This window comes from Streptomyces sp. NPDC000134 (assembly GCF_042899225.1).
Classification (GTDB): Bacteria; Actinomycetota; Actinomycetes; order Streptomycetales; family Streptomycetaceae; genus Streptomyces.
This window is the reverse complement of record NZ_JBIAZN010000013.1, coordinates 1-115072: the sequence shown is the minus strand read 5'-3', so window position 1 is coordinate 115072 and position 115072 is coordinate 1. Positions and strand designations below refer to the sequence as shown.

97 protein-coding genes, 1 pseudogene and 1 riboswitch (1 of these 99 cut by a window edge) are annotated in these 115072 nt (G+C 72.4%); of the genes and pseudogenes, 37 read left to right on the top strand and 61 right to left on the bottom strand.

Features of this window, described 5'->3' with window-relative positions; translation table 11 throughout:
- The 5 genes from ACFY32_RS20875 to ACFY32_RS20855 all read left to right on the top strand — a co-directional run.
- On the top strand, window positions 1-234 hold the final stretch of the coding sequence (locus tag ACFY32_RS20875; RefSeq protein WP_359193621.1) for an ATP/GTP-binding protein. The gene continues 342 nt to the left of window position 1, outside the view; 234 of the gene's 576 nt are visible here — the last part of the coding sequence; its start codon lies off the left edge, out of view; it ends in the stop codon at window positions 232-234.
- 389 nt (window positions 235-623) lie between these two features.
- Complete coding sequence (locus tag ACFY32_RS20870) at window positions 624-3929, top strand: nitrate- and nitrite sensing domain-containing protein (RefSeq protein ID WP_390674936.1); 3306 nt, start codon at window positions 624-626, stop codon at window positions 3927-3929.
- Between the two features lie 10 nt (window positions 3930-3939).
- Window positions 3940-4353, top strand: a complete 414-nt coding sequence (locus ACFY32_RS20865) for a roadblock/LC7 domain-containing protein (protein WP_004983065.1) — start codon at window positions 3940-3942, stop codon at window positions 4351-4353.
- A gap of 94 nt (window positions 4354-4447) precedes the next feature.
- The gene (locus tag ACFY32_RS20860) at window positions 4448-5020 is read left to right on the top strand and encodes a DUF742 domain-containing protein (protein WP_359193627.1); all 573 of its coding nucleotides are present in this window, start codon (window positions 4448-4450) and stop codon (window positions 5018-5020) included.
- On the top strand, window positions 5001-5582 hold the full coding sequence (locus tag ACFY32_RS20855; protein WP_026243582.1) for an ATP/GTP-binding protein: 582 nt from the start codon (window positions 5001-5003) through the stop codon (window positions 5580-5582). The genes ACFY32_RS20860 and ACFY32_RS20855 overlap by 20 nt, the downstream gene beginning before the upstream one ends.
- A gap of 66 nt (window positions 5583-5648) precedes the next feature.
- On the opposite strand, the gene ACFY32_RS20850 is transcribed toward ACFY32_RS20855, so the two are convergent.
- From ACFY32_RS20850 to ACFY32_RS20840, 3 genes are all read right to left on the bottom strand, one after another.
- On the bottom strand, window positions 5649-5846 hold the full coding sequence (locus ACFY32_RS20850; RefSeq protein WP_359193631.1) for an acyl-CoA carboxylase subunit epsilon: 198 nt from the start codon (window positions 5844-5846) through the stop codon (window positions 5649-5651).
- A 20-nt stretch (window positions 5847-5866) separates the two neighbouring features.
- Entirely contained in the window at window positions 5867-7450 is a 1584-nt protein-coding gene (locus ACFY32_RS20845) for an acyl-CoA carboxylase subunit beta (protein ID WP_359193634.1), read from the bottom strand.
- Between the two features lie 154 nt (window positions 7451-7604).
- Window positions 7605-9935, bottom strand: coding sequence for a polysaccharide lyase 8 family protein (locus tag ACFY32_RS20840; RefSeq protein ID WP_390674935.1), 2331 nt, complete (start codon window positions 9933-9935; stop codon window positions 7605-7607).
- Between the two features lie 216 nt (window positions 9936-10151).
- Here ACFY32_RS20840 and ACFY32_RS20835 point away from each other — a divergent pair, with 216 nt between their 5' ends.
- The gene (locus ACFY32_RS20835) at window positions 10152-10751 is read left to right on the top strand and encodes a YceI family protein (RefSeq protein ID WP_390674934.1); all 600 of its coding nucleotides are present in this window, start codon (window positions 10152-10154) and stop codon (window positions 10749-10751) included.
- A gap of 27 nt (window positions 10752-10778) precedes the next feature.
- On the opposite strand, the gene ACFY32_RS20830 is transcribed toward ACFY32_RS20835, so the two are convergent.
- On the bottom strand, window positions 10779-11390 hold the full coding sequence (locus ACFY32_RS20830) for a TetR/AcrR family transcriptional regulator (protein WP_390674933.1): 612 nt from the start codon (window positions 11388-11390) through the stop codon (window positions 10779-10781).
- A gap of 89 nt (window positions 11391-11479) precedes the next feature.
- On the opposite strand from ACFY32_RS20830, the gene ACFY32_RS20825 reads away from it, so the two are divergent.
- Window positions 11480-12412 (top strand): DMT family transporter, encoded by a 933-nt coding sequence (locus ACFY32_RS20825; RefSeq protein WP_390674932.1) that lies wholly within the window; start codon window positions 11480-11482, stop codon window positions 12410-12412.
- 177 nt (window positions 12413-12589) lie between these two features.
- Window positions 12590-13768 (top strand): Cmx/CmrA family chloramphenicol efflux MFS transporter, encoded by a 1179-nt coding sequence (locus ACFY32_RS20820; RefSeq protein WP_359193647.1) that lies wholly within the window; start codon window positions 12590-12592, stop codon window positions 13766-13768.
- A gap of 26 nt (window positions 13769-13794) precedes the next feature.
- Here ACFY32_RS20820 and ACFY32_RS20815 read toward each other — a convergent pair whose 3' ends face one another.
- Both ACFY32_RS20815 and ACFY32_RS20810 read right to left on the bottom strand, forming a co-directional pair.
- Entirely contained in the window at window positions 13795-15147 is a 1353-nt protein-coding gene (locus tag ACFY32_RS20815) for a hypothetical protein (RefSeq protein WP_359193650.1), read from the bottom strand.
- A 180-nt stretch (window positions 15148-15327) separates the two neighbouring features.
- Window positions 15328-18345, bottom strand: a complete 3018-nt coding sequence (locus ACFY32_RS20810) for a glycoside hydrolase family 3 N-terminal domain-containing protein (RefSeq protein ID WP_390674931.1) — start codon at window positions 18343-18345, stop codon at window positions 15328-15330.
- A gap of 227 nt (window positions 18346-18572) precedes the next feature.
- On the opposite strand from ACFY32_RS20810, the gene ACFY32_RS20805 reads away from it, so the two are divergent.
- Window positions 18573-20450: a ricin-type beta-trefoil lectin domain protein gene (locus tag ACFY32_RS20805; protein WP_390674930.1), complete on the top strand. Its 1878-nt coding sequence runs from the start codon at window positions 18573-18575 to the stop codon at window positions 20448-20450.
- Here ACFY32_RS20805 and cimA read toward each other — a convergent pair.
- The 10 genes from cimA to ACFY32_RS20755 all read right to left on the bottom strand — a co-directional run bounded on the left by cimA (window position 20434) and on the right by ACFY32_RS20755 (window position 32288).
- On the bottom strand, window positions 20434-22038 hold the full coding sequence (gene cimA, locus ACFY32_RS20800) for a citramalate synthase (protein ID WP_359193658.1): 1605 nt from the start codon (window positions 22036-22038) through the stop codon (window positions 20434-20436). The two genes, ACFY32_RS20805 and cimA, sit on opposite strands and share 17 nt — an antisense overlap.
- Window positions 22039-22320: 282 nt before the next feature.
- Window positions 22321-22932 (bottom strand): TetR/AcrR family transcriptional regulator, encoded by a 612-nt coding sequence (locus ACFY32_RS20795; protein WP_359193661.1) that lies wholly within the window; start codon window positions 22930-22932, stop codon window positions 22321-22323.
- 16 nt (window positions 22933-22948) lie between these two features.
- Window positions 22949-23983 carry an agmatine/peptidylarginine deiminase gene (locus ACFY32_RS20790; RefSeq protein WP_390674929.1) on the bottom strand — a complete coding sequence of 345 codons (1035 nt, stop codon included), beginning with the start codon at window positions 23981-23983 and terminating at the stop codon, window positions 22949-22951.
- 11 nt (window positions 23984-23994) lie between these two features.
- Complete coding sequence (locus tag ACFY32_RS20785) at window positions 23995-25704, bottom strand: urease subunit alpha (protein ID WP_359193667.1); 1710 nt, start codon at window positions 25702-25704, stop codon at window positions 23995-23997.
- Entirely contained in the window at window positions 25701-26420 is a 720-nt protein-coding gene (gene ureA / locus ACFY32_RS20780) for an urease subunit gamma (RefSeq protein WP_390674928.1), read from the bottom strand. The genes ACFY32_RS20785 and ureA overlap by 4 nt, the downstream gene beginning before the upstream one ends.
- A gap of 171 nt (window positions 26421-26591) precedes the next feature.
- Complete coding sequence (locus ACFY32_RS20775) at window positions 26592-27680, bottom strand: branched-chain amino acid aminotransferase (RefSeq protein WP_390674927.1); 1089 nt, start codon at window positions 27678-27680, stop codon at window positions 26592-26594.
- 239 nt (window positions 27681-27919) lie between these two features.
- Entirely contained in the window at window positions 27920-28963 is a 1044-nt protein-coding gene (locus ACFY32_RS20770) for a 3-isopropylmalate dehydrogenase (protein ID WP_390674926.1), read from the bottom strand.
- Between the two features lie 192 nt (window positions 28964-29155).
- Entirely contained in the window at window positions 29156-29287 is a 132-nt protein-coding gene (locus ACFY32_RS20765) for a hypothetical protein (protein WP_359193679.1), read from the bottom strand.
- A 306-nt stretch (window positions 29288-29593) separates the two neighbouring features.
- Window positions 29594-31225 carry an L-glutamate gamma-semialdehyde dehydrogenase gene (pruA, locus tag ACFY32_RS20760; protein ID WP_390674925.1) on the bottom strand — a complete coding sequence of 544 codons (1632 nt, stop codon included), beginning with the start codon at window positions 31223-31225 and terminating at the stop codon, window positions 29594-29596.
- A 136-nt stretch (window positions 31226-31361) separates the two neighbouring features.
- On the bottom strand, window positions 31362-32288 hold the full coding sequence (locus ACFY32_RS20755) for a proline dehydrogenase family protein (protein WP_359193684.1): 927 nt from the start codon (window positions 32286-32288) through the stop codon (window positions 31362-31364).
- 132 nt (window positions 32289-32420) lie between these two features.
- On the opposite strand from ACFY32_RS20755, the gene ACFY32_RS20750 reads away from it, so the two are divergent.
- Entirely contained in the window at window positions 32421-33749 is a 1329-nt protein-coding gene (locus ACFY32_RS20750) for a PucR family transcriptional regulator (RefSeq protein ID WP_390674924.1), read from the top strand.
- Here ACFY32_RS20750 and ACFY32_RS20745 read toward each other — a convergent pair.
- Window positions 33691-34275, bottom strand: a complete 585-nt coding sequence (locus ACFY32_RS20745) for a TetR/AcrR family transcriptional regulator (protein WP_359193690.1) — start codon at window positions 34273-34275, stop codon at window positions 33691-33693. The two genes, ACFY32_RS20750 and ACFY32_RS20745, sit on opposite strands and share 59 nt — an antisense overlap.
- Before the next feature lie 96 nt (window positions 34276-34371).
- On the opposite strand from ACFY32_RS20745, the gene ACFY32_RS20740 reads away from it, so the two are divergent.
- On the top strand, window positions 34372-35904 hold the full coding sequence (locus tag ACFY32_RS20740; RefSeq protein ID WP_390674923.1) for an MFS transporter: 1533 nt from the start codon (window positions 34372-34374) through the stop codon (window positions 35902-35904).
- A 64-nt stretch (window positions 35905-35968) separates the two neighbouring features.
- Here ACFY32_RS20740 and serA read toward each other — a convergent pair whose 3' ends face one another.
- The 6 genes from serA to ACFY32_RS20710 form a co-directional block, all read right to left on the bottom strand.
- Window positions 35969-37558, bottom strand: coding sequence for a phosphoglycerate dehydrogenase (gene serA / locus ACFY32_RS20735; RefSeq protein ID WP_359193695.1), 1590 nt, complete (start codon window positions 37556-37558; stop codon window positions 35969-35971).
- Between the two features lie 242 nt (window positions 37559-37800).
- A complete protein-coding gene (ilvC, locus tag ACFY32_RS20730) occupies window positions 37801-38799 on the bottom strand; it encodes a ketol-acid reductoisomerase (protein ID WP_390674922.1) in 999 nt (332 codons plus the stop codon).
- A 118-nt stretch (window positions 38800-38917) separates the two neighbouring features.
- Window positions 38918-39442, bottom strand: a complete 525-nt coding sequence (ilvN, locus tag ACFY32_RS20725; protein WP_190206985.1) for an acetolactate synthase small subunit — start codon at window positions 39440-39442, stop codon at window positions 38918-38920.
- A gap of 22 nt (window positions 39443-39464) precedes the next feature.
- On the bottom strand, window positions 39465-41315 hold the full coding sequence (locus ACFY32_RS20720; RefSeq protein WP_359193702.1) for an acetolactate synthase large subunit: 1851 nt from the start codon (window positions 41313-41315) through the stop codon (window positions 39465-39467).
- Window positions 41316-41558: 243 nt separating this feature from the next.
- Window positions 41559-44630: an EAL domain-containing protein gene (locus ACFY32_RS20715; protein WP_359193704.1), complete on the bottom strand. Its 3072-nt coding sequence runs from the start codon at window positions 44628-44630 to the stop codon at window positions 41559-41561.
- 474 nt (window positions 44631-45104) lie between these two features.
- On the bottom strand, window positions 45105-46064 hold the full coding sequence (locus ACFY32_RS20710; protein WP_359193707.1) for a 2-hydroxyacid dehydrogenase: 960 nt from the start codon (window positions 46062-46064) through the stop codon (window positions 45105-45107).
- A gap of 76 nt (window positions 46065-46140) precedes the next feature.
- Between ACFY32_RS20710 and ACFY32_RS20705 the strand changes: the two genes are divergently transcribed.
- On the top strand, window positions 46141-47139 hold the full coding sequence (locus tag ACFY32_RS20705; RefSeq protein ID WP_359193709.1) for an aldo/keto reductase: 999 nt from the start codon (window positions 46141-46143) through the stop codon (window positions 47137-47139).
- Window positions 47140-47220: 81 nt separating this feature from the next.
- Window positions 47221-48396: a PQQ-dependent sugar dehydrogenase gene (locus ACFY32_RS20700; RefSeq protein WP_390674921.1), complete on the top strand. Its 1176-nt coding sequence runs from the start codon at window positions 47221-47223 to the stop codon at window positions 48394-48396.
- 9 nt (window positions 48397-48405) lie between these two features.
- Here the strand turns inward: ACFY32_RS20700 and ACFY32_RS20695 are convergent, their stop codons facing one another.
- The 11 genes and pseudogenes from ACFY32_RS20695 to ACFY32_RS20645 form a co-directional block, all read right to left on the bottom strand.
- Complete coding sequence (locus ACFY32_RS20695) at window positions 48406-48621, bottom strand: DUF6191 domain-containing protein (RefSeq protein ID WP_359193714.1); 216 nt, start codon at window positions 48619-48621, stop codon at window positions 48406-48408.
- 37 nt (window positions 48622-48658) lie between these two features.
- Window positions 48659-49579 (bottom strand): annotated as a pseudogene (locus tag ACFY32_RS20690) (LuxR C-terminal-related transcriptional regulator); the annotation flags it as partial.
- A gap of 395 nt (window positions 49580-49974) precedes the next feature.
- Complete coding sequence (locus tag ACFY32_RS20685) at window positions 49975-50166, bottom strand: hypothetical protein (protein ID WP_390674920.1); 192 nt, start codon at window positions 50164-50166, stop codon at window positions 49975-49977.
- A gap of 196 nt (window positions 50167-50362) precedes the next feature.
- Window positions 50363-50914: a hypothetical protein gene (locus ACFY32_RS20680; RefSeq protein WP_359193720.1), complete on the bottom strand. Its 552-nt coding sequence runs from the start codon at window positions 50912-50914 to the stop codon at window positions 50363-50365.
- Between the two features lie 35 nt (window positions 50915-50949).
- Entirely contained in the window at window positions 50950-51525 is a 576-nt protein-coding gene (locus tag ACFY32_RS20675; RefSeq protein ID WP_359193723.1) for a GNAT family protein, read from the bottom strand.
- Complete coding sequence (locus ACFY32_RS20670; RefSeq protein ID WP_359193726.1) at window positions 51503-53740, bottom strand: MMPL family transporter; 2238 nt, start codon at window positions 53738-53740, stop codon at window positions 51503-51505. Before ACFY32_RS20670 ends, ACFY32_RS20675 begins: the two co-directional genes overlap by 23 nt.
- 213 nt (window positions 53741-53953) lie before the next feature.
- Entirely contained in the window at window positions 53954-55468 is a 1515-nt protein-coding gene (gatB, locus tag ACFY32_RS20665; protein ID WP_390674919.1) for an Asp-tRNA(Asn)/Glu-tRNA(Gln) amidotransferase subunit GatB, read from the bottom strand.
- A gap of 15 nt (window positions 55469-55483) precedes the next feature.
- Complete coding sequence (locus ACFY32_RS20660; RefSeq protein ID WP_359193732.1) at window positions 55484-55726, bottom strand: hypothetical protein; 243 nt, start codon at window positions 55724-55726, stop codon at window positions 55484-55486.
- Window positions 55723-57222 carry an Asp-tRNA(Asn)/Glu-tRNA(Gln) amidotransferase subunit GatA gene (gatA, locus tag ACFY32_RS20655; protein WP_390674918.1) on the bottom strand — a complete coding sequence of 500 codons (1500 nt, stop codon included), beginning with the start codon at window positions 57220-57222 and terminating at the stop codon, window positions 55723-55725. Before gatA ends, ACFY32_RS20660 begins: the two co-directional genes overlap by 4 nt.
- Window positions 57223-57228: 6 nt before the next feature.
- Window positions 57229-57525 carry an Asp-tRNA(Asn)/Glu-tRNA(Gln) amidotransferase subunit GatC gene (gene gatC / locus ACFY32_RS20650; protein WP_359193738.1) on the bottom strand — a complete coding sequence of 99 codons (297 nt, stop codon included), beginning with the start codon at window positions 57523-57525 and terminating at the stop codon, window positions 57229-57231.
- 81 nt (window positions 57526-57606) lie between these two features.
- Window positions 57607-57975: a DUF4267 domain-containing protein gene (locus ACFY32_RS20645; RefSeq protein WP_390674917.1), complete on the bottom strand. Its 369-nt coding sequence runs from the start codon at window positions 57973-57975 to the stop codon at window positions 57607-57609.
- Window positions 57976-58061: 86 nt separating this feature from the next.
- Here ACFY32_RS20645 and ACFY32_RS20640 point away from each other — a divergent pair, with 86 nt between their 5' ends.
- Window positions 58062-58646 (top strand): TetR/AcrR family transcriptional regulator, encoded by a 585-nt coding sequence (locus ACFY32_RS20640; RefSeq protein ID WP_390674916.1) that lies wholly within the window; start codon window positions 58062-58064, stop codon window positions 58644-58646.
- Between the two features lie 430 nt (window positions 58647-59076).
- On the opposite strand, the gene ACFY32_RS20635 is transcribed toward ACFY32_RS20640, so the two are convergent.
- The 5 genes from ACFY32_RS20635 to ACFY32_RS20615 all read right to left on the bottom strand — a co-directional run bounded on the left by ACFY32_RS20635 (window position 59077) and on the right by ACFY32_RS20615 (window position 66124).
- Entirely contained in the window at window positions 59077-61335 is a 2259-nt protein-coding gene (locus tag ACFY32_RS20635; protein ID WP_390674915.1) for a putative bifunctional diguanylate cyclase/phosphodiesterase, read from the bottom strand.
- 282 nt (window positions 61336-61617) lie between these two features.
- Window positions 61618-63813, bottom strand: coding sequence for an NAD-dependent DNA ligase LigA (gene ligA, locus ACFY32_RS20630; RefSeq protein WP_390674914.1), 2196 nt, complete (start codon window positions 63811-63813; stop codon window positions 61618-61620).
- 16 nt (window positions 63814-63829) lie between these two features.
- Window positions 63830-64837: a methionine synthase gene (locus ACFY32_RS20625; RefSeq protein ID WP_390674913.1), complete on the bottom strand. Its 1008-nt coding sequence runs from the start codon at window positions 64835-64837 to the stop codon at window positions 63830-63832.
- A 31-nt stretch (window positions 64838-64868) separates the two neighbouring features.
- Window positions 64869-65567, bottom strand: coding sequence for an SDR family oxidoreductase (locus ACFY32_RS20620; RefSeq protein WP_359193755.1), 699 nt, complete (start codon window positions 65565-65567; stop codon window positions 64869-64871).
- A gap of 17 nt (window positions 65568-65584) precedes the next feature.
- Complete coding sequence (locus tag ACFY32_RS20615) at window positions 65585-66124, bottom strand: TIGR00730 family Rossman fold protein (protein ID WP_359193758.1); 540 nt, start codon at window positions 66122-66124, stop codon at window positions 65585-65587.
- Between the two features lie 97 nt (window positions 66125-66221).
- On the opposite strand from ACFY32_RS20615, the gene ACFY32_RS20610 reads away from it, so the two are divergent.
- Window positions 66222-66545, top strand: a complete 324-nt coding sequence (locus ACFY32_RS20610; RefSeq protein WP_359193905.1) for a DUF427 domain-containing protein — start codon at window positions 66222-66224, stop codon at window positions 66543-66545.
- A 15-nt stretch (window positions 66546-66560) separates the two neighbouring features.
- Here the strand turns inward: ACFY32_RS20610 and mnmA are convergent, their stop codons facing one another.
- The gene (gene mnmA / locus ACFY32_RS20605) at window positions 66561-67691 is read right to left on the bottom strand and encodes a tRNA 2-thiouridine(34) synthase MnmA (protein WP_390674912.1); all 1131 of its coding nucleotides are present in this window, start codon (window positions 67689-67691) and stop codon (window positions 66561-66563) included.
- Window positions 67692-67751: 60 nt separating this feature from the next.
- On the opposite strand from mnmA, the gene ACFY32_RS20600 reads away from it, so the two are divergent.
- Window positions 67752-68465, top strand: a complete 714-nt coding sequence (locus tag ACFY32_RS20600; protein WP_359193908.1) for an N-acetylmuramoyl-L-alanine amidase — start codon at window positions 67752-67754, stop codon at window positions 68463-68465.
- A 3-nt stretch (window positions 68466-68468) separates the two neighbouring features.
- Here the strand turns inward: ACFY32_RS20600 and ACFY32_RS20595 are convergent, their stop codons facing one another.
- The 3 genes from ACFY32_RS20595 to ACFY32_RS20585 are packed head-to-tail and all read right to left on the bottom strand — an operon-like array spanning window position 68469 to window position 70156.
- A complete protein-coding gene (locus tag ACFY32_RS20595; protein WP_359193764.1) occupies window positions 68469-69632 on the bottom strand; it encodes a cysteine desulfurase family protein in 1164 nt (387 codons plus the stop codon).
- Between the two features lie 60 nt (window positions 69633-69692).
- Window positions 69693-69959, bottom strand: coding sequence for a DUF4190 domain-containing protein (locus tag ACFY32_RS20590; RefSeq protein WP_359193767.1), 267 nt, complete (start codon window positions 69957-69959; stop codon window positions 69693-69695).
- A 32-nt stretch (window positions 69960-69991) separates the two neighbouring features.
- On the bottom strand, window positions 69992-70156 hold the full coding sequence (locus tag ACFY32_RS20585) for a hypothetical protein (RefSeq protein ID WP_359193769.1): 165 nt from the start codon (window positions 70154-70156) through the stop codon (window positions 69992-69994).
- A 114-nt stretch (window positions 70157-70270) separates the two neighbouring features.
- On the opposite strand from ACFY32_RS20585, the gene ACFY32_RS20580 reads away from it, so the two are divergent.
- The gene (locus ACFY32_RS20580) at window positions 70271-70897 is read left to right on the top strand and encodes a TetR family transcriptional regulator (protein ID WP_359193772.1); all 627 of its coding nucleotides are present in this window, start codon (window positions 70271-70273) and stop codon (window positions 70895-70897) included.
- A 62-nt stretch (window positions 70898-70959) separates the two neighbouring features.
- Here ACFY32_RS20580 and ACFY32_RS20575 read toward each other — a convergent pair whose 3' ends face one another.
- The 10 genes from ACFY32_RS20575 to ACFY32_RS20530 form a co-directional block, all read right to left on the bottom strand.
- Window positions 70960-71820 (bottom strand): thioesterase family protein, encoded by an 861-nt coding sequence (locus ACFY32_RS20575; protein WP_359193775.1) that lies wholly within the window; start codon window positions 71818-71820, stop codon window positions 70960-70962.
- A gap of 65 nt (window positions 71821-71885) precedes the next feature.
- Window positions 71886-72545 (bottom strand): trimeric intracellular cation channel family protein, encoded by a 660-nt coding sequence (locus ACFY32_RS20570; RefSeq protein ID WP_359193778.1) that lies wholly within the window; start codon window positions 72543-72545, stop codon window positions 71886-71888.
- 69 nt (window positions 72546-72614) lie between these two features.
- Window positions 72615-73865 (bottom strand): ABC transporter ATP-binding protein, encoded by a 1251-nt coding sequence (locus ACFY32_RS20565; RefSeq protein WP_390674911.1) that lies wholly within the window; start codon window positions 73863-73865, stop codon window positions 72615-72617.
- 23 nt (window positions 73866-73888) lie between these two features.
- Entirely contained in the window at window positions 73889-74986 is a 1098-nt protein-coding gene (locus tag ACFY32_RS20560; protein ID WP_359193784.1) for an ABC transporter ATP-binding protein, read from the bottom strand.
- Window positions 74983-75981, bottom strand: a complete 999-nt coding sequence (locus ACFY32_RS20555; protein ID WP_359193787.1) for an ABC transporter permease — start codon at window positions 75979-75981, stop codon at window positions 74983-74985. The genes ACFY32_RS20560 and ACFY32_RS20555 overlap by 4 nt, the downstream gene beginning before the upstream one ends.
- A gap of 108 nt (window positions 75982-76089) precedes the next feature.
- Window positions 76090-77886: an ABC transporter substrate-binding protein gene (locus ACFY32_RS20550; protein ID WP_390674910.1), complete on the bottom strand. Its 1797-nt coding sequence runs from the start codon at window positions 77884-77886 to the stop codon at window positions 76090-76092.
- Window positions 77887-77957: 71 nt separating this feature from the next.
- Entirely contained in the window at window positions 77958-78965 is a 1008-nt protein-coding gene (locus tag ACFY32_RS20545) for an ABC transporter permease (protein ID WP_359193793.1), read from the bottom strand.
- 311 nt (window positions 78966-79276) lie between these two features.
- A complete protein-coding gene (locus tag ACFY32_RS20540; RefSeq protein WP_359193910.1) occupies window positions 79277-80032 on the bottom strand; it encodes an enhanced serine sensitivity protein SseB C-terminal domain-containing protein in 756 nt (251 codons plus the stop codon).
- A gap of 149 nt (window positions 80033-80181) precedes the next feature.
- Window positions 80182-80973, bottom strand: a complete 792-nt coding sequence (locus ACFY32_RS20535) for an enhanced serine sensitivity protein SseB (RefSeq protein ID WP_359193796.1) — start codon at window positions 80971-80973, stop codon at window positions 80182-80184.
- A gap of 71 nt (window positions 80974-81044) precedes the next feature.
- Complete coding sequence (locus ACFY32_RS20530) at window positions 81045-81710, bottom strand: AAA family ATPase (protein ID WP_359193798.1); 666 nt, start codon at window positions 81708-81710, stop codon at window positions 81045-81047.
- Window positions 81711-81890: 180 nt separating this feature from the next.
- Window positions 81891-81986, top strand: a riboswitch (glycine riboswitch).
- 148 nt (window positions 81987-82134) lie between these two features.
- Between ACFY32_RS20530 and gcvT the strand changes: the two genes are divergently transcribed.
- The 8 genes from gcvT to ACFY32_RS20490 all read left to right on the top strand — a co-directional run bounded on the left by gcvT (window position 82135) and on the right by ACFY32_RS20490 (window position 90040).
- Window positions 82135-83253: a glycine cleavage system aminomethyltransferase GcvT gene (gene gcvT, locus ACFY32_RS20525; RefSeq protein WP_359193801.1), complete on the top strand. Its 1119-nt coding sequence runs from the start codon at window positions 82135-82137 to the stop codon at window positions 83251-83253.
- 112 nt (window positions 83254-83365) lie between these two features.
- A complete protein-coding gene (gene gcvH / locus ACFY32_RS20520) occupies window positions 83366-83743 on the top strand; it encodes a glycine cleavage system protein GcvH (RefSeq protein ID WP_390674909.1) in 378 nt (125 codons plus the stop codon).
- Window positions 83744-83756: 13 nt separating this feature from the next.
- Entirely contained in the window at window positions 83757-85022 is a 1266-nt protein-coding gene (gene glyA, locus ACFY32_RS20515) for a serine hydroxymethyltransferase (RefSeq protein WP_359193807.1), read from the top strand.
- Between the two features lie 113 nt (window positions 85023-85135).
- A complete protein-coding gene (locus ACFY32_RS20510) occupies window positions 85136-86503 on the top strand; it encodes an L-serine ammonia-lyase (RefSeq protein WP_359193811.1) in 1368 nt (455 codons plus the stop codon).
- Window positions 86504-86740: 237 nt separating this feature from the next.
- Entirely contained in the window at window positions 86741-87442 is a 702-nt protein-coding gene (locus ACFY32_RS20505) for a hypothetical protein (protein ID WP_359193814.1), read from the top strand.
- Between the two features lie 10 nt (window positions 87443-87452).
- Window positions 87453-88166, top strand: a complete 714-nt coding sequence (locus tag ACFY32_RS20500) for a (d)CMP kinase (protein ID WP_359193817.1) — start codon at window positions 87453-87455, stop codon at window positions 88164-88166.
- Between the two features lie 3 nt (window positions 88167-88169).
- Window positions 88170-89276, top strand: coding sequence for a thiamine-phosphate kinase (thiL, locus tag ACFY32_RS20495; protein ID WP_359193820.1), 1107 nt, complete (start codon window positions 88170-88172; stop codon window positions 89274-89276).
- Window positions 89273-90040 (top strand): hypothetical protein, encoded by a 768-nt coding sequence (locus tag ACFY32_RS20490; RefSeq protein WP_359193823.1) that lies wholly within the window; start codon window positions 89273-89275, stop codon window positions 90038-90040. The genes thiL and ACFY32_RS20490 overlap by 4 nt, the downstream gene beginning before the upstream one ends.
- Before the next feature lie 36 nt (window positions 90041-90076).
- On the opposite strand, the gene ACFY32_RS20485 is transcribed toward ACFY32_RS20490, so the two are convergent.
- The gene (locus ACFY32_RS20485) at window positions 90077-90601 is read right to left on the bottom strand and encodes an HIT family protein (RefSeq protein ID WP_359193826.1); all 525 of its coding nucleotides are present in this window, start codon (window positions 90599-90601) and stop codon (window positions 90077-90079) included.
- Between the two features lie 432 nt (window positions 90602-91033).
- Between ACFY32_RS20485 and ACFY32_RS20480 the strand changes: the two genes are divergently transcribed.
- Window positions 91034-92452, top strand: coding sequence for an MFS transporter (locus ACFY32_RS20480; protein ID WP_359193829.1), 1419 nt, complete (start codon window positions 91034-91036; stop codon window positions 92450-92452).
- Window positions 92453-92581: 129 nt separating this feature from the next.
- Window positions 92582-93139, top strand: coding sequence for a glycoside hydrolase family 25 protein (locus ACFY32_RS20475; protein WP_359193832.1), 558 nt, complete (start codon window positions 92582-92584; stop codon window positions 93137-93139).
- Between the two features lies 1 nt (window position 93140).
- Here the strand turns inward: ACFY32_RS20475 and ACFY32_RS20470 are convergent, their stop codons facing one another.
- Together ACFY32_RS20470 and ACFY32_RS20465 are read right to left on the bottom strand one after the other, a co-directional pair.
- Window positions 93141-93803, bottom strand: coding sequence for an NAD(P)-binding domain-containing protein (locus tag ACFY32_RS20470; protein WP_359193835.1), 663 nt, complete (start codon window positions 93801-93803; stop codon window positions 93141-93143).
- Between the two features lie 142 nt (window positions 93804-93945).
- The gene (locus ACFY32_RS20465; RefSeq protein WP_359193837.1) at window positions 93946-94158 is read right to left on the bottom strand and encodes an EF-hand domain-containing protein; all 213 of its coding nucleotides are present in this window, start codon (window positions 94156-94158) and stop codon (window positions 93946-93948) included.
- Window positions 94159-94261: 103 nt separating this feature from the next.
- Here ACFY32_RS20465 and ACFY32_RS20460 point away from each other — a divergent pair, with 103 nt between their 5' ends.
- Entirely contained in the window at window positions 94262-94900 is a 639-nt protein-coding gene (locus ACFY32_RS20460; RefSeq protein ID WP_390674908.1) for a GNAT family N-acetyltransferase, read from the top strand.
- On the opposite strand, the gene ACFY32_RS20455 is transcribed toward ACFY32_RS20460, so the two are convergent.
- From ACFY32_RS20455 to ACFY32_RS20440, 4 genes are all read right to left on the bottom strand, one after another.
- Entirely contained in the window at window positions 94897-95418 is a 522-nt protein-coding gene (locus ACFY32_RS20455) for an ATP-binding protein (protein WP_359193841.1), read from the bottom strand. The genes ACFY32_RS20460 and ACFY32_RS20455 overlap by 4 nt on opposite strands.
- 273 nt (window positions 95419-95691) lie before the next feature.
- Window positions 95692-96459: an enoyl-CoA hydratase-related protein gene (locus ACFY32_RS20450; RefSeq protein ID WP_359193844.1), complete on the bottom strand. Its 768-nt coding sequence runs from the start codon at window positions 96457-96459 to the stop codon at window positions 95692-95694.
- 58 nt (window positions 96460-96517) lie between these two features.
- A complete protein-coding gene (locus ACFY32_RS20445) occupies window positions 96518-97768 on the bottom strand; it encodes an Ig-like domain-containing protein (protein ID WP_359193847.1) in 1251 nt (416 codons plus the stop codon).
- A gap of 142 nt (window positions 97769-97910) precedes the next feature.
- Window positions 97911-99137, bottom strand: a complete 1227-nt coding sequence (locus tag ACFY32_RS20440) for an Ig-like domain-containing protein (protein WP_359193850.1) — start codon at window positions 99135-99137, stop codon at window positions 97911-97913.
- Window positions 99138-99300: 163 nt separating this feature from the next.
- On the opposite strand from ACFY32_RS20440, the gene glgX reads away from it, so the two are divergent.
- The 8 genes from glgX to ACFY32_RS20400 all read left to right on the top strand — a co-directional run bounded on the left by glgX (window position 99301) and on the right by ACFY32_RS20400 (window position 111089).
- Complete coding sequence (gene glgX, locus ACFY32_RS20435; protein ID WP_390674907.1) at window positions 99301-101550, top strand: glycogen debranching protein GlgX; 2250 nt, start codon at window positions 99301-99303, stop codon at window positions 101548-101550.
- A 143-nt stretch (window positions 101551-101693) separates the two neighbouring features.
- The gene (locus ACFY32_RS20430) at window positions 101694-101789 is read left to right on the top strand and encodes a putative leader peptide (protein ID WP_359193857.1); all 96 of its coding nucleotides are present in this window, start codon (window positions 101694-101696) and stop codon (window positions 101787-101789) included.
- A gap of 90 nt (window positions 101790-101879) precedes the next feature.
- Complete coding sequence (locus tag ACFY32_RS20425) at window positions 101880-103283, top strand: sulfatase (protein ID WP_390674906.1); 1404 nt, start codon at window positions 101880-101882, stop codon at window positions 103281-103283.
- Window positions 103284-103368: 85 nt separating this feature from the next.
- A complete protein-coding gene (locus tag ACFY32_RS20420) occupies window positions 103369-105207 on the top strand; it encodes an ABC transporter ATP-binding protein (RefSeq protein ID WP_359193862.1) in 1839 nt (612 codons plus the stop codon).
- Window positions 105204-107057, top strand: a complete 1854-nt coding sequence (locus ACFY32_RS20415; protein WP_390674905.1) for an ABC transporter ATP-binding protein — start codon at window positions 105204-105206, stop codon at window positions 107055-107057. The genes ACFY32_RS20420 and ACFY32_RS20415 overlap by 4 nt, the downstream gene beginning before the upstream one ends.
- 25 nt (window positions 107058-107082) lie before the next feature.
- Window positions 107083-108795 carry an ABC transporter ATP-binding protein gene (locus tag ACFY32_RS20410; RefSeq protein ID WP_390674904.1) on the top strand — a complete coding sequence of 571 codons (1713 nt, stop codon included), beginning with the start codon at window positions 107083-107085 and terminating at the stop codon, window positions 108793-108795.
- A complete protein-coding gene (locus tag ACFY32_RS20405; protein WP_390674903.1) occupies window positions 108792-110570 on the top strand; it encodes an ABC transporter ATP-binding protein in 1779 nt (592 codons plus the stop codon). Before ACFY32_RS20410 ends, ACFY32_RS20405 begins: the two co-directional genes overlap by 4 nt.
- A 6-nt stretch (window positions 110571-110576) precedes the next feature.
- Complete coding sequence (locus ACFY32_RS20400; protein ID WP_359193873.1) at window positions 110577-111089, top strand: DUF1990 domain-containing protein; 513 nt, start codon at window positions 110577-110579, stop codon at window positions 111087-111089.
- 31 nt (window positions 111090-111120) lie between these two features.
- Here ACFY32_RS20400 and ACFY32_RS20395 read toward each other — a convergent pair whose 3' ends face one another.
- The gene (locus ACFY32_RS20395) at window positions 111121-113739 is read right to left on the bottom strand and encodes a glycosyltransferase family 1 protein (protein WP_359193876.1); all 2619 of its coding nucleotides are present in this window, start codon (window positions 113737-113739) and stop codon (window positions 111121-111123) included.
- Between the two features lie 664 nt (window positions 113740-114403).
- Here ACFY32_RS20395 and ACFY32_RS20390 point away from each other — a divergent pair.
- A partial coding sequence (locus ACFY32_RS20390) for a maltotransferase domain-containing protein (protein ID WP_390674902.1) occupies window positions 114404-115072 on the top strand: 669 nt, incomplete at its 3' end.

The window sequence follows — 115072 nt, the reverse complement described above, 5'->3', positions numbered from 1 at the left end:
AGGCTCGCCGACTGCTTCCCCGCCGTCGACTACTTCGAGAACTCCGGGCTGCCGTTCGTGGTGGCGCTCAACGGGTTCGACGGGCAGCAGCCGTACACGCCGGACGAGGTGCGCGAGGCGCTCCAGATAGGTCCGGACGCCCCGATCATCACCACCGACGCCCGGCACCGCGCGGACGCCAAGAGCGCGCTGATCACGCTGGTCGAGCACGCCCTGATGGCCCGGCTGCGGTGACCCGCGCAAGTCGGTGACCGCATAAGGCAGTTGTCGTAGCGCTCGCGGAGCCGGCTGTGTCCTTTGACACGGTCGGCTCCGGTGTTCATAACGTTTCGGCAGAGGAATCGGGTGGTACGGCCACGCGTCGCGCACATTCCGTCTCGCTGTGCTCACGAACGTCCCGGCTTTTGCCGCGCCTCGCTCTTTATGACCGTTTTATCTGGGGCTTACCTCACGCGCGATCCGCTCGCCCCACTGTTTGGAAGACCGCAGGCCGTCGTGCTGGAATGCCAGAACTGCCCCATGGTCAAAGACGTACTCGTCAGTAGCGCGTACCCGATGACGTACTGGGCTCTGAGACACTGCGGCACGACGTAGGTGCCGACCGCCGAGAGGTTGTTGGTCGAGTGAGGCGAAGCAAGAGCAGTCCCGAGCCATCGGCCCGGGGCAACTTCACCCCGCCGCCGCGCACAGCGGCGCCCGCTCCCGTGCCCGGCCCGGAACCCACGGCTGCCCCCGCCCGCGGCGGCGGACGCCTCTCCCCCCGCAACTGGCGGGTGCCCACCCGTCTCAACGCGATCCTGCTCATACCCGCGCTGGTCGGCCTCGTCATGGGCGGCTTCCAGGTCAAGGGCTCGATCGACACCTGGCAGGAGGCAGAGGACGCGGAGAGCACCGCGCGCCTGGTGCGGGCCTCCCTCACCTACGCCGACGCCCTCTACAAGGAGCGGGACATCAGCGCGGCCCCGCTGCTGCGGGGCAAGAAGAAGGACCCGGACGTCGTCCGCGCCCGCGAGGCCACCGACCGGGCCGCCGACGCCTTCGACCGGGCCGCGCGGGAGATGCCCGCCAAGCCCGGTCTGGAACGCCGGCTGAAGCTGTTCCGCGCCGAGGAGCCCAAGCTCCAGACGCTGCGCGCCGGCGCGTACACCTCCCAGTTCAAGGGGGTGGAGACGCAGGAGGGCTACGTCACCGTCGCCCACCCGCTGATGGAGTTCGCCAACGAACTCGGACTGGGCACCGGCAACATCACCTCCTACGGCCGTACCGTCTACGCCATCTCGCTGACCAAGGCGGCGCTCTCCCTGGAGCGCTCCATCGGCACGCAGTTGCTGGTCGGGCCCGGCCCGGAGCCCAGTCATCTGGCCAGCCAGCGGGTCGCCCTCTCCTCCTACGCCTACCTGGAGAAGATCGCCGTCGAGGAGTACCTCGGCGGCGGCACCGAGGCGGACGCCAAGAAGCTCGACGACCTCCAGGCCGAGGTCAAGGAGGACGGCGCGGCCATGGCCAAGGAGGCCGCCGCCAAGGACCCGGACTACGTGCCGCCGCCGTCCAACCCGACGACGATGGTCTCGGAGCTGGCCCAGCTCGACTCCACCGACACCGGTGCGCGGGCGGAGCTGGCCCGGCAGGGCATCACGCCGGAGAACTGGTGGGCGGTCAACACCCTCAAGTTCGACGCCTACCGCACCATCGAGTCGGACCTGGCCGACAAGGCGGTGACGGAGGCGTCCGCCATCGCCGACGACGCCGAGCGGGACACCTACATCACCGGCGCCATCGTGGTGATCGCGCTGCTCGCCGCGTTCGTCCTGGCCGGCATGGTCGCCCGCCAGATGAGCCGGGCCATGCGCCAGTTGCGCAACGCCGCCTTCGGCATCGCCGAGCAGCGCCTGCCGATGCTGGTCGACCAGCTCTCCCGTACCGACCCCGGCCGGGTCGACACCCGGGTGGCGCCGATCCCGATCACCACCACGGACGAGATCGGCGAGGTCGCCCGCGCCTTCGACCAGGTGCACCGCGAGGCGGTCCGGCTCGCCTCCGAGCAGGCCCTGCTGCGGGGCAACATCAACGCGATCTTCACCAACCTCTCGCGCCGCAACCAGTCGCTGATCGAGGGCCAGCTCACCCTGATCACGGACCTGGAGAACAACGAGGCCGACCCCGACCAGTTGGAGGCCCTCTTCCGGCTGGACCACCTCGCGACCCGGATGCGCCGCAACGGCGAGAACCTCCTCGTCCTCGCCGGTGAGGAGCCGGGCCGCCGCTGGGACCAGCCGGTGCCGCTGGTCGACGTGCTGCGCGCCGCCTCCTCCGAGGTGGAGCAGTACGAGCGCATCGAGCTGTCGGGCGTGCCGGAGGCCGAGATCCACGGCCGGGCCGTGACCGACCTGGTGCACCTGCTCGCCGAGCTGCTGGAGAACGCCACCACGTTCTCCTCCCCGCAGACCAAGGTCCGCGTCACCGCCACCCGGCTGCCCGACGGCCGCGTGATGATCGAGATCCACGACAAGGGCATCGGCCTGACCGCCGAGGACTTCGCGGACATCAACCACAAGCTGGCCAACCCGCCGACCGTGGACGCCGCGATATCGCAGCGCATGGGCCTGTTCGTGGTCGGCCGGCTCGCCGACCGGCACGGCATCCGGGTCCAGTTGCGGCCCTCCGGCGAGCAGGCGGGCACCACCTCGCTGGTCATGCTCCCGGACGCCATCACGCACGGCGGCGGCGGCCAGGGCCAGGTGCAGCGCGACGAGTTCACCGTCTCGCAGATCATCCCCGAGCAGGAGTTCCGCGGCGAGGACTTCGGCCGGCAGCAGCCGGAGCCGATGCGCACCGCCGCCGAGCTGGGCTTCGACGACAGCCGTTACGCGGACGTCCCCGACGACATCCGCGAGCTGGACCCGGTCGGCCGCTCCCTGATGCGCGAGGAGCGCCGCGCCGCCCTGGAGGCCCAGGCCCACCAGCCCGGCCCGGACGGCGACACCGGCGAGACCGGCTACCCCGACCCGTTCGCCGGCCAGCAGCCGTACGGCCAGGGCTACGACCACGGCCAGGGCGGCTTCCAGCAGGACGGCCAGGGCGGCTTCCCGGACGGCCAGGACGGCCGGAACGGCTTCCAGGACCAGCACACCGGCGGCTACGAGCAGCCGCAGACGTACCCCGGTCAGCAGCAGGAGCCGTACCAGCAGCCGCAGCAGCAGACGTACGACGGGCAGTACTACGCGCCGAACGGCGCGCTGCCGCAGGGCGAGGGCTACTCCGCCGGCACCGGCTACCCGCAGGCGCCCTATGCGGAGCCGGCGAGCGAGCAGGGCCCGGACGCGGGCGCCGCCGGCCAGGACGGGTTCCCGGCCTTCGAGCAGCGCCGCCACCAGGACGACTGGCCCCAGCAGGACGGCTACCCGAACGGCTACCCGGCCCAGTACCCTGCCGATGTCCCGCAAACGGAATCCGGGCAGGCCGCTGACGCCGGCCAGGGGGACGGCGTAGGCTTCGACCGTCCGGGACCGGACGGTCCCGCCGCCCACGAGCTGACCGACGCCGGGCTCCCCCGCCGCGGGTCCGCCGGCGGCGACCGGCCCGCGGACCAGGAGGGGCAGTCCTCCGCCCCCCGGAACAACGGCAACTGGCGTTCGGCCAACGACGAACGCTGGCAGCAGGCCGCACAATTGAGGAAGCCGAAGGCGGGCGGGGTGACCCCCTCCGGTCTGCCGCGGCGGGTGCCCAAGGCCAATCTGGTCGAGGGCGCCGCCGAAACCACCCCCCAGGGAGGCCCCCAGGTCTCCCGCGCCCCGGAGGACGTCCGGGGCAGGCTGAGCAACCTGCGCCGCGGCGTCCAGCGAGGCCGCAACGCAGGCAGTGAAACGAACGGCCAGGCCACTCGGAACCAGCACGGTGGTCCTGACAGCACCTACAACCAGGAGCGTTAGTGTGAGCCCGATGAGCCAGGCGGCACAGAACCTGAACTGGTTGATCACCAACTTCGTGGACAACACCCCGGGGGTGTCCCACACGGTGGTGGTCTCCGCCGACGGACTCCTTCTGGCGATGTCCGAAGGCTTCCCCCGCGACCGCGCCGACCAGCTCGCGGCCGTCGCCTCCGGTCTGACCTCGCTGACCGCCGGTGCCTCGCGCATCTTCGAGGGCGGCAGCGTGAACCAGACGGTTGTGGAGATGGAGCGGGGATTCCTCTTCATCATGTCCATCTCCGACGGTTCCTCGCTCGCGGTCCTCGCCCACCCGGAGGCGGACATCGGCCTCATCGGGTACGAGATGGCGCTCCTGGTGGACCGCGCCGGCACGGTCCTGACGCCGGACCTCCGTGCGGAACTCCAAGGGAGCCTTCTCAACTGACGGGCGGACGGTGCGTTTTGCCGTCCCGGGGCCGTAAGGTTTCGGGACGCGGCTCCACAGTGATGGGTGCCAGGCACAGTCGGAGGAGGAGAAAGTGGCAACACCCCCAGGCGGTTCGCATTCGGGTAACTGGTCGTACGGCCCTGCCCAGGGCCAGCACGACGGTTCCGCGAACCCGTACGGCTACCCCTCCGTCCCCGGCCACCGGCAGCCGTACGTACCGCAGGGCCCCGGTCCTTCGCCGTACGACCAGCCGCCGGCTCCGCGCATCCAGCCCGTGCAGCCGCAGCGCCACACCCCCGAGCCGGCGCCCGCCGGGGCGTCGAACAACCCCCTGGTGCGCCCGTACGCCATGACGGGCGGCCGGACCAGGCCGCGGTACCAGCTCGCCATCGAGGCGCTGGTGCACACGACCGCGCAGCCGCACCAGATGCAGGGGCAGTTGCCCGAGCATCAGCGGATCTGCAACCTCTGCCGGGAGATCAAGTCGGTGGCCGAGATCTCGGCGCTGCTGTCGATCCCCCTCGGCGTGGCCAGGATCCTCGTCGCCGACTTGGCGGAGGCGGGCCTGGTCGCCATCCATCAGCCCGGCGGCGACGAGAGCGCCGGCGGCCAGCCAGACGTGACACTGCTCGAAAGGGTGCTCAGTGGACTTCGCAAGCTCTAGCGGAGGGCCTTCCCGCTCCACCACGTCCGCGAAAATCGTGGTGGCCGGCGGCTTCGGCGTGGGCAAGACCACGTTCGTCGGCGCCGTCTCGGAGATCAATCCGCTGCGCACGGAGGCCGTGATGACATCCGCTTCGGCGGGCATCGACGACCTCACCCACACCGGGGACAAGACGACCACCACGGTCGCCATGGACTTCGGCCGCATCACGCTCGACCAGGACCTGATCCTGTACCTCTTCGGCACGCCGGGGCAGGACCGCTTCTGGTTCATGTGGGACGACCTGGTGCGCGGCGCCATCGGCGCGGTCGTGCTGGTCGACACCCGCAGGCTCGCCGACTGCTTCCCCGCCGTCGACTACTTCGAGAACTCCGGGCTGCCCTTCGTGATCGCCCTCAACGGCTTCGACGGCCAGCAGCCGTACAACCCGGACGAGGTGCGCGAGGCGCTCCAGATCGGTCCGGACACCCCGATCATCACGACCGACGCCCGCCACCGCGCGGATGCGAAGTCGACGCTGATCACGCTGGTCGAGCACGCGCTGATGGCCCGGCTGCGGTAGGCACCGGACACCGGACACACGCTGAAGGCCCCGCCTCCTGGGAGGCGGGGCCTTCAGCGCTGCTCGTCAGCGCCAACTGTGCGGGGCGCGGAAGCCGGGCTCGCGCTCCAGGCGGCGCCAGCCGGCCCGGACGCGGCCGCCCCGGGAGGGGGCGATCTCGGCGGGCCGGGCGGCCGCGCGGGCCAGCAGTACGGCGGTGATGGCGGCGACTTCCTCGGGGCCGGCGTGCCCCTTCTCGACGCGGATGTCGGGCATGGAGGACATGGGTCGGGCTCCTCGGTAGGTCACTGCGGGGGGTTGCCGTGCTTACGGGAGGGCAGGTCGGCGTGCTTGGTCTGGAGCATCGCCAGCGAGCCGATGAGCACCTCGCGGGTCTCGGCCGGGTCGATGACGTCGTCCACGAGGCCGCGCTCGGCCGCGTAGTACGGGTGCATCAGCTCGGCCTTGTACTCCTTGACCATCTTCTGCCGCATCGCCTCGGGGTCCTCCGCCTCGGCGATCTGCCGGCGGAAGATCACGTTGGCGGCGCCCTCGGCGCCCATCACGGCGATCTCGTTGGTGGGCCAGGCGAAGGTCAGGTCGGCACCGATGGACTGGCTGTCCATGACGATGTACGCACCTCCGTACGCCTTGCGCAGGATCAGGGAGATCCGCGGCACGGTCGCGTTGCAGTACGCGTACAGCAGCTTGGCGCCGTGCCGGATGATCCCGCCGTGCTCCTGGTCGACGCCCGGAAGGAACCCGGGAACGTCCAGGAAGGTGACGATCGGGATGTTAAAAGCGTCACACATCTGGACGAAGCGCGCAGCTTTTTCGCTGGCCTCGATGTCCAGGACACCGGCCAGGGACTGCGGCTGGTTGGCGACGATGCCGACGACCTGGCCGTCGAGCCGGGCCAGCGCGCAGATGATGTTGCGGGCCCAGCGCTCGTGGACCTCCAGGTACTCGCCGTCGTCGACGATCTCCTCGATCACCTTGGCCATGTCGTACGGCCGGTTGCCGTCGGCCGGGACCAGGTCGAGCAGGACGTCCGAGCGGCGGTCGACGGGGTCGGCGGAGTCGACGCGGGGCGGGTTCTCGCGGTTGTTCTGCGGCAGCAGCGACAGCAGGTAGCGGACCTCGGCGAGGCAGGTCTCCTCGTCGTCGTAGGCGAAGTGGCACACGCCGGAGGTCTCGGCGTGCACGTCGGCGCCGCCCAGGCCGTTCTGGGTGATCTCCTCGCCGGTGACCGCCTTGACCACGTCGGGGCCGGTGATGAACATCTGGGAGGTCTCGCGGACCATGAACACGAAGTCGGTCAGCGCGGGGCTGTAGGCCGCGCCGCCCGCGCAGGGGCCGAGCATCACGCTGATCTGCGGGATGACACCGGACGCCTTGGTGTTGCGCTGGAAGATGCCGCCGTAGCCGGCGAGCGCGGAGACGCCCTCCTGGATGCGGGCGCCGGCCCCGTCGTTGAGCGACACCAGGGGCGCCCCGGCCGCGATGGCCATGTCCATGATCTTGTGGATCTTGGTGGCGTGGGCCTCGCCCAGCGCGCCGCCGAAGATCCGGAAGTCATGGGCGTAGACGAAGACCGTGCGGCCCTCGACCGTGCCCCAGCCGGTGATGACACCGTCCGTGTAGGGCTTCTTGGCCTCCAGTCCGAACCCGGTCGCCCGGTGCCGCCGCAACTGCTCGACCTCCCGGAACGACCCCGGGTCCAGGAGCAGCTCGATCCGCTCCCGTGCCGTCAGCTTGCCCTTGGCGTGCTGCGCCGCCGTCGCCTTCTCGCTCGGGCCGGCCAGGGCGCGCGCACGGATCTCGTGCAGCTCGGCCACCCGCCCGCGTGCGTCCGTGGGCTCACCCGGCGCCTCATCCAAAACGGTCATGTAGTGACCTTACGAAGCGGACCGCGAAAAGCACGCCGTCGACTCCGTACAGTCTCCGGAGGGTTTTCCTGGTACCCCTGAACAGAACCACACCGACATGCAGCCGTTTCGACTGCTCAGGGGGGCCACGGGTTGTAGGGGTCGCACAAAGACGTCAGGTGAGAGCCACCTCACATTCATGTGTCGCGCATACCGTCCCCGGAGTGACGCGGAGCCTCAGCCCGCGGCCGGTGGCGAGGATCTCGACGCCCTCGCCGGCCCGGACCGGGGCGCCCACCGGGCGGTCCCAGGTGATCTCCAGCGGCTCACCCGTGCGGGGCGGTTCGCTGACGCGCAGGGCCAGCGTACGGGCCCGGCGGCGGACCAGGACGCTCGCCCCCCGGGTGACGGTGAGCGGGCCGGCCGTACCGGCTTCCCAGAAGTTGGCGGCGGTGAGGCCGAGGGCGGGGACGGCCACCGCCTGCCGCTGGGCGTCGTTGCCGAGGACGGTCAGCCAGTGCCGGTCGGCGGCCCGGCGGGCGACGGCGCGGCGGCGGGCGCCGGGCAGCAGTACATAGGCGTACGTGGCGTCGGCGGGGTCGGTGCCGTGGTCGAGCCAGAGGGTCTGCCAGCGGCGGGTGCGGCGCTCGGGCGAACTGGTGGCGTTGATGTCGGACCAGGCGCCGGTGCGGTCCTCGCGCAGGGTGCACAGGTCGCCGTCGAGGACCAGCCAGCCGCCGTGGTCCTCCAGGTGGGCCCAGTCGCCGGCCAGGACGAAGGTGTTCCGGCCGGCCTCGCCGAGGTTGCGGTTGTCGACGACCGTCTCGACGGGGACGCCGTCGGCGCAGGTGATGCCGGCACCGAGGCAGACCACGGCGTCGGGCAGGAAGAACCAGGACTTGCGGGCCCGCAGGGTGGAGCCGAGGCCCCTCAGGTCCTGGCCGACGGCCGCGTACTCGCCGTCGGTGGTGCCGCCCACCCAACGCGCGTCCGGCCGGGGCTCGCCCCACTCGCCGCCCGCGCGGTCGGGCAGCGCGCGGGTGGAGACGGTGGTGCCGGGCAGGCGGTACCAGTCGACGGTGGGCCAGTACCAGTCGGTGTACTGGTCGGTCCGGCCGGCCCGTCCGGCCCGGCCGCTCGGCCACCAGGAGAGCATCCCGGCGCCGGTGTGCCAGCCGCGCGGGTTCTCGCCGTTGCCGCACTCGTAGTGGGCGATGCGGTCGCTGGCCATGGCGAGGGCGGCGGTGAAGCGGGGGCCGCGGTGGACGGCGCGGTCCATGGCGGGGAAGAGGCGGTGGCCGAGGGGTTCGGGCGCCGCCCCGGCCGGCGCGTCCGCGACGGCGCGCAGCCGGGCGAGGTCGGCGACGCCGAACTGGGGCGCCGTCAGGACCGGGCTGACCGTGTCCCGTTCGATCCAGCCCTTGATCATCGCGTGCCAGCGGTCGCGCTCGGCCGGTTCCGCCCCGCCCGCCAGGATCGCCAGGGCGGCGATGAGCTGCTGCCCGTGGTAGTGGTCGCCGCGCAGGATGCCCCGGTCGTCGGTGGACAGGCCCCGGCTGATGGCCCGGCCGTTGACGCAGTCCATGACGAGTCCGTCGTGGAGGAAGGGGGCGAAGGCGCGCTCGACGCTGTCGAGGACGTTGCGCCGCTCGGGGTCGGTCACCTCCCAGGCGGACCCGGCGAGCAGGGTGAACAGCCTCCCGAGCCCGTCCATCAGGACCTGTCCGTAGGTGCCGGTGTACGGCACGTGGGTGTGCTGCACGAACGAGCCGTCGGCGTAGAGGCCGTCGCCCTCGGTGACGTACGGGAAGACCGGTGAGAGGGCGTCGCGGGCCAGCGCGATCCGGTCCGGGGCGCGGCCCAGGACGCCGCGCAGCGCGACCGAGCGGCACAGGTCGACGCGGTTGGCGCCGGTGGAGGTGCCGGTGTAGGCGTCGAACAGCGTGTCCGGGAGGAAGTGGTCGACGGCGGCGCAGACGGCGGCGGTCCGGTCGGCGCCGAGGTGCTCGTACAGGGCGGCGGTGATGTCGGTGAGGTGGCGGGGGCTGCCGATCTGCCATTCCCACCAGTTGCCGTAGGGCGTGGTGCCGGGGTGGTAGACGGTGGCGGCGAGGTGGTCGAGGCCGCGCAGGACGTCGGAGAGGAGGGCCGGGTCGCCGGTGGAGCCGGTGCCGGGCTGGGCGTACGCCTGGGCCATCGTCCACAGGCGGCCGTAGCTGAGGGTGATGTTGGAGGGCGGGTCGAAGGGGCGGCCGGGCCACAGGGAGACCGGCGTCGGCGCCATGGCCGCGCGGAAGCGGCGGGCCCGTTCGCCGGTCTCGGCGAGCCGGGTGGCGTACGGCTCGGCGGCCGGGTCGTAGCCGGTGCCGAGGGAGAGGTCGAGCCAGCGCCGGCGGAGGGTGTCGTAGGGGTCGGCGGCGGCTGCGGCGCGGGGGCCGGACTCCGTGGTGAGGACGGCGGCGAGGGCGGCCGCGAGGACGACGGTACGGCGGGTGGGCGGGGTCATGTCCCTGGCGTCTACCACGCCCAGGGGTGCGGGGGAATGGCCGAGAAGGGCGCGTCGGGATGACGCGCGCCCATCGACACGGCGGCACCCGGACCATAACGTTGAAAGTTGAACGGAATAGGTCTACTGTCGACCCCGTTGAACTGGTTGAACATTCAACATCAACGGCCGTGATCCCGCCCGGACCGCGGTCCCGTCCCCTTCGAGGAGTACGTCATGGGCATCTTCAACCGCGGCGGCAACGACACCGCCCGGCCCGCCGCCGTCAGCCCCGAGCTGGCCGCGCTGACCGGCGACTACACCATCGACCCGGCGCACAGCACGCTCGGCTTCACCGCGCGCCACGCCATGGTCACCAACGTCAAGGGCAAGTTCCTGGAGTTCAGCGGCACGCTGCGCCTGGACGGCGCCGACCCGGCCCGCTCCACCGCCTCCCTCGACGTGGTGATGGACAGCATCGACACCGGGTCCGCCGACCGCGACGGGCACCTCAAGAGCGCGGACTTCTTCGCGACGGACAAGTTCCCGGCCATGACGTTCCGCTCGACGGGCGCCGAGGCCCTCGGCGGCGACGACTACCGCATCACCGGCGACCTGACCATCCTCGGCACCACCCGGCCGCTCACCATCGACCTGGAGTTCAACGGCGCCGCGAAGGACCCGTTCGGCAACGAGCGCGTCGGCTTCGAGGGCAAGGCCGAGATCCTGCGCTCGCAGTGGGGCCTGACCTGGAACGCCGCGCTGGAGACGGGCGGTGTGCTGGTCTCCGACAAGATCAGGCTGACCTTCGACATCTCGGCGATCCGGAACGCCTGACCCTGTCCGGGCGGACGCCCGCGAGGCTCAGGACGCGGTCAGCAGCAGCCGCGCCTCCTCGCGGGCCTCGCCGATCGCGTCCGGCAGGACGCCGATCCCCTGGGCGACCAGCGCGCCCTCGTGCAGCAGCAGCAGCGCCCGGCCGAGCCGCGGCGCCCGCCCGGCGTCGATCTCGCGGGCCAGCTCCGTGAACAGCTCCAGCGTCCACCGCTTCTGCCCGGTGATGACCGCGTACGCCGGGTGCGCGGGATCGCTGATCTCGGCGTGCGCGTTGACCATCGCGCACCCCTTCGCCCCCTGCTCGGCCGACCACGCCCGCGAGGCGTCGAAGACGGCCAGGACCCGGGCCCGCGGCGACGGCCCCGCCGCCTCCAGGCGCTCGGCGAGGAAGGCCCGCCAGCGTTCGTCGCGGGCGGCCAGGTACTCGGCGACGATCGTCTCCTTGGCGCCGAACCGGTCGTAGAGCGTCTTCTTGGTGACCCCCGCCTCGGCGGCGATGAGGTCCACCCCGACGGCGTGGATGCCGCGCTCGTAGAACAGCTTCTCGGCGGCGGCCAGGACCCGCCGGGCCGCGGGCGTCAGCCTGATCCGCCGGGCGCCGTCGGTGTTCGTGGGTGCGTGCTGGCGCGTGGAATCCATGACCCCAGCGTAGAACGGCCGGTTAGACCGATCTGTTTAGTGGGCACCCCCCTCGTGTAAACCGATCTGTCTACTTCCGGTGGGATGCCATGAACGCCCTCCTCTCCGCCGCCTTCGTCCTGAGCTGGAGTTCGGGGTTCATCGGCGCCAAGCTCGGCTCGGGCGACGCGCCCGCGACCACGCTGCTCATGTGGCGCTTCCTGCCGCTGGCCCTCGTGCTGCTGGCCGCCGCGCCGCTCGCCCGGCGGCCGTGGCGGGGCGTCGGCGCCCGCGCCCTGGCCCGGCAGGCGGTGATCGGCCTGCTCTCGCAGAGCGGCTATCTGCTCACCGTCTACCACGCCATCCAGTTGGGGGTCTCCAGCGGTACGACGGCCCTGATCGACGGCGTCCAGCCCCTGGTCGCCGGAGCGCTCGCCGGACCGCTGCTCGGCCGGTACGTCTCGGGCCGGCAGTGGCTCGGGCTGGTCCTGGGCGCCGGCGGGGTCGCCCTGGTCACGCTGGCCGACGCCGGGGCGGGCGGGGGCGCGCCCCGGTGGGCCTACCTGGTGCCGCCGATCGGGATGTGCTGCCTGGTCGCGGCCACCTTCCTGGAGAGCCGCTCCCCCGCGCGGACGGCCCCGGCGGTGGCGATGACCGTCCACTGCGCCACCAGCGCCGTGCTGTTCACCGTGCTCGCGGCGGCCACCGGGACGGCCGTGCCGCCGGCCGACGCCTCGTTCTGGGGCGCGGTGGCCTGGCTGGTGGTGCTGTCCACGTTCGGCGGTTACGGCCTGTACTGGCTGATCCTCGCGCGCTCGGGGGTGACCCGGGTCAACACCCTCATGTTCCTCATGGCCCCGGTCACGGCCGTCTGGGGCGCTCTGATGTTCGGCGAGCCGTTCGGCCCCCGCACCGCCGCCGGACTGGCCGTCTGCCTCGCCGCCGTCGTCGTGGTGCACCGCGGCGAACCGCCCCGGCGTCCGGCGGATCGGCGGAAAACCGCTGGAGCCGGGAGCCGGGACCCGGTTAACCTCCCCTCGTGAACAGCCCCGAGGCGTCCAGACTCCGGCCACCGGCTCTCCGGTGGCCGCCCGTGACGCCGTAACCGAGGGACCGCGCCGCCGCGCGTCGCGCCCGCGGGCCGTCGTGTCGTCACCGCCACCGGACGGTCGTCCGCCGTGTCGTGTCCGACGTCGACTTCGGAGTGCGGAGTTCCTCTCATGCCGTTCGCTCTTCTTCTGCTGGGCCTGGCCGTCTTCGCCCAGGGAACGTCCGAGTTCATGCTGTCCGGGCTGGTCCCGGACATCGCCCGCGACCTGGGGGTGTCCGTCCCGGCCGCCGGCCGGCTGACCTCCGCCTTCGCGGTGGGGATGGCCGTCGGGGCGCCCCTGGTGGCCGGGCTCGCCCGGCGGTGGCCCCGGCGGGGCGCGCTGCTCGGGTTCCTGCTGGCCTTCCTCGCCGTGCATGTCGTCGGCGCGGTCACCGGCAGTTTCGCCGTCCTGCTGGCCAGCCGGGTGGCCGGGGCGCTGGCCAACGCCGGTTTCCTCGCCGTCGCCCTGGTGACCGCCGCCGGGCTGGTCCCGCCGGACGCCAAGGGCCGGGCCACGTCCGTGCTGCTCGGCGGGGTCACCCTGGCCTGTGTCGCCGGGGTGCCCGCCGGAGCGCTGCTCGGGCAGCTCTGGGGGTGGCGGTCGGCGTTCTGGGCGGTCGCGCTGCTGTCGGTGCCCGCGCTGGTGGCGGTGGCGCGGTCGGTGCCGGGCGGCGCCGCCGACGCCCCGGCCGCCGGGCTGCGGGGCGAGCTGCGGGCCCTGCGCCGCCCCCGGCTCCGGGCGGTGCTGGCGCTGGGCGCGCTGGTCAACGGGGCGACCTTCTGCACGTTCACCTATCTCGCGCCGCTGGTCACCGAGGTCGGCGGGCTGTCCCGCGGGTGGGTGCCGGGGGTGCTGGCGCTGTTCGGGGCGGGCTCGTTCGTCGGCGTGAGCGTCGGCGGGCGGCTCGCCGACCGGCGGCCGGTGCCGGCGCTGGTCGCGGGCGGCGTCGCGCTGTGCGCCGGGTGGAGCGCGCTCGCGGCGGTCGCCGGGGTGCCCGCGCTCGCCCTCGGCCTGGTCTTCGTGCTGGGCGCGCTCTCCTTCGGCGTCGGCTCCACCCTGATCTCCCAGGCCCTGTACGCGGCCCCGACGGCACCCAACCTGGCGGGCGGCTTCGCGACGGCGGCGTTCAACGTCGGCGCGGCGCTCGGCCCGTGGGCCGGCGGCACGGCGATCGGCGCGGGGCTGGGCTACCGGGGGCCGGTCTGGGTCAGCGCGGCGCTGGTCGCGGTGGCACTCGGGGGGACGGGGCTGGTGGCCGCGCGGGTGCGGGCCGGGGGCGGGAGGGTGCGGGCCGGCGCGCGGAGCTGACCGCGCGCCGGGCGGGGACGACGCCCTCAGAACCCTCCGCCGAAGTCGTTCCCGCCACCGCCGCCACCGCCGAAGTCCCCGCCGCCGAAGCCGCCGTCGAAGTCGCCGGGGTCGAAGTCCGCGCCGGAGACGTCGCCGCCCTCGAAGCCGCCGCCGAAGTCGCCGTATCCGGCGCCGTAGCCGGCTCCGTAGGCGGGGCCGGCCATCATGCTGCCGAGGACCGTGCCGACCAGCAGGCCGGGGAGGATGCCGCCGCCGAAGTAACCGCCCGCCCAGGGGCCGTAGGCCGGGCCCGCGTCCCAGTAGGGGCGGCGGCCGTAGTCGGTGTCGACCTGGCGGATCATCGGGTCGAGGCCGTCGTCGAGCCGGGTCCGGTCGGCGGCGCAGACCGGCACCTGGCGGGTGGCGCCGCCCGGCGGCGTCCAGGTGACGTCGGCGACCGAGGGGCCGTGCCGGGGGTCGAAGAAGCAGGGCGGCCGGCGTTCGGGCAGCGGCCGGCCCGCACGCCGGGCGGCGAGCCGGGCCAGCGAGAAGCGGCCGTCCTCCAGGGCCTGGGTGACGCCCCGCACGTCCTCGGGCCGGCGCGCCTCGGCCATGTAGGTCTTGGCCTGCTCGTAGGTGTCCAGCGCGTGCGCGTAGTCGGCGCGCATCGCGTCGTCGGCGCCGGGTTCCGCCGGGTGGAATTCGAGCCGGTCGAGTTCCTCGCCGAACGCGGTGATGTCCTCGTCGACCACCACCCGCAGTTTCTCCAGCGCGGCCCGCTGCTCCTCCTCCCGGCGCCGCCGGTTGCGCCGGACCAGCGCGTAGGCGCCGATCCCGCCGGCCGCCAGCACCGCGCCGGTGGCGGCCAGGCCGGTGACGGAGACGTCGGTGCCCCCGCCGCCGTCCCAACTGTTCGGCGCCGAGCCGCCGATGCCGCGCAGCGCGTCGTCGACGAAGTCGTTGAGCTGGGCCTTGGGGTCGCCGGTGCCCTGCACGGCGGTGACCAGGTTGGACACGCCCTGGGGGCTCAGCACGCTGCTGTCGGCGCGGGCGTCGAAGCGGTCGCCGAGCCGGATGCCGTACAGGCCGGTGACGCCGGTCTCGGTCCGCAGGTTCTGGAAGATGTCGGTGGTCGGATAGCCCTCGGGGAGCACCGCCACGAAGACGGGTTTGTCCGCGTCCTCGATCTTGTCGGCGAGTGCCTGGGCGTCCGCCTTGGACAGCAGGTCGGAGGCGGCCGGGTCGACGTAGACGGGGCTCTCGCGCAGGGCCTCGGCGACCCGGGACAGGTCGGTGTCCGCCCGGACGCCGGGCGCGGCGGCCAGCAGTGCCGCCAGCGCGGCGACGACCGGCACGATCAGGAGACGTACGAACAGACGCACGGGTGCGGCCCTCATACCTACGCAAGTACCCGCACCCGGGCATAAACCACATCGGTCGCCACATCGGTCCCGGGGACACTCGTGCCCCCGGGACCGCTGCGGAACGGGCGACGGCTCAGACCGCCCGTGCCCCGGGCCGCCCGTACCTCGGGCCGCCGGTGTCCCGGGCCGCCCGCGCCTCGGGCCGCCGGTGTCTCACGCGGCCCGGTACGCCTGCCGCAGTTTCCCGATCGCCGCCGCGTACGCGCCGGTCAGCGCCAGGTGGTCGGCGTCGGCGAAGGGTTTCGCCACCGCCCCGGTGATCCCGTCGCCCGCCTTCCGCTGGACCAGCAGCCGGGCCCGGGTGACCAGGGCTCGGCCCTTGGCGTCGGCGCCCGCCCGCTCGGCCGCCTTCGCGGCGCGCGCCAGCGCGGTGAGCGTGGCCTCGCCGCCCCCGGGCACGTCGGTACGGGTGGTCAGGCCCCAGCCGTAGGGGAACTGCGGGTCGTACTCCCGGTCCCCGACGTTGATCGGCAGTTGCGCCTCGGACCTCGGCCAGGTCACCGGGAGCTGCCCGGTGAACGGCCGCCTGCCGTAGAGGACGTCGGCCACGCCGCCGCCCTCGGTGCCCGGCAGCCAGGACGCCACCAGGGCGTCGATGTCACCGAGCCGGTCACCGATGAGCTGGGGGCGCCCGGCGACGACCAGCACCACGCACTTCATGGCACCGCACACCGCGTCCACCGCCGCCCGGTCGGCGGCGGACAGCTCCAGGTCGTGGCCGTTGCCCACATCGCCGACCCCCTCGGCGTAGGGCGTCTCGCCGACGACGACCACGCCGACGTCATGGCCGGTGAGCGGCGCGGAGGCGTCCTCGCTGTAGGTGAGGGAGCCGCCCGCCTCGCGCAGGCCCTCCAGGATCGTGGTGCCGGGGGTGATGTCGCCGGAGGAGCCCTGCCAGGTGACGGTCCAGCCGCCGGACTGGTCGCCGATGTCGTCGGCGTCGGACCCGGCGACGTACACCTTCTGGTTCTTCTTCAGCGGGAGCAGGCCGCCGGTGTTCTTCAGCAGGACCTGTGACTCGGCGACCGCCTGGCGGGCCACGGCGCGGTGCGCGGCGGAGCCGATCCGCTCGATGCCGCGGGTGTCGGCCCAGGGCCGTTCGAACAGGCCGAGCCGGAACTTCTGGGTGAGGATGCGGGCGACGGCGTCGTCGATCCGCCGCTGGTCGATCCGCCCGGCCCGCGCCTCGTCGGCGAGGGTGCCGCTGAACTCCTTGTAGGTGTACGGCACCATCATCATGTCGAGTCCGGCGCCGACGGCCGTGCGGACCTGGGCGGCGTAGTCGCCGGGGAGCTGGTCGATCGCGTTCCAGTCGCTGATGACGAACCCGTCGAAGCCGAGCCTGCCCTTGAGCACGCCGTTTATCATGTCGGCGCGGGCGTGCATCTTCACCGGTCCCCGGCCGTCGCCGGCGATGTCGAGCGAGGAGTACGAGGGCATGACCGTGCCGACGCCCCGGTCCACGGCGTCCGCGTACGGCGAGAGGTGGACGGCCTCGAGTTCCTGGCGGGTGACCTCGGTGACGCCCTGGTCGATGGTGTAGTCGCCGGTGGTGGAGGAGCCGTAGGTGGTGCCGCCGTCGCCGACGTAGTGCTTGGCGGTGGCCAGGACCTTGTCGGAGCGGCCGAGGTCGCGGCCGTCGGCGCGGCCCTGGAGGCCCTGGATCACCGTCTCCAGGGACTTCACCAGTGCGGGGTCCTCGCCGAAGGACTCGTAGGTGCGGCCCCAGCGTTCGTCGCGGGCGACGCACAGGCAGGGCGCGAAGGTCCAGGGGACGCCGGTGGCGCGGGTCTCGGCGGCGGTGACGGCGCCGGTGCGCCCGACGAGCGCCGGGTCGCGGGTGGCGCCGAGTCCGATGTTGTGCGGCAGGACGGTGGCGCCGGCCAGGTTGTTGTGGCCGTGCACCGCGTCGACGCCGTAGATCAGCGGAATCTGGAAGCGGGTGGCCTGCGCCCGCAGTTGGAAGCCGTCGATCATCTCGGCCCAGGCTTCGGCCGTGTTGGGCGTCGGGGTGGAGCCGCCGCCGGAGAGCAGCGAGCCGAGGCCGTAGGCGGCGATGTCGCCGGGGGCGGTCATGGCGCCGCGCTCGGCCTGGGTCATCTGCCCGGCCTTCTCCCGGAGGGACATCCGGGAGAGCAGGTCGGCGACGCGCTTCTTCACCGGCAGGCGGGCGTCGAGGTAGGGCAGGCCGTGGGCGTCCACCACGACGACCGGGTGCTCGGCGGGGGGCTTGGCGCCGGTGACGGTGAGTTCCAGCGGGATGGTCTCGGCGGACTCGGCGGCCCGGTCCTCGCGGGTGGTGACCCGCACCGTGCGGGTGGCGCCGGAGGCGGTCCCGGCGGGGAAGGTGACCGTGCCGCTCACCGGCGTGTAGTCCGCGCCGGGCTCGGCGCTGCCGCCGGCGGTCCGGTAGGCGACCGTGACCGGCTCGGCCAGCGGGGCGGCGCCGGTGGTGGTGACGGTGAGGTCCACGGTCGCGGAGGCGCCCTCGGTCACCGGGTGGACGGCGGCGCCGGTGGTGACGGCGGCGCGCAGCGACTGGTCGGTGCGGCCGTACAGCTCGACGGCGTCCATGGCGAACTCGCCGCGGACGCCGGCGGGCAGCGTGACGGCGTAGCCCCACATGCCGGTGAGGCCGAGGAGGTGGTCGATGCCGCCGACGGGCTGGTAGTCCGTGCGATAGGTGAAGTCGGCGAAGGGGAGTTCGATCTGTTTCCAGCCAGTGAAGTCATCGGTGAAGGAGGTCGTCCACAGTTCCGACGCCTCGCCGCCGCTGCCGCCGTCCTTGATCTCGAAATCGACGCGCTTGCCGCTGCCGTGGCCCTCCCACCAGAAGCGGACGCCCCGGTGGGCGGACCAGTCGCGGGCCGGCCGCGCGGTGCCGAAGTCGTGGGTGAAGCCGCCGTAGCCGCTGATGTCGTAGGTGCCGGCCAGGACCTTGCCGCCCTCGGGGGCGTCCGCGCGCTCGGCCAGTCGCAGGCCGGGCGGGTCGTCACGGCCGCCGCCCCAGGTGAAGATGCCCTCGGCAGGGGGTGCGGCGAAGGGCACCTCGCCCTCGAAGCGGTCGACGGGGACCGGGGCGGGGTCGTCCGCCGCGGCGGCGCCGGCCGCGGTCAGCGGGAGGAGCCCGGTGAGGAGGGCGGCACAGGCGAGCAGGGCGGTTCTTCGCATGAAAGGTCCCTAGACTCTCGGCAGCGAACTCACGGCTTAGATCACGGCGTGAGTTAACTGGCGGCGCCCCCGGCCGTCAAGACTTCACGCCATAACCGGTACACGGCCGGATTCACCCGGTCTTCTTTTCGGGAAGTGAACGCGGACCCTCTTGACGCGTACACGAAGACGTCCTTTACTCACGGCTCGCACGCCCCTGTCCCCCACACCTCGAAGGGCGGCGCTCCATGAGGAGAACCCTGCGGCTGCGGCTGGCCGCGACGCTCACCACCGCGGCGTTCACCGCCGTGTCCCCGGCCCCGGCCGAGGCCGCCGGCGAGCCGGTCACGGTCTGGCTGACCACCACCGACGACAGCGGCGGACGCCATGTCACGCGCGGCCTGGAGCAGCAGGCCCCGTTCGCCTTCCAGGCCGGCACCGGCGGCGGCGGGGAGAACATCACCGTCGACGAGGACACCCGCTACCAGACCTTCACCGGCGGCGGCGCCTCCTTCACCGACACCGCCGCCTGGCTGATGGACGGCAGCGGCGCGCTCGGCCAGAGCGCCCGGGACGCGGCCATGCGCAAGCTGTTCTCGCCGACCGAGGGCATCGGGCTGTCCTTCCTGCGCAACCCGATGGGCGCCTCCGACCTGGCCCGCTTCGGCTACACCTACGACGACGTGCCGGCCGGGCAGACCGACCCCGACCTCTCGGAGTTCACCCTCGCCCACGACCTCCAGGACGTCGTGCCGCTGACCCGGCAGGCGCTCCAGCTCAACCCGGCCCTGACGGTGATGGCCTCGCCGTGGACCGCGCCCGCCTGGATGAAGGACAGCGGGCGGCTCGACGGCGGCTGGCTGAAGGCGGAGTACTACGGCACCTACGCCGACTACTTCGTGAAGTACCTCCAGGGCTACCGCGCCCAGGGCATCCCGGTCTCCTACGTCACCGCGCAGAACGAGCCGACCTGCTGCTCGGGCTATCCGTCGATGAGCTGGAACGCCTCGGGGCTGGCCTACTTCACCAAGAACGAGCTGCTGCCCAGGCTCCGGTCGGCCGGCCTGGCCACGAAGGTGCTGGCGCACGACTGGAACTGGGACACCTACGACGCCTACGCCGCCCCGACCGTGGACGACCCCGCGGTGCGCGCCCACCCCAACTTCGGCGGCATCGCCTGGCACGGCTACGGCGGTGACGTGGCCGAGCAGACGGCGGTGCACGACCGGTACCCGCAACTGGACGCCTTCGGCACCGAGCACTCGGGCGGCACCTGGATCGCCGACCAGCAGCGCGAGGACATGATGAACATCATCGACTACACCCGGAACTGGGCGAAGTCGGTGACCAAGTGGTCCCTGGCGGTGGACCAGAACCGGGGCCCGCACAACGGCGGCTGCGGCACCTGCGACGGGCTGATCACCGTGCACAACGGCGACTCCAGGCACGGACAGGTCGACTACACCGTCGAGTACTACACGATGGGCCATCTGACGAAGTTCGTCCGGCCGGGCGCCCAGCGCATCGCCTCCACCGCCTCCTCGGCCGTGCCGAACGTGGCCTGGCGCAACCCCGACGGCTCCAAGGCGCTGATCGCGTACAACGGGGCGTCCGCCGCGCGGACGGTCACCGTCGACTGGGGCGGGCAGCACGCCACCTACACGCTGCCCGGCCGGACGTCGGCCACCTTCACCTGGTCGGGCTCCCCGTCCGGCGGCGGGGCCCGCACCGGCGCGTTCACCGGCCTGGCCGGCAAGTGCCTGGACGTGGCGGGCGGCGCGAGCGCCGACGGCACCGCCGTCCAGCTCTACGACTGCAACGGCTCGGCGGCCCAGTCCTGGACCGTCGCGGCGGACGGTACGGTGCGGGCGCTCGGCAAGTGCCTGGACGTGACGTCCGGGTCCACCGCCGACGGGGCGAAGGTCCAGTTGTACACCTGCAACGGCACCGGGGCGCAGGCGTGGTCGTACAACGCCGCCACCGGCGACGTGGTGAACCTCGCCGCGGACAAGTGCCTGGACGTCACCGACAACTCCTCCGCCAACGGCGCCCGCGCGCAGATCTGGTCCTGTACGGGCGCCGCCAACCAGAAGTGGAGGCTGGGTCAGCTCACTCGGCGGGGGTGACCCCGGCCCGCAGCAGGCCGTAGGTGTAGGCGTCCTCCAGGGCCTGCCAGGAGGCGGCGATCACGTTCTCGGCGACACCCACCGTCGACCACTCCCCCGAGCCGTCGGAGGTGGAGATCAGGACGCGGGTGGTGGAGCTGGTGCCGTGCTTGCCCTCCAGGATGCGGACCTTGTAGTCGACCAGGTCGAGCTTGGCGAGCTGCGGGTAGATCTGCTCCAGACCGACGCGCAGGGCCCGGTCGAGCGCGTTGACCGGGCCGTTGCCCTCGGCGGTGGCGACGATGCGCTCGCCCTTGGCCCAGAGCTTGACGGTGGCCTCGTTGGCGTGGGTGCCGTCGGGGCGGTCCTCGACGATGGCCCGCCAGGACTCCACGGTGAAGTACGTCAGCGGGCCGCCCTCGGCCTCGGTGCGCAGCAGCAGTTCGAAGGAGGCGTCGGCGGCCTCGTAGGTGTAGCCCTTGAGTTCGCGTTCCTTGACCCGCTCCACCACCCGGCCGACCAGTTCGCGGTCGCCGCCGAGGTCGATGCCGAGTTCCTTGCCCTTCAGCTCGATGGAGGCGCGGCCGGCCATGTCGGAGACCAGCATCCGCATGGTGTTGCCGACGCGCTCGGGGTCGATGTGCTGGTACAGGTCGGGGTCGACCTTGATGGCGGAGGCGTGCAGCCCGGCCTTGTGCGCGAAGGCGGAGACGCCGACGTAGGGCTGGTGGGTGGAGGGGGTGAGGTTGACGACCTCGGCGATGGCGTGCGAGATCCGCGTCATCTCGCTGAGCCGGCCCTCGGGCAGGACCGTCTTGCCGTACTTCAGTTCCAGGGCGGCGACGACCGGGAAGAGGTTGGCGTTGCCGACCCGCTCGCCGTAGCCGTTGGCCGTGCACTGCACGTGGGTGGCGCCCGCGTCGACGGCGGCGAGGGTGTTGGCGACCGCGCAGCCGGTGTCGTCCTGGGCGTGGATGCCGAGCCGGGCGCCGGTGTCGGCGAGCACGGTGGCGACCACGGCCTGGATCTGCGCGGGGAGCATGCCGCCGTTGGTGTCGCACAGCACCACCACGTCGGCGCCGGCCTCGGCGGCGGCGCGGACGACGGCCTTGGCGTACTCGGGGTTGGCGCGGTAGCCGTCGAAGAAGTGCTCGCAGTCGACGAACACCCGGCGGCCCTGGGCACGCAGGTGGGAGACGGTGTCGCGGACCATCTCCAGGTTTTCGTCGAGGGTGGTGCGCAGGGCCAGCTCGACGTGCCGGTCGTGGGACTTGGCGACCAGCGTGATCACCTCGGCTCCGGAGTCGAGGAGTGCCCTGACCTGCGGGTCCTCGGCGGCCTTGGCGCCGGCGCGGCGGGTGGCGCCGAAGGCGACCAGTTGGGCGTGCTTGAAGTCGATCTCGTCCCGGGCGCGGGCGAAGAACTCGGTGTCCCGCGGGTTGGCGCCGGGCCAGCCGCCCTCGATGAAGCCCACGCCGAAGTCGTCCAGGTGCCGTGCGATGGCCAGCTTGTCCGCGACGGTGAGGCTGATGCCCTCGCGCTGCGCGCCGTCGCGCAGGGTGGTGTCGAAGACGTGGAAGGAATCGTCGAGCTCGCTGGGTGCGGTCATGATCTTCAAGGCTCCTGTAGGGATCTCGGTCTACCGGAATGACCGGCTCCACCGTCCTCCTATGATCCCTCGCGCTCCGTCCCCGGCTTGCGGTGGGCCGGGAAAACGAAAAACCCCTCGCGGGTGCGAGAGGTCTGCGCGCGGGTCGAGGACGACGGTGTCCGCCCGTACCTGGTCGTACGTGGCGGTCACTGCGGACCGGCGCGCCTGCTGCCAATAATCATGGCGAACGAGAGCACGTCGGCAGTCAACCACAGTTACCCGCGCTGTCCAGGGCCTGTCTCACGATGCGGTCGGCCGCTGGGTCAGGTGTTCGTCCAGGAACTCCCGTACGTGGGTCAGGACGTGCCGCCGGCCGGTGCCGCGCAGGCCGATCGCCACATGGATGGCGAAGCCGTCGAGGAGGGCGCGCAGCCTGGTGGCGAACCGGTCGGGGTCGACGGCGCGGAACTCCCCGCGCGAGACGCCCTCGGCCAGCAGGGCGGTCAGGTCGCGGTGCCAGGCGCCCTCGATGGCGGCCTGCCGGTCGCGGGCGTCGTCGGGGGCGTTCTGCGACCGGTTCCACACCTCCAGCCAGAGCGTCCAGTGCGGGTCGCGGTGGCCGTCGGGGACGTACAGCTCCACATACGCGTCGAGGCGCTCGCGGACGGCGCCGGGCCGGGTGAGGAGCCGGCCGCGCTCGGCGCCGAGGCGGCCCTCGCTCCACTCCAGGGTCTGCAGCAGCAATTCGTCCTTGGTGCGGAAGTAGTACAGGAGGTGGCCGCTGCTCATGCCGACCTCGCGGCCGAGCGCGGCCATGGTGAGCCGCTCCAGTCCGCGTTCGGCGATCATCGCCATGGCGGCCGCGAGAAGGTCCTCCCGCGGCGGTGCCTGCCTGCGCCCACCACCGGCCATCGACTGCTCCCGGCTGCTAGATCTTCGGCTGCTGCTGCGTGATGCAGTGGATGCCGCCGCCGCCCGCGAAGATCGTACGCGCGTCGACCGGGGTGACCGCGCGCCCCGGGTACAGGCGGCGGAAGACCTCGGCCGCGAGGTCGTCGCGGGGGTCGTCGAAGGCGCACAGGACCACGCCGCCGTTGCAGACGTAGTGGTTGATGTAGGAGTAGTCGGCCCAGTGCCCGTCGGTCTCCAGGACGGTGGGCGCGGCGACCTCGACCACCTCCAGGCGGCGGCCCCGGGCGTCGGTGGCGGACCTGAGGACGCCGATGGCCTCGCGGGTGACCTCGTGGTCGGGGTGGGCCGGGTCGGGCTGGTGGTGGGCGACGACCACGCCGGGGCCCGCGAAGGCGGCGACGATGTCGACGTGGCCGAGGGTGCCGTACCCGTGCGGCGGGTAGTCGGCGGTCAGTCCGCGCGGCAGCCAGATCGCCTTGCGGGTGCCGAGGTGGGCGTGGATCTCGGCCTCGACCCGGGCCTTGGTCCAGCCCGGGTTGCGCTCGGGGCCGAGCTGCACGGTCTCGGTGAGCAGGACGGTGCCCTCGCCGTCGACGTGGATGCCGCCGCCCTCGTTGACCAGCTCCGAGGCGTACGTACGGGCCCCGGCGAGGCCGGCGACCTCGCGGGCGATCTCGGCGTCGTGCTCCCAGCGGGCCCACTCCTGCGCGCCCCAGCCGTTGAACGTCCAGTCCACGGCGGCCAGCTCGGTGCCGTCGGTCAGGAAGGTGGGGCCGATGTCCCGCATCCAGGCGTCGTCCAGGTCCCGCTCGACGGTGTCGATCCCGTCGCCGAGCAGTTCCCGCGCCTCGCGCGACCGGCCCGGTCCGCACACCACCGTCACCGGTTCGAAGCGGCGCACCGCGCGGGCGACGGAGGCCCAGGCGCGGCGGGCGGCGGCCAGTTCGCCGGGGTCGTCGAAGGTGGGGTTGGGGCCGGGCCACGCCATCCAGGTGCGTTCGTGCGGGGCCCACTCGGGGGGCATGCGGAAGCCGTCGGCGGCGGGGGTCATGGCGGGCACCTTCACAGGAAGTAGAGACGGTTGAGGGAGACGGACTCGGCCGGTCCGCAGCGGACCGGTTCGCCGTCCAGGGTGACCAGTCCGGTGCGCTGGTCCACGTCGACCGCGCCGGTACGGGAGTTGCGCAGCAGGTCGGCCGGGCCGATGCCCCGGGTGCCGCGCACCGCGACCCGGCGCCGGCGGGTCGGCATCCGGTCCCGGCCCTGGTCGAGGGCGGCCCGTGCCACGAAGGCCACCGATATCTCGGCCGGGGTCGCGCCGTGGGCGCCGAACTGCGGGCCGAGCACGAGGGGTTCGCAGGTGTCGGTGGCCGCGTTGGGGTCGCCGGTGACGCCGTACGCGGGGAAGCCGGACTTGAGGACGAGCTGCGGTTTGGCGCCGAAGTACTCGGGCCGCCACAGCACGATGTCGGCGAGCTTGCCGACCTCGATCGAGCCGACCTCGTGGGCGAGGCCGTGGGCGATGGCCGGGTTGATGGTGAGCTTGGCGATGTAGCGCAGCACGCGCTCGTTGTCGTGGTCCTCGGGGGCGCCGAACCGGTCCTTCATCTTCCCGGCCAGCGCGAAGGTGCGGCGGACGGTCTCGCCGGCCCGGCCCATGCCCTGCGCGTCGGAGGAGGTGATGCCGATCGCGCCCAGGTCGTGCAGCACGTCCTCGGCGCCCATCGTGGAGGCGCGGATGCGGTCGCGGGCCATCGCGGCGTCGCCGGGCAGGTCCGGTTTGAGGTCGTGGACGGAGACGATCATGCCGTAGTGCTCGGCGACGGCGTCCCGGCCGAAGGGCAGGGTGGGGTTGGTGGAGGAGCCGATGACGTTGGCCACCCCGGCCATCTTCAGCACGTTCGGGACGTGTCCGCCGCCGCAGCCCTCGATGTGGAAGGCGTGGATGGTGCGGCCCTCCAGCACCCGGAGGGTGTCCTCCACGGAGAGGCACTCGTTGAGGCCGTCGCTGTGCAGGGCGACCTGGACGTCGTGTTCCTCGGCGACGCGCAGCGCGGTGTCCAGGGCCCGGGTGTGGGCGCCCATGTCCTCGTGCACCTTGAACCCGGACGCGCCGCCCTCGGCGAGCGCCTCGATCAGCGGGGCCGGGTCCGAGGACGAGCCCCGGCCGAGGAAGCCGATGTTGACCGGCCAGGCGTCGAACGCGTCGAAGGCGTGCCTGAGCGCCCAGGGCGAGTTGACCCCGACGCCCCACACCGGCCCGAACTCCTGCCCGATGACGGTCGTCACGCCGGAGGCCAGGGACGCCTCCATGATCCGCGGGGACAGCAGATGGACGTGGGTGTCGACGGCCCCGGCGGTGGCGATGAGGCCCTCGCCGGAGACGATGGACGTGCCGGTGCCGACCACCACGTCGACGCCGTCGAGGGTGTCGGGGTTCCCGGCCCGGCCGATGGCGTGGATGCGGCCCTCGCGGATGCCGATGGACACCTTGCGCACGCCGAGCACCGCGTCGATCACCACGACGTTGCTGATCACCACGTCGCAGGTGTCGCGGACGGCGGCGGCCTTCAGGTGCAGTCCGTCGCGGGCGGTCTTGCCGAACCCGGCCAGGAACTCGTCGCCGTACCGCTGGGAGTCGGACTCGACGCGGATCACCAGCCCCGAGTCGCCCAGGCGGAGGCGGTCGCCGGCCCGGGGGCCGTGGGTGGCGGCGTACTCCCGGGGGGTCAGGTGCCGGGTCTCGGCGGGGTGTCCGCCGGGGCGGCTCATCGGCCGGCCTCCGCGCCCCGCACGCCCAGATAGCCGCAGGCGGCGGCCCGGCGCAGGGCCTCGTCCCGGGCGCCCGGCGCGTCCAGCGGCCCGTCGACCAGGCCGGCGAAGCCGATCGCGATCCGCTCGCCGCCGATCGCCACCAGCCCGACCTCGGTGCTCTCGCCGGGGCCGAAGCGCACCGAGGAACCGGCGGGGACGGCCAGGCGCATCCCGTAGGCGCGCTCGCGGTCGAAGTCGAGGCGCGGGTTGGCCTCGAAGAAGTGGAAGTGGGAGGTGACCGATACGGGCACGGTCGCGGTGTTGGTGACCGGCAGCCGGACCGCCGCCGCGGGCTCGGGGTGGGCCGGGCCCGGCAGCAGGGCGCCCGGCGCCCGCTCGCCCAGCCCTCCCCCCGCCTCACCGGGGGACCCCCGGCCGATCGGGTCGGTGACGACCGCGAGCCGGGACCCGTCGTCGAAGACCGCCTCCACGTGCACCTCGGTGACCACGTCCGGCACGCCGGGCAGCACGTCGTCGGGGCCGAGCACCGAGCGGGCGCGCTCGATCGCCTCGGCGAGCCGGGCGCCGTCGCGGGCCGCCTCGCAGACCGTGTCGGCGATCAGCGCGGTCGCCTCCGGCACATTGAGCCGGACGCCGCGCGCCCGGCGGGTCCGGGCGAGTTCGGCGGCCGAGAACAGCAGCAGCCGGTCGCGTTCCGTGGGGGTCAGACGCACGACGGGACACCTCCTTCGTTAGAGCAGCACTCTAAACGGAGGATACGTGTAGGCCAATATCTCCCTTCGGAGAGGTCGAGCGGCGCTCCAAAAAGGCGTCGGGCCGCCCGGACGAGTCGTCCGGGCGGCCCGACGGTGCGTGGCTCAGGCCGGCGCCCCGGGAACCGCGGCTCAGGCCAGCGTGCGCATCCAGCCGTGGGTGTCCTCGGCGGTGCCGCGCTGGATGTCGAGCAGCGCGCGGCGCAGCCTCATGGTGACCTCGCCGGGCTCGCCGCCGCCCTGCTGCCACTCGCCGCCGGCCCGCTTGACGGTGCCGACCGGGGTGATCACGGCGGCGGTGCCGCAGGCGAAGACCTCGGTGAGGGTGCCGTTCTCCGCGTCGCGCTGCCACTGGTCGACCGAGATCCGGCCCTCCTCGGCCCGGTACCCGAGGTCACGGGCGACGGTGAGCAGGGAGTCGCGGGTGACGCCCTCCAGGATGGACCCGGTCAGCGCGGGCGTCACGATCCGGTCGCCGTACACGAAGCACAGGTTCATGCCGCCCAGCTCCTCCACCCAGGTGCGCTCGATCGCGTCGAGGTAACAGACCTGGTCGCAGCCCTTGGCGGCGGCCTCGGCCTGGGCCAGCAGCGACGCGGCGTAGTTGCCGCCGGTCTTGGCGTCGCCCATGCCGCCGGGGACGGCGCGGACCCGGTCCTCGGAGACCCAGATGGAGACCGGCTTCACCCCGCCGGGGAAGTAGGCGCCGGCCGGGGAGGCGATGACCAGGAAGAGGTATTCGTTGGCGGGCTTCACGCCGAGCCCCACCTCGCTGGCGAACATGAAGGGGCGCAGGTAGAGGGACTCCTCGCCGCCGTGCGCCGGGACCCATGCCTGGTCCTGCCGGACCAGCGCGTCGCACGCCTCCAGGAAGGTCTCCACCGGCAGCTCCGGCATCCCCAGCCGCCGGGCGGACGCCTGGAAGCGCTCGGCGTTCTTCTCCGGGCGGAAGGTGGCGACGGACCCGTCGGGGCGCCGGTACGCCTTCAGCCCCTCGAAGATCTCCTGCGCGTAGTGCAGGACCATGGTGGCCGGGTCGAGGGAGAGCGGGGCGTACGGGACGAGCTGGCCGTCGTGCCAGCCGCGGCCCTCGGTCCACCTGATCGTCACCATGTGGTCGGTGAAGTGGCGGCCGAACCCGGGATTGGCCAGGATCGCCTCCCGCTCGGCGGTGGCGAGCGGGAGGGCGGACGGCTTGAGCTCGATCGTGGGCGTCGTCATGAGTGGGTGTCCTTCACCGGTTGTAGTGACGGGCCGCGCTCACGCCAGTACTGCCAGTGGCCAGTGCCAGGACGTCCGAGCATTCCCTCGTCCCGCGGCTCCGCGTCCGATTATCGCAAGGGGAGCACGCGGAAGAAATCGGCGTGAATGCGGCTCAGTGGAAGATGGTCGCACCCGGCGGGGACATGCGGAAGCCGCCGGGTGTGGTGACCCGGCGGCTGCGCAGCGGAACCGACGGATCAGCCGGCTACGCGTACGGCGAGGGCGTCGCCGATCTCGGAGGTGGAGCGGGCGGGCCCGCCGACGCGCTCGGCGAGGTCGGCGGCGACCGCCTCCTCGATCCGGGTCGCCTCGGCCTCGTGGCCGAGGTGGCGCAGCAGCAGGGCGACGGAGAGCACGGTGGCGCTGGGGTCCGCCTTGCCCTGGCCGGCGATGTCGGGCGCGGAACCGTGCACCGGCTCGAACATCGAGGGGTACTCGCCGGACGGGTTGATGTTCCCGCTTGCGGCGACGCCGATGCCGCCGGAGACGGCCGCGGCGAGGTCGGTGATGATGTCGCCGAAGAGGTTGTCGGTGACGATGACGTCGAACCGCTCGGGCTGGGTGACCAGGTAGATGGTGGCCGCGTCGACGTGCATGTACTCGGTGGTGACCTCGGGGTACTCCTCGGCCACCTTGTTGAAGACGTCGGTCCACAGGTGGCCCGCGAAGGTCAGCACGTTGTTCTTGTGGATCAGCGCGAGCTTCTTGCGGGGGCGGGCCTGGGCGCGGGCGAAGGCGTCGCGGACCACGCGCTCGACACCGAAGGCGGTGTTGACGGAGACCTCGGTGGCGACCTCGTGCGGCGTGCCCTTGCGGATCGTGCCGCCGTTGCCGGTGTACGGGCCCTCGGTGCCCTCGCGGACCACGACGAAGTCGATGACCGGCTCGCCCTTCAGCGGCGTGGCCACGCCGGGCAGCAGCTTGCTGGGCCGCAGGTTGACGTGGTGGTCGAAGGCGAAGCGGAGCTTGAGCAGGAAGCCGCGCTCCAGGACGCCGGAGGGCACCGACGGGTCGCCGATGGCGCCGAGCAGGATGGCGTCGTGCCGCTTGAGGGCGTCGAGGTCGGCGTCGGTGAGGGTCTCACCGGTCGCGTGGTAGCGCCGGGCGCCGAAGTCGTACTCCTCGGTCTCCAGCTTCACATCCTGCGGGAGGACGGCGGAGAGGACCTTCAGGCCTTCGGCCACGACCTCCTGGCCGATGCCGTCGCCGGGAATGACTGCGAGATCGATGCTGCGAGACATGCCCGGCACCCTACTCCCCGTCCCATGGAATGACACACGCCGTCCGCCATGCGGACTGCACGTGCCTGTCGGCGGGTGCGCGTCCGGGCCGGGCCGCGCCCCGCGACGCGCGCCCGGCGCATCCGGACTGAGGCGGGTGCGCCGTGCGCGCCGGCGCTCGGCGGGGCGCGTCCGGCCGGGAGCGGTTGCGGCTCAGTGGCCGGTGGCGCCGCCGTTGTCCCGGCGGTCCAGGGCGCGCTGGAGGGCGGCGGCGGCGTTCTTGCGGTCGGCGTCGCTGGTACGGGAGAGGTGACGGACGCGGCGGCGGTCGGTCGTCTCGGCCATGGGGAATCGACTCCTTCGGCACACGGGAGCTCGGAAGCGGAATGCGAGACGCCGGAATGGGCGGGGAGCGACAGGCCGCAGGGGTCACCTGCGCGGGCCGGGCTCACCACGCCGTTCGCTGGATGCTGCGAGACGTTCGGCTCCTACAAAGCTAAGCCAGGAGCGCGCCCGTGTCTCCACAATTACTCGGACTTCCTACTATCTGAGACGGCGACCCCGGTCACACCCCTCCGACCTGCGAGAACCGGGAAAAGGCGGACGGGCCAGGTCGGGGGGAGACCTGGCCCGTCCGGTTCGGGGTGGGCGTCAGCCCATGTGCGGGTAGCCGTACTCGGTCGGCGGGACCAGCGTCTCCTTGATGGCGCGGGTCAGGGTCCAGCGCATCAGGTTCTGCGGGGCGCCGGCCTTGTCGTTGGTGCCGGAGGCCCGGCCGCCGCCGAAGGGCTGCTGGCCGACGACGGCACCGGTGGACTTGTCGTTGATGTAGAAGTTGCCGGCCGCGTAGCGCAGCTTCTCCATCGTGTACGCCGCCGCCGCGCGGTCGTTCGCGATGACCGACCCGGTGAGCGCGTAGTCCGACACGGACTCCATCTGGGTCAGCATCTCGTCGTACTTGTCGTCCTGGTAGACGTGCACGGCGAGGATCGGGCCGAAGTACTCGGTGGTGAAGACCTCGTTCTCCGGGTCGGTGCACTCGATGACGGTCGGGCGGACGAAGTAGCCGACCGAGTCGTCGTAGGAGCCGCCGGCCACGACCGTGCAGGCCGGGTCGGCCGCGGCGCGGTCGATGGCGGCCTTGTTCTTGGCGAAGGCGCGCTCGTCGATCACGGCGCCGATGAAGTTCGACAGGTCGGTGACGTCACCCATGGCGATGCCGTCGATCTCGGCCGCGAACTCCTCCTTGAAGCCGTCGTTCCAGATGGACGCCGGGATGTACGCGCGGGAGGTCGCCGAGCACTTCTGGCCCTGGTACTCGAAGGCACCGCGGGTCAGCGCCGTCTTGAGCACCGCGCGGTCGGCCGACGGGTGGGCGACCAGGAAGTCCTTGCCGCCGGTCTCGCCGACCAGGCGCGGGTAGGTGCGGTACTTCTCGATGTTGTTGCCGACCGTCTTCCACAGGTGCTGGAAGGTCTTGGTCGAGCCGGTGAAGTGGATGCCGGCCAGGTCGCGGTGGGTCAGGGCGACCTCGGAGACCTCCAGGCCGTCGCCGGTGACGAGGTTGATGACGCCCTTGGGCAGCCCCGCCTCCTCCAGCAGCTCCATCATCAGCACGGCGGCGTGGGTCTGGGTCGGGGACGGCTTCCAGACCACGACGTTGCCCATCAGGGCCGGGGCGGTGGGCAGGTTGGCGGCGATGGCCGTGAAGTTGAACGGCGTGATCGCGTAGACGAAGCCCTCCAGCGGACGGTGGTCCAGCCGGTTCCAGACGCCCGGGGCGTTGGCCGGGGGCTGCTCGGCGAGGATCTGCCGGGCGTAGGAGACGTTGAACCGCCAGAAGTCGACCAGCTCGCAGGGGGTGTCGATCTCGGCCTGCTGGGCGGTCTTGGACTGGCCGAGCATGGTGGAGGCGACCAGCGTCTCGCGCCAGGGGCCGGACAGCAGCTCGGCGGCGCGCAGGATGATCGCCGCGCGGTCGTCGAAGGACATCGCGCGCCAGGCGGGGGCCGCGGCGAGGGCGGCGTCGATGGCGTCCCGGGCGTCCTGCCGGGTGGCGTTGGCGTACGTGCCCAGGCGGGCCTTGTGGTTGTGCGGCTGCACGACGTCGAAGCGCTCACCGCCGCCCATCCGCTTCTCGCCGCCGATGGTGCAGGGCAGATCGACGGGGTTCTCGGCGAGGTGCCGGAGCTTCTCCTCCAGGCGCGTGCGCTCCGGGGAACCGGGGGCGTAGCCGTGCACCGGCTCGTTGACGGGGGTGGGGACCTGGGTCACAGCGTCCATGGGTTCCGTAACTCCTTGATGTGAGCGGTGTAGCGAGCGGGCGGCTCAGCCCTTGGTGACCATCGAGCGCGCGCTGTGCTGTCCCGGGGGACGACCCCCGGACCCCCGGCAGTAGCCGCGGCACAGCTCGGCCGGATCAGCCATGGCCGATCACACTCCGCGCGAAGAACCGGAGGTTGGCCGGCTTCTCCGCCAGACGGCGCATGAAGTAGCCGTACCAGTCGGTGCCGTAGGCGGTGTAGACGCGCATGCGGTGGCCCTCCGCGGCCAGCCGCAGGTGCTCCTCGCCGCGGATGCCGTACAGCATCTGGAACTCGTACTCGTCGAGCTTGCGTCCGGCGCGGTGGGCGAGGTCCTGGGCGATGCTGATCAGGCGCGGGTCGTGCGACCCGATCATCGGGTAGCCGTCGCCCTCCATCAGCGTCTTCAGGATGCGGACGTACGCCTTGTCGATCTCGTGCTTCTGCTGGTACGCGACTTCGGCGGGCTCCTTGTAGGCGCCCTTCACCAACCGTACTCGGCTGCCGGCGGCGGCGAGGCGGCGCGCGTCGGCCTCGGTGCGGAACAGGTACGCCTGGATCACGCAGCCGGTCCCCGGGAAGTCCTTCCGCAGTTCCTCGTGGATGGCGAACATCGAGTCGAGGGTGGTGTGGTCCTCGGCGTCCAGGGTGACCGTGGTGCCGATGGCGGCGGCGGCCTCGACGACCGGGCGGACGTTCTTCAGGGCCAGTTCGTGGCCGCCGTCCAGCGCCTGGCCGAACATCGACAGCTTCACGGACATCTCCGCCCGTGTGCCGAGGTCGAGGGGCCGCAGCCGGTCGATCAGCTCCAGGTAGGCGTCGCGGGCGGCCCCGGCCTGCTCGGGGGTGGTGATGTCCTCGCCGACGACGTCCATCGTCAGCTCCAGGCCCCGGTCGGTGAGATCGCGGACGATGGGGACGATCTCGTCGACGTTCTCACCGGGGATGAAGCGGTCCACGACCTGCTTGGTCACGGGAGCCGCCGAGACCAGACGTCGCATCCGGTCGCTGCGCGACGCGGCGAGAATCACGGGACCCAGCACGGGGCACCTCCACTTGCAAAAAACCAGGCTCTGCCACCGTGAAACCTAGGGACTGCTCCGATCCTCGGCCATCGACACCTGTCACGCATCCGTGCCGCGGATCTCAGACAGATGTATGAAGACCGGCGGACCGTGCGCGAGAATGTCCGGGTGACGTCGGATTTCAGGGGTGACTACCAGGAGCTGGTCGACGAGATCTCGGAGCTGCTGGGCGCCCCCGCGACCCTGGAGAACCGCGACTTCGAGCTGATCGCCTTCGGCGCGTACGACAGCGAGGGCGACCTCGATCCGTCGGCGCTGGACCCGGTCCGGGCCCGCTCGATCCTGACCCGGCGCTCCACACCGGCGGTCCGCGCCTGGTTCGAGGGCTTCGGCATCACCCGGGCGACCGGCCCGGTCCGCATCCCGCCCACCCCGGAGGCGGGCGTCCACCGGGGCCGGATCTGCCTGCCGGTACGGCACCGGGGGGTCGTCCTCGGCTATGTCTGGCTGCTCGACACCGACCCCGGCCCCACCGGGCGGCAGCTCGCGGCGGCCATGGACGTCAGCGGCAGGATCGGCGCCCTGCTGGCCGACGAGGCCCAGCACGGCGCCGACCTCAGCCGCGAGCTGCGGGCCGTGCTGACCGCCGGGGACACCTGGCAGCGGGACCTGGCCGTCAGCGAACTGCGCGGCGCCCTCGGCCCCCGCGCCGACGTCCCGCACACCCTGGTCTGCGTCGCCCCCTGGCCCTCCGCCGACCCCGACGACGCGCCGTCGGTCCGCGCGGTGCAGGGGGCGACGGCGCTGTGCACGGTGCCCTGGGGCCCCGCGGCCCACGCCCTGGCCCTGCTGATCCGCCTGCGCTCCACGGACACCCCGGCCCCCGCGCTCACGGCGGCGTCCCGGCTGCTGGAACGGGCGGCCGGCCTCACCGGCACGACGGGCGGCACCCCCGCGGCCGGGCCCACCCCCGCGGCCGGGCCGTCCACCACCGCGACCGGGCCGTCCACCACCGCGGCCGGGACCGCCGCCGGGATCGCCTCCGCGCGGACCGGGCTGGTGGAGCTGGGGGCGGCCTGGCGGGAGGCGTCCGCCGCGGCGCGGGCGGCGCTCGCGGAGACCCGGTTCGGCCCGGTGGCCCAGTGGGCGTCGATCGGCCCGTACCGGCTGCTGACCGCGCTGCCCCCGGAGGCCGCGGAGGCCGCGCACGACCCCGCCGTACGGTCCCTGCTCTCCCCCGCCCACCGCGACCTGGCCCGCACCGCCGAGGTCTACCTCGACCACGCCGGCCAGGCGGGCCGCACGGCGGCGGCCCTCGGTGTCCACCGCCAGACCCTGTACTACCGCCTCGCCCGCGTCGAACAGCTCACCGGCCTCGACCTGGACGACGGCGAGGACCGCCTCCTGCTCCACATGGCCCTCAAGGCGCACCGCCTGCGGCCCCGGCCCCCCGGATCACCCGCCGCAGCCCCTCGGTGAGCTGGGCCGCCTCCGGAGCCGTCTTCGCGTCGAAGGTCCACTGGGCCATCAGCCCCATCATCAGGGTCGTGTAGAAGACGCCGAGCGTGTCCACGGCCTCCTCGGTGACCTCCTCCTCGGGCATGCCCGTGAACATCGCGACGAAGCCGCGCGACCCCTCCCGCTGGGCGGCGGCCAAGTGGTCGCGGACCTCGGGCAGCCGGTCGCCCATGGCCACGATCTCCATGCTCAGCCGCCACATCGACCCCGGGTCCCGCATGGTGCCGATGATCCTCGACCACACCGAGGCGAACCGCTCCAGCGAACCGGGCTCGCCCTCGATCCCGCCGTCGAACGACTCGGACATGTTCTCCACCATGGCCACGTACGCCTGCGCGAGCAGCGCGTCCTTCGAACCGTAGTGGTAGCCGATGGACGCCAGGTTGGTCCCCGACTCCTTGACGATGTCGCGGGCCGTCGTACGCACGAACCCCTTGGCGAGCAGGCAGCGCTTGGCGCCTTCGAGCAGATCCTCACGGTGTCCCATGGGCTCAGCGTACCCGGGCCGTGTACGAGCGTCTTATACGTCCGTTCTATACATGCGTTCTAGACAGACGTATAAGACGGCCGTACAGTCCCTCGCATGACAACACACCCGCCCCGTGCCGGGCGCCGTGAGTGGACGGCGCTGGCCGTGCTGATGCTTCCGCTGCTGCTGGTCTCCATGGACGTCTCGGTCCTGTACTTCGCGATCCCGGCGATCGGCGCCGACCTGGAGCCGACCGGCACCCAGCAGTTGTGGATCTTCGACATCTACGGCTTCGTCCTGGCCGGACTGCTGATGACGATGGGCGCGCTCGGCGACCGGATCGGCCGCCGCAGGCTGCTGCTGTGCGGCGCCGCCGCCTTCGGCGCGGCCTCCCTGGCCGCCGCGTACGCGGACAGCGCCGGGACCCTCATCGCCGCCCGCGCGATGCTCGGCGTCGGCGGCGCGACCCTGATGCCCTCGACGATGGCCCTGGTCCGCACGGTGTTCACCGACCCCGCCCAGCGCGCACGGGCCATCGGCGTGTGGTCCGGCGTGATGACCGCGGGCATCGCGCTCGGCTCGGTGCTGAGCGGCGTCCTGGTGGAGTACTTCTGGTGGGGTTCGGTCTTCCTGGTCAACCTGCCCGCGATGGTCCTGCTGCTGGTCCTCGGCCCGGTGCTGCTGCCGGAGTCGAGAAGTCCGGCAACCGGCCGCTTCGACCTGCCGAGCGTGCCGCTGTCGATGGCGGCGGTCCTGCCCGTGGTCTACGGCCTGAAGGAGATCCCGTCGCAGGGCTGGCACGTCCGGTACGTGCTGGCGGTGACCGTCGGCCTGCTGTTCGCGGCGCTGTTCGCGCACCGCCAGCGCACCGCCGCCCACCCGCTGATCCCGCCGGCGCTGTTCCGCGGCCGCGGCTTCACCCCGGCCGTCGTCCTCAACCTGGTGTCGGCCTTCGGACTGATGGGCTCCACCTACTTCACCACCCAGTACCTCCAGTCCGTCCTGGACAAGAGCGCGCTGGAGGCCGCCCTGTGGGCGCTGCTGCCGTCGGTGCTGATCGGCTTCGCCGCCCCGCTCGCCATGCGACTGGTCCACCGGGGCGTGCCGCGGGCGCACGTGGTGGCGGGCGGCTTCGCGGTCGCGGCGGGCGGTTACGCGCTGCTGACCGGCGCCGGCACCGACTCGCTGTGGCTGGTGCTGGCCGCGTGCGGGGTGATGGCGGGCGGCATCGTCGCGGTGATGTCCCAGCTCACCGATCTGGCGCTGGGTGCGGCCCCGGTGGAGCGGGCGGGCGCGGCGTCCTCGCTGATGGAGACCGGCACCGAGTTCGGCGGCGCGCTGAGCATGGCGGTGCTGGGCTCGGTCGGTACGGCCGTCTACCACCGCACGATGCCGGTGTCGGCGCCGGACGCGGCCCGGGAGACGCTGGGCGGCGCGCTGGCCGTCGCCCGGGAACTGCCGGGGTCCGCGGGCCGCGCCCTGGCGGCGGCGGCACGGGAGGCGTTCACCGACGGGATGCGGGGCGCGGCGGTCGCGGGGGCACTGGTGCTGCTGGCGGCGGCGGTCCCGGCGGCCCGGACGCTGCGCGGCGCGCGGGTACGGGAAACCGCCGGACGGGCTGAGGAGTTCAGCCCGTCCGGCGGTTGAGGACGAGGCCCGTTCAGGGCCGAAGCGGGGGCCCGGGGACGGCAGCCCCCGGACCGACGGTCACCTAGGTGAGGTTGACCGAGCGCGCCGACGTCGCGCCGATCTCCGCCGCGACCTCGGCCAGCACCCCGGGGGCCACCGTGTCGTCGACGGTCAGGACCGCGAGGGCCTCGCCGCCCACCGTGGCCCGCGCGACCTGCATGCCGCCGATGTTGATGCCCGCCTCGCCGAGGATGCGGCCGACGGTGCCGACGACACCGGGACGGTCCTCGTAGCGCAGCACCACCATGTGGTCGGCGAGCGCGAGGTCGACGTCGTACTCGCCGACGGCGACGATCTTCTGGACGTGCTTGGGGCCGGCCAGCGTGCCGGAGACCGCGACCTCCTCGCCGTCGGTGAGGGTGCCGCGCACCGTCACCACGTTGCGGTGCTCGGTCGACTCCGAGCTGGTGGTCAGCCGCACCTCGACGCCGCGCTCCTGGGCGAACAGCGGGGCGTTGACGTACGACACCGTCTCGTCGACGACGTCCTCGAAGACGCCCTTGAGTGCGGACAGCTCCAGCACCTTCACGTCGTGCTGGGTGATCTCGCCGTAGACCTCGACGTCGAGGCGGACGGCGACCTCGCCGGCGAGCGCGGTGAAGATCCGGCCGAGGCGCTCGGCCAGCGGCAGGCCGGGGCGGACGTCCTCGGCGATGACCCCGCCCTGCACGTTGACCGCGTCCGGGACCAGCTCGCCGGCGAGCGCGAGCCGCACCGACCGGGCGACGGCGATGCCGGCCTTCTCCTGGGCCTCGTCGGTGGAGGCGCCGAGGTGCGGGGTGGCGACGACCTGGTCGAACTCGAACAGCGGCGAGTCCGTGCACGGCTCCTTGGCGTACACGTCCAGCCCGGCGCCCGCGACGCGGCCCTCCTTCAGCGCCGAGTACAGCGCCTCCTCGTCGACGATGCCGCCGCGTGCGGCGTTGACGATGCGGACACTCGGCTTGACCTTGCGCAGCGCCTCGTCGCCGATCAGACCGAGGGTCTCGGGGGTCTTGGGCAGGTGGACGGTGATGAAGTCGGAGACCTCCAGCAGCTCGTCCAGCGTCAGGACCTTGACGCCCATCTGCGCGGCCCGCGCGGGCTGCACGTAGGGGTCGTAGGCGACGACCTTCATGCCGAAGGCGGACATGCGCTGGGCGACGAGGGCGCCGATCCGGCCGAGGCCGACGACACCGAGGGTCTTCTCGGCCAGCTCGACACCGGTGTACTTGCTCCGCTTCCACTCGCCGTTCTTCAGCGCGGCGTTGGCCTGCGGGATGTTGCGGGCGGTGGCGAGGATCAGACCGCAGGCCAGCTCGGCGGCGGTCACGATGTTGGAGGTGGGGGCGTTGACGACCATCACGCCGGCCTTGGTGGCGGCGGAGACGTCCACGTTGTCCAGGCCGACGCCGGCTCGTGCGACGACCTTCAGTTTCCTGGCGGCGGCGATGGCCTCGGCGTCGACCTTGGTGGCCGAACGGACCAGAATCGCGTCCACGTCCGCGATGGCGGGCAGCAGTTCGGCACGGTCCGCTCCGTTGCAGTGGCGGATCTCGAAGTCCGGGCCGAGCGCGTCCACGGTCGCGGGCGACAGTTCTTCAGCGATGAGTACGACGGGTTTCGAGCTCACGTGAGTCCTCACAAGTCCCAATGCGGACGGCCGTCCCGACGGCCGCAGGCGGTGGAGGGTTGCCAGCCGCGTGAAAGACGCACGACGCTGTGGGCCTGACGCGATTGTTGTGCAGCAGTGTAGTGCGCCCAGGACGTCGTCTTACGCCGCTGCGGAAGGATCACCCGTCCGAGGCTGGACGGGATGGACAACGGATGGACGACGGGGCCGGAGCGATCCGCTCCGGCCCCGGCCGATGAGGCTTACGCCTCCTCGTCGACCCAGCTCATGAGCTTGCGCAGCTCCTTGCCGGTGGTCTCCAGCAGGTGCTCGGAGTCCTGCTTCTTGTACTCGTTGTACTTCTTCAGACCGCCGTGGTACTCGTCCATCCAGTTCTTGGCGAAGGCGCCGTCCTGGATCTCGGCGAGGACCTTCTTCATCTCGGCCTTGGTGGCGTCGGTGATGATCCGCGGGCCGGTGACGTAGTCGCCCCACTCGGCGGTCTCGGAGATCGACCAGCGCATCTTCTCCAGGCCGCCCTCGTACATGAGGTCCACGATCAGCTTCAGCTCGTGCAGGCACTCGAAGTAGGCGATCTCCGGCTGGTAGCCCGCCTCGACCAGGGTCTCGAAGCCCGCCTTCACCAGCGCCGAGGTGCCACCGCACAGCACGGCCTGCTCGCCGAACAGGTCGGTCTCGGTCTCCTCGGTGAACGTCGTCTTGATGACGCCGGCGCGGGTGCCGCCGATGCCCTTGGCGTACGACAGGGCCAGCGCGAAGGCGCTGCCGGAGGCGTCCTGCTCGACGGCGGCGATGCAGGGCACGCCGCGCCCCTCCTCGTACTGACGGCGCACCAGGTGGCCGGGGCCCTTCGGGGCGACCATGCAGACGTCCACGCCGGCCGGGGGCTTGATGAAGCCGTAACGGATGTTCAGGCCGTGGCCGAAGAACAGCGCGTCGCCGTCCTTCAGGTTGTCCTTGATGTGCTCCTCGTACACCTGGGCCTGGATCGGGTCCGGGACCAGGATCATGATGACGTCGGCCTCGGCGGCGGCCTCGGACGGGCTCACCACGCGCAGGCCCTGCTCCTCGGCCTTGGCCTTGGACTTGGAGCCCTCGTGCAGACCGACGCGCACGTCGACGCCGGAGTCGCGCAGCGACAGGGCGTGGGCGTGGCCCTGGCTGCCGTAACCGATGACCGCGACCTTGCGGCCCTGGATGATGGACAGGTCGGCGTCGGCGTCGTAGAACAGCTCGGCCACTTTGGGTTCTCTCCTTGTGTACGGGTGTCGCGTCCCACCGTATGCCGGTGGGGGGTAGGGAAGTCTCGGGGTCTCGGAATTCGGGCGGCCGGGCCTCACCGGCCGCCCGTCTCCGGCGTCAGGCGGACCGGTCCAGGGCGCGCAGCGAGCGGTCCGTGATCGAACGGGCGCCGCGTCCGATGGCGATCGTGCCGGACTGCACCAGCTCCTTGATGCCGTACGGTTCCAGCATCTTGAGCATGGCGGACAGCTTCTCGCCGGAACCGGTGGCCTCGATCGTCACGGCCTCCGGGGAGACGTCCACGGTCTTGGCGCGGAACAACTGGACGATCTCGACGATCTGGGAGCGCGTCTCGTTGTCGGCGCGCACCTTCACCAGGACCAGTTCGCGCTGGACGGCCTGGGCGGGCTCCAGTTCGACGATCTTCAGCACCTCGACCAGCTTGTTGAGCTGCTTGGTGACCTGCTCCAGCGGCAGTTCCTCCACGCCCACGACGATGGTGATGCGGGAGATGTCGGGGTGCTCGGTGACCCCGACGGCGAGCGAGTCGATGTTGAAGCCGCGGCGGGAGAAGAGGGCGGCGATCCGGGCCAGGATGCCCGGCTTGTTCTCCACCAGGACGGAGAGCGTGTGCTTGGACATGGTCTGCATTCCTTTACGGCTCTCAGTCGTCTGCGTTGTCGCCGAAGTCGGGGCGGACGTCCCGGGCGGCCATGATCTCGTCGTTGGAGGTGCCGGCGGCGACCATCGGCCACACCATCGCGTCCTCGTGGACGATGAAGTCCACCACGACCGGACGGTCGTTGATCGCGTTGGCCTCCTCGATGACCTTGTCCAGGTCGGCCGGGTCCTCGCAGCGGATGGCGTAGCAGCCCATGGCCTCCGCCAGCTTCACGAAGTCCGGGACGCGGGTGCCGCGGGCGGCCGGGTTGACGTCGTCCGGGCCGGAGTGCAGCACGGTGTTGGAGTAGCGCTGGTTGTAGAAGAGCGTCTGCCACTGGCGGACCATGCCGAGGGCGCCGTTGTTGATGATGGCGACCTTGATCGGGATGTTGTTCAGGGCGCAGGTGGTCAGTTCCTGATTGGTCATCTGGAAGCAGCCGTCGCCGTCGATCGCCCAGACGGTCCGCTCGGGCGCGCCGGCCTTGGCGCCCATGGCGGCCGGGACGGCGTACCCCATGGTTCCGGCACCGCCGGAGTTCAGCCAGGTGGCGGGCTTGTCGTACTCGATGAAGTGCGCGGCCCACATCTGGTGCTGGCCGACGCCCGCGGCGAAGATCGTGCCCTCCGGGGCGAGCCGGCCGATGCGCTCGATGACCTGCTGCGGCGCGAGCGAGCCGTCGGCCGGCTGGTCGTAGCCGAGCGGGTAGGTCTCGCGCCAGCGGCTCAGGTCCTTCCACCAGGCGGCGTAGTCGCCCCGGCCGCCCTCGCTGTGCTCCTTCTGCACGGCCTGGATCAGGTCGGCGATGACCTCGCGGGCGTCGCCCACGATCGGCACGTCGGCGGCCCGGTTCTTGCCGATCTCGGCCGGGTCGATGTCGGCGTGGACGATCTTGGCGTGCGGGGCGAAGCTGTCCAGCTTGCCGGTGACGCGGTCGTCGAAGCGGGCGCCGAGGGCGACGATCAGGTCGGCCTTCTGCAGCGCGGTGACGGCGGTGACCGAACCGTGCATGCCCGGCATCCCCACGTGCAGCGGGTGGCTGTCGGGGAACGCGCCGAGCGCCATCAGGGTGGTGGTGACGGGCGCTCCGGTCAGCTCGGCGAGGACCTTCAGCTCGGCGGTGGCCTGGGCCTTGAGGACGCCGCCGCCGACATAGAGGACGGGCCGCTTCGCGGCGGTGATCAGCTTGGCGGCCTCGCGGATCTGCTTGGCGTGCGGCTTGGTCACCGGGCGGTAGCCGGGCAGGTCCATGGCGGGCGGCCAGGAGAAGGTGGTCTTCGCCTGGAGGGCGTCCTTGGCGATGTCGACCAGGACCGGGCCGGGGCGGCCGGTGGAGGCGATGTGGAACGCCTGCGCGATCACCCGGGGGATGTCCTCGGCCTTGGTGACCAGGAAGTTGTGCTTGGTGATCGGCATGCTGATGCCGACGATGTCCGCTTCCTGGAAGGCGTCCGTGCCGATCGAGGAGGAGGCGACCTGGCCGGTGATGGCGACCATCGGCACCGAGTCCATGTGCGCGTCGGCGATCGGGGTGACCAGGTTGGTCGCGCCGGGTCCCGAGGTCGCCATGCAGACGCCGACCTTGCCGGTGGCCAGCGCGTATCCCTCGGCGGCGTGGCCCGCGCCCTGCTCGTGCCGGACCAGGACGTGCCGCACCCGGGTGGAGTCCATCATCGGGTCGTAGGCGGGCAGGATGGCACCGCCGGGAATGCCGAATACCGTGTCGGCCCCGACCTCCTCGAGAGAACGGATGAGGGACTGCGCGCCCGTGACGTGCTCGACGGTCGTGGAGTGCTGTCCTCCGGATCGGGGCCGCGGCTGCGGATGATGGGCCCCGGTGGCCTGGTCGGTCATCGGCATTCTCTTCTCGATGCTGAGGGTTTTAGCAAGATTTGTGCGGTCTGTGACCGCCGGTCGGCAGGTGCCTGTGCAACAAAAAACCCCTCGTGCCATAAGGCAAGCGAGGGGAGCGCGCCGGGTGTGGGTCGCTGGGATTCCGGGTCGGTCCGGACGTCACCAGCTTCAGCCGACGCGCTGTCCAAGTACGAGAATTCGGGTGCGCATGGAACTGACCCTCCCCCCGGCACGCACTCACTGTCAAGTGGGTGGGACGGGAGTCTCATCATGTGAACGTAAGGCCGTCCCGCCTCCGAAGACGACCGGCACCATGGCCGGATTCATCCCGGCCGCCAGGCCGTTGCCACCGACCGGGTACGCGCCCGCGCCGCCCGCGAAGGCGGGTTCGGCCGGGCCGTGCGGCACCGGGTAGCCGCCCGTCCCGAGCGCCCTGCGCAGCCGGTACTCGTCCAGCGGCCCGGAGAAGGCCATGCCCTGCCCGTGGGTGCAGCCCATGGCGCGCAGGGCGACGACCTGTTCGGGCAGGTCCACCCCGTCGGCCACGGACTGCAGTCCGAGGTCGCCGGCGATCCGCAGCAGCCCGCTGGTGATCTTGTGCAGCCGGGCGGACTCCACGACGCCCTCGACCAGGCCCCGGTCGAGCTTGACGATGTCGACGGGGAGCCGCCTGAGCGCCGCGACGGTCGCCTGGCCGCCGCCGAAGCCGTCGAGCGCGATGCGTACGCCGGCCCGCCGCAGCGCGGTCAGCCGGCGCTCCAGCTCGTCCAGGCCGATCCGGGGGTCGGTGTCGGCCAGCTCGATCACCAGGGAACCGGGCGGCAGTCCGTGCCGGGTCAGCAGGCCCTCCACGGTGCCCGGCGGCATCGAGCGGTCCAGCAGTCGCCGGGCGCCGACCCGGACCGCCACGGGCGCGGCGACCCCGGCCGCGGCCCGCTCGGCGGCCTGCTCGACCGCCTCCTGGAGGAGCCAGCGGTCCAGCTCGGCGGTCTTGTCGCTGTCCTCGGCGACCCGCAGGAACTCGGCGGGCGTGAACAGCACCCCCTGCGAGGAGCGCCAGCGGGCCTGGGCGCAGACCGACGCGATCCGCCCGTCGGCCAGGCAGACCACCGGCTGGTGCAGCAGCGTGAACTCGCCGTCGTGCAGCGCGGCGCGCAGACGCGTGGCCAGCTCCGCCTTGCGGACGACGTCCTGCTGCATCTGCGGCTTGTACAGCTCCACGCGGCCCTTGCCGCCGGCCTTGGCCCGGTACATGGCCAGGTCGGCGTTGCGCAGCAGTTCCCCCGCGCCGAGGCCGGGTTCGGCGAAGGCGACGCCGATGGAGGCGTTGACCCGGACGTCGTTGCCGTCGATGAGGTAGGGCTGGGACAGCGTCAGCCTGAGGCGGTCGGCCAGCTCCAGGATGTGCCGTTCCCGCGCGGAGCGGTCCCGGGTGCCGTCCCCGACGATGAGGGCCGCGAACTCGTCGCCGCCCAGCCGGGAGGCGGTGTCGCCCTGCCGGACCGCCTCGTGGAGTCTGCGGGCGGCCTGGACGAGCAGTTCGTCCCCGGCCTGGTGCCCGATCGTGTCGTTGACGGCCTTGAAGCCGTCGAGGTCGATGAAGAGGACGGCGGTGCCGCGCAGGGCGGCGCCCCGGTCGGAGGCGCGGCGGCCGGACAGGGCCTGCTGGACGCGCTTGGTGAACAGGGCGCGGTTGGGCAGGTCGGTGAGCGGGTCGTGCTCGGCGTTGTGCTGGAGCTGGGCCTGGAGGCGGACCCGTTCGGTCACGTCCCGGCTGTTGAAGATCAGCCCGCCGTGGTGGCGGTTGACGGTGGACTCGACGTTGAGCCAGCCGCCGTCGCCGGACCTGAAGCGGCACTCGATGCGCGTGGTGGGTTCCTCCACGGGGTTGGCGGCCAGGAACCGGCGGACCTCGTGCACCACGCAGCCGAGGTCCTCGGGGTGGATCAGCCCGGCCAGTTCGCAGCCGACGAGGTCCTCGGCGGGGCGGCCGTAGACCCCGGCGGCGGCCGGGGAGACGTACCGCAGCACGCCGTTGGGCGCGGCGATCATGATGACGTCGCTGGAGCCCTGCACCAGGGAGCGGAAGTGGTTCTCCTTCTGGGCCAGTTCCTGGGTGAGGGTGATGTTGTCGAGCAGCATGATGCCCTGGCGCACGACCAGGGCGAGCACGACGGTGCCGCAGGTCAGCAGGACGACGCGGTCCACGCTGTGCCCGTTGAGCACGTTGTACAGGATGCCCAGGGTGCAGACGGCGGCGGCGAGGTAGGGCGTGAGCGCGGCCAGCGACCCGGTGAGCGGCCGGGCGGTGAGGTAGCGGCTGTGCTCGCCGCCCGGCACCGGCACCGGGACTGAGGCCGGGACCGGGGCCGGGGCCGCCGCGGGGAAGCCGGTGCCGCGCTGTCCGGGCAGGTGCTCGCGCACCACGCGCGTGTGCCCGCCGTCGGTGCCCTCGTCCGCCTGCCGGCCGTGCCGCGACCCGGCCCAGGGGGCGTAGGCCAGCAGCAGCGAGCCGGCGAACCAGCCCGCGTCGAGCAACTGCCCGGAGCGGTAGTTGTGGTGGAGCAACGGCGAGGTGAACAGGGCGTCGCACATCACGGTCAGCGCGAGGGCGCCGATCGCGGTGTTGACCGCGGAGCGGTACACCGCCGAGCGCCGGAAGTGCAGCGCCAGCACGATGCTGACCAGGGCGATGTCGAGCAGCGGGTACGCCAGCGACAGCGCGGTGTGGGCCACGCTGGAGCCGTCGGCCTGGGCGGCCTGGGCCAGCGCCAGGCTCCAGGCCAGGGTGAGCAGCGAGCCCCCGATCAGCCAGGCGTCCAGCCCGAGGCAGACCCAGCCGGCCCTGGTGGCCGGCCGCTTGGCGAAGACCAGCAGGCCGACGATGGCCGGCGGCGCGAAGCACAGGAAGAACAGGTCCGCGTAGCTGGGGCTGGGCACCGGCTGCCGGAGGACGACCTCGTACCACCCCCACACCACGTTCCCCAGGGCCGCCATCGCGGAGGACAGGGCGAACAGCAGCCAGGCCGGCCGGAAGCGCACCAGGGGGCCGCGGGCGTAGAGGAAGCAGGAGACGGCGGCGGCGCCGGCCGCGGCGCCCAGCCCGAAGTCCCCCATGATCACGGCGAGGCGCTCGGAGCCCCAGCCGAACGCGGAGCCGATGGCGTAGACCGCGCAGACCAGGGCGAGCGCGAGCTGGCGGGCCAGACCGGCCCCGCCGGTGCCGGCCGAGGGTCGGGGCAGCAGCGGTCCGGGCGCCGGACGGGCGCGCAGCGCTCCGTCGAGCGCGGGCGCGGGAGGCGGTGGCGAGGTCACCGGAGCCTCCCGGTCCGCGCGGCACCCCGGTCCTGTGGGCTCAGGTGCGCCGGGTGGGCCGGTGTCCCGCGGCTGCCGGGCCGGCGCTGACAGTGGCCGTGGTGGCCGTGGTGGCCGTGCTGCGCCCGTCCGCGTGCGGCCGTGCGCCAGGACCGTCGACGGCGGCTCCGCCGCGTCGGATCGTTCGTCCATAGGCCGTGCATCGCCCGTCGCCCCCCTCACAGTCTCCATGTCCGTCCCCGGCGCCGAACGTGCGCGGCGCTGCCCCTGTCGGGGACCATACACCAGTCTCGTCACTCAGGGACATAGGTTCTCTACGCTCCGTAACGATCAGCGGTTGTACGGGTACCCACCGCGCCCGGAAGATTGCGGTGGGTGCCCGAAGCGGTCCACGCGGTGCTTGCGCCGGGTGCGCCGGGTGCGCCGGTCGCACCGGTCACGTACGGAATGCGCCCGAGGAGCCGGTTGTCCGGATCAGGTTCCGGCGCCCGTCGTAAGGACTACGTTCCGCAGGGGCTCGCGGTTCACGAACCGGGTCAACTGGTCCACCAGCAGCCTCTCCGCACGCGGCCGGAAAGCCGAGGACGGCCCGCCGACGTGCGGGCTGATCAGCACGCCCGGCGCCTGCCACAGGGGGTGGCCGGCGGGCAGCGGCTCCGGGTCGGTGACGTCGAGCGCGGCGGTGAGCCGGCCGCTCTCCAGCTCGGCGAGGAGCGCCTTGGTGTCGACGACCGGGCCGCGGGCGATGTTGACCAGCAGGGCGCCGTCCTTCATCCGGGCCAGGAAGCCGGCGTTCACCAGGTGGCGGGTGGTCTCGGTGAGCGGCGTGGCCAGGATGACGACGTCCGCGTCCGGGAGCAGCGCGGGCAGCTCGGTGAGCGGATGCACCGGGCCGCGCGCCGTGGTGCGCGCGGAGCGCGCGACGCGCGTCACCCGCGCGACTTCGAACGCGGTGAGCCGGTCCTCGACGGCGGAGCCGATCGCGCCGTACCCGACGATCAGGACGGACCGGTCGGCGAGCGCCGGGTGGAAGCCGCCCTGCCAGCGCTGCTCCTGCTGGGCCCGGACGAAACCCGGGATGCCGCGCAGCGAGGCGAGGGTCAGGGCGAGCGCGAGTTCGGCGGTGCCGGTCTCGTGCACCCCGCGAGCGTTGCACAGGTGCACACCCGGACCCAGCGCGGAGACCGGCTCCACGACGTCGTCGACACCGGCGGTCAGCGTCTGGACCACCCGCACCCCGCTCAGGCGCTCCAGCGGCCGGACCCGCACGGGCAGGGGCGTCATGTACGGCACGACGTAGAAGACGCAGTCCGCGGGGTCGCCGGGGAACTCCTGGCGTCCGTCCTCGCCTCCGTCCCAGAACAGGTACCGGGGGCCCTCGGGGAGTCCGTCGATCTCGTCCGGCGGTATGGGCAGCCACACGTCAGCAGTCATGGTCAGGAGGCTATGTCAGGCGGCGGAACCGCAGAGGTTAGGTTGGGGTGGCCTAACGAGGGAGGGTCACGACCAGGTGGAGCGCAGGACGATCGGCGCGTCGGCACTCGCGGTGGGGGCGGTCGGGCTGGGGTGCATGCCGATGAGCTGGGCGTACAGCGCGTCGCGGCAGCGGGGCGACGAGTCGCTCAGGACCGTGCACCGGGCGCTGGACCTGGGCTCGTCCCTGCTGGACACCGCCGACATGTACGGCCCGTTCACCAACGAGCTGCTGCTCGGGCGGGTGTTGCGGGAGCGGCGGTCCGACGCCCTGGTGTCGACGAAGGTCGGCCTGCTCGTCGGCGACCAGCACATCGTGGCCAACGGCCGCCCGGGGTACGTCAGACGGGCCTGCGACGCCTCGCTGCGCCGCCTGCAGACCGACGTCATCGACCTCTACCAGTTGCACCGCGCCGACCCGGAGGTGCCCATCGAGGAGACCTGGGGCGCGATGGCGGAACTCGTCCGGGCCGGGAAGGTGCGGGCGTTGGGGCTGTGCGCGGTCGGTGCCCGGTCGGCGCGGCGCGGCGGGGCCGGGCTGCACGACGCGACGGTGCGGCAGTTGGAGCGGGTGCAGCAGGTGTTCCCGGTGAGCGCGGTGCAGGCCGAGCTGTCGGTGTGGTCGCCGGAGGCGCTGGAGACGCTGCTGCCGTGGTGCGCGGCGCGCGGCGTCGGGTTCCTCGCCGCGATGCCGCTGGGCAACGGATTCCTCACCGGCACGCTGACGCCCGGCGAGGGCTTCGAACCGGACGACCTGCGTGCCCGGCACCCCCGCTTCACGGCCGAGATGATGGCCGCCAACCAGCCGATCGTGGTGGGGCTGCGCCGGGTCGCGGCCCGGCACGGGGAGGCGGTCACGCCCGCGCAGGTGGCGCTGGCCTGGGTGCTGGCCCAGGGCCGCCAGGTGATCCCGGTGCCGGGCGCCAAGCGGGAACGCTGGGTGGTGGAGAACGCCGCCGCGACCGCGCTGCGGCTGACCCCGGAGGATCTGGCGGAGGTGGGGGCGCTGCCGTCGGCGGTGGGCTCGTGGGAGTAGCGGGGTTCGGGACGGCGCGATCGGGAACCTGGCGGGCGCGAGCGGTGTAAGACAGGTAGAACCCGCCGCGTCGAAGGGACCATGATCGTGCAACGTCGAGCAGTGGCGGCCGTGTGCGCCGCTACCGCGCTTCTGCTGACGTCCGGCTGCTCCTCCGGTGACGGAGACGGAGCGTCCGCCGGGGCGGGGAGCGCCGCCCCCTGGGACCTCGCGTCCCCGCGGTCCTCGCCCGCGCAGCGGCCCACGGAGGAGGCCGCGCCCGCGAAGGGCTCGGTGACGGTGGGCCGTACCGTCGCCACCGGCCTGGACAGTCCCTGGGGCCTCGCCGCGCTGCCCGGCGGCGACCTGCTGGTCTCCTCCCGGGACGAGGGCACCCTCACCCGCGTCGACGGGAAGACCGGCGAGAAGACCGAGGCGGGCGAGGTGCCGGGCGTCTCCCCGGCCGGCGAGGGCGGGCTGCTGGGCATCGCGCTCTCCCCCGACCACGCCGCCGACCGCATGGTCTACGCGTACTTCACCTCCGCCTCGGACAACCGCGTCGTGCGGATGCTGTACGACCCGCGCAAGCCGCCGGGCGAGCAGTTGGGCGCCCCGGACACCGTCTTCAAGGGCATACCCAAGGGCTTCGTGCACAACGGCGGGCGGATCGCCTTCGGCCCGGACCGGATGCTGTACGTGGGCACGGGCGAGAGCGGCCGGACCGGTCTGTCCCAGGACCGGGACTCCCTGGGCGGCAAGATCCTGCGGCTGACCCCGGAGGGCGAGCCCGCCCCGGGCAACCCGTTCCCGGACTCCCCCGTCTACTCCAACGGCCACCGCAATGTGCAGGGCCTGGCCTGGGACGCCGAGCAGCGGCTGTTCGCCTCGGAGTTCGGCCAGGACACCTGGGACGAGCTGAACGCGATCAGGCCGGGTGACGACTACGGCTGGCCCGAGGCCGAGGGCCGGTCGGACGACGACGCCTTCCACGACCCGATAGCCCAGTGGCACACCGACGACGCCTCCCCCAGCGGGATCGCCTACGCCGAGGGCTCGCTGTGGATGGCGGGGCTGCGCGGCGAGAAGCTGTGGCGGGTCCCGCTGAAGGGCACCCGGGCCGCGGCCGACCCGCAGCCCTTCCTGGAGGGCGAGTACGGCCGGCTGCGCACGGTGGTCGCGGCCGGCGGCGGCAAGCTGTGGCTGGTCACCAGCAACACCGACGGCCGGGGCGACCCGAAGAAGGGGGACGACCGCGTCCTGGAGCTGACGGTGAAGTAACCGGCCCCCTCAGCGCTCGGTCTCCTCGTCGGCGGCCCCGGCGTGCCCGGCCTCTGTCTCCCGCTGCTGCGGCAGCCGTACGACGACCTTTCCGGAGGTGAGGTCTATCGGGCCGTGTCCGGGGTCGCCGTCGCCGACGTCCTCCCGGGTCAGCTCCAGCCGGTTCTGCTCGTCACGGGTGTGCTTGCGCCCGGGTGCGAAAAGCTCCTCGAAGGCGTTGAACACGGGACCTCCCTCGGCCGGTGTCCCTTCAGCGTAAGCCTCAGGCCGATGATTCGGAGGTGACGGCCGGGACGGCCGGGAACAGGCCGAGCCGGTGGGCCACCGCCGCCGCCTCGCCGCGGCCGGAGACATTGAGCTTGGCCAGGATGTTGGACACATGGACGCTGGCCGTCTTCGGGGAGATGAAGAGTTCCTCGGCTATCTGGCGGTTGGTGCGGCCGTCGGCGACCAGGCGCAGCACATCGCGTTCCCGGCCGGTGAGACCGAGGTCGCCGGCCGGGTCGGCGGGGGCGGTGAGCGGCTCGGCGGCGCGGCCGAGCGGGAGCCGGGCGCGCTGGGCGAGCAGGCTGACGGCGTCGGCGAGCGGGCGGGCGCCGAGGTGGTCGGCCACGGCGTGGGCGAGGCTCAGCAGTTCCCGGGCGCGGTCGCGGTCGGCCGCGTCGCCGGTGGCGAGCAGGGCCTCGGCGAGCCGGCGCCGTACCCGGGCCAGTTCGTAGGGGCGTTCCAGGGCCTCGAACGCGGTGACCGCCTCCGACCAGGGCCCGGGGGCGTCGTGGCCCTCGGCGCGGCGGAGTTCGGCGCGGACCCACTTGTCGTGTGCGAGCCAGACGGGGATGGCGGTGGTGAGGGACCTGGCGGCCGTGCGCAGGCGCCGGAGGATCTCGGCGCGGCCCTCCTCGGCGGCGGGCAGGTGCCGGGCGTCGGCCTCGGCCTCGGCGGCGGTCGCCAGCAGGGGCCAGGCGTAGCGCTGGGTGCCGGGCGGGAAACCGGCGTCCAGGGCGCGCAGCAGTCCGGCGCGGGCGTCGGCCAGCCGGCCCTCGGCGGCGGCCAGGCCGATGGTGAGGAGGGCCAGAGGGAGGGTGTTCTGCGGCATGGGGTCGTGGGTGCCGTACGCGGTGCGGGCCTCGGTGAGGAGCTGGGCGGCCTCGGCGGTGGCGCCGCGGGCCAGGGCGATCACGGCGCACTTGAGGCCGGCGCCGCCGAGCATCGCACGCGCCCCGGGGCCGACGGCACCGGATTTCCCGGGCACCGGAGCCAGTGCTCCGACGGCCTGGGCACCGGCGTGGCCCAGGAAAGACCCGGACCCGGGACCCGGGGCCGGGACGGCGGCCTCACCGGCGGTCCCCCGAGCCACCGTCGGTGAGACGGCCTGGACACCGGCCTGGGTGCCTCCCTGGGCACGGGCGTGGCCGGGGGCGTGACCCGGCGCGTGGCCCAGGGAGTCGCCCGGGGCCGGGGCGGTGGCCTCACCGGCGGTCCCCCGAGCCACCGTCGGTGAGGGCACCGCCCCCGCCTTCCCCCGGGCCATCCCCGGAGCGGCCACCGCTCCGGCACCCCCCGGGCCCCCCTCCGGCGTCACGCCGCGCGGGGCGAGCGGTGGCGGCGGCGGGCGCCGGTGGTATGGCTTTCCGGTTCGTCGGGGTGCCGGACCGCTGCCCGGCGCGCGGCGCGGCGGGCCCGGAGGGCCTCGCGGGCCAGCTTCTCGTGCTCGGCGCGGCGGATCAGCTCGGCGGAACGGAACCGCAGCAGGTCGTACGTGGCGTACATGGCATGTCCTCGGTGGGAGTCGGGTCGTCCTCGCTGGTCGCGATGGTTCAACCTTCGTCTCCGAGGGGGGCCCGCCACATCGGGCAAGTTCCGCATCTTCGGCGGCGCGCGGGGGCCTTAGACACGCCGGAGGGGTCTTAGGCCGGCCCGCGTCGCCCGCCGGCCGGCCTAAGACCCCTCCCGGGCTCCGGGTACGTCAGCCCGCCGACGGCACGCCGAGCAGTACGTCGGTGTACTTCAGCACCGCGAGGAGCAGGCCGACCACGCCGAGGGCGACGCCCGCCCAGGAGACCGACTTGATCCACGGGGCCTGCGGCCGGCCGGGCGCGCCGAACGCGGGCCGGGCCAGCACGACGACGCCGACGATCAGCGCGACCAGCGCGAAGATGCCGCCCCAGAGCGCGGTGGCCTGCCAGGCGTTGCCGTACCCCTTGTCGATCATGGTGGCGATGTCCGAGGACGAGGAGGTCTCGAGCTGGCCCAGCAGCGACTGGCGCGCGGAGGCGACGGTGCCGATCCAACTGCCGGTCAGCGACACGATGCCGAGCCCGGCGGAGACGACGGCCCCCGCGCCCTGCCCGACGCCGGAGGGGCCGGCCGGCCCGGTCTCCTCCGCGGTCGCCTCGCCCTCCGCGGCCTGCGGCGTCTCCTCGGCCCCGGCAGCCCCGGCGGCGTCCGCCCGGTCCGTCGCGCTGTCCTCGTCGGCCTTCGTCGCGGCCGCGGTCTCGTCCACTGTTTCCGTTCCCATGCCTCGCACCGTACGGACGCTCTCTGAGAGGTCCCTTAATGATCGTTGTGAGCGGTGCGCACGCGGGCCGCGCGCCATTCCGGCGCGAGGACCGCCCACACCTCTCTGTCCTGGCGCACTCCACGGTACGGGTAGCTCTGCCGGAGGATTCCCTCGCGGGTCATTCCGAGCCGGCGGGCGGTGTTCACACTGGGGGTGTTGGCGGACGAGGCGTACCACTCCACGCGGTGCATCCCGCGCTCTTCGAACGCCCAGTCGATCAGAACGCGGGCGCCCCGGGTGACCAGGCCCTTGCCGGTGCCGGCCGGTTCCAGCCAGCAGCCGATCTCGCAGACGCCGGTCGCCGCGTCGAAGACCCGGAACAGCAGGCCGCCGACGAGCTTGCCGTCCAGCCACAGCCCGTGCAGGGAGCCGCTGTCGGCGGCCCGCTTCTGGGCGTAGGAGGTCAGCAGGTCCCGCGCGGAGCCGGTGTCGGTGACCTGGGTGCCGAAGGGGATGTGCCGGGTGATGAACTCCCGCCCCCGGTCCATGTGCGCGAGGAACTCCTCGGCGTGCCACGGCTCCAGGGGGCGCAGTTCGGCCCCGTCGTCACCCAGTGCTTTCGCGTACATCCTGTTGCCGCTCCTTCCGCATGGCGCCCACGCCGTCCGTGAGCCTCTCATGGGCGGCGCCGCGGCACTCGGGCGGCTCGATGCTGATCCGGGGCAGGCGGGCGTCCAGCCGGCGGGGCAGCCACCAGTTGGCGTCGCCGAGCAGGTGCATGAGGGCCGGCACCAGCAGGGTGCGCAGGACGAAGGCGTCCAGGGCGACGGCGGCGGCGAGCGCGATGCCGAACATGGCGATCACCCGGTCGCCGCTGAGCACGAAGGCGAGGAACACGCAGATCATGACGACCGCCGCGGAGTTGATCACCCGGCTGGTCTCGGCGAGGCCGACGCGCACCGCCCGCCGGTTGTCGCCGGTCTCCAGCCACTCCTCGTACATCCGGCTGACCAGGAAGACCTGGTAGTCCATGGAGAGTCCGAAGAGGACCGAGACCATGATGACCGGCAGGAAGGGCTCGATCGGGCCGGAGCCGCCGAGGCCGAGCGGTTCGCTGCCCCAGCCCCACTGGAAGACGGCCACCACGACGCCGAAGGCACCGGCGACGGCGGCGATGTTCATCACGGCGGCCTTGACGGGTATGCCGACGGACCGGAAGGCCAGCAGGAGCAGCAGGCAGCCCAGGCCGACGACGACACCGACGAAGACGGGGAGTTTGCCCACGATGACGTCGGCGAAGTCGTCGTACCCGGCCGTGAGGCCGCCGACGTGGATGTCGAGGGAGGTGCCGTGCTCGGCGCGGGGCAGCACCTCCGAGCGCAGCCGGTCGACGAGGTCGCTGGTCGCGCGGGACTGGGGGGCGGAGTCGGGGACGACGGTGAGGTAGGCGGTGCCGCCGCCGGAGCCGTACGTCACCGGGGTGACCGAGGCGACGCCCTCGGTGGCGCGCAGCGAGGTGTCGAGGTAGTCCAGGGCGAGCCGGTCCTCGGCGCCGCCGACCTCGGTGACCAGGGTGAGGGGGCCGTTGACGCCGGGTCCGAAGCCCTCGGCGACCAGGTCGTAGGCGGCGCGGGTGGTGGAGCCCGCGGGGTCGTTGCCCTGGTCGGAGGTGCCCAGGCGCAGGCCGAGGGTGGGCAGGGCGAGGACCGTGACGACGGCCAGGGCGAGGGCGCCGAGCAGCTTGGGCCGGCGTTCCACCAGCGCCGACCAGCGGGCGGCGAACCCGGTCGGCAGTTCCGGCCGGGGCCCGTGCTCGGCGAGCCGGCGCCGCTCGCGCCGGCTCAGGGCGCGGGGGCCGATGAAGGAGAGCAGGGCGGGCAGCAGGGTCACCGAGGCGGCGACGGTGAGGACGACGGTGAGCGAGGCGGCTACGGCGACGCCGTTGAGGAAGCTCAGCCGGAGGACGAGCATGCCCAGCAGGGCGATGCACACGGTTGCGCCCGCGAAGACGACCGCCCGTCCGGTGGTGGCGACGGCCTCGGCGGCGGCGTCGGTGACGCTCAGGCCCCGTTTCAGTCCGCGCCGGTGCCGGGTGACGATGAACAGGGCGTAGTCGATGCCGACGCCCAGGCCGATCAGCATGCCGAGCATGGGCGCGAAGTCGGCGACGGTCATGGCGTGGCCGAGCAGGGTGATGCCGGCGTAGGCGGTGCCGACGGAGACCAGCGCGGTGGCGATGGGCAGCAGCGAGGCGGCGAGGGTGCCGAAGGCGAGGAACAGCACGACGGCGGCGACGGCCACGCCGACGGCCTCGGCGAGATGGCCGCCGGGAGCCCCGGTGCCCGGGACGGCGGTGCCGCCGAGTTCCACCTGGAGCTGGTCGGTCCGGGCGGCCCCGGCGGTGTCGGCGACGGCCCGCGCCTGGTCCTCGGGGAGGTCGCCGGCCTGCCGGTCGAAGGTGACGACGGCGTACGCGGTGCGGCCGTCCTCGCTGATCAGAGGGGTGTCGGGGGCGTCGTAGGGGTTGGTGACGGAGGCGATGCCGGGGAGTTCCTCGACGCGGTCCAGGGTGCGGGTCATGGTCTGCTCGACGGCGGCGGCGCGGACGGTGCCGCCGCCGTCGGGGGTGTGCCAGACGATGGTGCCGCCGTCGCCGCCGCTGCCGGGGAAGCCGGCGTCCAGCAGCCGGGCGGCGCGGTCGGACTCGGTGCCGGGGACGCCGTAGTCGTCGGAGTACGCGGAGCCCAGGACGGCGGCGCCCGCGGTGGTCGCGCCGAGGGCGAGGAGCCAGAGCAGAACGGTGACCAGGCGGCGTTGGACACACCAGCGTGCGAGGGCTGCCACGGACGTGCTCCCAGTGGTGAATGTGGATCTTTGACCGGGAACAGTCGTTCATGAGCTGAACGGCCCGCAAAGAACGCATGAGCAATGCGCTGTCACTCTTACAGGCGAATGTGATCCTTTGCGGAATACGTGGGCTGATTCACAGCGCACGGGAAACGCCCGGAGGGGCGCACCGGGCGGTGCGCCCCTCCGGGCGGGTGGGGTGACGGGGTGTCAGCCCTCCTGGACCCCCAGCTTCTGGAGGATCAGCTCCTTGACCCGGGCCGCGTCCGCCTGGCCGCGGGTCGCCTTCATGACGGCGCCGACCAGGGCACCGGCCGCGGCGACCTTGCCGGACTGGATCTTGGCGACGATGCCGGCGTTGCCGGCGATCGCCTCGTCCACGGCGGCCGACAGCGCGCCCTCGTCCGATACGACCTTCAGGCCGCGCTTCTCCACGACCTCGTCCGGGCCGCCCTCGCCGGCGAGGACGCCCTCGATGACCTGGCGGGCCAGCTTGTCGTTGAGGTCGCCCTCGGCGACCAGCTCGGTGACCCGGGCCACCTGCTGGGGCGTGATGGCCAGGTCGTCCAGCGACGTGCCCGACTCGTTGGCGCTGCGGGCCAGCTCGCCCATCCACCACTTGCGGGCGGCGGCCGCGTCGGCCCCGGCCTCGATGGTGGCGACGATCAGGTCCAGCGCGCCGGCGTTGAGGATCGCCTGCATGTCGGTGCCGGAGATCCCCCACTCCTCGCGCAGCCGGTTGCGGCGCACCAGCGGCAGTTCGGGCAGCGAGGCGCGGATCTCCTCGACCCACTCGCGGGACGGGGCGACCGGGACCAGGTCGGGCTCCGGGAAGTACCGGTAGTCCTCGGCCTCCTCCTTCACGCGGCCGGAGGTCGTGGACCCCGTGTCCTCGTGGAAGTGGCGGGTCTCCTGGACGATCGTGCCGCCGGAGGAGAGCACCGCGGCGTGCCGCTGGATCTCGAAGCGGGCGGCGCGCTCGACCGACCGCAGCGAGTTGACGTTCTTGGTCTCCGAGCGGGTGCCGAACTTCTCGGTGCCGTTCGGGCGCAGCGACAGGTTGACGTCGCAGCGCATCTGGCCCATCTCCATGCGGGCCTCGGAGACGCCGAGCGCGCGGATGACCTCGCGCAGCTCCCGGACGTACGCCCTCGCGACCTCCGGCGCGCGCTCCCCCGCGCCCTCGATCGGCTTGGTGACGATCTCGATGAGCGGGATGCCGGCCCGGTTGTAGTCGAGCAGGGAGTGGGACGCGCCGTGGATACGGCCGGTGGCGCCGCCGACGTGGGTCGACTTGCCGGTGTCCTCCTCCATGTGGGCGCGCTCGATCTCCACGCGGAAGGTCTCACCGTCCTCCAGTTGCACGTCGAGGTAGCCGTTGAAGGCGATCGGCTCGTCGTACTGGGAGGTCTGGAAGTTCTTCGGCATGTCCGGATAGAAGTAGTTCTTCCGGGCGAAGCGGCACCACTCGGCGATCTCGCAGTTGAGCGCGAGGCCGATGCGGATGGCGGACTCGACACCGGTCGCGTTGACGACCGGGAGCGCGCCGGGCATGCCGAGGCAGACCGGGCAGGTCTGGGTGTTCGGCTCGGCGCCGAGCGCCGTCGAACAGCCGCAGAACATCTTGGTCTTGGTGCCGAGTTCGACATGGACCTCAAGGCCCATGACGGGGTCGTACGACGCGAGTGCGTCCTCGTACGACACCAGGTCGGTCGTGGTGGTCACGGTGAAACTTCCCTCTCAGCCCAGCAGGACGTCGTCGTCGCCCAGCCGCTTCAGCTCGCGGTAGAGGATGGCGAGGCCGGTGACGATGGCGGCGGCGGACACGGCGGCGTCGAGCAGCCGGAGCGTGTCGCTCTCGGTGCGGGCGAGCTTCGCCTGCTTGGCGACGCTGACCGCGCCGAACGCGGTGGTGGCCATGGACAGGTACAGGCCGGACTTGGACTTCTTGAATCCCTTGGCCTTCGACAGTGCCTTGGTCACAGCGACGGAGCCTCCTCAAGCAGCGGGTGGCCCCACTTTTGCACGAAGGCGGCCTCGACGGCGGCGCCGACCTGGTAGAGCCGGTCGTCCTTCATGGCGGGGGCGATGATCTGCAGACCCACCGGCAGGCCGTCCTCGGGGGCGAGGCCGCAGGGCAGCGACATGGCCGCGTTGCCCGCCAGGTTGGTGGGGATGGTGCACAGGTCGGCGAGGTACATCGCCATCGGGTCGTCGGCGCGCTCGCCGATCGGGAAGGCGGTGGTCGGGGTCGTCGGGGAGACGATCACGTCGACCTGCTCGAACGCCTTCTCGAAGTCGCGGGTGATGAGCGTACGGACCTTCTGCGCGGAGCCGTAGTACGCGTCGTAGTACCCGCTGGACAGGGCGTACGTGCCGAGCATGATGCGGCGCTTGACCTCGGGGCCGAAGCCGGCCTCGCGGGTCAGGGAGGTGACCTCCTCGGCGGAGTGCGTGCCGTCGTCGCCGACGCGGGCGCCGTAGCGCAGGCCGTCGAAGCGGGCGAGGTTGGAGGAGCACTCGGACGGGGCGATCAGGTAGTACGCCGACAGGGCGAGGTCGAAGGACGGGCAGTCCAGCTCGACGATCTCGGCGCCCAGCGACTTCAGCAGTTCGACGGACTCGTCGAAGCGCTGGATGACGCCGGCCTGGTAGCCCTCGCCGCGGAACTGCTTGACGACGCCGACGCGCATGCCCTCGACGCTGCCGTTGCGGGCGGCCTCGACGACCGGGGGGACGGGCGCGTCGATGGAGGTGGAGTCCATCGGGTCGTGCCCGGCGATCACCTCGTGCAGCAGGGCCGTGTCCAGGACCGTACGGGCGCAGGGGCCGCCCTGGTCGAGGGAGGAGGAGAAGGCGACCATGCCGTAGCGGGAGACGCCGCCGTACGTCGGCTTGACACCGACCGTGCCGGTGACGGCCGCGGGCTGGCGGATAGAACCGCCGGTGTCGGTGCCGATGGCCAGCGGCGCCTGGAAGGCGGCGAGCGCGGCGGCGGAACCGCCGCCGGAACCGCCGGGGATGCGGGTGAGGTCCCAGGGGTTGCCGGTCGGCCCGTAGGCGCTGTTCTCGGTGGAGGACCCCATGGCGAACTCGTCCATGTTGGTCTTGCCGAGGATGACCACGTCGGCGGCCTTCAGCTTCCGGGTGACCGTCGCGTCGTACGGCGGGAGCCAGCCTTCGAGGATCTTGGAGCCGACGGTGGTCGGCACGCCCTCGGTGGTGAAGATGTCCTTAAGGGCGAGGGGGACGCCGGCCAGCGGGCCGAGCTTCTCCCCCCTGGCCCGCTTCTCGTCCACGGCGCGGGCCTGGGCGAGCGCGCCCTCGCGGTCGACGTGCAGGAAGGCGTGCACCTTCTCGTCGACGGTCTCGATCCGGGCGAGGTGGGCCTCGGTGACCTCGACTGCGGTCAGTTCACCGGAGGCGATCTTCGCGGCGGTCTCGGCCGCGGTGAGCTTGATGATGGGGCTGTCCGTCATGGCGGGTTACTCCTCCCCCAGGATCTGCGGCACCTTGAAACGCTGCTGCTCCTGGGCCGGGGCGCCGGAGAGCGCCTGCTCGGGCGTGAGCGACGGACGGACCTCGTCCTGCCGCATGACATTGGTCAGCGGGAGCGGGTGCGAGGTCGGCGGTACGTCTTGGTCGGCGACCTCGCTGACGCGGGCGACCGCGCCGATGATGTCGTCGAGCTGTCCCGCGAAGTGATCGAGCTCTTCGGGCTTCAGCTCCAGACGCGCCAGCCGGGCGAGGTGGGCGACCTCCTCGCGCGTGATGCCAGGCATGCAGCGTTCCTCTGGGGTGAGAGTGTGTGTTTCGCCCAATCCTATGGGGCGCGGTCCCTCGGCCGTTAAACGGTTTCCCGGTCAGACGGCGAACAGCAGGGCCGCGCTGATCAGGACGACGACCGCGGTGGCGAAGTGGATGCCGAAGGCCACCGCCCTGGTCCCGCCGTGGCGCAGCACGATCAGGGTGTCGCCGAACGGCACGATCGCCACGGCCAGCATGAACCAGGCCTCGGCGCGGGCCCCGGCGAAGATCAGCAGCGCCAGGCCCACCACGCCGAAGGTGAGGTCCCTGAGCCCTTTGACCGCGAGGTAGGCGGCGTCCCCGTCGGGCTTGGCGGGCACGCCGTACCCGGCCGCGGCGGGCCGGGGCCGGAGCAGGAAGCGCGCCCCGATGAACAGGATGAACAGGTCGAGGACGACGGCCAGGGTGTACGCGGTCACGGTCATGCCACATCTCCTTGCTAGCAGCGCTAGGACTGAGAGCGACGCTAACAGAGCGGCGACAGATTGGCTAGCGCTGCTAGAATTCGCTCATGTCGATCCAGACGCGCCGGGAGCGCGAACGAGCGGAGCGGGAGCGGCTGATCGTCGCCGCCGCGCGGGAACTGGCCGAGGCCGAGGGCTGGGAGGCGGTCACCACACGGAGGCTGGCGGCCGAGATCGAGTACAGCCAGCCGGTCCTCTACAGCCACTTCAAGGGCAAGGACGCGATCATGGCGGCGGTCGCGGTGGAGGGCTGCGCGGAACTCGCCGCCGAGCTGCGCGCGGCGCGCACCGCCGTCTCCGGACGCCGGGAGGCGCTGGCGGCGGTGGGCGAGGCGTACACGGCGTTCGCGCGGCGCCGGCCCGCGCTGTACGACGCGATGTTCACGCTGGCCGTGGGGCTGCCGTTCGCCACGGCGGAGGCGCCGCCCGAGCTGTGGGAGGCGTTCGAGGAACTGTCCCGGGCGGTGACGCCGGTCGCGGCGGAGGGCGAGGACCCGGTCCTGCTCACCGAGACGTACTGGGCGGCCCTGCACGGCCTGGCCACCCTGACCCGCAGCGGCCGCCTCCCCGAGGAGTCCCACGCCCACCGCCTGTCCCTGCTGACGGGCCACTTCGCGGCGGGGGTGGGGTGAGGCGGAGGGGGTGTCATCGGGCGGGGCGGGGCGGTCCGCGCGGGGCGGGGCGGTCCGCGCGGGGCGGGGCGGTCCGCGCGGGGCGGGGCGGTCCGGGCGGTTCGCGCAGAGCCGCGTGGTCCAGCGGGGTGGTCCGGGCGGGGCCGGGTGGTCCGGGCGGGGTGGTTCGCGCGGGGCCGGGCGACCCACGCGGGACGGGACGCGCGGGGCCGGATGCTCCAGGCGGTCCCGGGCGGGACGGTCCGGGCGGGGCGGCGCGAGCCGGAGGCGGGTGTCCTCGGGCGAGGGGGTCGGCCCTCCGTGGGCGCCGCCGCTCCGGCCGGCGGCTGGCCCCGCCGCCGGCCGGCCTGTCGACGGCCGGCCACTTCGCGGCGGGGCGGCCCGAGCCCGGGGCTCGGGTCCTCGGGCAAGGGCGGGTCAGGCGGAGCCGTCAGTCGTCCGTCGCCGCGGCCGGAAGGGCCGCGGCGGGCCGCTGCCAGCCCCGGGTCCCCCGCGCCCGCAGCCACGCCGTGGTCTCGTCCGGCGGCATCGCGGCCGCGACCAGCCAGCCCTGTACGGCGTCGCAGCCGAGGTCCCGCAGCCGCTCCCACGTCTCGTCGTCCTCGACGCCCTCGGCGATGACCAGCAGCCCGAGGGAGTGCGCGAGGTCGACCGTGCAGCGCACGATCGCCGCGTCCTCGGTGTCGACGGCCAGCCGGGCCACGAACGACCGGTCGATCTTCAGCTCGCTCACCGGCAGCTTGCGCAGATGGACCAGCGAGGAGTACCCGGTGCCGAAGTCGTCCAGGGACATCTTCACGCCGTGCCCGGTCAGCCCGGCGAGGGTGTCGGCGGCGCGCTGCGGGTCCTCCAGCAGGACGTGCTCGGTGATCTCCAACTGGAGCGAGCCCGCCGGGACCCCGTGCCGGGCCAGCCGGGCGGCGACCAGGCCCGCGAAGCCGGGCGTGTGCACGTCCCGCGGCGAGACGTTCACCGCGACCGGCACGAACAGGTTCTGGGAGCGCCACCGGGCGACCTGGGCCAGCGCCGTGTCCAGCACGTACTCCGTCAGGTGCGGCATCAGCCCGGAGGACTCGGCGATCGCTATGAACTCGTCCGGCGGTACCCGGCCCCGCTCCGGGTGCACCCAGCGCACCAGCGCCTCCAGGCCCGCGACCTGTCCGTCGAAGCCGACCTTGGGCTGGTAGTGCAGCTCCACCTCGCGGGCGTCCAGGGCGCGGCGCAGGTCGCCGAGGAGGCCGAGGCGGTCCGGGGTGTTGGAGTCCCGCTTGGACTCGTAGACCTCGACGCCCGTACGGTCCCGCTTGGCCTGGTACATCGCCACGTCCGCCCGGCGCAGCAGCCCCTCGGCGTCGAGGGCGTGGTCGGGGAAGACCGCGACCCCGGCGCTGGCCTCCAGCACGAGGGTGAGCCCGTCCAGGTCGAGGGGGGAGCTGAGGGCGCCGACCAGGCCGCGGGCGACCCGGATGGCGGAGGTGGCGGAGTCGGCGACGGGCAGCAGGACGGCGAACTCGTCGCCGCCGAGCCGCGCGGCCTCCGCCCCGCGCGGCAGCGCCAGCCGCAGCCGGTCGGCGATCTGGAGCAGCAGCCGGTCGCCGGCCAGGTGCCCCAGCGTGTCGTTGACCGACCGGAACCGGTCGAGGTCGATCAGCATCAGCGCGCTGCGGGCGCCGGCCCGGTCGGCGTCGTCCAGCGCCGTCCAGATGCGCTCCTGGAGCCACTGCCGGTTGGGCAGTCCGGTCAGCGGGTCGCGCAGTTGCTCCTCGGCCCTGGCGCGGGCGATCCACAGGGTGGAGTCGAGGGCGATCAGCGGGATGGCGAACAGCGGCAGCAGCACCGGCCGCGCGGAGGCGACCACGCAGACCAGCGGGGCGATGCCGAGCAGCGCGATCGCGACCAGGCCGTGCCGGGCCAGCGCGGTGCGGGCCACGGTGGGCAGGCCGGGGCGCGGCGTGTGCAGGTACCACAGCAGGGTGCGGGTGACGGCGAGGTAGGCGACGGCGACGAGGATCACCTTGGGCGCGGCGGACACCGTCCAGGTGGCCGGGTCCCAGGGCGTCTCGACGGAGGGCGCGGAGCCGCAGGCGCCCAGCAGGGCGGCGCCGGCGGCGATGCCGAGGATGTCGACCGCGCCGTGCAGCACGCCCTGGCGCCAGCGGCCCCGGCGGGCGACGCCGACCAGGACGACGACGGTGAGGCTGACCAGGCCGGCCGGGACCCAGCCGTACAGCAGCAGCACGGCGAGGGTGAGGGCGGCGCCGGAGCCGGTGCCGCCCCACCAGCGGGCGCGGCCCAGCATCACCAGGTGGCCGACGACGATGCCGGTGAGCACCGCCAGCGCCCAGCCGGCGGTGCCGGACGGGAAGAGGGCGTGGCCGTCGGTGAACGCCCGGTAGAACCCGGCGCCCAGGACGAACCCGGCGCCCGCGACGACCGCCGCGGGCAGGGCGGGCCAGGACAGGTGCCGTTCGGCGTCGGTGCCGGTATCGGTGCCGGGCAGGCCGTGCGCGCTCCCGGCGGCCGGCCGGTCGGCTCCGCGCCCGGTCGGCGTGCCGTGCGGTGCGGTGACGCTCCCCTGGTCCCCGACGCCCTCCGAAGGCTCCCCGGTCCAGCGGCTCTCACGCATCGCGTCGACCAGCCGGCGCATGCGCAGCCGTGAGCCCGCAGCGGCGCTCTCGGTCGGTTCCATTCCCGTCCCTCTCACAGCCGGCGGTGCCCACGCCACGCGGCCCGGTGCCCGACAGCCATCGACGGCTCCGCGTTGGAAGAATCCGTCCCCCCGCCCGCTCGGAGCACGGGGATGCCCCGGCCGCGAATGGGCACGGCAGGCGCACATCTCAACAGTAGGCCGCAGACGGCTTTCACGGGCCCCGGTCGTCGACGGTCGCCCGAATGCGACCCAGCCACCCGTATGCAACTGATATGCGCCGAACGGGTAGTCTTCAACCGCTGTTCGCCGGCTGTTCCTTGACTATTCTTCGGCCGGAAGCGCGGCGCCGGTCGCGGCTTCGGGTCCTTGTTCGAGCAGGATGTCGAATCCGTCCTCGTCAAGAACCGGAACCTTCAGTTGCATCGCCTTGTCGTACTTGGAACCGGGGTTGTCACCCACGACGACGAACGAGGTCTTCTTCGACACCGAACCGGTCACCTTCGCGCCGCGGCTCTGCAGGGCCTCCTTGGCGCCGTCCCGGGTGAAGCGCTCCAGCGTTCCGGTGACGACGACGGTGAGTCCGTCGAGGGGGCCCGGTCCCTCGTCCTCGCCGGTGCCGCGGTCCTCCAGGGGGACGCCGGCCGCCCTCCACTTGCGGACGATCTCGCGGTGCCACTCCTCGGCGAACCACTCCTTGAGGGAGGCGGCGATGATCGGCCCGACACCGTCGGTGTTGGCCAGCTCCTCCTCGGACGCCTGCTCGATTCTCTCCACCGAGCGGAACTGGCGGGCGAGTTCCCGCGCGGCCACGGGTCCGACGTGCCGGATGGAGAGTCCGTTGAGGAAGCGGGCGAGCGGGCGGCTCTTGGCCTCCTCGATGTTCCGCAGCAGGGCGAGGGTGTTCTTCTTGGGTTCGCCCTTCTGGTTGGCGAAGACCGTGACGATCTTCTCCTCGCCGGTCCTGGGGTCGCGCTTGGGCAGACCGCTGTCCGGGTCGAGGACGTACGCCTTGATGGGCAGCAGCTTCTCCACCGTGAGGTCGAACAGGTCGCCCTCGTCGACCAGCGGCGGGTCGGACGGCTCCAGCGGCCGGGTCAGGGCCGCCGCGGCGACGCCCCCGAAGTGCTCGATGTCCAGGCACTCCCGGCCGGCCAGGTAGGCGACCCGCTCCCGCAACTGGGCGGGGCAGGCACGGGCGTTGGGGCAGCGGAGGTCGATGTCGCCCTCCTTCATGGCCTTCAGCGGCGTCCCGCACTCCGGGCACTCGGCCGGCATCACGAACTCCCGCTCGCTGCCGTCCCGCAGGTCGGCGACCGGGCCGAGGATCTCCGGGATGACGTCACCGGCCTTGCGCAGCACCACGGTGTCGCCGATGAGGACGCCCTTGGCCTTGACGACCTCCTGGTTGTGCAGGGTGGCGAACTCCACCTCGCTGCCGGCCACGGTGACCGGCTCGACCTGCGCGTACGGCGTGACCCGGCCGGTGCGGCCGACGCCGACCTTGATGTCGATGAGCTTGGTGTTCACCTCTTCGGGCGCGTACTTGTAGGCGATGGCCCAGCGGGGGGCGCGGGCGGTGGAGCCGAGGCGGCCCTGGAGGCGGATCTCGTCGAGCTTGACGACGACGCCGTCGATCTCGTGCTCCACCGAGTGCCGGTGCTCGCCGTAGTGGGCGATGAACTCGCGGACGCCCGCGAGGTCGTCGACCACCCGGTTGTGCGCGGAGGTGGGCAGGCCCCAGTTCTTCAGCAGGTCGTACGCCTGGGAGAGCCGGGTCATGCCCGTGTAGCCCTCCAGGGCGCCGATGCCGTGCACGACCATGTGCAGCGGGCGGGTGGCGGTGACCCGGGGGTCCTTCTGGCGCAGCGAACCGGCCGCCGCGTTGCGCGGGTTGGCGAAGGGCTTGTCGCCGGCCTCCGTCAGGCGCTTGTTCAGCTCGTCGAACTTCTCCATCGGGAAGTAGACCTCGCCGCGGATCTCCACCAGGTCGGGGACCTCGTCGCCGGTCAGGCGCTCGGGGATCTCGGCGATGGTGCGCACGTTGGGCGTGATGTCCTCGCCGGTGCGGCCGTCGCCGCGGGTGGCGGCGCGGACCAGCCGGCCGTGCTCGTAGGTGAGGTTGACGGCGAGGCCGTCGACCTTCAGCTCGCACAGGAAGTGGAACTCCTGCTCGCCCAGCTCCTTGTGGATGCGCTCCACCCAGGCGGCCAGTTCGTCGTCGTTGAACGTGTTGTCCAGGGAGAGCATGCGGGAGCGGTGCTCGACGGCGGTGAACTCCGTCTCGTAGGAACCGGCGACCTTCTGGGTCGGCGAGTCCGGGGTGCGCAGCGGCGGGTACTCCTCCTCCAGCGCCTCCAGGGAGCGCAGCAGCCGGTCGAAGTCCGCGTCGCTGACGACGGGGGCGTCCTTCACGTAGTACCGGAAGCGGTGCTCCTCGATCTGCTCCGCGAGCCGCAGGTGCTTCTCCCGTGCCTCGGCGGGCACGCTCGTCGTCTCCGCTTGCTGGTCGCCGGCCACCGTGTATGTCCTCCCGTTACTCTGGGTCGTCCGCGAGGGATCTCGCCGCCCGGACGCAGTGGGCGAGCGCCCGCCGCGCGTACTCGGGGGACGCGCCCGCGAGTCCGCACGCCGGAGTCACCGTGACCGCGTCCGCGAGAAGCCCCGGATGCAGCCCCAGCCTGCGCCACAGCGTCCTGACACCCATGACGCTACCGGCAGGGTCTGACAACGGGCCCTCGGCGGTCGGCACGACACCGGCGAACAGCCGGGTGCCGCCCTCCACCGCTTCCCCGATCACCTCGTCGTCACGCTCCGTGAGGAGGGAGAAGTCGAAGGAGATGCCGTGCGCCCCGGCCCGGCGCAGCAGGGCGAAGGGGACGTCCGGCGCGCACGAGTGGACGACGGCCGGGCCGCCGCCGTGCGTCCCGAGGACGTCCCGCAGGGTGGCCTCCACGATCTGCCGGTCGACCGCCCGGTGGGTGCGGTAGCCGCTGGCGGTGCGGACCTGTCCGCGCAGTACGGCGGTGAGGGACGGCTCGTCGAGCTGGAGCACGACGGTGGCGCCGGGCACGCGGCGGGCGACCTCGGCGAGGTGCAGGCGCAGGCCCTCGGCGAGGGAGGCGGCGAGGTCGCGGACGGCTCCGGCGTCGGACAGGACGGCCTCGCCGCCGCGCAGTTCCAGGGCGGCGGCGAGCGTCCAGGGGCCGACGGCCTGCACCTTCAGCGGCCCGGTGAAGCCCTGGGTGAACTCCTCCAGGGCGTCGAGGTCCTGCCGGAGCCAGGACCGGGCCCGCCGGGTGTCGCGGCCCGGCCGGTCGCCGAGCCGCCATCCGCTGGGCTCCACGTGCGCGTACAGCTCCACGAGCATCCCCGCGGTCCGCCCGATCATGTCGGCGCCGGGGCCGCGGGCGGGCAGCTCGGGCAGGTACGGGAAGTCCTCGAAGGTGCCGGTGACGGCCTTGACGGCCTCCCGGGCGTCCTGGCCCGGCATGGACCCGACGCCGGTGGCGGCACCGAACCTGGTCTCGCTGTTCTCGCTCACCGCAACAGCCTACGGAACGGGCCCGCGGCGCTCACCGCCCAGGGCGCACCGTCAGGTCGTTGACCTCGGCGTCCCGGGGCAGGTCCAGGGCCATCAGGAGTGCCGTGGCGACCGACTCGGGGTCGATCCACCGGGCGGCGTCGTACTCCTTGCCCTCCTGCTGGTGCACCTTGGCCTGCATGGGGCTGGCGGTGCGGCCGGGGTAGACGGAGGTGACCCGGACGCCGTTGCCGTGCTCCTCCTGGCGCAGGGAGTCGGCGAGCGCCTTCAGGCCGTGCTTGGAGGCGGCGTACGCGGCCCACTCGGCGTGCGCGGCCAGTCCGGAGCCGGAGTTGACGAAGATCACGTGGCCCTGGGCGGCGCGGAGCTGGGGCAGCAGCAGCCGGGTCAGCTCGGCGGGCGCGATCAGGTTGACGTCGAGCTGGTGGCGCCAGGTCCTGGGGGTCAGCTCGCCGACCGGGCCGAGGTCCACGACGCCGGCGATGTGCAGCAGGGAGTCCACCCGGTCCGGGGGGCTCTGGTGGGAGAGCGCCCAGGACAGCTTGTCGGGGGCGGCGAGGTCGCCGACGAGGGTGCGGGCGCCGGGGAACCGGGCGGCCAGTTCCTTGGCGCGGCCCGCGTCGCGTGCGTGCAGGACGAGGTCGTCCCCGCGCTCGTGCAGGCGGCGGGCGACGGCCGCGCCGATGCCGGAGCCGGCGCCGGTGATCACATGGGTAGCCATGCCCGCCATGCTCGCATCACCGCCGGTCAGACGATGCCCCGGCTCTCCTCCAGGTAGGCCAGCGCGCCGACCGGCTCCTCGGCGAAGAACACCAGCTCGGTCAGGGGCCGGGGCAGGAAGCCCTCGTCCTCCATGCGGCGGAACTGCTCCTTGAGGCCGTCGTAGAAGCCCGCGGAGTTCAGCAGGACGACCGGCTTGTCGGTGTGGCCGTGCTTCTTCAGCTCCAGGATCTCGGTGGCCTCGTCCAGCGTGCCGGTGCCGCCCACCATGACGACCACGGCGTCGGCGTGCTCCAGCAGCAGCCGCTTGCGCTCGGCCAGGTCGGGGGCGATCACCATCTGCTCGACGCCCTTGCGGGCCCGGTCGGCCAGGAACTCCACGGAGACGCCCAGGAGGCGTCCTCCGGCCTCCTGCACGCCGTCGGCGACCACCTTCATCAGGCCGACGTCCGAACCGCCCCAGACGAGCGTGTGCCCGCCCCTGCCGAGCAGTTCGGCGAACTCCCGGGCGGGGCGCGTGTAGCGCTCGTCGAGGTCGGCGGCGGAGAGGAAGACGCAGATGTTCATGGTTTCCACCGTACGGGCGGGCCCGGCGGGGAAGAACTCCGGTTCCATCAGCGCTGCACTGGAGAACCGGTAGAGAACAGCGCCGACCCAGGAGGCGATCGTGACACTGCACCGGATCACCGTCGAGCCCAGCGACCGGCACGTGCGCGTGCGGCACGGCGAGCGGACGCTCGCGGAGAGCGACGAGGCCCTGCTGCTGCGGGAGACGGGCTGTCCCGACCGCTACTACATCCCGCCGCAGGACGTGCGCACGGACCTGCTGGCCCCGTCCGCCACGACCACCCACTGCCCGTACAAGGGCGACGCGGCCTACTGGTCGCTGCCGGACGCGGCGGACGCGGTGTGGGCGTACCCGGACCCCAAGCCGGAGGTCCGGGAGATCAAGGACCACCTGTGCTTCTACGAGGTGGAGGTCTCCTGACCGGCGCGGACCGGGTCAGACCGCCCCGGCCGTCGCCCGGACCGTGGCGGCGATCGTCGCCGAGCCCACCACGCGCGTGCCGTCGTACAGGACGATCGCCTGGCCGGGGGCGACGCCGCGGACCGGCTCGGCGAAGGTGACCTCCAGGCGGCCGTCGACCAGTTCGGCGGTCACCTCGGTCTCGTCGCCGTGGGCGCGCAACTGGGCGGTGTAGCCGCCGGGGCCGGCGGGGGCCGCGCCGCACCAGCGGGGCTTGACCGCGCTCAGGGCGGTGACGTCCAGGGCGTCCGCGGGGCCGACGGTCACCGTGTTGGTCACCGGGGAGATGTCCAGGACGTAGCGCGGCTTGCCGTCGGGGGCGGGGGTGCCGATGCGCAGGCCCTTGCGCTGGCCGATGGTGAAGCCGTACGCGCCCTCGTGGGTGCCGAGCCGGTTCCCGGACTCGTCGACGATGTCGCCCTCGGCCTTGCCCAGCCGGTTCGCCAGGAAGCCCTGGGTGTCGCCGTCGGCGATGAAGCAGATGTCGTGCGAGTCGGGCTTCTTGGCGACGGCCAGGCCGCGCCGCTCGGCCTCCGCGCGGATCTCGTCCTTGGTGGTGACGGTGTCGCCGAGCGGGAACATCGCGTGGGCGAGCTGGCGGTCGTCCAGGACGCCGAGGACGTAGGACTGGTCCTTGGCCAGGTCGGAGGCGCGGTGCAGTTCCCGGGTGCCGTCCTCGCGGACGAGCACCTTGGCGTAGTGGCCGGTGCACACCGCGTCGAAGCCCAGGGCGAGGGCCTTGTCCAGGAGCGCGGCGAACTTGATCTTCTCGTTGCAGCGCAGGCACGGGTTGGGGGTGCGGCCGGCCCGGTACTCCTCGACGAAGTCCTCCACGACGTCCTCGCGGAAGCGGTCGGCGAGGTCCCAGACGTAGAACGGGATGCCGATGACGTCCGCCGCGCGGCGGGCGTCGCGCGAGTCCTCGATGGTGCAGCAGCCCCGCGCGCCCGTGCGGAACGATTGCGGGTCGGCGGAGAGCGCGAGGTGGACGCCGGTGACGTCGTGTCCCGCCTCGGCCGCGCGGGCGGCGGCTACGGCGGAGTCGACGCCGCCCGACATGGCGGCGAGGACGCGGAGGGGACGGATGCGCTGCGAGGTGTCAGTCATAACCCCTCCAGGGTACGGGTGACCGGGAACCAGGACCCGCGCGCAAGCGTTCTCGACCACATGGAGGCGAACGGCCGATCCGCGAGCGGGTCCAGGGACGGCGACCGGCGCATCGGCCGGCGCGCGCTGCTCGTCGGCGGCGCGGCGGCGGCCGTCGGCACGGCGGTGCTGGCCCGGGACGAGCTGGGCCGCCTGTGGTGGCGCGCCCCGGGCATCGACCGGCCCCGCGAGGAGGGCGCGGTCGACTACCGGGGCGCCCGCTGGGTGGCGGCGTCGGAGGCGAACTGGCGGCGCGCGGACCGGCCCGAGGACTACGGCATAGACATGGTCGTGGTCCATGTCACGCAGGGCAGCTTCGCCAGCGCGGTCCGGGCCTTCCAGGACCCTGGGCACCAGGCCGCCGCGCACTACGTCGTGGGCCAGGACGGCCGGATCACGCAGATGATCCGCGAGCTGGACGTCGCCTACCACGCGGGCGACCGCGCGTACAACGAGCGCAGTGTGGGCATCGAGCACGAGGGCTTCGTGGACCGCCCGCAGGACTTCACGGACGCGATGTACGCGGCCTCCGCGCGCCTCACGGCGGGCATCTGCGCGCGTTACGGGATACCCGTCGACCGCGAGCACATCATCGGCCACGTGGAGGTCCCGGGCACCGACCACACCGACCCGGGCCCGTACTGGGACTGGCCCCGCTATATGAAGCTGGTCCGCCGGGCGGCGACCACCGGGGCCACGGGCACGCCGAGCCCTTCGGGCCGGAGCAGCACCTAGCGGTTACGTCAGTCCGGCCGCCCGCGCCCGTTCCACGGCGGGGCCGATGGCCTTGGCGACGGCCTCGACGTCGGACTCGGTGGAGGTGTGGCCGAGCGAGAAGCGCAGGGTGCCGCGGGCCAGGTCGGGGTCGGTGCCGGTGGCCAGCAGCACGTGGCTGGGCTGGGCGACGCCCGCGGTGCAGGCGGAGCCGGTGGAGCACTCGATGCCCTGGGCGTCGAGCAGGAGCAGCAGCGAGTCGCCCTCGCAGCCGGGGAAGGTGAAGTGGGCGTTGGCCGGGAGCCGGTCCACGGGGTCGCCGCCGAGGATCGCGTCCGGCACCGCCGTCCGCACCGCCCGGACCAGTTCGTCGCGCAGGGCGCCGATCTCGCGGGCGAACCACTCGCGCTGCCCGGCGGCGAGCCGTCCGGCGACGGCGAAGGAGGCGACGGCGGGGACGTCGAGGGTGCCGGAGCGGACGTGCCGTTCCTGGCCGCCGCCGTGCAGCACGGGCACGGGGGTGTACTCGCGGCCCAGCAGCAGCGCGCCGATGCCGTACGGGCCGCCGATCTTGTGGCTGGAGACCGTCATCGCGGCGAGCCCGGAGGCGGCGAAGTCCACCGGGAGCTGACCGACGGCCTGCACCGCGTCGGCGTGCAGCGGGACGCCGAACTCGGCGGCCACGTCGGCGAGTCCGCGCACCGGCATGACGGTGCCGATCTCGTTGTTGGCCCACATGACGGTGGCGAGGGCGACGTCGGAGGGGTCGCGGGCGATGGCCTCGCGCAGCGCCTCGGGGTGGACCCGGCCGTGGGCGTCGACGGGCAGGTACTCGACGGTGGCGCCCTCGTGCTCGCCGAGCCAGTGCACGGCGTCGAGGACGGCGTGGTGCTCGACGGGGCTGGCCAGCACCCGGGTGCGGGCCGGGTCGGCGTCGCGGCGGGCCCAGTACAGGCCCTTGACGGCGAGGTTGTCGGCCTCGGTGCCGCCGGAGGTGAGGACCACCTCGCTGGGGCGGGCGCCGAGGGCCTCGGCGAGCGTCTCCCGGGCCTCCTCGACCGTACGCCGGGCGCGGCGGCCGGAGGCGTGCAGGGAGGAGGCGTTGCCCGTGACGCCCAGGTGCGCGGTGAGTGCCTCGACTGCCTCGGGAAGCATCGGGGTGGTCGCGGCGTGGTCGAGGTATGCCATGGTGCGCCCGATTCTACGGGGCGCCCGCGCGTCCCCTCGGAGGGATCGCAGCCGCCCCGGTCACAGGCTCCACGAGAGGGTGCTGTCGGCGGACATGAACGCCACCAGGACCACCAGGTCGGCGATGCCCAGACCGAGGCCGAGCAGGGCCCGGCCGCGGCGGGCGGTGCCGCGCCACAGGGCGAGGGAGGCCAGCGCGATGGCGACGGGGCCCAGGACGACGTTGAGGACGAGCAGGCCGAGCAGGCCCAGGACGAAGGCGGCGACGGCCATGCCGTCGGTGTCCCGGGCGCCGGTGCGGCGGGCGGCCGGTGCGGTGAGCCGCATGGTGTTCTCCCTGCTGGGCGTCGGTCGGGGCGTCAGTGGGCGGAGTCGCGGCGGCGGCCGTGCCGCTCGCGCAGCGCGAAGACGGCGAGCCAGACGGCGATGACGGCGGCGGCGGCGAGGGTGAAGCCCGGCGGCGCGTGGGCGACGGTGCCCAGGACGAGGCCGAGCAGGAGCAGTGCGGCGACCAGGAACAGCATGGAGTCCCTCCCCCAGATTCGGTGAACGCTTGTAGTTACAGTTGTTCACTGAGTTCCCACTCTAGCGCGCGCCATGGCTTTTCAATTTCGGAGAACAGTTGTTGACTGCATGGCATGAGTCACACCCTCGGCGCCCGGCAGGCACAGAAGCGCAGGACCCGGCAGGCACTGCTGGACGCGGCGCTGGAGCTGCTGGAGGAGCAGAGCCTGAGCAGCCTGGGGCTGCGCGAGGTCACCCGGGCGGTGGGCGTCGCCCCCACGGCCTTCTACCGGCACTTCCGGTCCACGGCCGACCTCGGCGTGGCGCTGGTCGAGGAGGCGCTGGGCAGCCTGCACCCGATGATCCGCACGACGGTGTCCCCGGGCGAGGACGCGGAGGAACGCATCGCCCGCGCGGTGGAGTTGATCGCCTCGCATGTCGGCGAGTACCCGTCGCACGTGCGGTTCATCGCCCGTGAGCGGCACGGCGGGGTGCAGCCGGTGCGCGCGGCGATACGGGAGCAACTCGCCCGGTTCGCCGAGGAGGTGCGGGCCGAACTGGCCAAGGACCCGCAGTCGGCGGGCTGGCACGACGACGATCTGCTGATGCTGGCGGGCCTCTACGTCGACCAGATGCTGAGCACGGGGTCGCAGTTCCTGGAGGCCCTGGAGGGTACGGAGGAGGAGCGGCGGCGGGTCGCCGAGACCGCGACCCGCCGGCTGCGCCTGATCACCCTCGGCCGCCGCCACTGGCTGGACTGACGCCCCCGGCGGCCGGACGGCGGGCGTCGGCGCGTCAGGGCGTCAGGGCGTCAGTGAGGGCGTCAGGCCAGTCGTACGCGGGCCAGTTGGCGGGACTGGGCGACCAGGCGGTCGGCGCTGTCCCAGACCTCGGCGTCCTCCTCCAGGAAGCCGCCGGCCAGGTTGCGGGTGGTGACCGCCACGCGCAGCGGGCCGGGCGCCGGGCGGCAGCGCACGTGCACGGTCAGCTCGACCGTCGGGACCCAGCCGGACAGCCCCATCTCGAAGGCGGTCGGGGGCAGCGCGTCCACCGCGAGGAGCAGCGAGAACGGGTCGGCGTCACGGCCGTCGGCGAGCCCGAACCAGGCCCGCATCTCCCCCTTGCCGGAGGGCTGGCCGAGCGCCCAGCCCAGGGTGTCCGGGTCCAGCTTGATCATCAGCCGGTCGGCGATGGCCGAGCCGCTGTCGACGGGGCTGGGTCCGTCCCCGGGGCCGAAGCACCGCTCCAGGGGCGGCAGCGCGGGCGGCTTCGCCGTCGTACGGACGTCGTCGGGCAGCGCGCCCAGGTCGCCGTAGGAGGCCAGGACGCGGATGCGCTCGACCTCGTTGCCCTCGTCGTCGTACTGCAGGAGGGACGCCTGGCCGGTGGAGAGGGTGCGGCCGGTGCGGACCGCCTCGGTGCGCACCACCGCGGGGCCCGGCCGGGAGGCCGTCAGGTAGTGCGCCGTGACGGAGAACGGGTCCGGATGCGGCAGGGCGTCCGCGAGCGCGCGGCCGAGGACGGCCAGCAGGTATCCGCCGTTGACGGCGCCGAAGACGGTCCAGCCCGCGGAGAGGCCGATGTCGTACACGCCCGGGGCGCGTCGGGTGACGGCGGTGTCCCGGTCGAACTCGCTGTCGCCGGCCGTGGCCGGCGTGACCGGGGCGGAGGCTGCTTCAGGCATGGCTGCACAGTACAACAGGAGACTACTGAGCGGTAGCTTTTTTGGGTCCGGGCCGGGCGGACCCGCTACTCCGCCTCCTGCACCGTCGAGCGCCGGTTCCACGCCCGGGGCGCCCGCCAGTGGTAGCGCATCGCCAGCAGCCGCAGCAGGAAGGCGGTGACCACCGCGGTGGCGCTGGTGAGCGGGGTGAGGGTGTCGAAGCGGATGCACAGCGCGACCATGGCGGCGCCGACGATGGCCGGGACGGCGTACAGGTCGCGGTCCCAGCGCAGCAGCGACGGCACCTCGTTGGCGAGCACGTCGCGCAGGACGCCGCCGCCGACCGCCGTGGCCATCCCGAGGCAGGCGGAGGCGGTGAGGCCGAGCCCGTAGTCGTACGCCTTGGTGGTGCCCGCGACGCAGAACAGGCCGAGGCCCGCCGCGTCGAAGATGTTGACGCCGGTCTGGAGGCGCTCGACGTGCGGGTGCAGGAAGAAGACCAGCAGCGCGGCGAGCAGCGGGGTGAGGAAGTACCCGAGGTCCGTGAAGGCGGCGGGCGGTACGGCGCCGATGATCAGGTCCCGGAACAGCCCGCCGCCCAGCGCGGTGACCTCGGCGAGGACGGCGATGCCGAAGACGTCGAAGTTCTTGCGGACGGCCAGCAGCGCGCCGGAGATGGCGAAGACGAAGATGCCGATCAGATCGAGCGTGTGCTGGACGGTGGGGCTGAAGAGTTCCTCGTACACCCGGTCATTCTCACCTGCCGGCGGGCCCCCGCCCCGCGAGGGAGGTCGGGGGCCCGCCGGGGGTGCGGGTCACTTCTCCTTGGCGGGAGGCTCCTCATCGGCGGACGCCTCGGGCGTCCCGGACGCCTCGGGAGTGCCGGCCTCGGCCGGCTCCCCCGTCGCCCCCACCTCCGCGGCCACCGCCGCCGAGGTCGCCGCCGACTGTGCGAGGGCCTCCTCGGAGACCAGCTCCGCCGCCTCCCTGGCGTCGGAGAGCAGGACGGTGTCCTGCGGGGCCTGGTCCGCGAAGTTCTCCGGGTGGTGGCAGGCCACCTGCTGCCCCGGGCGCAGCTCCAGCAGCGGCGGCTCGACGGTCCGGCAGATCTCCGTCGCCTTCCAGCACCGGGTGTGGAAGCGGCAGCCGCTGGGCGGCGAGATCGGCGAGGGCACGTCGCCCTTGAGCAGGATGCGCTCGCTCTTGGCCGACTTGCGCGCCGGGTCCGGGATCGGCACCGCCGACATCAGCGCCTTGGTGTACGGGTGCATCGGCGTCTTGTAGAGCAGGTCGCGGTCGGCCAGCTCCACGATCTTGCCGAGGTACATCACCGCGATCCGGTCCGAGACGTGCCGGACGACCGACAGGTCGTGCGCGATGATCACGTACGTCAGGCCCAGCTCCTGCTGGAGGTCGTCGAGGAGGTTGACGACCTGCGCCTGGATGGACACGTCGAGCGCGGAGACCGGCTCGTCGGCCACCACCAGCTTGGGGTTGAGCGCGAGCGCGCGGGCGATGCCGATGCGCTGGCGCTGACCGCCGGAGAACTCGTGCGGGTAGCGGTTGTAGTGCTCGGGGTTGAGCCCGACCACCGACAGCAGCCGCTGCACCTCCTTCTTGACGCCGCCCTCGGGCTCGACGCCCTGGAGCTTGAAGGGGGCGCCGATGATGGTGCCGATGGTGTGGCGCGGGTTCAGCGACGAGTACGGGTCCTGGAAGATCATCTGGACGTCGCGGCGCAGCGGACGCATCCCGCCGACCCCGAGGTGGGTGATGTCCTTGCCCTCGAACTCGACCTTGCCGGCCGTGGGTTCCAGCAGCCGGGTGATCAGCCGGCCCATGGTCGACTTGCCGCAGCCGGACTCGCCGACCACGCCGAGGGTCTCGCCGGAGCGGACCTCGAAGTCGAGGCCGTCGACCGCGCGGACCGCGCCGACCTGCCGCTGGAGCAGACCCTTCTTGATCGGGAAGTGCTTCTGCAGCCCGGTCACCTTCAGCAGGGTCTCACCGGGTGCGGGGTCGGCCTTGGTGACCACGGTGCCTGCGCTCTGCGCGGGGATGGTCACTGCTGCGTCCTTGGGGTTCTCGCTCACAGCTTCGGCGCAATCTCTTCGGTCCAGATACGCTCCCGCTGCTCCTGCGACATGTGGCAGGCGGCCCAGTGCTTGCTGCCGACCTCGGTCAGCTCGGGGCGGACCGTGCGGGTGACGTTGTCCTTGGGCACGTCGGCGTACGGGCAGCGCGGGTTGAAGGCGCAGCCGGACGGGACGTTGATGAGGGAGGGCGGCGAGCCCTTGACCGGGATCAGGCGCTCCTGCTGGTCGCGGTCGAGCCGCGGCATCGAGCCGAGCAGGCCCCAGGTGTAGGGGTGGCGGGGCTCGTAGAACACCTTCTCCGCCGGACCGCGCTCGACGCAGCGCCCGCCGTACATCACCAGCAGGTCGTCGGCGAGTTCGGCGACGACGCCCAGGTCGTGGGTGATGACGATGACCGCCGAGCCGAACTCCTTCTGCAGGTCCCGGATCAGGTCCAGGATCTGCGCCTGGACGGTCACGTCCAGGGCGGTGGTCGGCTCGTCCGCGATGAGCAGCTCGGGGTTGTTGACCAGCGACATCGCGATCATCGCGCGCTGGCGCATACCGCCGGAGAACTCGTGCGGGTAGCTGTCCACCCGCTTGTCCGGCTGCGGGATGCCGACCCGGTCGAGCATCTCCACCGCGCGGCGCTTGGCCGTCTTCTTGTCCACGTCGTGGTGGATGCGGTACGCCTCCACGATCTGCTGGCCGATCGTGTAGTACGGGTGCAGCGCGGACAGCGGGTCCTGGAAGATCATCGCCATCTGCCGGCCGCGCAGCTTGCGCACCTCGTCGGGGTCGGCGGAGAGCAGCTCGGTGCCGTCCAGCCAGATCTCGCCGGAGAGCCGCGCCTTGCGCCGGCCGTACTGCCCGGCGGTGTGCAGGCCCATGATGCCCAGCGAGGTCACCGACTTGCCGGAGCCCGACTCGCCCACGATGCCGAGGGTCTTGCCCTTCTCCAACTGGAAGCTGAGCCCGTCGACGGACTTGACCAGGCCGTCGTCGGTCGGGAAGTGCACCTTGAGGTCGCGGACCTCCAGGAAGGCGGTCGGGGCGGGAGAGGTGCCGGTGGGCTCGCCCACGGCGGCACCGCTCTTGCTGAGTTCGGTCATGTGAGCCTCACTCGGGGGTCGATCACGGCGTACAGGACGTCCACCACGAGGTTGGCGATGAGCACCGCGAGAGATGTGATCAGGGTGACGCCCAGGATGACGGGCAGGTCCTGGTTCTTGATCGCGTTGAGCACCGCCTGGCCGAGGCCGGGCAGGCTGAACGTGGTCTCGGTCAGGATAGCGCCGCCGATGAGGGCGCCGAGGTCCATGCCGAGCATGGTGAGGATGGGCGTCATCGTGGAGCGCATGGCGTGCTTGCGGATGACCACGCTCTCCCGCAGGCCCTTGGCGCGTGCGGTGCGGATGTAGTCCTCGCCGAGGATCTCCATCATGGTCGCGCGGGTGATCCGGGCGTACATCGCCGCGTACAGGAACGCCAGGGTGATCCAGGGGAGGATCATGCCGCCGAGCCAGCCGGTGAAGCTGTCCTCCAGGGGCACGTACTGGGCGTCCAGCCAGCCGAGTCCGTAGGAGAAGATCGCGAGGCTCAGCAGGCCGGTGAAGTAGATGGGCAGGGAGACACCGGCGAGGGCGACGACCATCGCGCCGCGGTCCCACAGGGTGCCCCGCTTGAGTGCGGAGAGCACGCCCGCGGCGAGACCGAAGATCAGCCACAGCACGGCGGCACCGAGCGCCAGACCCAGGGTCACCGGGAAGCGGTCGGTGAGCACCGGCCAGATGGCCTGCTCGCTGCGGAAGGAGTAGCCGAAGCACGGCGCGGCGCAGTCCGTGACATCGCCGCCGGCCGAGTAGGTCCGGCCCACGAAGATGCCCTTGAAGAACTCCCAGACCTGGGCGTAGATCGGGTCGTTGAGACCCAGTTTCTCCGCCACGGCCTTCACCGAGGAGGGGTCGGCCTGCTTGCCCACGAAGCTCGTGGCGATGTCGACGCCTGCCCACTTGGGGATCAGGAAGAAGATGCTGAAGACCACCATGACGATGACCACGAGCATCACAGCGGCGGCGAACAACCGCCTGATGAGGTAAGCGAGCACAGCTAACGGCCCGCCGCGGAGGGCGGGCCGCCGGAGGTCGTCCGGCGGCCCACGCTCACGCCGCGCCGGCCTTCACCTGCCTTTCGTGCCGTACGGCGGGTGTGCCGGTTACTTCGTGGACTTCAGACCGAGGTTGACGAAGTCGTACATACCGCTGTAACCGTCGGTCGTGTAGACGTTCGCCAGGCGGCTGGAGCGCCAGTTGAGGAACTTCTCGAAGACGAAGGGCAGGTAGTAGCCGCCCTCCATCACCTTGTGGTTGATCTCCGTGGCGATCTCGGCCTTGCCGGCGTCGTCGAGCGTGTTGACGTAGTCGTCGAACAGGCCGTCGATCGCCTTGTCCTTGATCAGCGCGTAGTTGTTGTTACCGCTGTCGAGGATGTAGTCGCTGTGCCACAGCGGCAGACCGTAGCCCTGGACGGACGGGAAGTCCGGGCCCCAGCCCATGATGATGATGCCGTAGCCCTTCTTCTTCACGTTCGAGGGGCTGCCGATGATGCCGGGGGTCTGCGCACCGTCGTACTGGTCGATGTCGACCGTGATGCCGACCTTCTTCAGCGAGGCCTGGAGCGACTCGGCGGTGGCCACCTCGACCGGCTTGTTGTTGCGGACCGCGATGGTGGTCTTGAAGCCGTTGGGCTGGCCGCAGGCCTTCAGCTCTTCCTTGGCCTTGGCGACGTTGCCGCTCTTGTTCTCGCCGGCCAGGCCGTACGGGTCGTACTTCTGGCCCTCGGAGCCCGGGACGGACGGCGGGAGCATGTTGGTGCCGATGTCACCGCCGGCCACCGGGCCGCCGCGTGCGGTCTGCAGGGAGACGTGGTCGGCGCCGTAGATCACGGCCTTGCGGCAGTGCTCGTTGTCGAACGGCTTCACGCTCTGCGGGAAGACGGCGTAGCGGATGTAGCCGGAGACCGGGTTGTCCAGGTTGCCCTTGTGCTGCTTGAGGGCGGTGGTGCGGCCCTGCGGCGACATACCGGTCTGGGCCAGGTCCAGGTCGTAGTCACCGGCGATCAGACGGGCGTCCAGGTCGTTGGCGTTGGAGAAGAACTTGATGGAGATCTTGTCCGGGTACGCCTTGCGGATCGGGTCCGACTCCTGCTTCCACTCGGTGTTGCGGACCAGCTTGAGGTCCTTACCCGGGCTGTACGACTCGAACTTGTACGGGCCCGAGGAGAACGGGTGCAGGCCGTACTTGGACTTGGTGTCCTTGTCCTGGCGGACCGGGGAGGCGGAGGTGAGCGCCAGCATCTCCTCGAAGTCCGAGTTGGCCTTCGGCAGCTTGAAGACGATGGTCTTGTCGTCCGGCGTCTCGATCGCCTTCAGACCCAGCTTGTCCTTGGACTTGTCCTTGTACGGACCCTGGTACTCGCCCTTGGGGTCGAGCACCTCCTTGAGGTACGTCGGGCCGCCGGACAGCACGTCCTGCGCCCAGACGCGCTCGATGCCGTACTTGATGTCCTTGGAGGTGATCGGCTTGCCGTCCTCCCAGGTGACGCCGTCACGCAGGGTGTACGTGTAGGTCTTGCCGTCGTCCGAGACCTTGGCCAGCCCGGTGGCGAGGTCGGGGGTCACGCCGGCGCCGGCCTTGCCGGGCTCGGTGGCGTTCGTGACGAGCTGCCGCGAGTAGTAGCGGGAGAAGTTCCACATGAAGCCGTAGTAGCCGCGCGTGGTGTCCCACGAGTCGGCGTCCTGGGCGCTGGCGAACTTCAGCTCGCCGCCCTTCTTGGCCTCGGAGGCCTGGGCGACCTTGTTGTTCGCGGCGTCGAAGCCGGCCGCGCCGTTCTTCGAACCCCCGTTGTCGCTGTCACCGCCGCCGCCGCACGCCGCCGTGGTCAGCAGCGCGGCGACCACTGCGGCAGCGGCCAAAGCCTGCTTGCGCCGCCCTGAGGTGCGTTGGGTAGTCACGATCTCGGATCCTCCGGATTAGATGAGAGACCCCGTGCAGGTGCCACGGGACACTTGTGCGGTACGGCAGTTCAGCGGGAGCCCTTCGGGTCCAGCGCGTCACGCACGCCGTCGCCGAAGAGGTTGAAGGCAAGAACGGTGATGAAGATCGCCACGCCCGGGATCACCATGTACATGGGGTCCGAGTCGTAGTAGTCGATCGCGCTCGAAAGCATCTGCCCCCAGGAGGCGGTGGGCGGCTTGACGCCCACGCCCAGGAAGCTGAGTGCCGCCTCGGTGAGGATGTTGGTGGGGATCATCATCGTCGTGTAGACGATGATCGGCGCGACCAGGTTGGGCAGCAGTTCCTTGAACAGGATGTAGAACCGCCCCGCGCCCAGCGAACGGGCCGCCTCGACGTACTCGCGCTCGCGCATCGAGAGTGTCTGGCCGCGTACCACACGGCCGATGTAGGGCCAGCCGAAGAATCCGATGACCAGGATCATCACGAACAGGCGCACGCCGGTGCCGGTGAGGCCGAGCATCTCGTTCGGCATCACGGAGACCAGCGCGATGATGAACAGCAACTGCGGGAAGGCCAGCAGGCCGTCCATGATCCGGCTGATGAGGGAGTCGACCCAGCCGCCGAAGAAGCCGGCCAGGATGCCCAGGACGGTGCCGATGACCACGGCGACGATCGCGGACAGGAAGCCGACCAGCAGCGAGATCCGGGCCCCGTAGACGATGCGGGAGAAGATGTCGCGGCCGCTGACCGGCTCGACGCCGAGCAGGTGGTCGCCGCTGATGCCGCCCAGCGAGCCGATGGGGGTGCCGAACAGCGGGTCGATCAGGTCCTCGTGGTGCGCCTCGGGGTCCTGCCCGACGAGGTGGGTGATCAGCGGCGCGAGCAGCGCGATCGCGATCAGGACAAGCACCACGACGCCGCCCGTCAGGGCGAGCTTGTCCCTTTTCAGGCGCTCCCAGGCAATTCGGCCCAGGGAACGACCCTGAACCGCCTTGCTCCCGGCGCCGGCAACCGCCGCTTCCTCGGCAGCACTCGGGGCCGCTTCCGCGGTCGGCTCGTGCAATGGTGCCGTCATCTGGCAGGGACCCCTCTCAACCGGCGGTAGCCGGCCCGCACTTGCCGCTGTAGCGGCGTGATCAGTCCGTCGTACACAGGGACGAACGTCCCTTGTTGCGGGAGTCTTCAACGCTTTGGCGATCAGTTGCCAGACTTGGCGGTGAATGGATGCGCAACCGTGATGCTGTTTGAGGATTTCCGTTATCCGGACAGTGGGTAACGGGGGCCGGACGCGGACGAGTTGGGACATCAGGGACAGAGGAGGCGCTTCCGGCCTCATCTACGCGCGAAGATCGGCTCCCCCGGACACCGGAACGGATCGTTCCACTCTCAGTACCGGTCGCCTGCCGGAGGGTAGCCGTACCCGGCGGCGGGAGCCTGGGCGGGGGCCGCGTGCGCCTCGCGGTCGTAGAACGGCCGGGCGTGGGCGCGCAGCCACATCGCGACCGGGTCGAGCGCGTCGGACATCGCCACGGTGGACACCGGCAGCCCGTCCGGCACCGCGCCGACCGAACTCTGCATCATCGCCCGCACCGCGGCGACGGACGGCGGGGTGGTGTCGTACACGTCCAGGCCGATGGCGAGGTAGGGCGCGCCGAGCGCCGGCTGCACCCAGGCGCGGCGCAGCGAGCGGACGGCCGGGGTGCGGTGGGCGTTCTGCGCGAGCAGGGCGTAGAACTGCGGGATCTCGATGGCCGGTTCGGACAGCCTGAGCGGTCCCGCGGGCTGGCGGTCCAGGCCGGTGGCGATCCGGCGCAGGTCGAGCCAGGGGATGCCGACGCCGCCGCCGGGGGCGTGCGGGTTGAGCCACAGGCCGTAGCGGTCGGGGTAGAGGGCGCGGGCCACCTCCAGGCCGTCGACCACCTCGTACGCGCGGTTCCAGCCGCTGGCGGACAGCTCCTGGGCGGAGGTGACACAGGGCGCGTACGCGTGCCCCTCGACCTCCATCGTCGCGTACTGGGCGTCGGGGGAGCCGGCCTGGCCGTGCCAGAGCAGCATCCAGACCTGGCCGGAGGCCGGGCTCGCGAGGGCGCGCAGCAGCGACTCGTAGGCGTCGTAGCGCCCGGGGGTCACCTGGCGCAGCATGTGCTCCACCTGCCCGGCTGCGGCGGTACCAGCGCTCACTTTGTATCGCCCCTCTGTACAACGCCTCGACCGAGTGAACCTAGCTTAAGGCCACCGGCGGTCAGGGGGGTCGTGCGTGTGCGTGCCGTGCGGGTGCGCGGGGACGGCGCTCAGACGTCCCTCGTGTAGAACGGGCGGACCCTTTCCCGCATCCAGTCGCAGACCGGGTCCTGGGCCGCCTCCAGGAGGACCAGGTTGACCGGCCAGGGGGGCGGGGCCGTGGTGAGGGCCCGGCCGAGGGCTTCGAGGGGGAGGGCGCGGGCGTCGCCCTCCCAGTGGGCGAGTTCGACGCCGACGAACATCACGGGGTCGGCGGTCTCGACGACGGCCAGGCAGCGGCGGGCGGTGCGGACCACGCCGAGGGCGGCGAACTCCGCGGCGGCGGCGGCGAGGAAGTCGACCGGGTCGTCCTGCCAGTCGGGCTCGGACAGGCGGACCCGGCCGCCGCTCGCGGGCCCGTCCAGCGGGGTCCGTCCGGCGCGGCACAGCTCGGCGACGGCGGGCGGCGGCAGGGGTATGCCGACCAGCCCGTCCGGGTTGACGGCGATGCCGACCTGCGGCGGCAGACCGCGGGCGAACTCCGCGGCGGGGGCGATGGCGTACCCCATGTGCGCGCCGACGACCTGCCGGAACTGCTCCTCGGAGCTGAACACCGGGACGTACGCCTGTCCCTCGATCTCCAGTGTGGGCAGGTCCAGGGGACCGCTGTGCGGGCCGCCGCCGCCGGGCAGCGGGACCCAGACGAAGCTGCGGCCGAGGACCTCGACGATCCGGCCGCCGGCGCCGGGCACGCCGAGGGAGGCGGACAGCACCTCCTCCAGCTCGTTGCCGGGCCAACCGCCGTGCGGGTGGGGATGCGCCTGCGCCGGGAAGTCCGCGGAGAAGCCCGCCGGGAAGTCCATCTGCCTACCGCCTGTGTGGAACCGCTGATGTGGCTGAAAAGGCTAACCCGTACGGCCGCGCCCGCGGCCGGTCAGCCCGTGAACCCGATCCGGTGCAGGGCGTCGGCCGCCGCCCGGTCGAGCAGGACCACGCGCACGCCGGCCGGCAGCGCGCCCCGCTCCACCGAGCGCAGCAGACGGGCGCCGGCCGCGCGGTGCCGCGAGAACGCGTACCCGGAGACGCCCCGGCCGCGCTCGCGCTGTCCCGCCAGGGCCTGCTCGGGGTCGACGTCGAGCAGCAGCAGGTGCAGGGTGCCGCCCCGGCGCCGCGCCTCGCGGGCCAGCCAGCGGCGGACCCACGCCTGGGTGCCGCAGTCGTGCACCACGACGCCCTCGCCGGAGCGCAGGGCGCGGCGCAGCCCGGCGTAGTGGGCGAGCCGGACGAGCGGGCGGTAGACCGCGTACGGCAGGAGGCGGGGCATCCGCGCGTCCCAGCGGTCGCGGGTGTCCTGGGAGTCCACGCGGCGGCCGCGCACGGTGCGCCGCATCAGCGTGGACTTGCCGCTGCCGGGCAGCCCGGTGACCACGGCGAGGTCGCGGGGGCCGAACAGCAGGGCGTGCGGACCGCGTCCGGACCGCTCGCGCAGGTCGCGGACGGTGGACGCGGGCAGCGGGGCGCGCGCCTCGCGGGCCGGGCCGACGGGCTGCTCGGGCAGCGCGAGACCCGTGGTGGCGGCGTACGCCGTGGTCCTGTTCACCGTGATCGTCCTCCCCTGGGGCGGTTCACGAGTTCCCATCCCCGTCGAGTGTAAAGAGAAGGTAATGCGGGGTGTCTCGAATTTTCGTGCGCTTACTGCCACAAGCCGGTTACAGATCACGGTCTGCCAGAGTCCGACCGGTCGTGCAATGATGTGCGCGCCAACTGCATACCGGCCGTTCGAACCCGCGCGGGAGAGTCCCCGGTCACCGACCGGGGCGCCGAAGGAGCAAGTCCCTCCCTTGAATCTCTCAGGCCCCGTCACCGCGCGGGCGAGGCACATCTGAAAAGCGGGCCGCCCCGGCGGCCCCACCCAAGGTGCAAGTCCTGACCGCCGCGCGGTCACGGCGAACCTCTCAGGTCCCGATGACAGATGGGGAGGACCTTCCTCGCCCTGCCGTCCTGTCCTGGGAGACGACCGACCGATGAGCAGTACCGAACCCCGCCGCACCGCGCTGGACGCCGTGCACCGCGCGCTCGGCGCGACCATGACCGACTTCGCCGGCTGGGACATGCCGCTGCGCTACGGCTCCGAGCGCGACGAGCACCAGGCCGTACGGACCACCGCCGGCCTCTTCGACCTGTCGCACATGGGCGAGATCGCGGTCACCGGCCCCGGCGCCGCCGCGCTGCTGGACCACGCGCTGGTCGGCGACATCGGCGGGGTGAAGCCCGGCCGCGCCCGCTACACCATGATCTGCCGCGAGGACGGCGGCATCCTCGACGACCTGATCGTCTACCGGCTCGCCGAGGCCGAGTACCTGGTGGTCGCCAACGCCGCCAACGCCCAGGTGGTGCTGGACGCCCTGACCGAGCGCGCCGCCGGCTTCGACGCCGAGGTCCGCGACGACCGGGACGCCTACGCGCTGCTCGCCGTGCAGGGCCCCGCCTCCCCCGGCATCCTCGCCTCGCTCACCGACGCCGACCTGGACGGGCTGAAGTACTACGCCGGTCTGCCCGGCACCGTCGCCGGCGTCTCCGCGCTGATCGCCCGGACCGGCTACACCGGCGAGGACGGCTTCGAGCTGTTCGTCGACCCCGCCGACGCCGGGAAGCTGTGGCAGGCGCTGACCGAGGCGGGCGCCTCGGCCGGGCTGGTCCCCTGCGGCCTGTCCTGCCGGGACACCCTCCGCCTGGAGGCGGGGATGCCGCTGTACGGGCACGAGCTGACCACCGCCCTGACGCCGTTCGACGCCGGGCTCGGCCGGGTGGTCAAGTTCGACAAGGAGGGCGGCTTCGTGGGCCGCGCGGCGCTCGCCGAGGCCGCCGCCCGCGCCGAGCGGAACCCCCCGCGCGTCCTGGTCGGCCTGATCGCCGAGGGCCGCCGGGTCCCGCGCGCCGGGTACGCGGTGGTGGCCGGCGGCGAGGTGATCGGCGAGGTCACCTCCGGCGCCCCCTCCCCCACCCTGGGCAGGCCGATCGCGATGGCGTACGTCGACGCGGCGCACGCGGCACCCGGGACGCCGGGGGTGGCCGTCGACATCCGGGGCACCCACGAGCCGTACGAGGTCGTCGCACTGCCGTTCTACCGGCGCCGGAAGTAGCCACCGCCCCCGGGCCCTCGCACGTGACCCTGGGCACATCCGCCCTGCTCACCAGCGGTCCCACCGGTCCCGCATGCACCAGCACACCCCCGCATACAGGAGAATTCAGGCCATGAGCAACCCCCAGCAGCTTCGTTACAGCAAGGAGCACGAGTGGCTGTCGACCGCCGAGGACGGCGTGTCGGCGGTCGGCATCACCGAGCACGCGGCCAACGCGCTCGGCGACGTCGTCTTCGTGCAGCTCCCGGAGGTCGGCGCGACCGTGACCGCGGGCGAGACCTGCGGCGAGCTGGAGTCGACCAAGTCCGTCTCCGACCTGTACTCCCCCGTCTCCGGTGAGGTCACCGAGGTCAACGAGGACGTCGTCGACGACCCGTCGCTGGTCAACTCGGCGCCCTTCGAGGGCGGCTGGCTGTTCAAGGTGCGGGTCGCGGACGAACCCGGCGACCTGCTCTCCGCCGACGAGTACACCGCCTTCTCGGCAGGCTGAGGAGCCCTTCGCGATGACCCTCCTGAACACGCCCCTGCACGAACTCGACCCCGACGTCGCCGCCGCCGTCGACGCCGAGCTGCACCGCCAGCAGTCCACCCTGGAGATGATCGCCTCCGAGAACTTCGCGCCGGCCGCGGTGATGGAGGCCCAGGGCTCGGTCCTGACCAACAAGTACGCCGAGGGCTACCCCGGCCGCCGGTACTACGGCGGCTGCGAGCACGTCGACGTGGTCGAGCAGATCGCCATCGACCGGGTGAAGGCCCTGTTCGGCGCCGAGCACGCCAACGTCCAGCCGCACTCCGGCGCCCAGGCCAACGCGGCGGCGATGTTCGCGCTGCTCAAGCCCGGCGACACGATCATGGGCCTGAACCTCGCCCACGGCGGGCACCTGACCCACGGCATGAAGATCAACTTCTCCGGCAAGCTCTACGACGTCGTCCCCTACCACGTCGGCGAGGACGGCCTGGTCGACCTGGCCGAGGTCGAGCGGCTCGCCAAGGAGAAGCGGCCGAAGCTGATCGTGGCCGGCTGGTCGGCGTACCCGAGGCAGCTCGACTTCGCCGCCTTCCGCCGGATCGCCGACGAGGTCGGCGCGTACCTGATGGTCGACATGGCGCACTTCGCCGGTCTGGTCGCGGCGGGCCTGCACCCCAACCCGGTGCCGCACGCGCACGTGGTCACCACCACGACCCACAAGACCCTCGGCGGCCCGCGCGGCGGTGTGATCCTCTCCACGGCCGGCCTCGCCAAGAAGATCAACTCGGCCGTCTTCCCCGGTCAGCAGGGCGGTCCCCTGGAACACGTGATCGCCGCCAAGGCGGTCGCCTTCAAGGTCGCCGCGAGCGAGGAGTTCAAGGAGCGCCAGCGCCGTACCCTGGAAGGCGCCCGCATCCTGGCCGAGCGCCTGGTGCGGGACGACGCGAAGGCGGCGGGCGTCTCCGTCCTGACCGGCGGCACCGACGTCCACCTGGTCCTGGTCGACCTGCGCGACTCCGCGCTGGACGGGCAGCAGGCCGAGGACCGCCTCCACGAGGTCGGCATCACGGTCAACCGCAACGCCGTCCCCGACGACCCGCGTCCGCCGATGGTGACCTCCGGTCTGCGCATCGGTACGCCGGCCCTGGCCACCCGCGGCTTCACCGCCGAGGACTTCGCCGAGGTCGCGGACGTGATCGCCGAGGCGCTCAAGCCGTCGTACGACGCGGCGGCCCTCAAGGCCCGGGTGACCGCCCTGGCGGACAGGCACCCGCTGTACCCCGGCCTGACCGCCAAGTAGGACGCACGGCAGTACGACGTAGGACGAACAGCAGTACGACCGGGGCGCCGGACCCCGCCACAAGCGGCCGGCGCCCCACCCCCTCCGCACCACCCCCGCTTTGAGGAGTCCCCGTGGCCATCTCGGTCTTCGACCTGTTCTCGATCGGCATCGGCCCGTCCAGCTCCCACACGGTCGGCCCGATGCGCGCGGCCCGCATGTTCGCCCGGCGGCTGCGCGGCGAGGGGCTGCTCGGCTCCGTCGCCTCGGTCCGGGCCGAGCTGTACGGCTCGCTCGGCGCGACCGGCCACGGCCACGGCACCCCCAAGGCGGTGCTGCTCGGCCTGGAGGGCGACTCCCCGCGCACGGTGGACGTGGAGACGGCCGAGGCGCGCGTGGAGTCGATCCGGGCCGAGGGCCGCCTCAGCCTGCTCGGCACCCACGAGATCCCCTTCGCCTACGACACCGACCTGGTCCTGCACCGCCGCGAGACCCTCCCCTACCACGCCAACGGCATGACCCTGTGGGCGTACGACGGCCAGGGCGCGGAGCTGCTCACCAAGACGTACTACTCGGTGGGCGGCGGATTCGTGGTCGACGAGGACGCGGTCGGCGCGGACCGCATCAAGCTCGACGACACGGTGCTGAAGTACCCCTTCCGCACCGGCGACGAGCTGCTGCGCCGCACCCGGGAGACCGGCCTGTCGATCTCCGCGCTGATGCTGGAGAACGAGCGGGCCTGGCGCACCGAGGAGGAGATCCGCGCGGGCCTGCTGGAGATCTGGGGGGTGATGCGGGCGTGCGTGGACCGCGGCCTGACCCGCGAGGGCATCCTGCCCGGCGGCCTGAAGGTCCGCCGCCGCGCCGCGAACACCGCGCGCAAGCTGCGCTCCGAGGGCGATCCCCAGGCCCTCGCGATGGAGTGGATCACCCTTTACGCGATGGCGGTGAACGAGGAGAACGCGGCCGGCGGCCGGGTCGTGACCGCCCCCACCAACGGCGCCGCGGGCATCATCCCCGCCGTCCTGCACTACTACCGCAACTTCGTCCCCGGCGCCGACGAGGAGGGCGTGGTCCGCTTCCTCCTCGCGGCCGGCGCCATCGGCATGCTGTTCAAGGAGAACGCCTCCATCTCCGGCGCCGAGGTCGGCTGCCAGGGCGAGGTCGGCTCCGCCTGCTCGATGGCGGCGGGCGCGCTGGCCGAGGTCCTCGGCGGCTCCCCGGAACAGGTGGAGAACGCCGCCGAGATCGGCATGGAGCACAACCTCGGCCTCACCTGCGACCCCGTCGGCGGCCTCGTCCAGATCCCCTGCATCGAACGCAACGGCATGGCCGCGGTCAAGGCCGTCACCGCCGCCCGCATGGCGATGCGCGGCGACGGCTCCCACAAGGTCTCCCTGGACAAGGTCATCAAGACCATGAAGGAGACCGGCGCCGACATGTCGGTCAAGTACAAGGAAACGGCCCGGGGCGGGCTGGCGGTCAACATCATCGAGTGCTGAGCTCGCGTCTACTGAGCGGTGGCCCCGCAGCGCGGTCGCGCTCGTACTTTCGTATGCCTCACCGGCCCTGCGAAACACGCAGGATACTCAGCACGCACAACAGCTCTCTGCTTCAACTCCGTTTCAGTCAAGTTCAGAAGACCTCGACCTTCTGCTTGTGTGCCGCATACGCCGCCTTGTAAAGTATTCATCCGCCCTTTCCGTACGCCGACCACACCCTCAGGCAAAGGGTGACATATGCATACCGGGCTCCAGTGCACCGACTCCGACTTCTGCCATGAAATCGCGGGCGCCGATGACACCACATTTACATCGGTCTACGAAGGGAACCCGCCTGGTCGCATCATTTCGAGCCATGCACATTTTCGCCTCATCGCAGATGTCTCCCCCCTCTGCGTCGGCCATCTCTTGCTTCTGCCGATGGCTCACTATCTCAGTTTCGCGGACCTGGTCGACAGCCATCATGAGGAACTGGACGCGATACTGCACATCGTAGAACCGCTGTACTGCGAGACGTTCGGGCGACTCACCGTTCTCGAACACGGATCTTCCAAGGGAATGCGGTCCAGCGCTTGTATCTCACACGCGCATTGGCACCTGCTCCCCGTCGACGGACATGCCGTCGACGCTGCCATCACCGCCGACTCCCTGCATGCGGCGACATTTACCGATCTCAAACAGATCAATGCCTTCAGCGGCACTCCGTACTACCTGTGCGGTCATGAAGGAAGCTACCGCATGTACGACGGCCGAAACCCCATCCGCAGCCAGTACCTTCGCTCCGTCGCCGGCCGAATACTGGGAATCCCCACCCCTCTCTGGGACTACGCGTTGCTCATACGGAAGGAATTGCTGCGCGAGACGATGACCCGCACTCGCGACTGGAAAAACGCGCTGGACAACCCGGAGAATCGACCACCGGAACCTGAGCAGAGGTAAAGGGCGGCGCATGCCCCGTCATTCCGTCTCCATCGACGGCCCTACCGCCAGCGGCAAGAGCACGCTGGCCACAGGCTTGGCCGAGCGCCTCGGCCTGGCTTTTCTCGACACCGGCCTGACCTACCGTGCTGTCGGCTATTCGGTGTCCCGAGATCCCGGGCATCCCCTGCGAGGACGACTGGGTTCCGCCCTGAGGCACCACCCCGTGGTGTACGACGGCTCGGGGAAGGTGACGCAGAAGCACACCGTTTCCCTGGAGGGGGAAGACATCACCGAAGAGCTGTGGAACCCCTTGCTGGAGCCACATCTCAAGACCGTCGCCCGGGACGCCGCCTGGCGGCAGGAGATCCTCCGGCTGCATCGACGCATCATCGACGAGTGCGGTGACATCGTCGTCGTCGGCAGGGATGCGGCGATGACGCTGCTTCCTGCGGCGGAACTGAATATCTACCTGACCGCCGGGCTGGCGATCCGCAGAGAACGCCGCCGCGCACAGTACCGGGACCGGAAAGACCGGTCCATCGCCGTGGGCCCGCCCACCGACCTCGACGTCGAGAACCGCGCCGCCGTACGGGCACTGCCGAGATCGCTGGAACTGGACTCGACACATCTGCCGGCCTCGGCGGTGCTGACCTGCGTCCTGCGTCGGCTGGGACATCCCGTAGCGCCGATCGACGAATCCGCCGTTCTCGCCGGTGCGCCTCCCAAGGACAGGACACCGTAAACCGTGACCGACCAAGAAGAGCAGTTCTCCGACGAGCCCAGCCGCGTACGGCAGTTGGTGAGTGAGTTCCTGAGCAGCCAATCGGAGACCGACCTGGAAGTGGACGGGCTGGATGTGAAGCTGAGCCTGGGGGCCGACGCCAAGGATGACTGCGCGGTGTATGACATCGGGGCTCCGCTCAGTTTGGTTGCCGGTTCCGACTACATCCGCGGGCCGAAGTTCATCCTGTACGAGATGGGCCTGCTGTCGGACTTCGACATCGGCTATTACCTGGTCGCGGCCAACGTCAGTGACGTCGCCGCCATGGGTGCGACACCCATCGGTGTACTCAGCGTCATCCGCTACCCGCACGAGCTGAACGATGCGGGGTTCCGGCAGATCATGGCCGGAATCCACCAGGCGTGCACGGATTTCGGCACCCTGAACGTGGGCGGGGACATCGGGAACGCCGAGCGTCTGATCCTTTCCGGAACGGCGCTGGGTGTCTGCCGACCCGGGAAGGTGCTGAAGCGTTCCGGTGCGCGTCCCGGCGATCTGCTGTGCGTCACGGGGCCGTGCGGCCTGCTCGGTGCCGCTGTCGCCTACTTCCCCAGGCGCCATACTTTTCCGAGGACGCTGCCCGCGGATGCCGAACAACGATTACTGCATGGTTGGAAACGGCCCAGGGCCCGGGTCGCCGAGGGCCGGCTGCTGGCCCGAAAACCGTATGCCACGGCATGCCAGGACACCTCGGACGGGCTGAAAGCCACCATCGAGCAGATCATGCAGGCCAGTGGCGTAGGAATGCGGGTGACGGAGAAGGACGTTCCCGTGGACCCCGCGGTTCACCTGGTGGCCGAACTGATGCAGGCGGAACCGTTGGCGCTGGCCATGAGCGCCTCGTCCGATTTCCAGTTGGCATTCACCGTCGCTCCGGAAGATGTGTCGTCGTGCCGGGAGGAGTTCAGCGCCCTCGGGCTGGACTTCTCTGTCATCGGCGAAGTGACCGACGGTGACGCGGCGGAACTCGTGAGCGACGGCGTGAGCCGGCCGCTTCCAGGTGTCGCTTGGAAACATCAGAAAACCGACATCAGTCTGCTGGCGGCGAGGTCACCGGGCTCCCAGGGATGAGAAAGCTGACCGCCAAGCTCACGGACCGACTCATCCTGTTGGCGGCGACGCTGGGCCTGGTGGCCCGCCAGTACGGCTTTCCCAGCACCGATTTCTGGGACCGGGCATCGCACGAGCGCCCTTATCTGCACGTCGCTCTCGTCTGCGTGGTCGGAGTCTTCGGCGCCCTCACCCCGTTCGAGGCCTACTCGGAGCGGGAGAAGGGTGAGCGCCGAGCCGTCCTGCGGCAGCAGGTGCTCACCCACTTCGGCAAGCTGCTGGACATCACCAGACGGGTACAGCCCCCCACCGAGACCGGCGACCTCGGCCTGCACGTATGGCTGATTCGCCGGTCTCTTCGTCATCCACTGAGCGGGTACCTCAGCCGCGTCGCGACGTACCGGCTGGGGAGCACGCCGACTACGCGATCCTTCGCACCCACCAAGGGAGTGGGCGTGGTGGGTCTGTGCTGGAAGCGCAATCAAGAAGTGTCGTGCGACGTACAGACACTGACGGCCCAGCTCACGAACCGACAGCGATTCGAGGCGTACCGGGGCGAGCAGGGAAGCGACGCCGTCATGGGTTTCACCTGGTCAGAATTTGTGCGGGTATCTCATCGAGGGGCTGTCTTCGCGAGTCCCATCAGAGGGCACAAAGGGGCGTTCATCGGATGCATCAGCGTCGATGCCAAGCATGGTCATGACGCCATGAACACAGACGACTTCTGGCACGAGGTGAACTCGTTGTGCTCCCGTATCGGTCACGACGACTTCGATGCCTTATGAGGCGGTCGGATCGGCATGCCCGGCAGCCAGGTCGGTTCAATGACGACCGCCTGCCCGCGCATCGGCGAGCCACCGAACGGCACTCCTCTCCTCTGTCGACTTTTCTGCCCATGCATCCGGGTCACAGTTCGGGACCGCGCGTCGGATGCCTCCTCTGGGGTCGTCGACGTCTCCATAGTGCCGAGGAATTACGTGGATATGAAGATGGTCGACGGTCCTGCCCGCCGCGCGGCCCTCATTCACACCGATCGTGAATCCGTCGGGACGGTACCGCTGAGTGATTTTTTGCCGGGCGACCAGGATAAGAGAATAAGCATCTTCGACTTCTTCCGGCGTGAGGTCGAAGAATGATTCGACATGGCGCTTGGGCACGATCTCCACATGCCCTTGCGCGGCAGGGAAGTTGTCATACCGGATATAAAAAGTATTGTTCTCATCCATGATGCGGTTCACATCCGGCTCCTGAAAGGCGCAAAAAATACAGCCCGCACCCCTTCGACTCCCGTTTTCCATATCCTTGACCCTTTTCCGGCCGCTCGTCAGCCAACGTTCCAGACGCACCGAGCGGAATATACGGCGTCCCAGCCGTCGCGGCAAAGAAACCGCGCCTGCCGTCGTGGTGTCGAGATCTGCGTACCTCATCGTTGGCTCGGCCCTCCAAAGGGAAGTCACGATCGACCAGGTCCAGCGCACTGTATGGGAAATTCTCATCACATCAGCCCCGAAGCTGACGAACAACGTCCCAGAACGTTAGCGAAATCCGCACCGTCGCGCTAGCCGCGCACCGCCCCCGCGATCGTCGGCGTTTCGTTGAGATAGCTCGTCGAAACGTGTTGCCGACGGAACTCCGCTGCCATATTCGGCGAAATCACGTTCGGCGTGCCGAGTCGGAGCAACCCCTCACACGTCTCATATGCTGAAACAGACTTCCCAGTTCCTAAGACGCCTGAGATCGTTGCGGAGCCAGACCGTTCACACGTGAAAGACCGAGCAATGTCCGCACCAGCAGGTCCCGGTTCCGTCCAGACGCCCGTCAATCCGCGGTCGCGGGTGCTCATCGCCAGTCTCATCGGGACGACGATCGAGTTCTACGACTTCTACATCTACGCGACCGCCGCCGTACTGGTCTTCCCCAAGCTGTTCTTCCCGAGCAGCGACCCGACCACCGCGCTGCTGTCGTCCTTCGCGGTGTTCGGTGCCGCGATGGTCGCCCGGCCGATCGGCGCCGTCTTCTTCGGGCACCTCGGGGACCGGCTCGGCCGCAAGAAGACGCTGGTGGTCTCGCTGCTCACCATGGGCCTCGCCACCTTCCTCATCGGTGTGCTGCCCACCTACGCGCAGGCAGGCTGGGCCGCCACCGCGCTGCTGGTGCTGATGCGGCTGGCGCAGGGCTTCGCGCTCGGCGGCGAGTGGAGCGGCGCCGCGCTGGTCGCGACCGAGAACGCGCCCAAGGGCAAACGCGCCCTGTACGGCACCTTCCCGCAACTGGGCGCCCCGCTGGGCTTCATCATCGGCAACGGCCTGTTCCTGGTCATCGGGGCGCTGCTGCCGTCCGCGGCCGGCGCCGACCCGACCCAGCCCTCCGACGCCTTCGTCGACTGGGGCTGGCGGGTCCCGTTCCTGTTCTCCGCGGTGATGGTCGCGATCGGCCTGTGGGTGCGGTCGCGGCTGGTGGAGTCGGCGGTGTTCGCCAGGACCCGGGAGGCCGGCCAGGTCCGGAAGCTGCCGCTGGCCACGGTCGTGCGGGGGCACTGGAGGCAGTTGATCCTCGGCACCTTCATCATGCTGGCGACGTACGTGCTGTTCTACCTGATGACCACGTTCTCGCTGAGCTACGGCCGCACCGCCGAGGACGCCGCCGTGCCGGGACTGGGGTACAGCTACACCACCTTCGTCCTGATGATGATCTTCGGGGTGCTGTTCTTCGCCGTGTTCACCCTGGTCTCCGGCCCGCTCGCCGACAAGTACGGCCGCCGCGCCACCCTGGTCTGCGTCACCGCGGGCATCGTCGTCTTCGGCCTGGTCTGGGTGCCGCTGATCGGCCTGGGCACGCTCGGCGTCGTCCTGTGGCTGGTCCTCGGCTTCACCCTGATGGGCATGACCTTCGGCCCGATGGGCGCGCTGCTGCCGGAACTCTTTCCCACCAGCGTGCGCTACACCGGCTCCGGCATCTCCTACAACGTCAGCTCGATCCTCGGGGCGGCCGTCGCCCCGTTCATCGCGGTGGCGCTGTGGGAGGCGGGCGACGGCTCGCCCTGGCTGGTCGGCGTCTACCTGTCCGCGATGGCGGTCCTGACGCTGACCGCGCTGCTGCTGGGCAAGGAGACCAAGGACGTCTCCCTCGACGACGGCGAGCCCTGCGCCGGCACCGGTGACACCGGCCGGGCCCCGGCCGCCGCCACCGCCTCCTGATCCGACCGGCGTTCACCACCGCCGTACGCCGAGCACCCGCGCGCCCGGCGTACGGCGGTGCGCCTCGGGGCATAACAACAGCCTCCGCCCCCCGGGCACTTCAGCCCCACCGGCATCCGAGGGAGTCCCATGCTGCGCGGCATCGACGTGAGCGGGTACCAGTCCGCCACCTACAGCACGGACGGCCTCTCCTTCGTCTTCATCAAGGCGACGGAGGGCCGCTCGTACGTCAACTCCAAACTCGCGGCCCAGACGGAGCGGGCCCGGGACGCCGGACTCGTCGTCGGCTTCTACCACTTCCTCTGGCCGGGCAACCTCACCGCCCAGGCCGAGTACTTCGTCTCCAAGGCCCCCGACCGCCCCGGCGACCTGCTCGCCGTCGACTGGGAGACCACCGGCGACGGCACCCACGCCAGCAACGCCGAGAAGGACCGCTTCATCCGCAAGGTGAAGGAACTGCGCCCGGACAACCGGGTGGTCCTCTACTGCAACCGGAACTTCTGGCTGAACGTCGACACCACCTCGTACGCCGGTGACGGGCTCTGGATCGCCGACTACGTCTCGGCGGGCAAGCCCCGCATCAAGGCCAGGTGGCGCTTCCACCAGTACACCGACGACCCGCTGGACAAGAACGTCGCCGACTTCGAGAGCAGAGCGGCGCTGCGGGAGTGGGCCCAGGGCGCCTGAGTCAGCCGCGGAAGTCCGCCCCGCGTTCCGGAGAGGCTTCGGCCAGGGCCTTGGTGACGGCCTCCTGGCCGGCCCGCAGGCCGTAGACCGGGGTGCCGGGCTGCTGGCGCCAGGAGTCGTCGAGGCCGCCGGCGTCGACCGTGTCGAAGCCGAGTTCGTCGATCAGGGCGCGGACCTTCGCCTTGGCCGCCTCGTCGTCGCCGGCCACGGGCAGGGCGATGCGGTCGGGGTCGCCGGCCGGGCGGTGGCGGTCGAGGATGTCCTGGGCGTAGGTGCCGTTGAACGCCTTGATCACGGGGTGGCCGAGGTGCCGCTCGGTCCAGCGGCTCTCGGTGAGGCCGTCGTCCTCGATGCCCGCGATCCGGCCGTCGCGCTGCTGCGGGTAGTAGTTGCCGGTGTCGATGACCGCGACACCCTCGGCGGCCTCGGCGAACAGGCCCGAGGGGAGGCCCGGGACCGCCTTCAGGGGGATCGTGACGACCACGACCTCGGCGCCGCGCGCCGCCTCCTCGACGGGGACGGGCCGGGCGCCGGTCTCCTCGGCGAGGGCGGTGAGGGTGTGCGGGCCGCGGGAGTTGGCGACGGAGACGTCGTGTCCGAGGGCGGTGAGCCGCCGGGTGAGGTTGCCGCCGATGTGGCCCGCGCCGATGATGCCGATCTTCATGGGTGACTCTCCTGGCCTTCCGGGTGATGGGGGATGACACGCCGTTGAGGATCGGTAACCGGTCCGGCGGGTGGGCTATTCCTCCGTACGCCCGAACAGGTGGGCGCCCGCCCGGTGACCGGACGGGCGCCCGCCGTGGCCGTCACTTGTTCAGGAACGCCCAGAACTCGTCGAACGACAGGAGCTTGTCGCCGTTCAGGTCGCGGCTGTTGATGATGGCCTCCGCGACGGACTCGGTGACGTTCCAGTCGCCCCCCTGGGCCAGGGCGGTCCTGAACTCGGCCGGGGTGATGAGACCGTCGCCGTCCGCGTCGATCCGGTCGAACTGCTTGCGTGCTTCCTCGATGTCCGCCACCGATCCGCCCCTCATCCTCGTGCTCTGGTCGTGCTGTGGTCGTCGTACTGACGCAGGTCAGATTAACGTTCCGGGCGTGAAGTCGGTGCGGCGGGAGTGTGCGGTGGGACGGACCTTGCGGGGCATCCTGGACGCGGCGGCGCGGGGGGTCTTCCCGCCGGCGGACGGGGGGACGACGGTGGTGCCCCAGGAGTCGGAGCGGGACGCCGGGGTGCTCGCGTTCACGGCGCACGCGGTGGTGTTCACCGACGAGGACCCCGGGTGGGTGCTCGGGGCGCTGGCGGCGGTGGAGTGCGACCCGCTCGCGGCGGCGACGCACGCGGGTTTCCTGACGGCTTTCGCGGAGCGGACGGGACGGACGGCCGACACGGTCGACGTGCTGCTGGTCGGGGGGCCGCTGCCGGGGTCCGCCCCGGTGCGCTGGGCCGGGGCCGGCGGTCCGGGGCACGCGCGGGCGGTCTCGGCGCGGGCGCGGCGGGACGACGTACGGGTGTGGGGCGCGGACGGCGGTGTGCTGGTGCTGGGGCGCGGGGTGGGCGGGCGGCTGGAGGCCGCGGTGGAGGTGGACGAGGAGGTACGGCAGCGGGGGCTGGGGCGGCGACTGGCGACGGCGGCGCGGCACCTGGCCGGGGGCGAGCCGGTGTGGGCGCAGGTGGCGGCGGGCAACGCCCGGAGTCTGCGCGCGTTCCTGGCGGCCGGGTTCCGGCCGGTGGGCTCGGAGGTGCTGTTCCGGCGGCGCTAGCCGTGGCGGGGGCCGTCCCGGTCCGGGACGCGCAGTTCGAACCAGGTGGTCTTGCCGCGGGGCAGGAGGTCGACGCCCCAGCGGTCGGAGAGTTTGTCGACCAGGAACAGGCCCCGGCCGCTGAGGTCCAGGGGCCGCACCGGCATCAGGCAGGGCAGGCCCCGGGAGGGGTCGCGGACCTCGACGCGGACCCAGTGGGGGCGGCGGCGCATCCGCAGGCCGAAGACGCGGGCGCCGGTGTGCCGGACGGCGTTGCCGACGAGTTCGGAGACGAGCAGGACGGTGTCCTCGGTGACCTTGGGGCCGAGGCTCCACTGGCGCAGGACCACCACCTGGGCGAGCCGGCGCGCGGTGGCCGCGGACTCCGGGCGGGAAGGCAGCGGGACCTCGGCCTCCGTGGGGTTGCCGAACAACTCCAGTGCGCGCAGCGCGCGTTCGTCCTCGATCGCCGGGGACCAGCGCGCCGCGGTGGCGCGTCCGGCTCCCCGCGGCTGATCCGTGCCCTCCAGCCCCGCCATTCCCCCATCATGGCCGCCGGGGGCGGTCCCGGGGGCCGTTCCCGGGGAATGCGCGTGCGTCGAGCGCCCGCCCGCCGACAGTCGATCGGCATATGCCAGCGGCAGATCGAAATTCGAAAAGGCGCTGCTGACCTGGGCGGACGATTCGACCGGAGGCTATCGACGGGTTCCCTCGGGGCGGTCGGCGCGAAGGCGCCGCGGGCTGCCGTAAACCGCCCCAACGAGGGAACCGCATCAGATGGCCCGTCAACAGCAACCCCTTCGGGGGGAGATTCAGAGGAACTCCGCCTTCCCGGGCCCGTCCTCGACGAAGCTGCGCATCCCGCGTTCGCGGTCCTCGGTGGCGAACAGGGCGGCGAACCACGTGCGTTCGACGGCGAGGCCGGTCTCCAGGTCCGTCTCCAGGCCGGTGTCGACGGCCTCCTTGGCCGCGCGCAGGGCGGTCGCCGGGCCCCGGGCCAGCCGGGAGGCCCAGGCGTGGGCCTGCGCGTAGACCTCGGCGGCCGGCACCACCCGGTCCACCAGGCCCAGGGCCAGTGCCTCCTCGGCCCCGACCTGGCGGCCGGTGAAGATCAGGTCCTTGGCCCTGGACGGGCCGACCAGCCGGGACAGCCGCTGGGTGCCCCCGGCGCCGGGGATCAGGCCGAGCAGGATCTCGGGCTGGCCGAGCCTGGCGTCGGCGGCGGCGATCCGGAAGTCCGCGCAGAGCGCCAGTTCGCAGCCGCCGCCCAGGGCGTACCCGGTCACGGCCGCCACCACCGGCTTGGGGATGCGGGCGACCGCCGTGAAGGAGTCCTGGAGGGCGCGGGCGCGCAGCACCATCGCCGCGTGGTCCATCGCCCGCATCTCCTTGATGTCCGCGCCGGCCGCGAACACCTTCTCGCCGCCGTAGAGCACCACGGCGCGTACGTCCTGGCGGCCCGCGGCCTCCTCGGCCAGTTCCTTGAGGCGGTCCTGGGTGGCGGTGTCCAGCGCGTTCATGGGCGGGCGGTCCAGGCGCAGGGTGCCGACGCCGTCCGCGACTTCGAGGGTCACTGTCATGCCCAGAGGTTAACGGGCATTAACGGCGCCGGCGAAGGCCGGGCGGACGCGCTCCGGGTCAGGACTTCCACTTCTCCCAGGACATGTTCCAGCCGTTGTACCCGTTGTCCGGGGCGACGGTGGCGTCGTCGGAGTTCTTGACGACGACCACGTCGCCGATCATCGAGTTGGCGAAGAACCAGGCGCCCGGCGCCTTCTCGTCCCAGCCGCCGCGGGTGTCGCGCAGGCCGACGCAGCCGTGGCTGGCGTTGCGGTTGCCGAAGGCGTCGCCGCCCCAGTAGTTGCCGTGGATGAAGGTGCCGGAGGTGGTCAGGCGCATGGCGTGCGGCACGTCCTTGATGTCGTACTCGCCGCCGTAGCCGACCGTCTCGCCGTTCATGCGGGTCACCGAGAGCTTCTCGCTGATGACCATCTGGCCGTTCCAGGTCTCGTAGCCGGGGGCGCCGGTGGTGACGGGGACGGTCTTGACGGTCTTGCCGTCGCGGGTGACCTTCATGGTCAGCTTCTTGGCGTCGACCACGGAGACCTGGTTGCGGCCGATGGTGAAGGAGACCTTCTTGGCCTGCTCGCCGTAGACGCCGTCGCGGCCCTCGACGCCGTCGAGGTTGAGGTCGACGGTGACCTTGGTGCCGGCCTTCCAGTACTTCTCGGGCCGGAAGTCGAGGCGGTCGTTGCCGAACCAGTGGCCCTCGACATCGACGGCCGGTTCGGTCTTGACGCTGATGGACTTCTCGACGTCCTCGGGGTTGGTGATGCCCCGGGTGAAGCGGATCGAGAACGGCATTCCGACGCCGACCTTCGAGCCGTCCTCGGGGGTGAACTCGCCGATGAAGGTGTTCTTCGGCGTCAGTGTGGTGAAGCGGGAGTCCTCCGCCGCCGTGCGGCCCTCGGCGTCCTTGGCGACCGCGTGCACGCTGTACGTGGTGGAGGCGGCCAGGTGGGTGGACGGCGTCCAGGTGGCGCCGTCCCCGGATATCTTCCCGTCGACCCGCTGGCCCTCGGCGTCCTTGACCTCGACCTCGGTCAGTCTGCCCTTGGCGGCGGCGACCTTGAGGGCGCCGCTGGTGTCCACCGACTTGGCCCCGTTCCCGGGGGCGATGGTGACCACGGCTTCGGACTGCTCGCTGCGGGCGGCGGTGGAGTCCGTGCCCCCGCCCTTGCCGGACCCGGACGACCCGCCGGAGTCCGACCCTCCCCCGCCGCACGCGGTGACCGCCAGCAGCAGCGTTCCGACGATCAGTGCCGGCAGCCTCCCGCCGTTCCGCCCCCGTATGCCCGCCGACGTCCCCGATATCGGACGCACGTTCACCTTGTCTCCCCTCGCCGGGCCCGGTCCGGCCCGCACCCCTGGTGCGCCTGCGCGCACCGGCGCATAGTAACCGCAGGCCAAAGGCATACTGGAGGGGGCAACTGTCACCGTTGTGTACCGAGTTCGGGCCGGGGCGGCGGGGTCAGTACAGCGCGCTGCCCGCCCGCCACGCCCGCCAGCTCATGTTCCAGCCACCGAGCCCGTTGCCGGGGGAGACCTTCCTGTCCTTGCTGCGGACCACCTCCACGACATCGCCGACGAGGCTGCGGTCGAAGAACCAGCCGGCCGGGGTGCCCGCCCCGCCGCCCTTGACGTCGCGCAGCCCGATGCAGCCGTGGCTGACGTTGGTCCTGCCGAACACCTCGCGCTCGGCCCAGTAGTTGCCGTGCAGGAAGGTGCCGGAGTCGGTCAGCCGCATGGCGTGCGGGACGTCCTTGATGTCGTACTCGCCGCCGAAGCCGACCGTGCGGCTGTTCATGCGGGTGACGTCGAGCATCTCGGTGACCACCATCTTGCCGTTGTACGTGGTGGTCTTCGCGGCGCCCGCGGTGATCGGCACGGTGGCCAGGAGCTGCCCGTCGCGGCGGACCTTCATGGTCTTGGCGGCGGCGTCCACGACCGACACCTGGTGCCGGCCGACGGTGAAGGCGACCGTCTTGTGCTGGAGCCCGTAGACCCCCGGGGCGCCCTCGACGTCGCGCAGCCTCAGGGCGACGGTGACCTCGGTGCCGGGCTTCCAGTAGTGCCGGGGGCGGAAGTCGAGGCGGTCCCGGCCGAACCAGTGCGGGCGGATCTCCACGGCCGGGCGCGCGGTGACCGTCACGGCGCGTTCGACGGCGGCGCGGTCGGCGATCGCCCGGTTGAACTCCAGGGAGACGATCATGCCGGTGCCGACGGTGGAGCGGTCCTCGGGGGTGACGTAGCCGATGAACCGCTTCCCGGGGACGTACGTCGTGAAGGCGGCGTGCCGGGCGGAGCGGCGGCCCCGCTCGTCCACGGCGACGGCGTCGACGGTGTACCGCGCGGCGAGCGCGAGCCGCTTGTCGTCGGGTTCCCAGCGCCGGCCGTCGGCGGAGATCCGGCCGGGCACCGGGGCCTGCCGGGCGTCCTGGGACTTCACCGCCCGCACCGACTCCAGTCGCCCGGCGGGCACCCGGACGGACAGTTCCCGGCCCGGCCGTACGCCCTTGGCGCCGTCGTCCGGGAAGATGCGGATCAGGTCCTCGGCGGCGGGGGGCTTGCCGAAGACGCCGCCGGGTCCGGTGCCGCCGGCGGAGCAGCCGGCCGCGACGGCCAGCAGTCCCGCCCCTGTCAGTACGGCGGCCAGGCCGGCCCCCGCGCGCCGCGTGCGTCCATGTAGGTGCCTCACACCCACCCGTAACGACCGGTCGGCCCGGGGGAAACGTGAGTGCGAGCCACACGCTGGGAAGAACACTGAGGAGGACGACGCGACGCGGAGCGGCGACCGGGACGCCGTACGCCCTTTTCATCCGTGTTCGCCGGCCGTTCCACGAGCCGCGGGAGGCTGACAGGTGTCCAGCGCAGCCGAGCAGGAGTCGGTGACCGGGAAACCGGCCGCCGCCGAGGGGCGGCCCGCCGCGGTCAACGGCCTGCGGCGGGCCGCCCCGCCGCCGCGGGTGCCCGCGTGGCCGGGTACGCCGGTGCCGCTCGGCGCCCGGTTCCGGACCGGCCCGGACGGGGTGGCGGGCACCAACTTCGCGCTGTGGGCCGGCGGCGCGGAGGCGGTGGAGCTGTGCCTGTTCGACGCGCACGGCGTGGAGAGCCGGGTGCCGCTGACCGAGCTGACGCACGAGATATGGCACGGCTTCGTGCCGGGCGTGCGGCCGGGGCAGCGCTACGGCTACCGGGTGCGCGGCCGCTGGGACCCGTGGACCGGCGCCCGCTGGAACCCGGCGAAGCTGCTGCTGGACCCGTACGCCCGCGCGGTCGACGGCGACTTCACGCTGCCGCCGGAGGTGTACGGGCACGTCCGGGACTGGCCGGAGCGGCATGTCGCCGACACCGTGCGCGACGACCGCGACTCCGCCCCGTACGTGCCCAAGGGCGTCGTCGTCCACGACGACGACGACTGGTCGGACGACCACCGCCCCAAGACGCCGTGGGCGGACTCGGTCATCTACGAACTGCACGTCAAGGGCTTCACCCGGCGCCACCCCGGCGTCCCCGAGCGGCTCCGCGGCACCTACGCGGGCCTGGCCCACCCGGCGGCGATCGAGCACCTGGTGACGCTGGGCGTGACGGCGGTGGAGCTGCTGCCGGTGCACCAGTTCGCGCACGAGAGCCATCTGCTCGACCGCGGCCTGCGCAACTACTGGGGCTACAACTCCATCGGCTACTTCGCCCCGCACGCCGCCTATGCCGCCACCGGCACCACCGGCGGCCAGGTCGGCGAGTTCAAGCGGATGGTCCGGGCGCTGCACGCGGCCGGCATCGAGGTCATCCTCGACGTGGTCTACAACCACACCGCCGAGGCCGGCGAGCTGGGCCCGACACTCTCCCTGAAGGGCATCGACAACCGCGGCTACTACCGCCTCCAGCCGGACGCCCGCCGGTACGCCGACTACACCGGCTGCGGCAACACCCTGCACGTCGTCCAGCCGCACGTCCTGCGGCTGATCACCGACTCGCTGCGCTACTGGGTCACCGAGATGGGCGTCGACGGCTTCCGCTTCGACCTGGCGGCGGCGCTGGCCCGCTCGATGCACGACGTGGACATGCTCTCCCCGTTCCTCGCGGTGATCGCCCAGGACCCGGTGCTGCGCCGGGTCAAGCTGATCGCCGAGCCCTGGGACATCGGCTCGGGCGGCTACCAGGTGGGTGCCTTCCCGCCGCTGTGGACCGAGTGGAACGACCGCTACCGCGACACCGTCCGGGACTTCTGGCGGCACGCCCTGCCCGACGTACGGGAGATGGGCTACCGGCTCTCCGGCTCCAGCGACCTGTACGCGTGGGGCGGGCGCCGCCCGTACGCCTCGGTCAACTTCGTCACCGCGCACGACGGCTTCACCCTGCGCGACCTGGTGAGCTACGAGCGCAAGCACAACGAGGCCAACGGCGAGGGCAACCGGGACGGCACGGACGACAACCGGGCGTGGAACTGCGGCGCCGAGGGCGAGACCGACGACGAGCGGATACGGGCCCTGCGCCGGCGCCAGGTGCGCAACCTGCTGACCACGCTGCTGCTGTCGACGGGCGTGCCGATGCTGGTCGCCGGCGACGAGATGGGGCGCACCCAGGGCGGCAACAACAACGCCTACTGCCAGGACAACGAGGTGGGCTGGGTGGACTGGAGCCTGCTCCAGGACCCGGGCTGGCGGGGCGTGGCCGAGCTGACCGCCCGGCTGATCGCGCTGCGCCACCGGCACCCGGTGCTGCGCCGCCGCGCCTTCTTCTCCGGCCGCGCGCACTCCGCGGACGGGCTGCGCGACCTGGCCTGGTTCACCCCGCGCGGCACGGAGATGACGGAAGGGGACTGGTTCGCGCCCTGCGCCACCCTCGGCATGTACCTCTCCGGGCGGGACATACCGGGCCGGGACGAGCGCGGCGAGGCCGTCGTCGACGACGGCTTCCTGGCCGTCCTGCACGCCGGTGAGCGGCCGGTGCCCTTCGTGCTGCCGGCGGCGCCGTGGGCGCGGCGGTACGAGGTGGTCGTGGACACCGGCCGGGAGGAGCAGGGCGAGGCGCCGGGCGAGTACCACCCGGCGGGGGCGCCGGTCACCGTGCCGCCGCGGACGGTACTGCTGCTGCGGGCCCTGGGCTGACAGCGCGCCGCGTCCGGCGCCCGGTCCCGGCCCGCCGGCGCCCGGACGCGGCCGTCGTCCCGTCGCGGCCGACATTGCGGGTCCGTGAAATCGCCGACGATCTTCTTGACCGGTGTCCGGCCGGGCTGGGAACGTCCCTGGTCATGAGGACTGCCGCTGCCCACAGGGTCGTGCGCGTCGCACTCGTGCGACGACGCCATGTCGACCTGTGCCGCCAGTCCGGCGCGCTCTGTCACTGACCCGCGCCGCACCCCCCTCTCTCTTCTCGTTCTCCTCGTTCTCCTCTCCCTTTTCCCTTTTTCGCTCCCTCCTTCCCCTGGGGATCACGCATGTCCGAGATATCCCGCCGTGCCTTCGGCGGTCTGGTCGGCGGTGGCGCGGCGGTGGCCGTGGCCGGCGCCGCCGCCCCCGCCGCCGAGGCCGCCGCCCCCGCCGAGCGCCCGTTCCGGGCCCGTCCCTCCGGGCGGCCCGGCAGACGCCCCAACGTCCTGTTCATCCTCGGCGACGACCTCGGCTGGGCCGATCTGTCCTCCTACGGCGCCCCGCACATCAAGACGCCCCACCTGGACAGGCTGGCCGCGCAGGGCGTGCGCTTCACCAACGCCTACGCCGGGTCGGCGACCTGCTCCCCGACCCGGTTCAGCCTCTACACCGGCCGCCACCCCGGCCGTACCAAGGGCGGCCTCGCCGAGCCCATCGGCAGCCGCACCCAGGGCCTGGAGCCCGGCCACCCCACCCTGGCCTCGCTGCTGAAGAAGGCCGGGTACGACACCGCGCTGATCGGCAAGTGGCACTGCGGCTTCCTGCCGGACTACGGGCCCACCAAGTCCGGCTGGGACGAGTTCTTCGGCAACTTCGGCGGCGCCCTGGAGTACTTCTCCAAGCTCGGCCAGCTCGGCGACTACGACCTGTACGAGGGCGACGCCGAGTACAAGGACCTGCGCTACTACACCACCATCCTGACCGAGCGGGCCGTCGAGTACGTCTCCCGCGACCACGACCGGCCCTGGCTGCTCAACCTCAACTTCACCACCCCGCACTGGCCGTGGCTGACCGAGGACGACGAGGAGGCCGGCGCCGAGATCGCCAGCAAGCTCCGCGCCGGGGGCGTGCTGGGCGCACTCCAGCACGGTGACGGCGGCTCGGTGGAGAAGTACAAGGCGATGGTGGAGGACCTCGACGCCTCGGTCGGCAAGGTGCTCGCCGCGCTGCGCCGCTCCGGGCAGGAGGACGACACCGTCGTCGTCTTCGCCAGCGACAACGGCGGCGAGCGGTTCTCGTACCAGTGGCCGCTCAGCGGCGCCAAGTCCGTGCTGCTGGAGGGCGGCATCCGGGTGCCGACCATCCTGCGCTGGCCCGCCCGGATCGACGGCCGCCAGGTCAGCCACGAGCCCGTCTACTCCCCGGACTGGACGGCGACCCTGCTGGAACTGGGCGGCGCCCGCCCCGACCCGGCCTACCCCCTGGACGGGCAGAGCCTCGCCGGGTACCTGCTGCGCGGCCAGAAGCTCCCCGAGCGGGACCTGTTCTGGCGGGTGCGGGGCAACCGGGCGCTGCGGCGCGGCGACTTCAAGTACTACCGGGACGCCGCCGGCAGGGACCACCTTTACGACCTCGCCGCCGACGTCCGGGAGCAGGCCGACCTCGCCGCCGACCGGCCCGAACTCCTGGCCGAACTGCGGGCGGCCTGGGAGAAGGTGAACGGCACGCTGCTGCCCTACCCGGCGTCCTGATCCCCGCGGGGGTGCTTCCGTACGACCCCGGTGCCGCCGGAAACTCGGTGGGCACTGTCAGTGGCGATCCGTAGGCTCGCTGCTGATGACCACGACACCCCTCGCCGCGCCCGCCCCCGCCCAGGACCGGTCCGCCGTACGGACGCTGCTCCGGCTGTGGCCGTACGTGCGGCCGGTGCGGGCGCGGCTGTTCACCGCCGCGTTCGTGGCGGTCCTCGCCTCCTGCGTGGGGCTGGTGATCCCGCTCGTCCTGAAGTGGATGGTCGACGGTCCGATCTCCGGCCGGGACCCGGCCGGGGTCTGGCTCGGCGCGCTGTACCTGCTGCTGCTGGGCTGCGCGGAGGCGCTGCTGTTCGGGCTGCGGCGGTGGCTGGTGGCCCGGCCGCTGTCCGGCGTCGAGGCGGCGATGCGGGCGGATCTGTACCGGCACCTCCAGCGGCTGCCGGTGGCCTTCCACGACCGCTGGCCCTCGGGGCAGTTGCTGTCCCGGGGCACGACGGATCTGATGCTGCTGCGGATGTTCCTCGCCTTCCCGCTGACGTTCCTGCTGGTCAACGGGGTGACGATCCTCATCGGCGTAATCATCATGCTGGTGCAGGACTGGCCGCTGGGGCTGGTCGTCCTCGGGCCCGCGGTGCCGATGATCGTGACCTGCGCCGTCTTCGAGCGGAAGTACTCCGAGGTCGCGCGGCGGGCGCAGGACCAGGTCGGGGACTTGACCACGGTCGTCGAGGAGAGCGTGCTCGGCATCCGGGTCATCAAGGGGTTCGGGCGGCACCGCAGCCAGGCGCGGGCGTTCCGGGAGCTGTCCGGGAAGCTGCGCGGGACGGAGCTGCGCAAGGCGAGGCTGCTGGCGGCCATCTGGGCGGTGATCGTGACGCTGCCGGAGCTGGCGATCGGGGCCGCGCTGGTCGTCGGGGCGGTGCGGGTCGCGGACGGGGCGCTGTCGGCGGGGACGCTGGTGGCGTTCCTGTCGACGGCGCTGGCGCTGCGCTGGCCGGTGGAGTCGATCGGTTTCCTGCTGGCGATGAGCCAGGAGGCGGCGACGGCCACGCAGCGGTACTTCGAGGTGATGGACGAGCGGGCGGAGACGCCGGGGCCGGACGTGCCGGTGGGCCGGACGCCCGGCCCGGCGGCGCGGGGCGCCGACGGCGGGACGGCCGAGGGCCCGACGGCCGACGGCCTGCGGTTCGAGAACGTCCGGTTCCGGTATCCCGACGCCGATCCCGGCTCCCCGCCCGTCCTCGACGGGGTCGACCTGCACATCCGATCCGGGGAGTCGATGGCGCTGGTCGGGGCCACCGGCAGCGGGAAGACGACGCTCACCGCGCTGGTGCCGCGGCTGCACGAGGTGACCGGGGGGCGGATCACGCTCGACGGGGTGGACATCGCCGCGCTGCCCCGGGAGGAACTGCGCGCGAAGGTGGCCGTCGCGTTCGAGGAGCCGACGCTGTTCTCGGCCGGCGTCGGGGAGAACGTACTGATGGGGGCGGGCGGCGACGCCGACGAGGCGGAGCTGCGGCGGGCCCTGGCCGTCGCGCAGGCGGACTTCGTGCACGCCCTGCCGCAGGGCGTCGACACCCAGGTCGGCGAGCAGGGCCTGAGCCTGTCCGGCGGTCAGCGGCAGCGGCTGGCGCTGGCCCGCGCGGTGGTCGGCCGGCCCCGCTTCCTGGTCCTCGACGACCCGCTGTCCGCGCTGGACGTGCACACCGAGGCCGCCGTGGAGGCCGCGCTGCGCCGGGTGCTGGCGGACACCACCGCGCTGATCGTCGCCCACCGGCCGTCCACCGTGCTGCTCGCCGACCGGGTCGCCCTGCTGTCCGGGGGCCGGATCACCGCCGTCGGCACCCATCACGAACTGCTGCGCGGCAACGCCGAGTACGCCCACCTGATGTCGGGCGACGGGGAGGACGACGACCGATGACGGCGCCCACCACCACCGCCCCGGCCAAGGACGGGCCCGGCGACGACCGGGCCTCCGGCGGCGACCCCTTCGACCGGGACGTGCTGCCCACCCCGCCCGGCGCCACCGCCGCGCTGCTGCGCTCCCTGCTGGCCCCGATGCGGGCCCGCGTCGCCGTCACCACGCTCCTGCTGCTGCTCCAGCAGGCGGCGCTGCAAGCGGGCCCGCTGCTGGTGGCGTACGCCATCGACCACGCCGTGCCCGCGCTGCGCGGCGACGACCGGGGGCCGCTGGTCGCGGTCGGCGCGGGATACCTGCTCTGCTCGGCGGCGGGCGGCGCCCTGCAGTACGCGTTCGTCGGGGCCGCCGCCCGCGTCAACCAGGACGTGCTGCTCGACCTGCGCGGCCGGATCTTCCGGCACGCCCAGGCGCTCAGCGTCGACTTCCACGAGCGCTACACCTCGGGCCGGCTGATCTCCCGCGCCACCACCGACGTCGAGTCGCTGCGCGAACTGCTCAGCGAGGGTCTGCAGGAACTGGTCACGGTCGTCCTGTCCTTCGTCTACATCTCGGCGATGCTGCTCTGGCTGGACCTCGGCCTGGGGGCCGTCGCCGTGGCGTCGTTCGGGCCGCTGTACGCGCTGGTGCGCGCCTACCGGCGGCGGGCGGGGCGGGTGTACCGCAAGCGGTCCACGGCGATCGCCGGGGTGATCGTGAGGTTCGTGGAGACGATGAACGGCATCCGGCCGGTGCGCGCCTTCCGCCGCGAGGCCGCCAACGACGCCGGCTTCGCCGTGCTGAACCGGCGGCACGAGCGGACCAACGGCGACGCGCTGCTGGAGATGGCCCGCTATGTCACCGGCTCCCGGCTGGTCGCCAACACGGCCGTCGCCGGCATCGTGCTGTGGGGTGCCTACCGGGTGGCGGACGGCACCCTGGCCCTCGGGGTGCTGGCGGCGGCGGTGCTGTACCTGCGGCGGCTGTACGACCCGATCGACCGGCTCGGCATGTTCCTGAACTCGTACCAGTCGGCGGCGGCCTCCCTGGAGAAGATCGCGGGCCTGCTGGCGCAGACGCCGTCCGTGCCGGAGCCGCGGGCGCCCGAGGAGCTGCCCCCGCTGGAGTCGGAGCACCCCGGCCGGGAGGTCGTCTTCGACGGGGTGAGCTTCGCCTACCGCACCGGCGGGGAGGTGCTGCCGCGCTTCGACCTGACGATCCCCGCCGGGCAGACCGTCGCGGTCGTCGGCTCCACCGGCGCGGGCAAGTCGACCCTGGCCAAGCTGCTGGCCCGGTTCTACGACCCGACCCACGGCCGGGTCCTGCTCGACGGCACCGACCTGCGCGACCTCGCCGTGCCCGAGCTGCGGCGGGGGGTGGTGATGGTGACGCAGGAGGCGTTCCTGTTCTCCGGCACGGTCGCCGAGAACATCGCCATCGGGCGTCCGGAGGCGACCCGGGAGGAGATCGAGCGGGCCGCGAAGGCGATCGGCGCGCACGACTTCATCGGCGCGCTGCCCGACGGCTACGACACCGACGTCCGCAAGCGGGGCGGCCGGATCTCCGCCGGCCAGCGGCAACTGGTGGCGTTCGCGCGGGCGCTGCTCGCCGACCCGGCGGTGCTGATCCTCGACGAGGCGACCAGCTCGCTGGACGTGCCCGGCGAGCGGGCGGTGCAGCGGGCTATGGCGACGGTCCTGACCGGCCGTACGGCGGTGGTGATCGCGCACCGGCTGTCCACCGTGGCGATCGCCGACCGGGTGCTGGTCATGGCGGACGGCCGGATCGTGGAGGACGGCACCCCGGCCGAACTGATCGCCGGCACCGGCCGGTTCGCGGCCCTGCACCGCGCGTGGCGCGACAGCCTGGCCTGACGACGACCGACCGCGAGGGGGACGGATGATCGACGCCTACGAGGACCCCGGCACGCCCGACGTCCGGGGCGGCTGGCGCTACCTGGGGTGGCTGGTCGCCCGGCAGCGGGGGCGCTGCGCGGCGGGCGCGCTGCTGGCCAGCGTCTGGATGGTGCTGCTGGCCGCCACGCCGTATCTGATGGCGCGGGCCGTCGACCACGGGCTGGAACCCGGTGATCTGGGCGCGCTCGCGGGCTGGACGGGTGCGCTGGCCGCCGTGGGGGCGGGCAACGCCTGGGTGGGTGTGCTGCGCCACCGCACGATGACCCGGGTCCGGATGGACGCCAACTTCCGTACGGTCAAGCTCGTCGTCGGCCACGCGGCCCGGCTCGGCTCGGCGCTGCGCGGGCAGGTGGGCGCCGGGGAGGTCGTCACCATCGGGGTGGGCGACGTGCTGACCATCAGCCAGTCCCTGTCGGCCGTGGGGCCCGGCGTCGGCGCGGTCGCCGCCTACGCGGTGGTCGGTGCCCTGATGGTGTCCGTGTCGCCGCGGCTCGCCCTGGTGGTGCTGATCGGGATGCCGGTGCTGGGGGTGCTGCTGGGGCCGCTGATGGGGAAGCTGCAGGGCCGGGAGGCGGAGTACCGGGACCGGGCAACCCTGCTGACCGCGCGGATCGGGGACCTCGCGGGCGGGCTGCGGGTGCTCAACGGCCTGGGCGGCAAGGACCTGCTCGCGGACGCCTTCCGCCGCGACTCGGCGCGGCTGCGCGCCCAGGGCTACCGGGTCGGCGCGGTGACCAGTTGGGTCCAGGCCCTCGGCGTGGGGCTGCCGGTGCTGTTCCTGGCGCTGGTGACCTGGCTGGGGGCGCGGCAGGTCGCGCAGGGCCGGATCAGCGTGGGCGAACTGGTCTCGGTGTACGGCTATGTCGTGGCGCTGGGCTGGCCGGTGGTGTTCCTCATCGAGGTGGGCCAGTACCTCAGCCGGGGGGTGGTGGCCGCCCGCCGGGTCGTGGCGTTCCTGCGCCTGGCGCCCGAGCCGGACGGCGGCACCGCCGCCGCCCCCGCCGGGCCGGCCGAGCTGTACGACCCGGTCTCCGGGGTCCGGGTCCCGCCGGGCGGGCTCACCGCGCTGACCGGGGCCCGGCCGGGCGACCTGGCAGCGGTGGCCGACCGGCTCGGCCGCTACGGTCCGACGGAGGTCACCTGGGGCGGCGTACCGCTGGCACAGGTCCCGCTGGCCCAGGTCCGTGACCGGGTCCTGGTCGCCGAGCCCGACGCGGACCTGTTCGCGGGCCCGCTGCGCGAGGTGCTCGGCGCGCGGCGGGACGCCGGGGACCGGGACGTCCTGCGCGCCCTCCACGCGGCCGCCGCCGACGACGTCGTGCGGGCCCTGCCCGAGGGGCTGGACTCGGCGGTCGACGCCCAGGGCCGGAACCTGTCCGGCGGGCAGCGGCAGCGGGTCCGGCTGGCGCGGGCGCTGCTGGCCGACCCCGAGGTGCTGATCGCGGTGGAGCCGTCCTCGGCCCTGGACGCGCACACCGAGGCCCTGGTGGCGGACCGGCTGCGGGCGGCCCGCGCGGGCCGTACCACCGTGGTGGCCTGCACCTCCCCGCTGCTGCTGGACCGCGCGGACCTCGTGCACCACCTGGTGGACGGCAAGGTCGCGGCCACCGGCACGCACCGCGAACTCCTCGCCCGCGACCCGGGGTACCGGGCGCTGGTCGCGCGGGACGCCGACCAGGAGGAGGCCGCGCGATGACACCGGGACACCTGCCCGTGGCCGGCCGGGACGCGGTCCGCCGGGCGGCGGCCGGCCTGGTGCGGGCCGACGCCCGGTCCTTCGCCCTGGTCCTCGCCCTGAACGCGCTGGCCGCGCTGGCCGGACTCGCCGGTCCGTGGCTGCTGGGCCGCATCATCGACGGGGTGCGGGCCGGGACCGGGGCGGCCGCCGTCGACCGGATGGCGCTGGCGATCCTGCTGTGTGCGCTGGCGCAGTTGCTGCTGGCCCGCTGGGCCCGCTATGCGGGGCACCGCTTCGGCGAGCGGGCCCTGGCCCGGGTCCGGGAGCGGTTCGTGGACCGGGCGCTGGCCCTGCCCGCCTCGGTGGTGGAGCGGGCCGGCACCGGGGACCTGACGACCCGGGGCACGGCCGACGTGACCGCCGTCGGCACGACCCTGCGGGACGCCGGACCGGACCTGCTGGTCAACGCGGTACAGGCGCTGTTCCTGACCGCCGCGGTGTTCGTCCTGGACCCGCTGCTCGGCGTGGTCGGCGTGCTCGCCCTGCTGCCGGTCCGGGGCGCCCTGCGCTGGTATCTGCGCCGGGCCCGCGCCGCCTACCTCGCCGAGGGCGCCGCCACCTCCGACGTCGCCGAGGTCCTCGCCGCCACGGTCTCCGGGGCCCGCACGGTGGAGGCGTTCGGGCTGGCCGGGCGGCGGATCGCGGCGAGCCGCGAGGCCCTGGAGGCGTCCCGAGGCACCCGGTTCCACACGCTGTACCTGCGCTCGGTCTTCTTCCCGGTGGTGGAGTTCTGCTATGTCCTGCCGGTGGCGGGCGTCCTGCTGGCCGGCGGGGTGCTGCACGCGCGGGGGGCGGCGAGCGTGGGGACGGTGGTGGCCTGTGCCGTGTACTTCCAGCGGTTGGCCGGGCCGCTCGACGAGGTGCTGGTGCACGTGGAGCAGCTCCAGGCCGGCGGCGCCTCCTTCGCCCGGGTGGAGGGCCTCGCCGCCGCGCCCCGCGCCGCCGTCGACGACGCGCTGGTGCCGGTGGGCGACCGGATCGACGTCGTCGGGGCGCGGTACGCCTACGACCGGGGCGGCGAGGTGCTGCGCGGGGTGGACCTCACCGTGCGGCCCGGGGAGAGGCTGGCGGTGGTCGGGCCGTCGGGGGCGGGCAAGACGACGCTGAGCCGTCTGCTGGCGGGCGTGGACGCGCCGACCGCCGGTTCGGTGACGGTGGGCGGGGTGCCGGTGGTCGCGCTGGGCCCGGAGCAACTGCGCCGCCAGGTCGTGCTGGTCACCCAGGAGCACCACGTGTTCCTCGGCACGGTCCGCGACAATCTGCTGATCGCCGAACCGGCCGCCACGGACGAGCGGTTGTGGGAGGCGCTGGAGGCGGTCGGCGCCGCCGACCGGGTGCGCGCCCTGCCCGACGGGCTCGGCACCGAACTGGGCGGGCCCGGCCGCCGCGTCGACGGCGCCGAGGCGCAGTGCCTGGCGCTGGCCCGGGTGGTGCTGGCCGACCCGCACACCGTAATCCTCGACGAGGCCACCGCCCTGCTCGATCCGACGACCGCCCGGCACACCGAGCGGGCCCTCGCCGCCGTGCTGCGCGGCCGTACGGTGATCGCGGTCGCCCACCGGCTGCACACCGCGCACGACGCCGACCGGGTGGCCGTGATGGAGGACGGCCGGATCACCGAACTCGGCGGTCACGACCGGCTGGTCGCGGCCGGCGGGGCCTATGCGGCACTGTGGGCGTCCTGGCACGGCGACGCGCCGTCTGACAGCTCCGGTCGCCGGAACCTAGGCTAGGGCCCCATGTCCTTCACGTACGACGCCGTCGGCGTCACCCGCGAGCAGGGCGGCACCTGCCCGCCGGGCTTCCACCCGCTGCACGTACGCACCCGCCTGGGCGAGGGGGAGCCCGTCTTCCGCCGGGCGGCCGAGGCGGTGCTGACCTGGGAGATGCACCGGTCGGTGGGGGTCGGCCTCGACGCGGGCGCGGACCGTGCCGCGCCCGGCGTCGACGTCACCGTCACCCTGGCCGGGGTGATCAAGGCACCGTGCCGGGTGGTGTGGACGGTGGAGGAACCCCGCCGCGCGGGCTGGGCGTACGGCACCCTGCCCGGCCACCCGGAGTGCGGCGAGGAGTCCTTCGTCGTGGACCGCACGGGCGACGGCACGGTCTGGCTGACCGTGACCGCCTTCAGCCGCCCCGCCAAGTGGTACGCCAAGGCGGGCGGGGCGGCCACCCGCGGCCTGCAGCACGCGTACGCCCGGCGCTGCGGGCTCGTGCTGCGCCGGCTGACCGCGGGCGAGGCCGAGGACTGAGGGCCCCCGGCTCCCGGGGGCCCCGGGCGGGTCACCGCATCAGCAGTCCCGCCTCCTCCACCAGGTCCTGCGAGGGCAGCGCGACCAGCCCGAGTTCCGCGGCCGAGGCCAGTCCCGGGTGGGCGGGCAGGACGCGGACCGTGTAGCCGAAGGGCCCGGTGCGGTCCAGGGCGAGCGGGCCCTCGTAGACCCAGCGGCCCTCCAGGTCGGGGCCGCCCGAGGGTTTCAGCGGGACCGTGTCGGCGTCGGTGATGCGGTCCTCGGTGTCCACCCGGCCGGAGACCGCCTGCACCTCCACGTCGTCCGGGCCGAGGTCCCCGAGGCGGACGCGGACCCGCAGCCCGACGGTGGTGCCGAGTTCCGCGGTGGCCGTGGCGGCGGACGTCTCCACGTGGTCGACGCTCACCCCGTGCCAGGCGGAGCGCACCCTGGTCTTCCAGTCGGCGAGGTCGCGGGCGGAGTCGGGGTCCATCGCGCGGTGGGCCGCGGCGGCGGGGGCGTAGAGCCGGTCCACGTACTCGCGGACCATGCGTCCGGCCAGCACCTTGGGGCCGAGCAGGCTGAGGGTCTGGCGGACCATCTCGATCCAGCGGTCGGGCAGGCCGCTGCGTCCGCGCTCGTAGAAGCGCGGGGTGACCCGCTGTTCCAGCAGGTCGTAGAGGGCGTCGGCCTCTATGGCGTCGCGCCGGTCGGCGTCGGTGCCGGAGCCGTCGGCGGTGGGGATGGCCCAGCCGAAGTCGGGCTGGAACCACTCGTCCCACCAGCCGTCCAGGACGGAGAGGTTGAGGCAGCCGTTGAGGGCGGCCTTCATCCCGGAGGTGCCGCACGCCTCCAGCGGCCGCAGCGGGTTGTTCAGCCAGATGTCGCAGCCGGGGTAGAGCTTCTGCGCCATCGCCATGCCGTAGTCGGGCAGGAAGACGATGCGGTGGCGCACCCGGGGGTCGTCGGCGAACCGGACGAGTTCCTGGACCAGCTTCTTGCCGCCGTCGTCGGCCGGGTGCGCCTTGCCGGCGACGACGATCTGGACCGGCCGCTCGGGGTGCAGCAGCAGTTCCCTCAGCCGGTCCGGGTCCCGCAGCATCAGCGTCAGCCGCTTGTACGACGGGACGCGCCGCGCGAAGCCGATGGTGAGGACGTCCGGGTCCAGGACGCCGTCGATCCAGCCCAGTTCGGCGGTGCCCGCGCCGCGCTGCCGCCAGGAGGCGCGCAGCCGGGTGCGTACCTCGGTGACGAGCTGTTCGCGCAGGGTGCGGCGCAGCTCCCAGATGTCCTCGGCGGGGATGTCGGCGACGGCGTCCCAGCGGTCGGAGCCGCCGACGGTGAGCGCGTCCTCGGTGCGCTGCACGCCGATCTGCCGGGCGCCGAGCCGGAACACCTCGGGGGCGACCCAGGTGGGGGCGTGCACGCCGTTGGTGACGGAGGTGATGGGCACCTCGTCGGCGTCGAAGCCGGGCCACAGGCCGGAGAACATCTCGCGGCTGACCCCGCCGTGCAGCAGGGAGACGCCGTTGGCGCGCTGGGCCAGGCGCAGGCCCATCACGGCCATGTTGAACAGGTTGGGCTCGCCGCCGGGGTAGGTCTCCATGCCGAGCCGCAGCACCCGTTCCACGTCGATGCCGGGCAGTTCGGCGCCGGGGCCGAAGTGGCGGGCGACCAGTTCCCGGTCGAAGCGGTCGATGCCGGCCGGGACGGGGGTGTGGGTGGTGAACACGGTCCCGGCCCGCACCGCCTCCAGGGCCGGGTCGAACTCCAGGCCGTCCGCGCAGAGTTCGGCGATGCGCTCCAGGCCGAGGAAGCCGGCGTGGCCCTCGTTGGTGTGGAAGACCTCCGGCGCGGGGTGTCCGGTGAGCCGGCAGTAGGTGCGCACGGCCCTGACCCCTCCTATGCCGAGCAGCATCTCCTGGAGCAGCCGGTGTTCGCTGCCGCCGCCGTAGAGCCGGTCGGTGACGCCGCGTTCGCCGAGGTCGTTCTCCTCGACGTCGGAGTCGAGCAGCAGCAGCGGGACCCGGCCGACCTGGGCCTGCCAGATCCGGGCGCGCAGCTCCCGGCCGCCGGGCAGGGCGAGGACCACCTGGGCGGGGGTGCCGTCGGGCTCCTCCAGCAGGCTCAGGGGCAGTTCGTTGGGGTCGAGGACGGGATAGTGCTCCTGCTGCCAGCCGTCCCGGCTCAGGGACTGGCGGAAGTAGCCGTGCCGGTAGAGCAGGCCGACCCCGATCAGCGGCACGCCGAGGTCGCTGGCGGCCTTCAGGTGGTCGCCGGCCAGGATGCCGAGGCCGCCGGAGTACTGCGGGAGGGCGGCGGTGATGCCGAACTCGGGCGAGAAGTAGGCGACGGCGGCGGGCAGCTCGGCGGCCTGCGCCTGGTACCAGCGCCGGCCGGTCATGTAGTAGTCGAGATCGTCGGCGGCCGCGGTCAGGCGGCGCAGGAAGCGGCGGTCCTCGGCCAGCTCCGCGAGCCGGGCCGGGGGAACGGTGCCGAGCAGCCGTACGGGGTCGCGGCCGGCGGCGGCCCAGCACTCGGGGTCGACGGACTGGAAGAGGTCACGCGTCTCGGCATGCCAGGACCAGCGCAGATTGCGGGCCAGTTCGCTGAGCGGCCGAAGGGGGCCGGGGAGGACGGGACGGACGGTCAGTCGGCGGATCGCCTTCACATTCCACCTCAACGCGGTCGCTGGAGGGACGCGGTGTCTACCGCGCCTTCCCCTCGACGGTACCGGCGTCCGGGCGGTGACCGTGGGGGCTTGGCCACCGGACCCCCCGTTCGGCCGGAACGGGGGACACTCCGCCGCACGTCCGGATATGGCCGGTCGCCGCGGGAGCCGTTGTGTGACGTGCGCCGCACCGGGGGGTGCCCCGGCCCGTACGGGGTACCCGGTGCCGAGTTGTGCCCAGGAGGGGAACGAGGAGCACGGGTGAGGATCGGTCAGACGTACGACAGGGACCGGGAGGGGGACGCCCTCACGGCCAGCGCCCTCACGGTCGGGGGGAGACCGGCGCGCCGGCGACGGGTCCCGCGGGACCTGCCCGGACGGGACCGCCCCGGATCGCGAAGGCTGCCGTGACCGGGGCCGCGAGCGGCGAGGTGTCCGGCCGGGGAGCCGGTCCGCCGAACGGACGCCCGCGCGGGCCGCGTTGGACGGCGGGGGCGCTCGCTCCGCCGGTGCGCCGATACGCGCGTGCGGAGTTAACAAAGCGCCGGATTGCCCACCCGAGAAGTGTGGGAAGGCTCCTGCGGTACACCCCACCGTGGTGAACCCGCAGGACCCGTCCCGCAGACCCATCTGCCCATCCTCGTTGCCGCGGACAGGAGCGGTCATGCCCGCCAAACACCACTCGCCAGTCCCCCGTACACCCGGCGCCGAAACGGTTCGTCCGCGGTCGGCGGAGACCCGGCCGTCCGGACCGCCGCCGACGGACGGCGCCACCGCCGTCGGCCGCATCCCGGTGCTCGACGTCCGCCCGGTGGTCCAGCACGGACGCAGGCCCGCCAAGGCCGTCACCGGCGAGACGTTCATGATCTCGGCCACCGTGTTCCGGGAGGGGCACGACGCGGTGGCCGCCGATGTCGTCCTGCGCGATCCCGACGGCCGGCCCGGCCCCTGGACGCCGATGCGGGAACTGGCCCCCGGCACCGACCGCTGGGGCGCCGAGGTCACCCCCGACCGGCCGGGACGCTGGACGTACTGGGTGGAGGGCTGGAGCGACCCGGTCAGCACCTGGCGCCACCACGCCCGGATCAAGGTCCCGGCGGGGATCGACACGGACCTGGTCCTGGAGGAGGGCGCGCGCCTCTACGAGCGGGCGGCGGCCGAGGTGCCGGAGGACGGGGACCGGGAGGTGGTCCTCGCCGCCGCGGCGGCGCTGCGGGACGAGACCCGGCAGGCCGCGTCCCGGCTGGCGGCGGCGCTGACCCCGGAGGTGGACGCGGTGCTGGCCCGGTACCCGCTGCGGGAACTGGTCACCGCCTCCGAGCCGCTGCCGCTG

Excerpts from the sequence above, each read along its gene's own strand:
- ACFY32_RS20865 (WP_004983065.1), top strand. The coding sequence starts at position 3,940 with ATGAGCCAGGCGGCACAGAACCTGAACTGGTTGATCACCAACTTCGTG.
- ACFY32_RS20850 (WP_359193631.1), bottom strand. The coding sequence starts at position 5,846 with ATGTCCTCCATGCCCGACATCCGCGTCGAGAAGGGGCACGCCGGCCCC.
- ACFY32_RS20845 (WP_359193634.1), bottom strand. The coding sequence starts at position 7,450 with ATGACCGTTTTGGATGAGGCGCCGGGTGAGCCCACGGACGCACGCGGG.
- ACFY32_RS20840 (WP_390674935.1), bottom strand. The coding sequence starts at position 9,935 with ATGACCCCGCCCACCCGCCGTACCGTCGTCCTCGCGGCCGCCCTCGCC.
- ACFY32_RS20835 (WP_390674934.1), top strand. The coding sequence starts at position 10,152 with ATGGGCATCTTCAACCGCGGCGGCAACGACACCGCCCGGCCCGCCGCC.
- ACFY32_RS20830 (WP_390674933.1), bottom strand. The coding sequence starts at position 11,390 with ATGGATTCCACGCGCCAGCACGCACCCACGAACACCGACGGCGCCCGG.
- ACFY32_RS20825 (WP_390674932.1), top strand. The coding sequence starts at position 11,480 with ATGAACGCCCTCCTCTCCGCCGCCTTCGTCCTGAGCTGGAGTTCGGGG.
- ACFY32_RS20820 (WP_359193647.1), top strand. The coding sequence starts at position 12,590 with ATGCCGTTCGCTCTTCTTCTGCTGGGCCTGGCCGTCTTCGCCCAGGGA.
- ACFY32_RS20815 (WP_359193650.1), bottom strand. The coding sequence starts at position 15,147 with ATGAGGGCCGCACCCGTGCGTCTGTTCGTACGTCTCCTGATCGTGCCG.
- ACFY32_RS20810 (WP_390674931.1), bottom strand. The coding sequence starts at position 18,345 with ATGCGAAGAACCGCCCTGCTCGCCTGTGCCGCCCTCCTCACCGGGCTC.
- ACFY32_RS20805 (WP_390674930.1), top strand. The coding sequence starts at position 18,573 with ATGAGGAGAACCCTGCGGCTGCGGCTGGCCGCGACGCTCACCACCGCG.
- cimA (WP_359193658.1), bottom strand. The coding sequence starts at position 22,038 with ATGACCGCACCCAGCGAGCTCGACGATTCCTTCCACGTCTTCGACACC.
- ACFY32_RS20795 (WP_359193661.1), bottom strand. The coding sequence starts at position 22,932 with ATGGCCGGTGGTGGGCGCAGGCAGGCACCGCCGCGGGAGGACCTTCTC.
- ACFY32_RS20790 (WP_390674929.1), bottom strand. The coding sequence starts at position 23,983 with ATGACCCCCGCCGCCGACGGCTTCCGCATGCCCCCCGAGTGGGCCCCG.
- ACFY32_RS20785 (WP_359193667.1), bottom strand. The coding sequence starts at position 25,704 with ATGAGCCGCCCCGGCGGACACCCCGCCGAGACCCGGCACCTGACCCCC.
- ACFY32_RS20775 (WP_390674927.1), bottom strand. The coding sequence starts at position 27,680 with ATGACGACGCCCACGATCGAGCTCAAGCCGTCCGCCCTCCCGCTCGCC.
- ACFY32_RS20770 (WP_390674926.1), bottom strand. The coding sequence starts at position 28,963 with ATGTCTCGCAGCATCGATCTCGCAGTCATTCCCGGCGACGGCATCGGC.
- ACFY32_RS20765 (WP_359193679.1), bottom strand. The coding sequence starts at position 29,287 with ATGGCCGAGACGACCGACCGCCGCCGCGTCCGTCACCTCTCCCGTACC.
- pruA (WP_390674925.1), bottom strand. The coding sequence starts at position 31,225 with ATGGACGCTGTGACCCAGGTCCCCACCCCCGTCAACGAGCCGGTGCAC.
- ACFY32_RS20745 (WP_359193690.1), bottom strand. The coding sequence starts at position 34,275 with ATGGGACACCGTGAGGATCTGCTCGAAGGCGCCAAGCGCTGCCTGCTC.
- ACFY32_RS20740 (WP_390674923.1), top strand. The coding sequence starts at position 34,372 with ATGACAACACACCCGCCCCGTGCCGGGCGCCGTGAGTGGACGGCGCTG.
- ilvN (WP_190206985.1), bottom strand. The coding sequence starts at position 39,442 with ATGTCCAAGCACACGCTCTCCGTCCTGGTGGAGAACAAGCCGGGCATC.
- ACFY32_RS20720 (WP_359193702.1), bottom strand. The coding sequence starts at position 41,315 with ATGACCGACCAGGCCACCGGGGCCCATCATCCGCAGCCGCGGCCCCGA.
- ACFY32_RS20710 (WP_359193707.1), bottom strand. The coding sequence starts at position 46,064 with ATGACTGCTGACGTGTGGCTGCCCATACCGCCGGACGAGATCGACGGA.
- ACFY32_RS20700 (WP_390674921.1), top strand. The coding sequence starts at position 47,221 with ATGATCGTGCAACGTCGAGCAGTGGCGGCCGTGTGCGCCGCTACCGCG.
- ACFY32_RS20685 (WP_390674920.1), bottom strand. The coding sequence starts at position 50,166 with ATGTACGCCACGTACGACCTGCTGCGGTTCCGTTCCGCCGAGCTGATC.
- ACFY32_RS20680 (WP_359193720.1), bottom strand. The coding sequence starts at position 50,914 with ATGGGAACGGAAACAGTGGACGAGACCGCGGCCGCGACGAAGGCCGAC.
- ACFY32_RS20675 (WP_359193723.1), bottom strand. The coding sequence starts at position 51,525 with ATGTACGCGAAAGCACTGGGTGACGACGGGGCCGAACTGCGCCCCCTG.
- gatA (WP_390674918.1), bottom strand. The coding sequence starts at position 57,222 with ATGACGGACAGCCCCATCATCAAGCTCACCGCGGCCGAGACCGCCGCG.
- gatC (WP_359193738.1), bottom strand. The coding sequence starts at position 57,525 with ATGCCTGGCATCACGCGCGAGGAGGTCGCCCACCTCGCCCGGCTGGCG.
- ACFY32_RS20645 (WP_390674917.1), bottom strand. The coding sequence starts at position 57,975 with ATGACCGTGACCGCGTACACCCTGGCCGTCGTCCTCGACCTGTTCATC.
- ACFY32_RS20640 (WP_390674916.1), top strand. The coding sequence starts at position 58,062 with ATGTCGATCCAGACGCGCCGGGAGCGCGAACGAGCGGAGCGGGAGCGG.
- ACFY32_RS20635 (WP_390674915.1), bottom strand. The coding sequence starts at position 61,335 with ATGGAACCGACCGAGAGCGCCGCTGCGGGCTCACGGCTGCGCATGCGC.
- ACFY32_RS20620 (WP_359193755.1), bottom strand. The coding sequence starts at position 65,567 with ATGGCGGGCATGGCTACCCATGTGATCACCGGCGCCGGCTCCGGCATC.
- ACFY32_RS20615 (WP_359193758.1), bottom strand. The coding sequence starts at position 66,124 with ATGAACATCTGCGTCTTCCTCTCCGCCGCCGACCTCGACGAGCGCTAC.
- mnmA (WP_390674912.1), bottom strand. The coding sequence starts at position 67,691 with ATGACTGACACCTCGCAGCGCATCCGTCCCCTCCGCGTCCTCGCCGCC.
- ACFY32_RS20600 (WP_359193908.1), top strand. The coding sequence starts at position 67,752 with ATGGAGGCGAACGGCCGATCCGCGAGCGGGTCCAGGGACGGCGACCGG.
- ACFY32_RS20595 (WP_359193764.1), bottom strand. The coding sequence starts at position 69,632 with ATGGCATACCTCGACCACGCCGCGACCACCCCGATGCTTCCCGAGGCA.
- ACFY32_RS20590 (WP_359193767.1), bottom strand. The coding sequence starts at position 69,959 with ATGCGGCTCACCGCACCGGCCGCCCGCCGCACCGGCGCCCGGGACACC.
- ACFY32_RS20585 (WP_359193769.1), bottom strand. The coding sequence starts at position 70,156 with ATGCTGTTCCTGGTCGCCGCACTGCTCCTGCTCGGCCTCGTCCTGGGC.
- ACFY32_RS20580 (WP_359193772.1), top strand. The coding sequence starts at position 70,271 with ATGAGTCACACCCTCGGCGCCCGGCAGGCACAGAAGCGCAGGACCCGG.
- ACFY32_RS20575 (WP_359193775.1), bottom strand. The coding sequence starts at position 71,820 with ATGCCTGAAGCAGCCTCCGCCCCGGTCACGCCGGCCACGGCCGGCGAC.
- ACFY32_RS20560 (WP_359193784.1), bottom strand. The coding sequence starts at position 74,986 with ATGACCGAACTCAGCAAGAGCGGTGCCGCCGTGGGCGAGCCCACCGGC.
- ACFY32_RS20545 (WP_359193793.1), bottom strand. The coding sequence starts at position 78,965 with ATGACGGCACCATTGCACGAGCCGACCGCGGAAGCGGCCCCGAGTGCT.
- ACFY32_RS20540 (WP_359193910.1), bottom strand. The coding sequence starts at position 80,032 with ATGCTGCGCCAGGTGACCCCCGGGCGCTACGACGCCTACGAGTCGCTG.
- ACFY32_RS20535 (WP_359193796.1), bottom strand. The coding sequence starts at position 80,973 with ATGGACTTCCCGGCGGGCTTCTCCGCGGACTTCCCGGCGCAGGCGCAT.
- gcvT (WP_359193801.1), top strand. The coding sequence starts at position 82,135 with ATGAGCAGTACCGAACCCCGCCGCACCGCGCTGGACGCCGTGCACCGC.
- gcvH (WP_390674909.1), top strand. The coding sequence starts at position 83,366 with ATGAGCAACCCCCAGCAGCTTCGTTACAGCAAGGAGCACGAGTGGCTG.
- glyA (WP_359193807.1), top strand. The coding sequence starts at position 83,757 with ATGACCCTCCTGAACACGCCCCTGCACGAACTCGACCCCGACGTCGCC.
- ACFY32_RS20505 (WP_359193814.1), top strand. The coding sequence starts at position 86,741 with ATGCATACCGGGCTCCAGTGCACCGACTCCGACTTCTGCCATGAAATC.
- ACFY32_RS20500 (WP_359193817.1), top strand. The coding sequence starts at position 87,453 with ATGCCCCGTCATTCCGTCTCCATCGACGGCCCTACCGCCAGCGGCAAG.
- ACFY32_RS20490 (WP_359193823.1), top strand. The coding sequence starts at position 89,273 with ATGAGAAAGCTGACCGCCAAGCTCACGGACCGACTCATCCTGTTGGCG.
- ACFY32_RS20480 (WP_359193829.1), top strand. The coding sequence starts at position 91,034 with ATGTCCGCACCAGCAGGTCCCGGTTCCGTCCAGACGCCCGTCAATCCG.
- ACFY32_RS20475 (WP_359193832.1), top strand. The coding sequence starts at position 92,582 with ATGCTGCGCGGCATCGACGTGAGCGGGTACCAGTCCGCCACCTACAGC.
- ACFY32_RS20470 (WP_359193835.1), bottom strand. The coding sequence starts at position 93,803 with ATGAAGATCGGCATCATCGGCGCGGGCCACATCGGCGGCAACCTCACC.
- ACFY32_RS20455 (WP_359193841.1), bottom strand. The coding sequence starts at position 95,418 with ATGGCGGGGCTGGAGGGCACGGATCAGCCGCGGGGAGCCGGACGCGCC.
- ACFY32_RS20450 (WP_359193844.1), bottom strand. The coding sequence starts at position 96,459 with ATGACAGTGACCCTCGAAGTCGCGGACGGCGTCGGCACCCTGCGCCTG.
- ACFY32_RS20430 (WP_359193857.1), top strand. The coding sequence starts at position 101,694 with ATGAGGACTGCCGCTGCCCACAGGGTCGTGCGCGTCGCACTCGTGCGA.
- ACFY32_RS20425 (WP_390674906.1), top strand. The coding sequence starts at position 101,880 with ATGTCCGAGATATCCCGCCGTGCCTTCGGCGGTCTGGTCGGCGGTGGC.
- ACFY32_RS20420 (WP_359193862.1), top strand. The coding sequence starts at position 103,369 with ATGACCACGACACCCCTCGCCGCGCCCGCCCCCGCCCAGGACCGGTCC.
- ACFY32_RS20415 (WP_390674905.1), top strand. The coding sequence starts at position 105,204 with ATGACGGCGCCCACCACCACCGCCCCGGCCAAGGACGGGCCCGGCGAC.
- ACFY32_RS20410 (WP_390674904.1), top strand. The coding sequence starts at position 107,083 with ATGATCGACGCCTACGAGGACCCCGGCACGCCCGACGTCCGGGGCGGC.
- ACFY32_RS20405 (WP_390674903.1), top strand. The coding sequence starts at position 108,792 with ATGACACCGGGACACCTGCCCGTGGCCGGCCGGGACGCGGTCCGCCGG.
- ACFY32_RS20400 (WP_359193873.1), top strand. The coding sequence starts at position 110,577 with ATGTCCTTCACGTACGACGCCGTCGGCGTCACCCGCGAGCAGGGCGGC.